This window comes from Shinella granuli (assembly GCF_004341885.1).
GTDB lineage: Bacteria > Pseudomonadota > Alphaproteobacteria > Rhizobiales > Rhizobiaceae > Shinella > Shinella granuli.
Window position 1 is genome coordinate 282203 of the sequence record NZ_SLVX01000003.1, and the last position, 112390, is coordinate 394592.

Below are 112390 nucleotides of genomic sequence, written 5' to 3' on the forward strand. Positions count from 1 at the left end.
CGGCCAGACGGCGCGCCTTGCCTTCAATCTCGACAAGGCCGTGTTCTTCGACCCCGCAAGCCAGCTTCGCATCGCCTGAGAAACCCATGACCACGCAGCCGGACATCGTCATCATCGGATCGGGCATCGGCGGCTCCACCATGGCCGCCGCCCTCGCCCCCACGGGCGCCAGGATCGTCATCCTGGAAGCGGGCGACCACCTGCCCGACCGCCCGGAAAACCGCGACCAGCGCGCCATCTTCCAGCGCGGCCATTTCCGCCCGAAGGAGATGTGGTACGAGGCGGACGGCACCGCCTTCAACCCCGGCAACTACTACAATGTCGGCGGCAACTCGAAATTCTATGGCGCGGTGCTGGTGCGCTACCGCAAAGAGGATTTCGAGGAGATGCGCCACCGCGACGGCGTCTCCCCCGCCTGGCCCTTCCCCTATGAAGAGCTGGAACCGTGGTATTCCGCCGCCGAAAAGCTCTACAACGTCCGCGGCACGCTCGGCGAGGACCCGACCGAGCCGCACCATTCCGCGCCCTACCCCTTCCCGCCGGTGCCGGACGAACCGGCCATCGCCAGCGTGCGCGCAAAAATGAAGGCGAACGGCCTGCACCCCTATTCGCTGCCGCTCGGCGTCGATATCGACCGCTGGCTCGCCAAGGCGAAGACGCCCTGGGATGCGCATCCGAACAGCAACGACGGCAAGATGGATGCGGAGAGCACCGCGCTCACCGAAGCGCTCAGGCACCCGAATGTCGAACTGCGCACCAATTGCCGGGTGACGCGGCTTGCCACCGCCCCGCACGGCCGCACCATCGCCACCGTGCACTACCAGCGTGGCGGCGAGGCGGAGAGCGTCTCGCCGAAACTCGTCATCCTCTCGGCCGGCGCGGTGCAATCCGCGGTGCTGCTGCTGCGCTCGGCTTCCGAAAGCTTCCCGAAGGGGCTTGCCAACACATCCGACCAGGTTGGCCGCAATTTCATGAACCACAATTCGAGCGCCGTGATCGGCGTCTCGCCCTTCTATAAAAACACCTCGATCTACCAGAAGAGTTTCGGCTTCAACGACTATTACCTCTCCGACGGCAACGGCGGCCCACCGCTCGGCAATGTGCAGCTTCTCGGCCGCGTCTCCGGAAAGATCCTGAAGGCCAACATGCCCTCCGTGCCGGAATGGCTGCTGGAACAGGTGGCAGCCCGCGCCATCGATTTCTACGCGATGAGCGAGGACCTGCCGCATCCCGAAAGCCGCATCATGGTCGATCGCGACCGCATCGTCATGAAATGGACGCGCACCAACTGGCAGGCCCATCTCGACCTCGTCAGCAAGCTGAAGGCCGCGCTGAAGAAGGCCGGTTTCCCGGTCGTGCTCACGCGCGCCTTCGACAAGCGCACGCCCTCGCACCAGTGCGGCACCGTGCGCATCGGCAGCGATCCGAGGGCGGCGCCGCTCGACATCTGGTGCCGCGCCCATGACCACCCGAACCTCTTCGTGGTCGACGCCTCGTACCTGCCGACCTCCGCTGCCGTGAACCCGGCGCTGTCGGTCGCGGCGCAAGCGCTGCGCGTCGCGGCCCACATCAAATCGAGGGACCTTGCCGCATGACGACACCAGCACGCCCCGTCGCCATCGTCACCGGCGGCCGCCGCGGCATCGGCCTCGGCATCGCGAAAACCCTCGCGGCAGAGGGTTTCGACATCGCCATATCGGGCATCGGCGACGGCGACGCCGCGACCGACGCCATGCTCGCCGACCTCGCAACGCGCGGCGCCCGCGCCATCTACCTCAAGGCCGATCTCGCCGATTTGCCGGGCCACGCGGCCACCGTCGCAGCCGTCGAGGACCAGCTCGGCGCCATCGGCTGCCTCGTCAACAATGCCGGCATCGCCTCCGTCGTGCGTGGCGATTTCCTCGATCTTTCACCGGACCATTTCGACACGATCGTCGCCACCAACCTGCGCGGCACCGTCTTCTTCACCCAGGCCGTGCTGAAGGCCATGCTGAATTCCAGACAGGCGGCCGGCCCGCGCTCGATCATCAACATCACCTCCGTCTCGGCCGGCCTCACCTCGCCCGAACGGCTCGATTACTGCATGACCAAGGCGGGGCTCGCCGCCTTCAGCCAGGGGCTGGCGCTGCGGCTGGCGGATACCGGCATCTCCGTCTTCGAGATCCGCCCCGGCATCATCCGCTCCGACATGACGGCCGGCGTCTCGGCGAAATACGACGCCCTCATCGACGGCGGCCTCGTGCCGATGAAGCGCTGGGGCGAGCCGGACGATATCGGCTCTGCCGCCGCGGCGCTGGCGACCGGAAAATTCGCCTTCGCCACCGGCTCGGTGATCCATCTCGACGGCGGGCTTTCGATCGGGCGGCTCTGACATGGGGTTGCCCCTCACCCCGCCCTCTCCCCGCAAGCGGGGCGAGGGAGACGAGAGGGCACAGCAAACTTCCTTCTCCCCGCTTGCGGGAGAAGGTGCCGGCAGGCGGATGAGGGGCAATTTCACCCGGCCACGGCACCGAACCATTCTGAGGACCAAGGCATGACCTACGACTACATCATCACCGGCGCCGGGCCTGCCGGCTGCGTGCTGGCGAACCGGCTTTCGGAAGATCCTGGCGTGCGCGTGCTGCTGCTCGAAGCGGGCGGCGGCGACTGGAACCCGCTGTTCCACATGCCGGCGGGCTTCGCCAAGATGACGAAGGGCGTCGCCAGCTGGGGCTGGGAGACCGTGCCGCAGAAGCACATGAAGGGCCGGGTCCTGCGCTATACGCAGGCCAAGGTCATCGGCGGCGGCTCCTCGATCAACGCCCAGCTCTATACCCGCGGCAATGCGGCCGATTACGACCTGTGGGCCAGCGAGGACGGCTGCGAGGGCTGGAGTTACCGCGAAATCCTGCCCTACTTCAAGCGCGCCGAGGACAACCAGCGTTTTGCCGACGACTACCATTCCTATGGCGGCCCGCTCGGCGTTTCCATGCCGGTCTCGGCCTTGCCGATCTGCGATGCCTATATCCGCGCCGGCCAGGAACTCGGCATCCCCTACAACCACGATTTCAACGGCCGCCAGCAGGCCGGCGTCGGTTTCTACCAGCTGACGCAGAGAAACCGCCGCCGCTCCTCAGCCTCGCTCTCCTATCTCTCGCCGATCAAGGACCGCAAGAACCTCACCATCCGCACCGGCGCCCGCGTCGCCCGCATCGTTCTGGAAGGGTCTCGCGCCGTCGGCGTCGAGGTGGTGACAAGCAAGGGCGTCGAGACGATCCGCGCGGAGCGCGAGGTGCTGGTCTCCTCCGGCGCCATCGGCTCGCCAAAGCTGCTGCAACAATCGGGCATCGGCCCGGCCGATCACCTGAAATCCGTCGGTGTTCAGGTGAAGCACGACCTGCCGGGCGTCGGCTCGAACATGCAGGACCATCTCGACCTCTTCGTCATCTGCGAATGCACCGGCGACCACACCTATGACGGCGTGGCAAAACTGCACCGCACGCTCTGGGCCGGCCTGCAATATGTGCTCTTCCGCTCCGGCCCCGTCGCCTCCTCGCTCTTCGAGACGGGCGGCTTCTGGTATGCCGATCCGGAGGCACGCTCGCCGGATATCCAGTTCCATCTCGGCCTCGGCTCCGGCATCGAGGCGGGCGTCGAAAGGCTGAAGAATGCCGGCGTCACGCTGAACTCCGCCTACCTGCATCCCCGCTCGAAGGGCACGGTGCGGCTTTCCTCCGCCGACCCCGCCGCCGCGCCACTGATCGACCCGAACTACTGGGAAGACCCGCATGACCGGAAAATGTCGATCGAGGGGTTGAAGCTCGCCCGCGAGATCATGCAGCAGGCGGCGCTGAAATCCTACGTGATGGCCGAGCGCCTGCCGGGGCCGAAGGTCGTCACCGACGAAGACCTCTTCAACTACGGCTGCGCCAATGCCAAGACGGACCACCACCCGGTCGGCACCTGCAAGATGGGCACGGGGGCCGATGCCGTCGTCGGGCTCGATTTGAAGGTGCACGGGCTTGAAGGATTGCGCGTGTGCGACAGTTCCGTCATGCCGCGCGTTCCCTCCTGCAACACCAATGCGCCGACGATCATGGTGGGCGAGAAGGGCGCCGACATCATCCGCGGCCTGCCGGCGCTGCCGGCCCAGGTTTTTCAATATGAACGCAACGACGCGCGCCCGCGCGCCCGCGCCAACATCCGATAGGGAATACCATGATCCGCCACTGCGTCTTCATCCACTTCAAGCCGACCATTTCCGCCGCCTACAAGGCCGAACTCTTCAACGAGATCGACGCCCTGAAGGATCGCCTGCCGGGCATGCTCGCCGTGCATATCGGCGTGAATGTCAGCCCGGAGGCGGGCATGGACAAGGGGTTCAGCGACGGCTTCATCGTCGATTTCGCCGACAGTTTCGCGCGGGATGCCTATCTGGAGGACCCGGAGCACAAGCAGACGGGCGCCCGGCTCGTCGCTGCCGCCGAAGGCGGCATCCAGGGCATCCTCGTCTACGACCTGGAGACCGGGGACCGCTAAATCCGCCCCGCCCGGCGCGACAGCACCCGTTCGAGGGCGGAGAAGGTATCGTAGATCAACACCGCCAGCACGGCGACGACGAGGCCGCCCTGCAGCACGAAGGCGAGGTTGTTCGATTGCAGCCCGGCGATGATCACCTCGCCGAGCGTCTTGGCCGCCACCGTGGAGCCGATGGTGGCGGTGGCGAGGCTGATGACGACGGAGAGGCGGATGCCGGCGAGGATGACCGGCAGCGCCAGCGGCAGCTCCACCCGGGTGAGCCGCTGCCAGGCGGTCATGCCCGTGCCGCGCGCCGCCTCCGTGATGGCCGGCGGCAGGGTGGAAAGGCCCGTCATGGCATTTTCGAAGATCGGCAGCAGGCCGTAGAGGAAGAGCGCGATCAGCGTCGGCTTCTCGCCGAAGCCCACGGCGGGCACGGCGAGCGCCAGCACCGCGACCGGGGGGAAAGTCTGGCCGATATTCACCAGGCTGCGCGACAGCGGCAGGAATTCCGCGCCGATCGGCCTCGTGACGAGGATGGCGAGCCCGACGGCGACGATGGTCGCGGCGAGCGTCGCGGCGAAGACCGTGGCAAGGTGCGAGAGCGTCAGCGACAGCAGGCTGCCCTGGTTGTAGACGGCCGGCGCATTGGCCTGCACCAGCGGTTTCAGCAAGGGCTCGAAGAGCGCCGGCTGGACGAGAAAGGCGATAAGGACGAGGAGCGCCGCCAGTCGCAGGAGATTGGGCAGGAGCCGCTTCATTGCGGCCTCGCGGCGCGCCGGGCAAGGCCGGCAAGCGTGACGCGGCCGAGCCGGGCGCCATCCGCGCCGACGACCGGCAGGGCCTCACGGCCGGACCAGAGCAGGGCGGACAGTGCATCGCGCTGGCTGGACGTCGCGGCGATCGGCTCGCCCTCCGCCTCGCCGGCCTCCGCCGCCTCCGCGACGGCGCCGATCGACAGGAGCCGGAAGGGCCGCTCGCCGGCGCCGATCAGCGTCTCGACGAAATCCGTCGCCGGATTCACCAGCATCTCCTCCGGCGCCGCATATTGCACGATCCTGCCCTTGTCCATGACGGCGATGCGGTCGGCGAGGTGGAAGGCCTCCTCCATGTCATGGGTGACGAGCACGATGGTCGTGCCGAAATGCTTCTGGATCGCCAGCAGGTCATCCTGCGCCTTGGCGCGGATGACCGGGTCGAGCGCGCCGAAGGGTTCGTCCATCAGGAGGATGTTCGGCTCTGCGGCGAGCGCCCGGGCGACGCCGACGCGCTGCTGCTGGCCGCCCGACAGTTCATGCGGATAACGCGGGCCGAAGGCGGCGGGATCGAGCTGGAACAGCGACAGCAGCTCCTTCACCTTGGCGGCGATGCGTGATTTCTCCCAGCCGAGCAGGGTCGGCACGGTGGCGATGTTCTCCGCGACGGTGCGGTGCGGGAAGAGGCCGTGGCCCTGGATGGCATAGCCGATGCGGCGGCGCAGCTCGTAGCCGGGGATGGAGCGGTTGTCGGCGCCGTCGATCAGGATCGTGCCGGAGGTCGGTTCGACCAGGCGGTTGATCATGCGCATCAGCGTCGTCTTGCCGGAACCGGACGTGCCGACGATGACGGTGATCGTGTGCGGCGCGATCGTCATCGAGACGCTGTCCACGACAGCCGTCTCGCCATAGCGCTTGGTGATGCTGTCGATCTCGATCATGCGGCCCTGCCGGATTTGCGGTTGGAAAGTTCGGTTGCGGCATCGAGCACGATCGCCGCGGCGAAGGCGAGGGCCACGGTCGGCACCGCGCCGAGCAGCACGAGATCCATCGCCGTCTGGCCGATGCCCTGGAAGACGAAGACCCCGAAACCGCCCCCGCCGATCAGCGCCGCGATGGTCGCAAGGCCGATATTCTGCACCAGCACGATGCGGATGCCGGTAAGGATGACCGGGAAGGCAAGCGGCAGCTCGACGCGGAAGAGGCGCTGGCCATCCGTCATGCCGATGCCGCGGGCGGCATCGTTCGCTTCGCGCGGCACGCCGGCAAGGCCGACCACCGTATTGGCGACGACCGGCAGCAGCGAATAGAGGAAGAGCGCGATGAAGGCCGGCGCGGTGCCGATGCCGCGAATGCCGAGCGCCGCGGCCCCCGGCACATGGACGGCGATCCAGCCGAGCGGCGCGATCAGGAGACCGAAGAGCGCGATCGAGGGGATCGTCTGGATGATGTTCAGCACGTTGAGCACGCCGGCGCGCAGCGCCTCCACCCGATGGCAGAGCACGCCGAGCGGCAGGCCGACGAGCGTGGCGGCGACAAGCGAGCCGAGCGCCAGGACGACATGGCGGCCCGCCTCCAGCCAGAAGCTGTCGGCCCGGCTGCCATATTCCTTGAGGATCGACAGCCCGTCCCAGGCGCCGGACATCAAAAGCCCCGCGGCAGCCGCGGCGACGGCGGCAAGCAGCGCGACCCGGGCAAGCGGCGAAAGCCGGAGACGCGCCAGCGCATCGGCCGCCACGAGCGCGAAGGCAAAGCTCAGCAGCCAGAAGCCGGAGGCCGGCGAGACGCGGGCATAGGTGTTTTCCGGCGGCGTGAGGTGACCGGCGGAAAGGCCGACGAGGATGGCGAGCGCCAGCAAGGCGGCAAGCCCCAGCAGCAGCCGGAAGACCGTCGGCGTCTTCAGCACGACGACAACGATGGCGATGACGGTAAAGCCGACCAGCGCCGCGCCGAGCCCGACGGGAAGCGCCTCCAGGATGCCCCGCGCCTCGCCGGGCACGATGCGATTGGCCCGAAAATTGGCGAAAGGCGCCAGAAAGGCGCCATAGGCCAGCAATACGGCGATCACCACGCCGAGCTTGTCGATCCGGAACGTCATGAACGCCTTTCGAGGAGAGGCCCTCCGCCCGCAGGGGCGGAGGACAAACGCGCCTTACTGGATGAAGCCGTTCTTCTTCAGGAAGTCCTCGGCAACGGCCTTGGCCGGCTCGCCGCCGACCTGGACGCGACCGTTGAGATCCTGCAGCGTCACGAGATCGAGCTTTTCGAAGACGGGTTTCAGGATTTCCTCGATCTGCGGATTGGCCTTCAGCACCGCTTCGCGGATGATCGGCGCCGGCTGATAGACCGGCTGCACGCCCTGGTCGTCCTCCAGAACCACGAGGCCCGACGGCGCGATGCCGCCATCCGTGCCATAGACCATGGCGGCATTCGCCCCGTTCGTCTGGTTGGCAGCCGCCGCGATCGTCGCGGCCGTATCGCCGCCGGAAAGCGTGATGAGCTGTTCCGGCTTCAGGGTGAAGCTGTAGGTCGTCTGGAAGGCCGGCAGCGCCGCGGCCGAGTTCACGAATTCGGAGGAAGCCGCAAGCACCACCTGGCCGCCATCGGCGACATATTTGCCGAAATCGCTCAGGGTCACCAGCTTGTTCGGCTCGGCGACGTCTTTGCGCAACGCGATCGCCCAGGTGTTGTTGGCCGGGGACGGCGTCAGCCAGACGAGCTTGTTGGCGTCGAAATCGAGCGTCTTGGCCAGTTCATAGGCCTTGGCCGCATCCTTCCAGGCGGGATCCTCGGCTTTTTCGAAGAAGAAAGCGGCATTGCCGGTATATTCCGGATAGATGTCGATCTCGCCGGCGATGATCGCGTGGCGTACGACCGGCGTCGCGCCGAGCTGCACGCGGTCCGTCGTCTCGATGCCGTTGGCATTCAGCACCGAGAGGATGATGTTGCCGAGCACGCCGCCCTCGGTATCGATCTTCGAGGAGACGACGACCTGGGCCTGGGCAGCACCGGCCGCAAGCCCGAGGGCCAGAGCTGCTCCGAGGAATTTGACGACTGGACGCATGAGATAACCCTTTCATTCTGTGCGGGAAGTCATGACGGCATTTTCACCACGTTTGGGAAAGCCAGTCCCGGCAAAGCATTTCATATATGGCAGTCAATCGCAAAAAATAGACTGCGCCGCACCGACAGGACATGCCGTTTGTTGCGGCGTTCAAAGCGCTTTCAAGATTGTGCGAAGCAGCAGCCTTTTGCAATAGAAACGCGTTGCAATTGCCGGTCGCATCCGACACTCTCGCCTTGGCCCGCCTCATTTTCCGATATTGCATTTCACCCCTGCCGGGAAACCATCCCGGGCCGATGTCCGGCGCAGATATCTGTGAGGGACAATGAGCATTTACATTCTCGCATTGCTGATCGGCATCGTGGCGGGGCTGCGCGCGATGACGGCGCCGGCCGCCGTCAGCATCGGGGCAGCGCTCGGCTGGCTCCCCGTCTCCGGCACCTGGGCCGCCTTCCTGGCCTACCGCTTCACGCCCTATATCTTCGGCGCCCTCGCCCTCGTCGAGTTCGTCACCGACCAGCTGCCGGGCACGCCGAGCCGCAAGGTGCCACAGCAGTTCGGCGCGCGCATCGTCAGCGGCGGGTTCTGCGGCGCAGTTCTCGGTACCATCGGAGGGTCGATGATCGGCGGGCTCGTCGCCGGCGTCATCGGCGCGGTCATCGGCACGCTCGGCGGCTATGAGGCCCGCAAACGCCTTGTCGCTGCCATCGGCGGCAAGGATCTCCCCATTGCGCTGCTGGAAGACGCCGTCGCCGTGCTGCTCGGCCTCTTCGTCGTCTCGTCGGTCGTGCCATGAAGCGGTTCGACGCCATTATCACCGGCGCGGGCCAGGCCGGCCCGTCGCTTGCCGGCCGGCTGACGGCCGCGGGAAAGACGGTCGCGCTCATCGAGCGCAAGCATGTGGGCGGCACCTGCGTCAACACGGGCTGCATGCCGACCAAGGCCATGGTCGCCAGCGCCTATGCCGCCCATCTCGCCCGCCGCGGCGCCGATTACGGCGTGGTGACGGGTGAGGTCTGCATCGATTTCCACAAGGTGATGGCCCGCAAGGACAAGGTGCGCTTTGATGCCCGCAAGGGTAACGAGGACTGGCTGGCGGGCATGAAGGGCCTCACCTTCATCCGCGGCCATGCGCGCTTCGAAAGCCCGACGGAAATCCGCGTCGGCGAGGAACGGCTGTCGGCCGGGCAAATCTTCCTCAATGTCGGTGGCCGGGCTGTCGTGCCCGATTTCCCGGGCGTCGGGGACGTGCCGCATCTCGACAATGTCTCGATGATGGAGCTGACCGAGGTGCCGAAGCACCTCATCGTCGTCGGCGGCAGCTATATCGGGCTGGAATTCGCCCAGATGTTCCGCCGCTTCGGTTCCGACGTGACGGTCGTCGAGAAGGGACCACGGCTGATCGCCCGCGAGGACGAGGACGTCAGCGCCGCCGTGCGCGACATCCTCGAACGCGAGGGCATTGCCATCCGCACGGGGGCGGAGTGTATCCGCTTCTTCAAAAGCGGCGACGGTGTCGGGGTGGGCGTCGACTGCACGGCGGGCACGCCCGAGATCCTGGGCTCCCATATCCTCCTCGCCACCGGCAGGCGGCCGAACACCGACGACCTCGGCCTCGACAAGGCGGGCGTGGCGACGGACAAACGCGGCTACGTCACCGTCGACGAGCGGCTGGAAACCAGCGTGCCCGGCATCTTCGCCATGGGCGACTGCAATGGCCGCGGCGCCTTTACTCACACGGCCTACAACGATTTCGAGATCGTCGCCGCGAACCTCCTCGACAACGAACCGCGCAAGGTGAGCGACCGTATCCAGACCTATGCGCTCTACATCGACCCGCCGCTCGGCCGCGCCGGCATGAGCGAAACGGAAGCGCGCAAGTCAGGCCGCAAGCTGCTGATCGGCACAAGACCGATGAGCCGCGTCGGCCGCGCCAAGGAAAAGGGCGAGACCCTCGGCTTCATGAAGGTGATCGCCGATGCGCAGACGAAGGAAATCCTCGGCGCCTCCATCCTCGGCACCGGCGGCGACGAGGCGGTGCAAAGCATTCTCGACGTGATGTATGCGGGCCGGCCCTATACGACCATCACGCATGCCGTACACATCCATCCGACCGTCTCGGAGCTGATCCCGACGGTTTTCGGCGACATGCAGCCGGTGGATTGAGGCGATTTGGGGACGTGGGCCAAACACCGTGCGTTGGAGCCAAGAGCGGCCCCTCATCCCGCTGCCGCGACCTTCTCCCCGCCAGCGGGGAGAAGGGGCAAGAAGCAAAGCTTTCCTTCCCCGACAACGTCGCTGCCCCGGGAAACCGGCGCGACATCCCCCTTCGCCCCGCTTGCGGGGAGAAGGTGCCGGCAGGCGGATGAGGGGCATCACCTGCCGGCACCGATCCTTACTTCTTGCGCAGCGTCAGCGCCGGGTTATGGGCGAAGAAGTTGTGCGGCATGATGTGCACGGTCTTCCACTCCGTCGACATGACCGGCCAGTCCTCCATGCGCGGAATGTGGTGGAAGCCGGCGGAGAACCAGGTGACGATGTCCTTGCCCATCAGGCTCTGGTCCTTCTTGACCCATTCGGCGAGCGTGTCCGAGCCGTCGCTCTGCATGGCGAACTTGCCGCCGGCATAGCGCTGTTCCGGGTCGTAGACCGTGTTCCAGACCGAATATTCGATATAGGCGTTGCGCTTCATCGGCGGATCGTTGGCATAGTCGTAGGGACCGTAGGCGACATTGCCGTGATGGATCATCCAGCCGGGCTCGTGGCCGAGATAGCCTTCGCGCGACGGGTTGGAGATGTGGAAGTAGCGCGGCTGCATGGCCGAGAGCCTGTAGCGCGCCTCCATTTCCGTATGCGGCATGTTGTGCTCGACCGTCCACATCGATTTGCGCGGGCTCGACGGATCGAGCTTGGCCGGCACGATGTCCATGGTCGAGAAATGGTTCACCGGCTGGTCGACGTCGAAGTCGATGCGGAAGTTGAAATAGTGGTCGTGGTTGGCGGCGACGAGGTTCGGCGCGATCAGCGTGCCGTAGGCCGTGTCCGCCTTCGCAGTCGCATCCTTCATCGAGGTAGAGGCGACGCCCTTCACCGCATCGAGGCCGGTCGCGCCGACATAGATGTTGATCTGGCCGTTCTGCTGCAGGCGATAGTCGATGAGATAGTCGTAGTTGCCGACCTCCGAGGCCGTGCGCACCACGAGTTCCGTCGCCGGGCGGCCTTCCGCCGGCACCGGGGTTTCCGGCGTCTGCGCGAAGACCTCGAAATGACGCCAGGCCGGATCGCCGATATTGCGCTCGAAGACGCAGATCGCATCCGGGATGACGAGCGGCGCGCCCTTGTCGTCGGCGATCGTCGCCGGCAGGAAGGTGGCGTGCGTGGGGCAGTCGATGCCGGCGCGCAGCGGGCTGAGGAAAAGGCCGAAGCCATATTCCCCGCTGTCCATGTAGGTGCGCCAGTACCAGCCCTCCGTCGGGTCCATATAGGGCACGAAGACCTCGGAAAGATGCGCCTGGTAGATGACCGAGCGCCAGGTGCCGGCATCGTTGACGTCGAGATTGGACACGACGAGGCCGGGCCGCTTGTCGATGCGGAAGTTGAAGCGCCAGATATCCCATTCGACATGGCTGCCGTCGATCCTGTAGTTCGGCCCGCCGTCCTGCACGAGCGTGACGGGCTTCATTTCCGGGCGGAGCGGCAGGCGCTCGGCGACTTCCTCCTCCGTATAGCCCCAGCCGTCCTTCGGCGCCTGTTCCACGACACCGGTATCGATGACGCGCTGCACCTCCTTCTTGCCGATATCGTAGATGGCAAAGAGCCCCTCGATCGGCTTGGCATAGAAGTTGGATCCCTCCGGCACCTGGTAGCAGGGCACCTTCATCAGGCGGGAATTCCTGTATTCCTCAGTGAAGAAGTTGCCGCCCGTCAGCGGCAGGCAGAAGGCCTGCTCGGGCTTCAAGCCCCGCTTTTCAAGCCCCGCGATCATGTCCGGATGGCCGAGCGCGCCTTCCAGCGCATTCATGAACTCGGTGAACAGCACCATCGGCTGGCCGGCCGTCTTGCCGTTGCTCTCCACCGTGCCCTTGGAGATGTTGACGACCGCCTCGTTGAAGCCGTCGGCGCTGGTGAAATAGACCGTCGCCTTGCGGTCGAGGCTGTCGCCCTCCTTCCAGGCAAGAACCTCGGCCTTGGCCGGTTCCTTCAGCTCGATCAGCGGATAGAGCGTGTCGTCGTCCGCCACCTTCTGCTCGCGCAGGATCTGGTTGATCTTCTGGTATTCCTCGGCCGTCAGCCCGTCGAGCGGATGGGCGGCGGCCGCGCCGGCGGCAAGGCCGAACGCAAGTGCCGTCGTGGCGAGATGTTTCGTCAGTCTCATGATCGTTCCCTCTTTTCGTTTGCTTCCGTCAGGCAAAGACCACCTGGATATCGGTATATTCGGCAAGCCCCTCTTCGGCGAACTCGACGCCGATGCCCGAGGCCTTCACGCCGCCGAACGGCGCATTCGGCTGGATGGCGCCGTGCTTGTTGATCCAGACGGAGCCGCAGGCGAGACGCCCCGCCACCTTTTTTGCGGCCGCGATGTCTGACGACCAGACCGAGCCGCCGAGACCGTTCGGGCTGTCATTGGCCAGTCGGATCGCCTCTTCGACGTCGGAGTAGCGGATGATCGGCAAAGCCGGCCCGAACTGCTCCTCGTCGACCAGCGGATCGCCGTTGCGAAGGCCGGCGATGATGGTCGGCGGGAAGAACAGGCCCTCGCCCGACTCTCCCCCGAGCAGCACCTTGCCCCGCTCCTTCGCATCCGCGACGAGGCGCGAAACCTTGTCGAACTGCATGCGGTTCTGGATGGGACCGAGGATGCTCGCCTCCTCCATGCCGTCGCCGACCTTGATATTGCGCGCATAGGCGACCAGCGCCTCGCAAACCGCATCGTGGATGGTGTCGTGCACGTAGAGCCGCTTCATCGCCGCGCAGGTCTGGCCGTTGTTGATGAAGGCGCCCCAGAAGAGGCCTTCGGCGATCGCAGCCGGATCCGCATCGGGCAGGACGATGCCGGCGTCGTTGCCGCCGAGTTCCAGCGTCAGGCGCTTCATCGTGTCGGCGGCGGACCGCATGACCCTCTGGCCGGTGGCGCAGGAGCCGGTGAAGACGATCTTGCTTATATCCGGATGCGCCGACATGGCGGCGCCGAGATTGAAGGCCCTGTCATCACCGGTCACCACATTGACGACGCCCGGCGGCAGCACCTCGTTCATGATCTCGACGAGCCGCAGGGTGGAAAGCGGCGTATGGGGCGAGGGCTTGACGACGACCGTGTTGCCCGTGCGCAGCGCCGGCAGGATATGCCAGACGGCGATCATGACCGGGAAATTCCACGGGGTGATGGAACCGACGACGCCGAGCGGCTTGCGGGTGAGCTCCACCCGGCCCTGCTCGTTGTCCTGCAGCACCCGCGCCGGCAGCGAGAGCCCGGTCGTATAGCCCGCCCAGGCGACGGCGCCGCCGACCTCCCAGCGCGAGCCGAGGCCGTTGAGCGGCTTGCCCTGCTCGAGCGTGATGATCTCGGCAAGCTCGCCGGCATGTTCCTCGATCTTGGCCGTCACCGCCGCACAAGCCGCCTGCAGGGCCGCATCGTCCTGCGCCGACCAGGAGGCGAACGCCGCCTTGGCGACCGAGACCGCCGCATCCAGCTCCGCCCCGCCCATGTTCGGCGCGCGGCCGACCTCCTTGCCCGTCGCCGGGTTGAGAACGGCGAAGTCCGCGCCGACGGGCGCCGGCTTGCCGCCGATGGTAGCCTTGAATTCCATCATGTCCGCCTCCTCCATGAACGGCCCGCCTCCTCCGGCGGGGACATATGGTGGCAGAGATTAGAGGGGTATGGCGCGCCGGACTTGGACGGCACCGTCCCGCCTTTTGGATAAAAGCGTCAATGGCAGCGGGCGACCGCGCCCGGCGTCATGCCGTATTTCTTGCGGAACTCGCGGTAGAAATAGGAAAGGTCGTTGAAGCCGCAATCGAAGGCGACGGCCGTGACGCCCTCCGCCGCCTGCTCCCCCTTGCGGGCGGAAAGCCGCGCATGGGCAAGCTCCAGCCGGCGGTTGAGCAACCGATGGCCGGGCGTTTCGCCGAGCGGCCGGAAATGCCGCTGCAGCATGCGCTCCGAGACGTTGAGGCGGACGGCCAGCTCGCGCGGCCCGAAGCCCGGGTCCGCGCGGTGGCGATCGATCATCGCGAGTGCCCGCGACAGCAGCGTCTCGGCGGGCGCGGCGGCGCCCGTCACGCGGGTCGAGTGCAGGTAGGCGCCGAGAAGGCAGAGGAAGGCTTCGCCGAGCTGCGCCTGCGCGCCCTCCTCCAGCAGCATTTTCGCGATGACCGCGCGCATGGCGAGCCAGAGGGGGTCGTCGCGCGAGATCGAAAGCCCGCCTGTGCACGGCGTGCCGAAGCGGTGGAGCATCTCGTCGCGCGGGATGTGCAGCGACACCTGGTTCGAGCGCTCGCCGCGATAGAGGAAGGTCGAGGGCCTGACGGAATCGACGAGGAACATGTCGCCGGGCGAAAGCTCCGCGACCTGCTCGCCCTGCTCGACGCGACAGTGGCCGGCATCCTGCACCAGCAGGAAGAAGTATTCGCCGGGATCCTGCCGGATGGAGCGGGTGTTGCGCGCAACTTCAGAGGCATCGAGCGCGACGATCGCCGTATCGAAGGGACCGACGCGCCGCGTCGTGACATCGCCATTGACGACACCCGTCCGCCCCATCGGCTCTAGGTCAAAGGAGCCGCAGACCCTCCTGATCTCCGCCTCGAGAATTTCTACCGGCACCGGCTTGTGTCCCGGCGTCATCAGCGACTGCATCGTGCCCTCCCCGGCTCTAGCAGAAAGCCTGTTCTCCCAAAACTATCTCACCACAGTCCGCAACGCTTGCCTATCGCCGGAAGCTCTTCCCATCTGCGAAACACGCAATCTTTTCATCCTTCCGCAAGGCAATCTTGCCGGAATTGCCTTACCCGGCAAGCACCGAAAAGCCGCCAGCCTCCGCCGCCCGGCGCAGGCTATCGCTGGGCGGTTCGGCAAGGCCATCCGCCGCAAGACGATCCAGCACCGCCACCACTGCGGACAGCCCCCGCGCCTCGGCATGGTGCATCGGCCCGCCGCGCCAGCGCGGGAAGCCGTAGCCATGGATCTTCACGAGATCGATATCGGCGGCGCGCAGCGCCACGCGCTCTTCCAGGATGCGCGTCGCCTCGTTGACCATGGGCAGGATAATGGCGTCGACGATACCTGCCTCGTCCCATGTCCGCTGCGCCCGGCCCTCCGCCACCTCGGCGATGATCGCCGCCACGGTTTCCGAGGATTTCGGCGCACGGTCGCCCGGCTGGTAGTCGTACCAGCCGCCGCCGGTCTTCTGGCCGTAGCGCCCGAGGGCGCAGAGCCGGTCGGCAACGGGTGCGAAAGGTGTCTCGCCCCGTTCGCGCGCCGCCTTGCGCTGGAAGGCCGCGATGTCGAGGCCGCCGAGATCCTGTGCCTCGAAGGGCCCCATCGGCAGGCCGAAGGCTCGCATGGCGGCATCGACCGCTGCGGGCGTCGCGCCCGACAGCAAAAGCCGCTCGGCCTGCGCCCGCGTCACCTTCAGGATGCGGTTGCCGATGAAACCGTCGCAGATGCCGGCGCGCACCGGGATCTTGCCGAGCAGGCGGGCGAGCGCGAAACCGGTCGCCAGCACCTCCGGCGCGGTCGCCTCCGTCGGCACGATCTCCAAGAGCTTCATGATCTGCGCCGGGCTGAAGAAATGCAGGCCGAGGAAGCGTTCCGGATGGCTGACGCCTTCGCTGATCGCGTCGGGATCGAGATAGGACGTGTTGGTGGCCAGAACCGCATCCGGCCGGCAGACTGCCGAGAGCCTTTCGAAGACGGCGCGCTTGACGGCAAGATCCTCGAAGACCGCCTCGATGACGAGGTCCGTATCGGCCAGCAGGCCATAATCATCGCCGCCGGTGACGCCGGCCATGCGCTCGTCCGCCACGGCCTGCGGGATGCGGCCGCGCTTCACCGAGCCTTCATAGATGCCCCGCACATTGGCAAGCCCGCGCTCGACGGCCGCCGCGTCGCGCTCGATGAGGACGACCGGCAGGCCGGCATCGCGCAGCGCCGCGGCAATGCCCGCGCCCATCGTGCCGCCGCCGATGACGGCGGCCGATCGGATGGCGCGCGGCGTGACGCCGGCAAGCTCCGGCGGGCGCGGCGCGGCGCGCTCGGCAAAGAAGACATGGCGCAGCGCCGCTGCCTGCTCAGAGCCGCGCAGTTCGAGGAAGGTTTCCCGCTCGAACGCCATGGCGCTGGCGAAATCCGTCTCGCTCGCCTTCCGCACCGAGGCAAGCGCCCGGAGCGGCGCGGCTTCCCGCTTCGCCTTGCCCGCCACGGCCTTTTCGGCACCCTCCCAGAAACCCGCCTCGACGGGGGCCACGGCGCGGCTGGAGACCGGCTGCGGCCGGGCCTTGCCGGCAATGTCGTTCGCAAAGGCAATCGCGCCGGCCCGCAGGTCGCCGTCGACAACGGCGTCGATCAGGCCGAGCCCTTCCGCCTTCTTCGCACCGACCGGGCTGCCGCTCGTCACGAGGTCGACGGCAGCAGCCGGGCCGATCAGCCGCGGCAGGCGAACCGTGCCGCCCGCGCCGGGGATGATGCCGAGCTTGACTTCCGGCAGGCCGAGGCTGGCGCTGGGAACCGCCACGCGCCAGGCGCAGCCGAGCGCCACTTCGAGCCCGCCGCCGAGCGCGCTGCCATGAATCGCCGCGACCCACGGCGTCTTCGCCCCCTCGATGGTCGCCACCACATCCGGCAGATGCGGCGGCTGCGGCGGCTTGCCGAATTCGCCGACATCCGCCCCGGCAATGAAGGTGCGGCCGGCGCAGATCAGGACGACCGCCTTCACCGCCGCGTCCGCATCGAGCGTGGAGACGGCCGCGACGAGGGCCTGGCGCAGCGCCTGCGACAGCGCGTTGACGGGCGGGTTGTCGACGGTGACGACGGCGATGGCGTTTTCGCGGGCGATGGTGACGGTCATGGTCTCATATTCCCAGATAAGCGGCGCGGATGCGTTCGTCGGCAATGAGTTCGGCAGCGGGACCGGACATGGTGATGCGGCCCGTCTCCATGACATAGCCGCGATCGGCGACCGAAAGCGCACCGAATGCGTTCTGCTCGACGAGCAGCACGGTGACGCCGAGCGCCTTCAGGCTCTTCACCACGTCGAAGATCTGCGCCACGAGGATGGGGGCAAGGCCCATGCTCGGCTCGTCGAGCAGCAGGCAGGAGGGGCGGCCCATCAGCGCGCGGGCGATCGCCAGCATCTGCTGCTGGCCGCCGGAAAGACCGCCGGCCGCAAGGTTGCGCTTCTCCTTGAGGATCGGGAACATGGCGAAGGCATCGTCCCGGTCCCGTTCCACCTTGTCGTCGGAAAAGAGATAGGCGCCGAGGCGCAGGTTCTCTTCCACCGTCAGGTTCGTGAAGATCTGTCGCCCCTCGGGCGACTGGGCGAGCCCGCGCCGCACGCGGGCATGGGCCGGCACCGTCGTCAGCGCCTCGCCGCGAAAGACGATGGACCCGGCCGAGACCGGCTGGATGCCCGAGAGGCACTTGAGCAGCGTGGTCTTGCCGGCGCCGTTCGCGCCGACCACCGTGACGATCTCGCCGGAGGCGACGTCGAGGTCGATGCCGTGCAGCACCTCGATGCGGCCGTAGCGCGAACGCAGTCCTTCAACCGTCAGCATTTTGCGCCTCCGTCGCCTGGGCACCCAGATAGGCCTCGATGACACGCGGATCGCGCGCGATCGCCGCCGGCTCGCCTTCGGCGATCTTCTCGCCATGGTCGAGCACCACGATATGGTTGGAAATGCGCATGACCATCTTCATGTCGTGCTCCACCAGCAGGATCGACACGCCTTCGGCCGCGACCTTGGCGATCAGGTGGTCGATCTCCTCCGTCTCGACGGCATTGCAGCCGGCAGCCGGCTCGTCGAGCAGCAGCACGCGGGGCTTCAGCGCCAGCGCGCGGGCGATCTCCAGCCGCTTCAATGCGCCATAGGAGAGCGAGCCTGCCTCCTGCTCGGCGGCCCGGCCGAGGCCGACGCGGTCGAGCAGCGCACGGGCGCTCTCTTCGGACGCCCTGCTGCGGCGGCGCGCGGCGGGCAGCGAAAAGAGATCGGCGAACACCGAGCCGCGCTCATGCAGGTGATGACCGGCGACGGCGTTTTCGAGCACGCTCATCGACTGGAAGATCTGCAGGTTCTGGAAGGTCCGCGACAGGCCGCGCCGGGCGAGGTGATGCGGCGGCATGCGCGTGACATCCTCTCCATCGAGCGCGACACGCCCGCGGGCCGGAGCGTAGACGCCCGAGATCATGTTGAACAGCGTCGTCTTGCCGGCACCATTCGGGCCGATAACGGAGACGATCTCGCCGGGTTTCAAGGCGAAGCCGACATCGTTGACGGCACGGACGCCGCCGAAATCGATCCCCAAGCCTTCGATCTGAAGCAGGCTCATTCCGCCCTCCCCCGGATGCGGCGCGTAATGGAGGGCAGGAGGCCCTCCCGCATGAAGATCATGACCAGCATCATGACGAGGCCGAGCATGAGCTGTTCATATTCCTGGAAGACCGTCAGCACCTGCGGCAGCGTGGTGAGGATCGCCGCGCCGAGGATGGCGCCGAGCACCGACCCCGCCCCGCCGAGCACCGCCATGGTGACCATCTCGATCGAATGCATGAAGCCCGCGACATCCGGCGTGATGAACTTGTTCTGCAGCGCCAGCAGCGAGCCCGAAACCGAGGCATAGACCGCCGACAGGACGAAGGCCACGAGCTTGTAATGGGCCACATCGACGCCGACCGTGCGGGCGGCGACCTCCGACCCGTGCAGCGCCCTGAGCGCCCGGCCGGTCGGGCTGTGGTAGAGGTTGAGCGCCAGCCAGGCGCCGATGACCAGGACGAGACCGGAGAAGGCGTACCAGAATTCGGTGTTGGAAAGATCGATGCCGATGGCCTTCAGGACGGCGCGAAGACCCAGCTCCGGCACCGCCATGCCGTCCGGCCCGCCGGTGAGCTGCGCCTCGTTGGAGAGCACCATCGAGACGAGAATGCCGAAGCCGAGGCTGGCGACGGCGAGGTAGTATCCCTTGAGCCGCAGGATCGGCCGGCCGACGAGAAAGGCGATGGCCGCGGAAAGCGCCGCGCCCAGCACCGCCGCGAGCGCCGGATGCAGGCCGAGATGGACCGGCGCCAGCGCACAGGCATAGGCGCCGATGCCGGCAAAGCCCGCATGGCCGAGGCTGATCTGGCCGGCATAGCCGATGAGGATGACGAGACCCGTCACCGCAAGCCCGTTGACGAAGATCAGCGAGCCGACGCGGAAATAGTAGGAGGACGGAAAGAAGACCGGCGCGATCGCGATGACCGCGGCGAGGATGAGGAGCGTGGTTGTCTTGCTGGAGAGCCGCATGATCACACCCGATCCGTCGACTTGCGGCCGAAAAGGCCCTGCGGCATGGCGAAGAGCACCGCGAGGATGACGACGAAGGCAGCCGCGTCCTTGTATTGCGAGCTGATATAGCCGGCCGTCATCGCTTCCAGGATCCCGAGCAGCAGGCCGCCGACAAGGGCGCCCTTGGGGTTGCCCATGCCGCCGAGCATGGCGGCGGCAAAACCCTTCAGCGCCAGCGCCAGCCCGACATCGTAGCTCGTCAGCGTGATCGGCGTCACCAGCACGCCGGCGAGCGCGCCGATGGCGGCGGACATGGCGAAGGAGAGCGTCATCACGTAGTTGGTGTTGATGCCGACGAGCTGGGCCGCGATGCGGTTGTTCGCCGTCGCCAGCACGGCGCGACCGATCAGCGTGCGCGTGAAGAACAGCCAGAGACAGAAGAAGACCGCGAGCGCGCCGGCAATCACCCAGAGGCTCTGCGGCAGGATGGTCGCGCCACCGATGAGGATCGGCTGGTCGCCCGAAAAGGCCGGGAAGCGGTGGATCTGCTTGTCGAAGACGAGCTGCGTCGCGCCGCGGATGAAGATCGAGGCGCCGATGGTGATGATGATCAGCGAGACGACGGGGGCGCCCCGCGCCGGCTCGATCGCCAGCTTGTTGAGCGCAACGCCGATACCCGCCGTCGCGATGATGGCGATGAGCGCGGCAAGCGGCAGCGGCAGGCCCGCTGCATGCGCGAAGAAGGTGATCATGCCGCCGAGCATGACGAACTCGCCCTGGGCGAAGTTCACGACGTCGGAAGCGTTGTAGATGATCGTGAAGCCGAGCGCGACCAGCGCATAGACCGCGCCGACCGTGATCCCGGAAAGTAGGAATTGCAGGAGTTCGGGCATGAATGCCTCCGCTTCGCGCGCGACGGTTTCCGCCGGCCCGCCGCCTTATGACGCGGGCCGGCGGGCTCGATTACTCGACGATCTTCCAGCCGCCCTTTTCGATCTGAAGCATGCGGAAGGCCGACAGGTCGAGGCCGAGATGGTCCTCCGCCGTCATGGTCACCGTGCCGGTCGTGCCGACAAGGCCGGACGTGCCTTCGATCGCATCGCGGATCGCCGACGGCTCGGTGCTGCCCGCCCGCGTGATCGCGTCGACGAGGATACGCAGCGCGTCATGGGCGTAGCCGCCGAAGGTCGAGACCGGCTTGCCGGTCGCCTTCTCGTAGGCGTCCTTGTAGGCGACGACGACAGCGCGCTGCGGATCGCTTTCCGGCAGGAGGCTCGCGACGAGCAGCGCCGTGCCCGGCAGGCGCACGCCTTCGGCGGCTTCCGCGCCGGCAAGCTCGATGAAGCCATCCGAGGCGACGCCGTGCGACTGGTAGAGTGGCAGGCCGACGGCGAGCTGGGCATAGTTGCGCGTGACGATCGCCGGGCCCTGGCCGAAACCGGGGTTCAACACGGCTTGCACGCCGTCCTTGCCCTTGATGTTGGTGAGCTGCGGCGTCATGTCGGCATCGGTCGGGCCATAGGTCTCGTCGGCCAGGACCTCGATGCCGTAGTCGCCGATGATCTCCAGGCACTGCTTGCGCATGGAGGCGCCGAAGCCGTCGGAACCGGAAATCAGGCCGATCTTGCCGATGCCGGCCTTCTTCATGTCCTCGAAGATCTTCGCGCAGGCCATGCGGTCCGTGTGCGGGGTCTTGAAGGTGAAGGGGCGGACGGGATCGATGATCTCGATGGCGCCGGCAAGGGAGATGAACGGGATTTCCGCATCCTCGAAGACCGGGATGATGGCCATGGAGGTGCCCGTCGTCGTGCCGCCGATCACGGCGACGACTTCGTCGTCCTCCACCAGGCGGGTGGCGAAGGTGCGCGCCTTGTTCGGGTCGCCGCCATCGTCATAGACGATCAGGTCGATCTTCTCGCCATTGACGCCGCCGGCCGCATTGATCTCCTCGACCAGCATCTTCAGCGTCTTGGCTTCCGGATCGCCGAGGAAGGAGGCGGGGCCGGTTTCCGAAAGGGTCGCACCGATCTTGATATCGGCAAGGGCCGGCGCGGCAAAGCCGAGGACGAGCGCCAGCGTGCCGGCAAGCGCTGTGGTGGTGAGCGAAAATTTCATGTCGGTTTCTCCTCCCAACAAAGACAAAAGATTGAAGCGTAGACTCCTCACGCCGCCGCGGGGCGGCGCCACATCACCACGCGGAACCGGTTCGCGACGAAGGCCGCATCCGTCAGGCTGGCATTGCCCGCCGGATTGGCACCGGTGACGTGGAAATCGCTGAAGGCGGCGCTCTGGTTCACATAGATGCCGCCGGTCAGATTGACAGAAAGATTGACGCCTGCCACGGCGAAACGATCGGCGGCGGCCAGAATCTGCGCCTCGTCCGTCGCGTAGAGGGCAGCCGTGATGGCACCCTTGCGCTCGGCGAGCGCCGCGGCACGGTCGACGCCGTCCGCTGCGTCATCGACCGCGACGACGAAGGCGATGGGGCCGAAGCGCTCCTCCGCATAGGCGTCCGTATCCGCCGCATCGACCGCGAGGATCAGCGGCGTCGCGGTGCGGGCACCGTCGAGGCCTTCGACGGGCGCGGAGTCGCGCACGATGCGCCCGAGTGGCCGCGATGTGGCAATGCGGGCGAGCGTCGCCGGATTGGCGATGGCCCCGCAGATGCCGGCCGCACGCGCGGGATCGACAAGCAGGCTATCGACGGCAGCGGCGATGCCGGCCGCGACCGCGTCGAAGGACTTGTGGCCCTCATTGGTCTCAATACCGTCGCGCGGCACGAAAATATCCTGCGGCGCCGTGCACATCTGGCCGGAATAGAGCGAGAGCGAGAAGGCGATGTTGCCGCACATGCCGGCAAAATCGTCCGTCGCGCCGATGACGATCGAGTTGACGCCGGCCTCTTCGGTGTAGACATCGGCATTGCCGGCATTTTCACGCACCCAGGCGCCGAAGGCGTTGGAGCCGGTATAGTCGACGATGGCGACGGCGGGGTGCTGCACGAGCTCCCTCGTGATCTCGGCGCCCGGCGCATCGGCGGCGAGCAGCACGATATCGGCCGCAAATCCTTCCTCCACCAGCACCTGGCGCGCGATTTCGACGGTGATGGCAAGCGGCAGGATCGCCGCCGGATGCGGCTTGACGATGACGGTGTTGCCGGTGGCGAGGCTGGCGAAGAGGCCGGGATAACTGTTCCAGGTCGGGAAGGTGTTGCAGCCGATGACGAGGGAGACGCCGCGCGGCACGATGCGCCAGTGCTTCTCCATGACGATCGGCGCGCCCTTGCCCTGCGGCTTGGTCCAGGTCGCCTGCGCCGGTATGCGGGTCATCTCGGCATAGGCATAGGCGACGGCCTCGAGGCCGCGATCCTGCGCATGCGGGCCGCCGGCCTGGAAGGCCATGGCGAAGGCCTGCCCCGTCGTGTGCATGACGGCGTTGGCCATCTCGAAGCTGCGGGCATTGAGGCGGGCAAGGATTTCGAGACAGATGCCGGCGCGCACGTCCGGCGAGGCGGCGGCCCATTGCGGGGCGGCCGCGCGCGAGGCCATGACCAGCATGTCCGCGGAGGCGGCGGGATAGGTGATGCCGAGGGCAGGTCCGTAAGGCGAGACTTCCGCACCAACGCGCCCCTCGGCCGGATGATCGGCAAGATCGAATTCGGCATCGAGCCGTGCCCTGTAGGCGGCAAGGCCATCGTCCTTCGCCGTCTCGCCGTATATCTTGCCGCTCGGCACTTCGGGATAGACGGTCCAGAAATCGCGCTTTGCGGCCGCTTCGATCGCGGCGGTCAACGTCGGGCGATGGCGCTCGAAAAGTCCGGTCATCTCTGGCTCCTCCCAGTCAGTGCTTTTATAATTGACTGACCGGTCGGTTTATGCAAGAGTTTTTTTACGGTCGCCGCTGGGAAGGGCGACAGGGAGGAACCATGACCACTTCCGACACCATACTGTCGGCGCTTGCCGATGGCGTTCTGAGCCTCACGCTGAACCGCCCGGACAAGCTCAACGCCTTCAACGACGAGATGCATCTTGCGCTGCGCGCCGGCTTCGAGCGCGCCCATGCGGACGAGGCGGTGCGCGCCGTGCTGCTGACCGGCGCCGGCCGCGGTTTCTGCGCCGGCCAGGATCTCGGCGACCGCGATCCGAAGAAGGGCGTGCCAGACCTCGGCCATACGATCGAGACCTACTACAACCCACTGCTGCGCCTTATCCGCAGCCTCGAAAAACCCGTCATCTGCGCCGTCAACGGCGTTGCCGCCGGCGCGGGCGCCAACATTGCCCTTGCCTGTGACATCACGCTCGCCGCCCGCTCCGCCCGCTTCATCCAGGCCTTCGCCAGGATCGGCCTCGTGCCGGATTCCGGCGGCACCTGGAGCCTGCCGCGCCTGATCGGCGAAGCCCGCGCCAAGGCGCTTGCGCTCACCGCCGAACCGCTCGGCGCGGAAACCGCCGCCGACTGGGGCCTCATCTGGCGCGCCGTCGACGACGACACGCTGATGGAAGAGGCGACCGCTCTCGCCACGCGCCTCGCCGCCGGCCCGACCAGGGGCCTCGGCATGACGAAACGCGCCATCCAGGCCGCCGCCACCAATTCGCTCGACCAGCAACTCGACCTCGAACGCGACCTGCAGCGCGAGGCCGGCCGCAGCGCCGATTACGCCGAGGGCGTTTCCGCCTTCCTCGAAAAGCGCAAGCCGGAGTTTTCGGGCAAATGAGCGCCGCCGGGCTTTCTCCGCAAGCGCTCGCCGAAGCCTGCGCCAAGGCGATGTGGGACGACGACAACGCCACCCGCCATCTCGGCATGGAGCTCGTCTCCGTCGCCCCCGGCAAGGCCGTCATCGCCATGACGATCGCCGAGATCATGACCAACGGCCACGGCACCTGCCACGGCGGCTACATCTTCACGCTGGCGGATTCGGCCTTTGCCTTCGCCTGCAACACCTACAACCAGCGCACCGTCGCCCAGCACTGTTCGGTGACCTTCATCGCACCGGCCTTCCGGGGCGACCGGCTGACCGCGACGGCGCAGGAGGTGTCGCGCCGCGGCCGCGGTGGCATCTACGACATCCGCATCACCAACCAGGAGGGCGAGCATGTCGCGGAGTTCCGCGGCCACTCGCGAACAGTCAAGGGCACCCATCTGCCGGAGTGAGGCAGAGGGCACATCATCCCGCATTCTCGGAGGAGATTTTCATGGAAGACCTGTCCCCCCGCCCCGGAGATCTCGAAGCGATCGAGACGGCCTCCCGCGACGAGATTTCCGCGCTGCAGCTTGAGCGCATGAAATGGTCGCTGACCCACGCCTACGAGAACTCGCCCTTCTATCGCCAGCGCTTCGACGCGGCCGGCGTGCACCCCTCCGACCTCAAGACGCTCGCCGATCTCGCAAAGTTCCCCTTCACCACCAAGAAGGACCTGCGCGACACCTATCCCTTCGGCATGTTCGCCGTGCCGCGTGAAAGGCTCGCACGCATCCACGCCTCGTCGGGCACGACCGGCAAGCCCACCGTCGTCGGCTATACCCAGAAGGACATCGACACCTGGGCGACCGTTGTCGCCCGCTCGATCCGCGCCGCGGGCGGCCGGGCCGGCGACATCGTGCATGTCGCCTATGGCTACGGCCTCTTCACCGGCGGCCTCGGCGCCCACTATGGCGCCGAAAAGCTCGGCTGCACCGTCGTGCCGATCTCCGGCGGCATGACGGAGCGCCAGGTGACCCTGATGCAGGATTTCAAGCCGCGCATCATCATGGTCACGCCCTCCTACATGCTCTCCATCCTCGACGAGTTCCGCCGCCAGGGCGTCGACCCGCGGGAAAGCTCGCTCGCCGTCGGCATCTTCGGCGCCGAGCCCTGGACGAACGCCATGCGCGAGGAGATCGAGCAGTCCTTCGACATGCACGCCGTCGACATCTACGGCCTGTCGGAGGTCATGGGCCCGGGCGTTGCCAATGAATGCGTCGAGACCAAGGACGGCCTGCACATCTGGGAGGACCATTTCTACCCGGAGATCATCGATCCGGTCACCGGTGCGGTGCTGCCGGACGGCGAGATCGGCGAATTGGTCTTCACGACGCTCACCAAGGAAGGCCTGCCGATCATCCGCTACCGCACGCGCGACCTGACACGGCTCCTGCCCGGCACCGCCCGCTCCATGCGCCGCATGGAAAAGATCACGGGCCGCTCCGACGACATGATGATCCTGCGCGGCGTCAACGTCTTCCCGACGCAGATCGAGGAACAGATCCTGAAATGTCGCGGCCTCGCGCCGCACTTCCAGATCGAGCTGACCCGCTCGGGCCGCATGGACAACATGACCGTGCATGTCGAATGCACGCTGGAGGCGGCCGACGAGGGGGCCCGCGCGGGATCGGCAAAGGAGCTCGCCCACCACATCAAGAGCGTGGTCGGGGTCTCCACGAAGATCACCGTGCACGAACCCGGCGGCGTCGCCCGTTCGGAAGGCAAGGCGAAACGGGTGGTCGACAACCGCCCGAAGGAATGAAGCGCCGGACGGGACAATTCCAGCAGGAGTGGGGGAAACGGTTTTGCGTCCGGAGTTGTGTAGAAACAAAGAGATAGGATATCTTCCCCGTTAGAAGACGGATGAAGGGACCCTATTCCGGCACCGGGTTGACTGTGTATAGGGAGGGCGGCCACCTTCCCGGAAGCAGCCGGGCAAAGCAAAGCAGGATAAAATGGCACGCACGCGCGCAGTTGATTTCGAGGAAAAACAACGCGGCATTCTCTCGAGTGCCGCGGCGGTCTTTGCCGAGATGGGCATGGAGAAGGCCTCCATGTCGATGATCGCCTCGCACAGCAATGTCTCCAAGGCGCTGCTCTATCACTACTATCCGAGCAAGGACGCGCTGATCTTCGATATCGTGCGCACCCACCTCACCGAACTCGAAAGCGCCATAGAGGCCGCCGACCGCCCCGACCTCGCCCCGCAGGAGCGGCTGCGCCTCCTGGTCAAAGCCGTCCTGGCGAACTACGAGGGCCGGGACAACGAGCACAAGGTGCAGCTCAACGGCACCAGCGCGCTCTCGCAGGAACAGCTTTCCGAATTGCAGGCGATCGAGCGGCAGATCGTCAAGCGCTTCTCCGGCGTCATCCGCGACATCAATCCGGACCTCAACAAGGACCGCCCGCTGCTGATGCCCGTCACCATGTCGCTTTTCGGCATGATGAACTGGGTCTATATGTGGTTCCGACCGAATGGGCCTGTCACACGCGACGAATATGCGGACATCGCGACGACGCTGATCCTCGAAGGCGTCAAGGCTGTCACCTGAAGCTTACGCATCACACCTCTACCTCTCTTTCGTCATCCTCGGGCTTGACCCGAGGATCCACTCGGCACCCGCGGCATGGATCCTCGGGTGAAGCCCGAGGATGACGTGGTAGGGAGGCAGCGTCGCGCCACAAGAGCAATAATGCCACCCGCGCTATCCCCCATCCCTCTCCATATCCTTGCCCGTCGCTGCGACCGATTCCAGCCGCTCGGCAAACTCCCGCCGCAGCGTCCGGCGAAGCTCGGCCGCCTTGTAGCGCCGGATGTCGACCGCATCCCTCGGCTCCAGGTCCGGCACACGCACCGGCCGGCCGGCATCGTCGACGGCGACCATCGTGAAATAGCAGGAATTGGTATGCCGCCGGTGGCCGGAGCGGATGTTCTCCGCCTCGACGCGGATGCCGACCTCCATGGAGGTGCGGCCCGTATGGTTGATCGAGGCGCGGAAGGTGACGAGTTCGCCGACATGGATCGGCTCCTTGAACATCACCTGGTCGACCGAGAGCGTCACCGCATATTGCTGCGAATAGCGCGAGGCGCAGGAGAAGGCCACGCGATCGAGCAGGTTGAGCAGTGCGCCCCCATGAACCTTTCCGGAAAAATTCGCCATGTCCGGCGTCATCAGAACGGTCATTTCCAGGCGGCACGGGTCCTGCGCGATCGGCATGCTGCGGTCACTCCCTCGTTTTGGCCACCATCGTCAGGACGTCGTACTGCGCGACTGTGGCACCTAGCTGGTTCGTCACCTGGCAATCCCAGCGCACCTCGCCGTGCTCGGCATTGGCGCGCGGATTGATCTCCTTGCAGGTGAGCTGCACCTGCAGCGTATCATCCGGATTGACCGGTGTCAGGAAGCGCAGGTTGTCGACGCCGTAATTGGCGAGAACCGGACCCGGCGCCGGATCGACGAAGAGCCCGGCGGCGAAGGAGACGATGAGATAGCCATGCGCCACGCGCCCGTCGAAGAACGGGTTCGCCTTGGCCGCCTCCTCATCCATATGGGCGTAGAAGGTGTCGCCGGTGAAATTGGCGAAATGCTCGATATCGTCGAGCGTCACCGTGCGCGTTGCAGTGATGAGCTGGTCGCCGATCTTGAGTTCCGCCAGCGACTTGCGGAACGGATGCTCTCCGCCCGCCCGCGCCTCCGCACCCGGCAGCCAGCGGCCGGTGACGGCGGACAGCATGGTCGGCGCGCCCTGGATGGCGGTGCGCTGCATGTAGTGTTTTACGCCGCGCATGCCGCCCAGTTCCTCGCCCCCGCCCGCGCGGCCGGGACCGCCGTGCACCAGGCCCGGCAGCGGCGAACCGTGGCCGGTGGAGGATTTGGCGCTGACCCGGTTGCCGATCATCACGCGGCCATGGAAGGGCGCAAGGCCGAGCACGACCTCTTCGGCGAAGCCCGGATCGTTGGTGAAGACCGAGGCGACGAGGCTGCCCTTGCCGCGCCGGGCGAGATCGACCGCCTCTTCCGCCGTGTCATAGGGCATGACCGTGCTGACCGGGCCGAAGGCTTCGACATCGTGCACGGCACGGGCCGAGCCCGGCCTGTCGCAATAGAGCAGCACCGGATTGAGGAAGGCCCCGGCCACGGCATCGCCGGACTGGACGCTCGGATTATCAGGATCGCCGGAGACGATTTCGGCGTCGGCGGAGAGATCGCGGATACGGGCGCGCACTTCCTCGCGCTGGTCGAGGCTGGCGAGCGGACCCATGCGCACGGCCTCGTCGGCGGGGTTGCCGATCGACGTCTTGCCGAGGCGCGCGCCGAGGCTTTCGATCAGCGCCTCGCTATAGGCGCGCGGGGCGATGATGCGGCGGATCGCCGTGCATTTCTGGCCGGCCTTCACCGTCATCTCGCGGGTGACTTCCTTGACGAAGAGATCGAATTCCTCTGTGCCGGGCGCGGCGTCGAGGCCGAGCACGGCGGCGTTGAGGCTGTCGGCCTCCATGGTGAAGCGCACGGAATTCTCGATGATCGCCTTGTGCGTCTTGAGGCGCTGGCCTGTCGCCGCCGAACCGGTGAACGTGACGGCATCCTGCCCCTCCACATGGTCGAGCAGGTCGCCGACCGAGCCGCAGACGAGCTGCAGCGCGCCCTCCGGCAGGATGCCCGTCTCGATGATGCGGCGGACCATCAGTTCGGTGAGATAGGCCGTCTGGCTGGCCGGCTTGATGATGGCGGGAACGCCGGCGATGAGCGTCGGCGCGAGCTTTTCCAGCATGCCCCAGCAGGGAAAGTTGAAGGCGTTGATATGCACCGCGACACCCTGCAAGGGGGTCAGGATATGCTGCGCGGCAAAGGTGTTGTCCTTGGAGAGCGGCTCCACGTCGCCATCGAGCAGGACGCGGGTGTTCGGCAATTCGCGCCGGCCTTTCGAGGCGTAGGAGAGCAGCGTGCCGATGCCGCCCTCGATATCGACCCAGCTATCGGCGCGGGTCGCGCCGGTGGCGGTGGAAAGCGCGTAGAACTCTTCCTTCCCTTCCATCAGCGCCTGGCCGAGCGCTTTCAGCATGGCGGCGCGTTCGTGGAAGGACATGCGGCGCAGCGCCGGGCCACCCTTTTCGCGGCCATGGGCGAGGATCGCCTTGAAATCGATGCCGGAGGAATCGATGAAGGCGACCGGTGCGCCCGTCGAGGCGTCGAGCAGGGGCACGCCCTCCTTCGCGCCGGCGACCCACGCGCCGCCGACATAGCTTTCGAGCCGGCGCGGCCGGTTTGCCATGACGTTCATCTTATTGTCCTTCCTGTATTTTTACGCAATTCCGGACGGAAGCCTAGTTCAACCCAAGCGCGGAAAGCTGCGCATCGACCTCCGCCCGCCAATCCGCAAGCAGGGTCTCGTTAGGCGTATGCCTGAGGCCGAAACGCGACAGCGTCTCGAAGCGGGCCGAGTCGGAATGGCCAAAGCTGGCGGCGACACGCGGATACCAGTAGGCGACGGAAGCCTTCGCTTTCGCGCGCCCCTCTTCGTCATCCACGATGCGGGCGAGGCCGGCGAGGCCGAGTTCGGCATGGCGCGTCTCGCGCGGCAGGATGGCGCGGAAAACCTCGGCGAGCGGCTGATAGGAGACGCGCGACAATTCCTTGAGCTGGACGACGCTTGCCCGGCCCATCAGCACGTTCATGACGACGGCATCCACCCAGCCTTGCAGCGGGTAGTGGAAGACGGAAAGGCGCATGTCGCCGCCCTGCCGCGCCGCACCGATATCGGCCTCGCGGGAAAGCCGCTCGGCCCAGGGGTGGTGCACGGCGTAGCGTCCACCGTCCGCGCCGAAGGTTTCCATGACCTGCAAGACCTTGCCGGCATGGTCGGCCTTTTCCAGCACGATGCGGGCGGCGGAGATGCGCTCCTGGATGCCCGGCGCATCGTTGATCGTATCGGCAAAGCCCGCGGAGCCGGCCAGCTCGCTGTCGACGAAACTCGCCATCAGGCGCAAGAGCTCGCCGCGATAGCGCGGCGGCACATTGGCGGGCGAGGAGAGCACGCCGCCTTGCGCCAGATAATCCTCGATCGGCATCGTATCGGACATGAAAATTCCCCTTACTGGTCGTAGCTGACGACGATACGGTCGGTGAGCGGGTAGCACTGGCAGGTCAGCACATAGCCCTGGCGCACCTCGTAATCCTCGAGCGCGTGGTTGACCTCCATCTCGGCCTCGCCCTCCAGGATTTTTGCGCGGCAGGTGGAACAGACGCCGGCCTTGCAGGCATAGGGCGCGTCCATGGCGTTTTCGAGCGCGGCGTCGAGCAGGCTCTGACCCTGCTTCGGGAACTTGAAGCTGCGCGTCGCGCCGTCGAGCGTGACGGTCGCCTCGCACATCGCGCCCTGGTCCGCGCCGGCGACGGCTTCCACCTTGCGCCGGGCCCGGCCGGGCTGCGAGGAGGCGAACAGCTCGAACTTGATCTGGTCGTCGCGAAGGCCGTGTTCGCGGAGCGCTGCGGCAATCGCCAGCATCATCGGCTCCGGGCCGCAGATGAAGGCGGTGGCGATGGACTTGATGTCGATCCAGCTCTTGAACAGCGCCGCGCATTTCTCGCCGTCGATGCGGCCGGTGAAGAGGTCGATGTCCTGTGCCTCGCTTTCGAGGACATGCAGCACGGAGAACCGGCCGAGATAGAGGTTCTTCAGATCCTCCAGCTCCTCCCGGAACATGATCGAGCTGATCTGCCGGTTGGCGTAGACCAGCGTGAAGCGGGCGCGCGGCTCGCGCGACAGCACCGTCTTGATGATCGAAAGCACGGGCGTGATGCCGCTGCCGCCGGCAAAGCCGAGATAGTGCTTCGCGACATCCGGCTCCAGCGCGGTGAAGAAGGCGCCCATCGGCGGCATGGCTTCCAGCGTGTCGCCGGGCTTCAGGTTTTCATTGACCCAGGTGGAGAAGCAGCCGCCATCGACGCGCTTGATGCCGACCTTCAACACGCCCTCGTCCTTGCCGGCGCAGATCGAATAGGAGCGGCGCAGCTCCTCGTCCTCGAATTTCTGGCGGAAGGTCAGGTACTGGCCTTGCGTGAAATCGAAGACGGCGCGGTCCTCGTCGGACGGCCGGAGCGTGACCACGACCGCATCGCGCGTCTCGCGGCGAACATCGGTTACGGTCAGGGGATGAAAACGTGCCATGCGCGGGCCCTCTCCCTATGGGTCAGATGCATTTGAAATAATCGAACGGTTCCAGGCAGTCGGTGCAGCGATAGCTCGCCTTGCAGGGCGTCGAGCCGAACTGGCTGATCTTTTCCGTGTTCGCCGAGCCGCAGCGCGGACAGGCGATCGTCAGGTTCGAGCGGCCGGACAGCCGGTCGATGCGTTTCATCAGCACGCCATCGGCGGCGGTGCCGTCGATTGGCGGGGCGATGCCATAGTCGCGCAGCTTTTCCCGGCCCTCGGCGCTGATCCAGTCCGTCGTCCAGGCGGGCGAGAGCCGGCGTTCGAGCTTCACCTTGGCAAGGCCCTTTCCGGCGAGCGCAGCCTCGATATCGAGGTTGATCACCGTGGTGGCGGGACAGCCCGAATAGGTCGGCGTCACCGTCACCACCAGCGTGTCGTCCCGCCACTCGACATCGCGGATGATGCCGAGATCGGTGAGCGAGATGACCGGGATTTCCGGGTCCGGCACTTCGGACAGCCAGTGCCAGACCTCATCGACCGAGGGACGAAGCGCCGGGTCCATCGCCGCCCCCTACCAGGTCGCGCCCGGATAGGCGCGTTGCAGGAACTGCATCTCCGACAGGATGAAGCCGAGATGCTCGGTGTGCACGCCGCGTCGGCCGCCCTTGTGCATGTAGCCGTCCGCCGGCTTCTTCAGCGTGCCCTCGGCGAGCGTCTCCGCGACGATCTCGTCCCAGCCCGCCTTGAGGCTTTCGGGCGCCGGGACGATGCCGGCCTCGACCAGTTCGGCGTCGAGCGCGTCGCTCATAAACATCTCGCCGGTGAAGGGCCAGAGTTCGTCCAGCGCCTCCTGCATGCGGCGATGGCTTTCGGCCGTGCCGTCGCCGAGGCGGATGACGAGGTCGCGGCTGCGGTCGAGGTGGTAGGAGACTTCCTTGAAGGCCTTTTCCGCGATCTCGGCGATGCGCGTGTCGGACGACCCCTTCAGCGCCTTCAAGAGCAGATAATGCCAGGCGTCGAAGAGGAACTGCCGCATCAGCGTCTTGCCGAAATCGCCGTTCGGGCGCTCGACGAGCAGGATGTTGCGGAATTCGTAGCCGTCGCGCAGATAGGCGAGATCATCGGCGGAACGGCCCTTGCCTTCCACCTCGCCGGCAAGGCCGAGCCAGAGCTGCGTCTGGCCGATCAGGTCGAGCGCGGTGTTGGCGAGCGCGATATCCTCCTCCAGCGCGGGCGAGTGCCCGCACCATTCGGAAACGCGATGGCCGAGGATCAGCGTGTTGTCGCCGATGCGCAGCAGGAATTCGAGAAGCGCGGCCTGACGGGCCGCCGGATCGAGCGCCGCGGTCGCCATCACATGTGCCCCACTTCATCCGGAATGTCGAAAAAGGTCGGGTGACGGTAGACCTTGGAGTTCGAAGGATCGAACAGCGGGCCCTTTTCAGAGGGCGCGCTGGCAGTGATCTCGGAGGATTTCACCACCCAGATGCTGACGCCTTCGTTACGGCGCGTATAGACGTCGCGGGCATTGTTGATCGCCATTTCGGCGTCGGGCGCATGCAGGCTGCCGACATGGCGATGGTTGAGGCCGTGCTGGCCCCGGATGAAGACTTCCCAAAGCGGCCATTCGCTGGACATCGTGCTCTCTCCCAAATTATTCGGCGGCGATCTTGGCGGCGGTGCGACGGTCGGAGACCTTTTCGGCATGGGCCGTCAGGCCGTCTCGGAACCAGGCGCCGTCATCCCAGGCCTTCTTGCGGGCGTTGAGGCGTTCCGCATTGCAGGGGCCGTTGCCGGCGATCACGTTGAAGAATTCTTCCCAGTCCGGCTCGCCGAAATCGTAGCCGCCCTTCTCCTCGTTCCACTTGAGGTCAGGATCCGGCACGGTGAGGCCGAGATACTTCGCCTGCGGCACGGTCTGGTCGACGAATTTCTGGCGCAGCTCGTCATTGGAGTTCTGCTTGATCTTCCAGGCCATCGACTGGGCCGAATGCACGGAGGCATCGTCCGAGGGGCCGAACATCATCAGCGACGGCCACCACCAGCGGTTCAGCGCATCCTGCACCATGGCCTTCTGGGCCGGCGTGCCCTTCACCATCTTCATCAGCACGTCATAGCCCTGGCGCTGGTGAAAGCTCTCTTCCTTGCAGATGCGCACCATGGCCCGCGCATAGGGGCCGTAGGAACAGCGTTGCAGCGGCACCTGGTTCATGATCGCCGCGCCATCGACCAGCCAGCCGATCGCGCCGATATCGGCCCAGGTCAGCGTCGGATAGTTGAAGATCGAGGAATATTTCGCCTTGCCGGAATGGAGCTGCGCATACATCTCGTCGCGGCTGATGCCGAGCGTTTCGGCGGCGCAGTAGAGATAGAGGCCGTGGCCGGCCTCGTCCTGCACCTTGGCGAGCAGGATCGCCTTGCGCTCCAGGGTCGGCGCGCGGGTGATCCAGTTGCCTTCCGGCAACTGGCCGACGATTTCCGAATGGGCGTGCTGGCTGATCTGGCGCACCAGCGTCTTGCGATAGCCCTCGGGCATCCATTCCTTCGGCTCGATCTTCTGGCCGGCGTCGATGCGCTCCTGGAAGGCGCGCTCAACGGGGTCCATCTCATCGAGGGAGCGGACGCGGGCGGCATCGGTCTTCACCATCTGGGCATACATGGTCTTTCCTCCTGCTTTACGCGTCAGACGCGTTCGAGAATGATGGCGATGCCCTGGCCGACGCCGATGCACATGGTACAGAGTGCATAACGTCCGCCCTGGCGGTGGAGCTGGTAGGCCGCGGTGGTGACGAGCCGCGCGCCGCTCATGCCGAGCGGATGGCCGAGCGCGATGGCGCCGCCGTTCGGGTTCACATGCGGGGCGTCGTCCGGCAGGCCGAGATCGCGCAGAACCGCGAGCGCCTGCGAGGCGAAGGCCTCGTTGAGCTCGATGACATCCATCTGGCCGAGCGAAAGTCCGGCGCGCTCCAGCACCCGGCGCGTGGCCGGCGCCGGGCCGAAGCCCATGATGCGCGGCTCAAGACCCGCCGCCGCCATCGCGACGACACGCGCCTTCGGCGTCAGGCCCTGAGCTTTGATGGTGGCTTCATTGGCGATGAGCAAGGCAGCCGCACCGTCATTGACGCCGGAGGCATTGCCGGCGGTGACCGAGAGGTCCGGACCGTTGACGCCCTTCAGCTTGGCAAGCTGCTCGGCTGTGGTACCGGGACGCGGATGCTCATCGGTATCGACGACGAGCGGATCACCCTTCTTCTGCAGCACATGGACGGGCACGATCTCGTCGGCAAAGATACCGGCCTCGTGCGCGGCGGCCCAGCGGGCCTGGCTGCGGGCGGCGAAGGCGTCCTGGTCCTCGCGGCTGACGGTGAAATCGGCGGCGACGTTGTCGGCCGTCTGCGGCATGGAGTCGACACCGAAGACCTTCTTCATCTTCGGGTTGACGAAGCGCCAGCCGATCGTCGTGTCATAGACCGCATTCGACCGGGAAAAGGCGCTTTCGGCCTTCGGCATGACGAAGGGGGCGCGGCTCATGCTCTCGACGCCACCGGCGATGACGAAATCGCAGTCGCCGGCACGGATGGCACGCGCCGCCATGCCGACGGCATCCATGCCGGAACCACAGAGGCGGTTGACGGTGGTGGCGGGAATGGAGACGGGAAGACCGGACAGCAGCACGGCCATGCGGCCGACATTGCGGTTGTCCTCGCCGGCCTGGTTGGCACAGCCGTAGATGAGATCGTCCACCTTGGACCAGTCGACGCCGGGATTGCGCTCCATCAGGCCGGCAAGCGGCACGGCGGCAAGGTCGTCGGCGCGCACCGACGAGAGCAGCCCGCCATAACGGCCGATCGGCGTACGGACGGCATCGCAGATAAAGGCTTCGGACACGCGGTTTCCTCCCTGATATCCCGGGCCGATCCGTTCCTCCAGAAACATTGACCGACCGATCGGTTATCTATTTACCACTCGATACGTCACAAATCAATGCCGATTTATCCAAATTATGTGATGTTTCGTTCCAGCAGCTCCCATCATAGCACAAGCCACGCATTTCTCTTATGAAAAGTCGCGCTGGATCGCCTCGCGCAGCAGCGAGAGACGACGGAGCGTCGCCTCGCTCGCCTCCGGCAGAGCGCCGGCCGCCGTGACGAAGTGACGGGCGACATGCAGGTCCGCCTCGGGCGAGAGGCGGAGATAGAGCTCGGCAAAGAGCATCCGGGCCGCCTCCCCCGGCCAGTCCGCCGGCAGAGCCGCCTGCGGCAGGCGCGGATCGCGCAGCACGACAAGGCGGAACTGGTGCACGAGCACCAGCCGGGCAACGAGGCTTTCCGCCGCACCGAGCCGCATCCTGCCCGCAAGCAGGTCGGCAAGACGCCCGAAGCGCCGAAGGAACCCATGATAGGCCTCGGCATGCAGTGCGAGGTTCCAGTGGTCGGCCGCAAAGGCACCGAGGTCCCGCTCGCCGCTCACGACCTCGCCCCGGAAGACGACGGCCGGCTGCTTAAGAAGCGGCAGCGGACGCGCACCGACGGCAAGGCGCGGACCGAGCCGGGCATGGCCCGCCCGCTCAAGAGCCTGCATCGCCTCGTCCGGCGCCGCCCCCGTCAGTTGCACGAAATGCCAGTCCGCCGCTTCCGGCGGGCCGAAAAGCAGGCGGGCGGCCGCGGCGAATTCGGTCCGGGCGGGCGCGGCGAGGCGATAGAAGCTGCGCCGCCCCTCCCGCTCGCCGGACAATTGCCCGGCGGCGACGAGGCGCGAGACGGCGGTGCGCACCAGGGTCTCGCTGATGCCGACTGCGGCGCAGGTCTCGATGAGGTTGCCTGTCCACACCACGCCGCCCCGCGGCTCCACCACGTCGCCATAGATGGTGACGATGAAGCCGGCGGCCTTCAGCGGGCTCTCCTCGATGATGGTCCTGAGCAGCGCGCCGAACACGCTCTCCGCCCTGTCCTTGTCCGCCGGCAAACCAGCCCCCTGACGTCGTTCCGCTTCGATCGTGCCGAGAACTAGCGCAGAATGGGTCGTGGCGGAAAGCCCCGCCCGGCAATCGGCAGATAGAGGCATATTCTCGTCAGCAAATATTAAGTTGCATCTGCCATCGTCCGTCGACCACCGGAAGCCGGACAGGATCCTGCCTCGGGCAACCAGGACGCGCGGAGACAGACGGAACGCGATGAACGACCGGAATGCGCAGCTCCCCCTTCAGGGGCTGGGATACTACATCCCTGCCATCGTCGTCGCGTTTGCCGCGCTGATCGCCATTTTCCTCGCCGATTCCCAGAAACTGCGGCTGGAGGAGGAGTATCTGCGCTCCTTCACCACGGAACAGCTCGGCGTCTTGCGCTCGCGCCTCGAAGGCAATATCCAGGGCGACATCAATCTCGTGCAGGGTCTCGTCGCGGCACTCTCGACCGAACCCGACATGTCGCCCGGCCGCTTTGCCGATCTTGCCGGGCGCATCTTCCGCAAGGACACGCAACTGCGCAATCTCGCCATCGCGCCCGATTTCGTGGTCTCGCTCGTCTATCCGGTCAAGGGAAACGAGCGCACCATCGGCCTCGACTATCGCAAGAACGAGCGCCAGCGCGCCGCCGCCATGCAGGTGAAGGCGCTCGACCGGCTCATCGTCACCGGCCCGGTCGATCTGGTGCAGGGCGGCCGCGGCGTGATTGCCCGCTACCCGATCCATGCAGGGCGGAACAATGCCTTCATCGGCATCGCCTCCGCCGTGATCGATCTCGACAAGCTCCTGGCCAACAGCGGCTTCGGCAAGGACCTCGAAATCGCCGTCTCGCTTTCCAGCCGGCCGCATGTCGGCGGCGAGGCGCGGACCTTCTTCAGCACGGCCGCGCCCGTCGATGCCGATCCTGTCATCATGATCATCGACATCGGCCATGAAGCCTGGACCATGTCGGCCACGCCGCTCGGCGGCTGGCATCAGCCTTCTGCCGATCTCGCCTTCTTTCGCGCCGGCCTTGCGCTGCTGGCCGTCATCATCGTCGCCCCCATGTTCTGGGTCGGGTACCTGATGAAGGACCGCCACCGGCACATCCTGGCGCTCCAGGACCGGGAGGACCGGCTCGAAACCGTCTCGCAGCGCCTGCAGCTCGCCCTCGACGCCTCCCGGGTAGGCGTGTGGGAGTTTGAGACGGAGACATCGACCCTCACCTGGGACGCGCGCATGCGCGTGCTTTACAACGTGCCGCCCGACCAGCCTGTCTGCCGCTACGAGGACTGGCGCGACGCGCTCCATCCCGACGACCTGGAGGAGGCCGAGCGCGTCTTCGCCAACGCCATCGAGGCCGACAGGCCCTATCTCACGGAATTCCGCGTCCTGACCACAGGCGGCGACATCCGCCATATCCGCGCGCACGGCATGACCTATCGCGCCTCATCAGGCGCAAAACGCATCGTCGGCGCCAACTGGGACGTGACGGACGACATTCGCCTGCAGGCCGAACTTCTGGAGGCCAAGCTGACGGCCGAGGCGCAGAACCGGGCACTGGAAGACGCCCGCCTGGTGCTGGAGCACAATTCGCTGCACGATGCCCTCACCCAGCTCCCCAACCGGCGCTTCCTCGACCAGCAGCTCGCGCTGGCCGGCATGGGCGAGGACACCCGCCCCCTCACCCTGCTGCATATCGACCTCGACCGTTTCAAGGACATCAACGACACGCTCGGCCATGCGGCCGGCGACGAGGTGTTGAAACAGGCCGCCGGCGTGCTGCGCACCCATATCCCGGCGGAGGACTTCATCGCCCGCATCGGCGGCGACGAATTCGTGCTCCTGTCGCGCCGCGACCCGGCAAAGGCCGATTTCAACGCTCTCTCGGCCCGCCTCATCGAGGCGATCAGCGAGCCGATGGCGATCGAGGGCCATGACTGTCGCATCGGCGCGAGCATCGGCATCGCCACGCGCAACGATGCGGAAGAATCCGCCGAACAACTACTCGTCAATGCCGATATCGCACTCTACGAAGCCAAGCGGCGGGGCCGCAACCGCGTGGAAGCATTCAACGACGAACTGCGCCTGCACACGGTTGAGGTCAAGCGGCTCGGCGACGACATCCTGCGCGGCCTCGAGCAGGGCGAGTTCCACCCCTTCTTCCAGCCGCAATTTGATGCCGAAACTCTGGAGATCGTCGGCGTCGAGGCGCTGGCGCGCTGGCTGCACCCGACGCGCGGCGTCATCACGCCCGATGTCTTCCTGCCGGTGGCCGGAAGCCTCAACGTCGTCGCCCGGATCGACGAGGCGATCCTCGACCAGGCACTGTTCCAGGCCATGCGCTGGGAGGGGCAGAACCTCGGCATCGCCCGCGTCTCCGTCAACGTCTCCTGCCAGCGCCTGCGTGACGAGGGCCTCCTCGAAAAGCTGCGCGCGATGAACATCCGCCCCGGCTCGCTGACCTTCGAACTGCTGGAATCGATTTCCTTCGATGCGTTCGACGATGGACTGAAGCAGGCCATCGACGACATCAAGTCCCTCGGCATCGATATCGAGATCGACGATTTCGGCACCGGCCACGCCTCCATCGTCAGCCTCCTGGAGCTGTCGCCGAAGCGGCTGAAGATCGATCGCCGGCTGGTGCAGCCGCTGCTCGAATCGACCGCACAGCAGAGCCTCGTCCGCTCGATCATCGACATCGGCAAGGTGCGCGACATCGAAACGGTCGCGGAAGGCGTCGAAACGCTGGCCCATGCCGAGCTGCTGCGCGGCCTCGGCTGCCATGTCCTGCAGGGCTATGCCTTCGCCCGGCCGATGGCAGCGGACGATTTCCTCGCCTTCGCCAAGGCGCGGGGCTGGAAGCCGGCGGACAAGGCCGGGCTCACGACGGCAAGAGCGAGTTGAGCATATCAGCGACGGCCCGGCCGTCATGCTGGCCGCGCTGCCAGGGATCCTCGAATTCGCCGATCACCCGCTCCATGCCGAGCCGTGCCCCCACCTCCTCCAGCGGACCGTTGCCGAGATAGGCGAAGGGCCCGACGGTCTTCTCGAAGGGCAGGGGCTGGTGGTTCGCCAGGACATGGGTGAAGGGTCGCGCATCCGCCCCCTCCTGCCGCCGCCAGAGCGTCGTGGCGATTTCCAGCATGCGTGCCACATCGAGCCCGCGGGTCTCCCGGCATTGCAGCATGTTGCCGATGAAGATGCGGCGGGCGTGCCCGTTGCGCGCAATGGCCGGCACGATGCCCTCGACGAGGAAGTGCGGCAGGACGCTGGTGAAGAAGCTGCCCGGTCCGAAGACGATGGCATCGGCGCTTTCGAGGCTTTCGAGCACCGCCTCGTTGGCCGGCACCGCGGCACCGTTCCGGCCGGACAGCGCGATGTCGCGGATGCCGATATCGCTCGCCGCATCGTCGAGCGCGGTCACCCTGTGCTGCCCTTCGACACGGGTGCCGTCGTTCAGCACGGCGGACAGATCGACCCCGTCGGCCGCCGTGGACGGCCAGACATGGCCGGTGATGTCGCAGAGCTTGCGGAAGACGAAGATGGCGGTGTTGATGTCGCTGTTATGGGCAAGATGCGCGCCCGTCAGGATGAAATTGCCGATGCTGCCGTTGCGGAAATCGAAATCCGCGCCGATCGCCGCGCGAAAGGTGCGCAGGTAATTGAGGATCGCGCCGCGCAGGCCCGGCTCCATGCGTTCCAGGAGCGGGTGGCAGCCTTCGGCATAGAGCGCAAATTCGGTGCGGGCGTCGTCTTCCGTCCCGCTGGTCATGCGCGCATTGCAGACCTTGACGACATCGCCCGCCCGCCCCTCGCCATGCGCCATGGTCATCAGCGCCTGACGGATGTCGCCGACCGCAAGCACACCGAGGGTGTCGCGGATGATCTTCGAACTGCCGCCGCTATCCCAGGCCGGCACGATGCGCGTCAGCCGCACCGGCTTGGAAAGCAGCGCCAGATTGGTCGTGCGGCACGCGGTGCCGCCCGAAAAGAGCACGATATGCGGCAAGCGGCCCTCGGCCATCCGATCTCCTGATGCTTACGGCCCGATATTATACGCGGCCCCGATGAGGGTCTTTGTATAATCCTCCCGCGGCGCGCTGAAAATGGCGTCCGTAGGCCCCTCTTCGACGATCTTGCCGTCCTTCATCACAATCACATAGTCGCTCATGGCGCGCACCACCGAGAGATCGTGGCTGATGAAGACATAGGAAAGGCCGTAGCGGGACTGGAGATCACGCAGGAGCTCGATTACCTGTCCCTGCACCGAACGGTCGAGCGCCGAGGTCGGCTCGTCGAGGATCACCGCCTGGGGTTTCAGGATCATCGCCCGCGCGATCGCGATGCGCTGGCGCTGGCCGCCGGAAAACTCGTGCGGATAGCGGTTGCGCGCCGCCGGATCGAGCCCGACCTCCTTCAGCGCCGCGATCGCCCGCTTGTCGCGGTCGGCCCGCGAAAGCTGCGGCTCGTGCACGTAGAGCCCCTCGGTGATGATCTCGCCGACCGTCTGGCGCGGCGAGAGCGAGCCGTAGGGATCCTGGAAGACCAGTTGCATGCTGCGCCGGAGCGGCCGCATGCCCGTTCGGTCGAGACCGGAAGTATCCGTCTTGCCGAAGCGGTAGGCGCCCTTGCTGGAGATAAGGCGCAGGAGCGCCCGTCCCAGCGTCGACTTGCCCGAACCGGATTCGCCCACCACGCCGATCGTCTGGCCTTCGCGCAGGCTGATGCTGACATTGTCGACGGCGCGGAACGTATTGGCGCGTTTCTTCAGGAAGCCCCCGTCGATCTTGTAGTCGACGACGACATTGCGGCCTTCCAGGATGATCGGCGCGTCATCCGACGGCGCGGCCTTGCGGCCATGCGGCTCGGCCTCGATCAGCATGCGTGTATAGTCGGCCTGCGGATTGCCGAAGATGTCGGCCGTACCGCCCTGCTCGACGATCTCGCCGCGCCGCATGACGACGACCCGTTCGGCGAAGTGCCGGACGATGCCGAGATCGTGCGTGATGAGCACGATCGCCATGTCGAAACGCTTCTGCAGGTCGCGCAGGAGCTTGAGGATCTGCGCCTGGATGGTCACGTCGAGCGCCGTCGTCGGTTCGTCGGCGATCAGGATGTCCGGCTCGTTGGCGAGCGCCATGGCGATCATCACGCGCTGGCGCTGGCCGCCGGACATCTCATGCGGATAGCTGTCGATGCGGCGCTCCGGCTCGGGAATGCCGACGAGCTTCAGGAGCTCCAGCACGCGCGGCCGGGCCTCCTTCCGCGTGCCACCGCGGTGATGCACGATCACCTCGGCGATCTGCTTGCCGATCGGGTAGAGCGGATCGAGCGAGGTCATCGGCTCCTGGAAGATCATGGTGATCTTCGCACCGCGGATCTCGTTCAGCCCCTTCGGCGGCAGGCCGACCATCTCCCGCCCGCGATACTTTGCCGAACCCGAGACCCGGCCATTGGCGGCAAGCAGGCCCATGATGCCCATCATGGTCTGGCTCTTGCCGGAGCCGGATTCTCCCACCACCGCAAGCGTCTCGCCGGGGCGGACGTCGAGATTGATGCCCTTGACGGCGTTGACGTCCCCGTCCGGTGTCGTGAAGGACACCTTCAGGTCGCGCACGGCGAGGATCGGCTCCATGGTTTTCCGCGTCTCTGCCATGTCAGCGATCCTTCGGGTCGAATGCGTCGCGCAGGCCGTCGCCGACGAAGTTCAGCGAGAAGAGCGTGACGACGAAGAAGATGGCGGGGAAGATGAGCAGCCAGGGCGCGGACTGGATGTTGTTCGCGCCTTCCGCAATCAGCGAGCCCCAGCTCGTCAGCGGCGCCTGCACGCCGAGGCCGAGGAAGGAGAGGAAGCTTTCGAGCAGGATCACCTTGGGCACGATGACCGTGACGAAGATGACGACCGGGCCGATCGTGTTGGGAATGACATGCCGGCGGATGATCTGCCAGTCCGTCAGGCCCAGGGCCTCCGCCGCACCGATGAATTCACGGCGCTTCAGCGACAGCGTCTGGCCGCGCACGATGCGGGCCATGTCGAGCCACTCCACCGCACCGATGACGATGAAGATCAGGACGAAGCTGCGCCCGAAGAAGACGACGAGCACCACGACGAGGAAGACGAAGGGCAGCGAGTAGAGGATCTCGACGAAGCGCATCATCACGTTGTCGACGCGCCCGCCCATGTAGCCCGAGATCGCGCCGTAGACGACGCCGATGCCGAGCGAGACGAGGCTGGCGAGAAGTCCGACGGCAATCGAGATCTGCCCGCCGAGCATGACGCGCGCCATGAGGTCGCGCCCGTTGGTATCCGTGCCGAACAGGAAATATTCCCGGTCGACGACGCCCGAAAGCGTCAGCTTGCGGCCCTCGTCCTCGCTCGTGACGACCGCGGTCTTGTCGAACTCGTTGGCCCGGTCGAAATAGCGCGTCGTGCGCGGATCGATCGGGTCCTTCGCGGTGATGATGGCGGTGAAGCTTTCGCCTTCGACGGTAAAGGACTGGAGCTCGACGCGAGCGCGGGTCGCAACGCCCTCCATCGCCTCCTCCAGCGTGTCCTCACCCGGCCGCGGCTCGAGGCTCGGCGGGATCGTCACATAGGAAGAGAAGACCTGATCGTAGCTGTGGCTGATGAAGAAGGGGCCGAAGAAGGAGAAGCAGGCGATCAGCACCAGCATCACGGAGCCGACCATGGCCGGGCGGTTGCGGCGGAAGCGCATGACGGCGAGCTGGAAGAGGCTGCGGCCCTTCACCTCGTTCTCGGGCATGGGGGAAACGACGGCATCAGTCATGGCGAACCCTCGGATCGAGCAGGCCATAGAGAATGTCGACCAGCAGATTGAAGACGATGACGAAGATGGCGATCAGCACGACGGTGCCCATGACGAGCGTATAGTCGCGATTGATCGCCCCGAGCACGAAATAGCGCCCGACGCCGGGAATGGTGAAGATCGTCTCGACCACGGCGGAGCCGGTCAGGAGAGCGGCCGCGCAGGGCGCGAGATAGGAGACGATCGGCAGCATGGCGCCACGCATGGCGTGCACGACGACCACCGATTTTGCCGGCAGGCCATAGGCCCGCGCGGTGCGGATATGGTCCGTGCGCAGGGCTTCGATCATCGAGCCGCGGGTCAGCCGCGCGAAGACCGCAAGCTGCGGCAGGGCGAGCGCGATCATCGGCAGGATGAGGAAGCGCAGCGACCCGTCACCCCAGCCGCCGGCCGGCAGCCAGGCGAGCACGATGGCGAAAATCAGCGTCAAGACCGGACCAACGACGAAGTTCGGCACCGTGACGCCGATCGTCGCCACCGACATGACGGCGAAATCGATCGCGCTGTTCTGGCGCAGCGCCGCGATCGTGCCGACGATGACGCCGCCGACGAGCGCGAGCAACAACGCATAGAAGCCGAGCTCGACCGAATAGGGCAGCCCCTTGCCGATCAGCTCGGCGACGGAATTGTCCTTGTAGATGTAGCTCGGCCCGAAATCGCCGGTGACGGCGTTGCCCATATAGGTGAGGTACTGTCGCCAGAGCGGCTGATCGAGCTGGTAGGCCCGCATCAGGTTTTCCATCGTGGCGGGCGGTAGAGGGCGTTCGAGGTTGAACGGACCGCCGGGCGCAAAGCGCATGAGAAAGAACGAAATGGTGACGACGATGAATAGCGTCGGCACGGCGCTTGCGAGGCGCCGCAGAACGAAGGCAAGCATGACCAGGTCTCCCCAGATACGAAAGTGCGCGGCCTCAACAGGCCGCGCACTGACGTCGGATCATTCCGAAACGCTGAGGAAGCGGCTCAGGTGCTGGTTGGCGGCATTGTCATGCCAGCCCTGAACCTTGCTGGAGACGAGCCACAGGTCGGCCTGCGTCAGAAACGGCGCGATCGGCTGTTCCTTCATGAGGAGGGCTTCCGCCTCGTGCAGGACCTTGGCGCGTGCCGCCGGATCCTGCTCCTCATAGGACTGCTTCATGAGCGCGTCGTATTCCGCATTCTCGAACTTGCCGTAGTTGAAGGTCTTGTTGGTGCTGACGCTGAGCGCCAGGAAGTTCTCCGCATCCGCATAGTCGGCGACCCAGCCGGCCCGCGCCACGTTGAACGCGCCACCTTCCTGCAGGTAGGCGTAATGCGAGGAGACGTCGAGATTCACCATCGAGACGTCCGCGCCGAAGGTGTTCTTCCACATGTCGGCAACGGCCGTCGCCACGCGCTCGTGGTTCGGGTTGGTGTTGTAGCGGATCTCGATCTTCAGCGGCTTGCCGCCCTCGCCGTAGCCGGCTTCCTTCATCAGCTTGAGCGCCTCGTCCTCGCGGTCGAGCTGGGAGAGTGCGCCGAAATCGGCGGTCGCCGGCTCGTAGCCTTCCATGCCCGGGGGCACCATGGAGTAGGCCGGGAGCTGCGAGCCCGAGTAGATTTCCTTGGCCAGGAAGTCGCGGTCGACGGCCATGGAAAGTGCCCGGCGCACGCGAACGTCGCTATAGGGCTCCTGGCGGGTGTCGAAGGCGTAGTAATAGGTCGCAAGCGTCGGCGAGACGTGGACCTGCTCGCCATAGCTCGCCTTCAGGCGCTCGATCTGGTCGGCGGAGAAGTTGTAGACGAGGTCCATTTCCTTCGCTTCGAAGCGGCGGACCGAAGCGGCCTGGTCGTCGATCGGGTAGAAGATGACCTTGTCGAGCTTGACGTTGGCGGCATCCCAGTAGTTGGGGTTCTTCTCGACGACGAGGTTGTCGTTCGGCACATGGCTGGCGAGCTTGAAGGCGCCGTTGGAGACCATCACGCCGGGCTTCACGAAATCCGCGCCGTTCTTCTCGACGCTGGCCTTGGAGACCGGCAGCGCCGTCTGGTGCGCGAGCAGTTCGAGGAAGAAGGGCGTCGGGCGCTCCAGCGTCACTTCCAGCGTCGTGGCATCGACCGCCTTGACGCCGAGCTGGTCGAGGCCGGCCTCGCCCTTGTTGACCTTTTCCGCATTCTTGATCGGATAGAGGATGTTGGCGTAGCCGGCCGCGGTCTTCGGGTCCTCCACGCGGGTGAAGGAGAAGACGAAGTCCTCCGCCGTCACCGGGGAACCGTCCGACCATTTCGCGTCGCCGCGCAGCTTGAACGTGTAGACCGTGCCATCATCGGAGATGGTCCAGCTTTCCGCCGCACCGGGCACGATCTTGCCCGAGGCGTCATAGATGGTCAGGCCTTCGTAAAGGTCCTTGAGGATGAACTCTTCGATGTTGATGGAAGTGTGCGCCTGGTCGAGGGTCTGCGGTTCGCCCGCATTGCCGCGGTGAAGCACCGTTTCCGCCAATACAGGGCTGGCGCCCAGCAGGATTGCGCCTGCAAGAAGAGCCGCACGAAAGCCAACGAGTCTGTTTGCCATTTTGTTTTCCTTCCCCGGTTGTTATTTTGGGTGCGACATCAATTGTCCCTGTTTGCGAACTTGGCAAGCCCCTAAAAACACGAAATTCACAAAGATCGCAGCCCCCTCGGAAGGTCCGATTTTTCAAGCGAAATGCGCTCTTCTTCGCTGGAAGACAGCGAAAAATGAGAAAAATATTTGCATTTGCCGTTTTTATTCGCAGTTTTCTACCCATCGTTTTGCACCGATTTCTGCGATCTATCGCCCATCGAACACTTGAGCCAGAAACGGAGTTCCAAGATGAACTGGTTGAAGACCCTCGCCGCCGCTGCGGCACTCCAGGCCGCCATCCTCGCCCCAGCCCATGCAGGCGAGAACCTCGCAGCCGTGCAGGCCGCCGGCGCGCTGAAGATCGGCACCGAAGGCACCTATGCGCCCTTCACCTACCACGACACCGACGGCAAGCTGGTCGGCTTCGACGTCGAGATCGGCGAGGCCATCGCCGCAAAGCTCGGCGTCAAGGCGGAGTTCCTGGAAGGCAAGTGGGACGGCCTGATCGCCGGCCTCGACGCCAACCGCTACGACGCCGTGATCAACCAGGTCGGCATCACCGAGGCACGCAAGCAGAAATACGACTTCTCCGAGCCCTATATCGCTTCCAAGGCCGTGCTGATCGTGCGCGCCGACGACGACAGCATCAAGGGTTTCGCCGACCTCAAGGGCAAGAAGTCCGCCCAGTCGCTGACCTCCAATTTCGGCAAGATCGCTGAAGGCGCCGGCGCCGAACTCGTCGGCACGGACGGTTTCGACCAGTCGATCCAGCTCGTCCTGACCGGCCGCGCCGACGCGACGATCAACGACAGCCTGTCCTTCCTCGACTTCAAGAAGCACAAGCCCGACGCCAATGTGAAGATCGCCGCCGAACAGGAAAATGCCGACTATTCCGGCGTGATCATCCGCAAGGGCGAGCCGGAGCTTCTGGAAGCGATCAACAAGGCGCTGGCCGAGATCAAGGCCGACGGCACCTACCAGGCGATCTCGGACAAGTATTTCGGCCAGGACGTCTCGAAGTAATTCCTGCCGGGGGACCGCTTCGCGGCGACCTCGTCCTCGACTATAGATAAAACCATGACCTGGCCGGGGATCACCCCGGCCAGCCGCATTTCCGGAGGTTTGCCCGTGCCGCCGTGGCTTCAACTGATGCTGGATTCGCTTGTCCCCCTGCTGTGGGCCGCGCTCGTCTTCACCATTCCGCTCACCTTGCTCTCCTTCCTGCTCGGGCTGACGCTCGGCCTCGTCACGGCCATCGCGCGGCTGTTCGGGCCGCGCCCGCTCGTCGCCGTCGCCCGCTTCTATGTCTGGGTGATCCGCGGCACGCCGCTGCTGGTGCAGCTCTTCGTCATCTTCTACGGCCTGCCGAGCATCGGCATCCTGCTCGACGCCTTCCCGGCCGCGCTCATCGGCTTCACGCTGAATGTCGGGGCCTACAGCTCCGAGATCATCCGCGCCGTCATCGCCTCCGTGCCGCGCGGCCAGTGGGAGGCGGCCTATTCGATCGGCATGAGCTGGACGCAGGCCATGCGCCGCACCATCCTGCCGCAGGCGACCCGCGTCGCCGTGCCGCCGCTGTCCAACACCTTCATCTCGCTGGTGAAGGACACCTCGCTTGCCGCCGCCATCACCGTGCCGGAACTCTTCCAGACGGCGCAGCGCATCGTCGCCACGACCTACGAGCCGCTGATCCTCTATATCGAGGCTGCGCTGATCTATCTCGCGCTCAGTTCCGTTCTGTCGGCCCTGCAGGTCCGGCTGGAAAGGCGCTTCGCCCGCTATGGCGGCTTCCTGGAGGCCCGCACATGATCGAACTCAGCCATATCGAAAAACGCTTCGGCGACAATCACGTGCTGCGCGACATCAGCCTTGCCCTGCCGGAGGGCACGGTGACGGCACTGGTCGGCCCCTCGGGCGGGGGCAAGAGCACGCTGCTGCGCTGCATCAACCTGCTCGAAACGCCGACCTCGGGCTCCATCAAGCTCGGCAGCGAGACGATCGACTTCGCGCCCGGCCGCAAGGTCGGCTGGGATGCCGTGCAGAAGCTGCGCCGCCAGACCGGCATGGTCTTCCAGAACTTCCAGCTCTTCCCGCACCAGACCGCCATCGCCAACGTGATGGAAGGCCTCGTCACGGTCCTGAAATGGCCCGCCGAGAAGGCGCGCGCCCGCGCGATGGAACTGCTCGAAAAGGTCGGCATGGCGCACAAGGCCGATGCCTGGCCGGCGACGCTGTCGGGCGGCCAGCAGCAGCGCGTGGCCATCGCCCGCGCGCTCGCCCCCTCGCCGCGCGTCCTGCTCTGCGACGAGCCGACCTCCGCGCTCGATCCCGAGCTTGCCGAGGAGGTGGTCGAGGTGCTGAGCCGGCTTGCCCGCGAAGGCACGACCATGGTCATGGCGACGCATGACCTGCGCCTTGCCTCGCGGGTTGCCGACACGGTCGTCTTCCTCGATGGCGGCGTCATCGTCGAGCAGGGGCCGCCGCGCGCCCTCTTCTCCACGCCGGAGCGCGAACGCACGAAAAAATTCATCGCCTCCCTCAGCGCGCCGCAAAGCTACGATATCTGAGGTGCACGCCACCTCACGTTACGGTAGCAAGGAATTCCGGTTCGCGGCAGTTGCATCAAACAGGCGATTCAAGCACAGTGACGGGATACGCGTATCTTGCCATGCCCCGGCATGTCTTACAGGGGAGAAAGCCTCATGACCAAGAAAACACCAAATCCGATCGACGTCTTCGTCGGTTCCCGCGTCCGCCTGCGCCGGCTGATGGTGGGCATGAGTCAGGAAGCGCTCGCCGACCGGCTCGGAGTCACCTTCCAGCAGGTGCAGAAGTACGAAAAGGGCACGAACCGCATCAGCGCCAGCCGCCTCCAGGCGATTTCCGACGTGTTCCGCGTTCCGCCGAGCTTCTTCTTCCAGGACGAAGACAGCGCCGCGCCGACCGCCGGTGTGGCGCACGAGACGGGCGACGTCTCCACCTTCGTTTCTTCCAAGGAGGGCCTCGACCTCAACCGCGCCTTCCTGAAGATCGAGGATGCGGGCGTGCGCAAATCGATCATCGCGCTGGCAACCGCGCTTTCCAAGGCAAGCGCGGCCGCCGAAGCGGGTGAACGCGCAGACACCGCACCGGAACTGCGGATCTGACCGCACATGTCTGCACGGCTGCAGACGCTCGGCCATCTGCGGCTGCTCGACGAGGGCGGCAGGGATATCGCCTTTCCCGAAAAGGCGCTCCTGATCCTCTGCTACCTCCTGACACGCGGCATGAGCGACATGCCGCGGGCGGATGCGGCAAGCCTCTTCTGGGACGATGCTAACAGCGCCGCCGCCTTCGCCAACCTGCGGCAGACCGTTTCGCGGACCCAGAAGCGCCAGCGGGAGCTGGACCGGACCTACCTCACCTTCACGGACACCACGATCGCGCTCGGGCAGGACGCCATCGAAAGCGATATCGACGCGGTGCGTGACGGCGCGGGCCTTTCCGTGCTCGCGGCCACCCTGACCGACGACTTCCTCAAACATGTGAAGCCCGGCAACCGCGCGTTTTCGAGCTGGATCGCGCTGCAACGGGCGGCACACATGGCCCTCCTGCGCAGCGCGCTGCTCGGGAACGATGCGCAGCGGGTCGACGGCACGCGGCAGGCCCGCGCCGCGGTCGCCCTGCGCCTGCTGGAGAGCAACCCGGACGACGAGGAGGTGCGCGCCGTGCTGACGGGCCGGTCGGCGACGTCCGCCAGCAGCCTCATGCTCTTCCAGCCGCCCGCCCGCGTGCTGACGCCGCAGGAGGCGGACATCACCCTCCCCCGGCAGAACCCGCCGCGCGTGGTGCTGCTGCCGCCGGTCACAACGCTGGCCGCCCGCGCCGCCGCCCGCTTCAGCGAAGCGCTGATCGAGGACGTGACGATCGGGCTCTGCGCGCTTCGCTCCATTTCGATCATCGCCCCGCACACCGCCGCGCAGATCTCGCTCCAGGCCGACAGGGCCGCCACCTACGAGCGCCACAAGATCAGCTACATCCTGGAAACGCGGCTGCGCGACGAGGGCGACCATCACACGCTCTTCGCCCAGCTCATCTTCTTCGGCAGCGACGAGGTGATCTGGGCCGAACGTTTTCCGCTCTCCGCCGAAGGTCTCGCCCGCTCGCGGCAGATGATCGCCCACCAGATCTCCGGGGCGATCGCCACCGAGATCGAGCGCAACGAGCTGGTGCGCGGCGACTACGAGCGCGATGCCGACGCCTATCGCAGCTTCCTCGTCGGCCAGAGCCAACTGAAGAACCTCGACCTGCGCGACATCCGTCGCGCCCGCAAGAGCTTTCGCGAGGCCCTGCAGGCCAACAACGCCTTCGCCCCGGCGATCGGCGGCCTTGCCCGCAGCTACTTCCTCGAATGGCTGGTGACGGCGCGCGGCGACGAGGACCTGCTGCGCCAGGCCGAGCGCCACGCGGAGGAAACCATCCGCGCCGACGAGCGCCTGCCCTCCGGCTACCGCGAGCTCGGCGTCGTCAAGCTCTATGCCCGCCAGTTCGACGAGAGCGCCGCCTATCTCGACCGCGCCGAGGCGCTCAGCCCGCATTACGCCAATGTCATCGCAAGCTATGCCGACACGCTGGTGCAGGCCTCGCGGCCGGATGTCGGCCTCAAGAAGATCGAGCACGCGATCGAGCTCAACCCCCTGCCGCCGGACGAATATTTCTGGACCGCCGCCGGCGCCAGCTATTCGCTCGGCCTCTACCAGCAGGCGCTCGACTATATCGCCCGCATGAAGGACCGCACCCCTGCCGACCGTCTCGCCGCGGCAAGCTGGAGCATGCTCGGCGACATGAAGAAGGCACGGCAGTTCATCCGCCGCACCTATGACATCCACCCGAATTTCGATCTCGACTCCTGGATGGCGATCGTGCCCTTCAAGGAAGAGTGGCAGCGCAGGCATTATTACGACGGATTGAAGAAAGCCGGCTTCTAACGTCCGGCACAACAAGGAGAGGAAGTGGGCATGGCAAGACTCGTTGTTCTCGGCATTCAGGGAGACGATGGCCTCTGGGTCGCCGACCTCGATGCCGGCACGGTGACACAGATCGGCGCGCCGACGACCGGGGCGCTGAAGGCAGCCGACGACCTGCGCAAGGCCGGCGCATCGGTGATCAAGGGGGTCAACCTCGCCGCGCTCGCAACCTCGGCAGACGCCGTCTCCGGCGGCTTCATGGATGCGTCCGGCGGTTTCATGGACCCCTCCGGCGGCTTCATGGACAAGTAAGCCCTGGCCGGCTCATACCGTGACCGCCTATTCGGACCGCATCTGCAGTCCCGATGAGACCTGGAGCCGGATCGAGGCCCTGCTGCCTCGGTTCGGCATCACGCGTCTGTCCCGCCTGACGGGGCTCGACCGCGTCGGCATTCCGGTCTGGAACGCCGTCAGCCCCAATGCCCGCTCGATCGTCATCAACCAGGGCAAGGGCATCACCGATATCGACGCGAAGGTCTCCGCCGCCATGGAAGCGCTGGAACGGTCGGTTGCCGGCGAGCCGCTCGTGCCGGTGCGGCAAGCCACGCGGCGCGATTTCGCGGCGGCCGGCGAAGCCTGCCTGCCGCTCGACATCTTCGTCGCCAGCGGCCAGGCCTTCCTTGCCGAAGACGAACGTCTCGACTGGCTCCCCGGCCGCGACATCGTGACGGGCGAGACCATCTGGGTTCCGCGCGAGGCCGTCTGCCTCGACAGGACCGATACGGCACCGCGCTTCTGGCAATCCTCCGACGGCCTTGCCTCCGGCAATTCGGAGAGCGAGGCGATCCTGCATGGCCTCCTGGAGCGTATCGAGCGCGACGCCGACCGCCTGTGGCGCCTGCTGCCACGCGAAAAGCGCCTGGCAACGGCCATCGATCCCGCCGGCATCGCCGATCCCCTCATCGACACCCTTACGGGCCGTTTTCACGCAGCCGGGCTGGATCTGCGCCTCTTCGACATCACCAGCGACCTTGCCATCCCGACCTATGCCGCCGTGCTCGGCGATGCCGGCCTTACCGCAAGGAAGCGGCCGCTCTTCCACGATGCGACCATCGGCTACGGCACCCACCCCGTCGCCGCGCGCGCCGTCATCCGCGCGCTTACCGAAGTCGCGCAATCACGCCTCACCTATATCAGCGGTGCGCGCGACGATCTCTTCGCCGAAACCTTCACCCGGCCGCTGCCGCCGGAAACCCTCGCCCTTTTCGAGGCTTGGCCGGGCGCGGCGAAATCCTATCCCGCCCCCGGCGGCGATGCCGCGGCGCTGCTTGCCCATTGCATGGAAAGGCTCGCCGCATCGGGCATCACGCCCATCATCGCCGTTCCGCTCGGGGATACGGCACTGCCCGTCTCCGTCGTCAAGATGATCGTGCCGGCGCTGGAAAACCCGGAAGGCGCGCGCCGCCATGCCGTCGGCCCCCGCGCCCTCTCCCGCATGCTGTTCGGAACCCCATGAAGATCCTTTTTGCCGGCCCCAGCCTGCCCGATGCCGCCGCCCTCTGCGGCGACACGATCGCCGTCCGGCCGCCGGCGGCCCATGGCGACGTGCTGGCCGCCGTGCGCGCAGGCGCCACCGCCATCGGCATCATCGACGGCAATTTCGAGCATGTGGCGCCCGTCTGGCACAAGGAAATCCTCCATGCGCTGGAACAGGGCACCGCCGTCTTCGGCGCGGCCAGCATGGGAGCGCTGCGCGCCGCCGAATGCGACACGTTCGGCATGGTCGGCATCGGCCGCATCTACGAGGACTATGCCAGCGGTCGTCGCATGGACGATGCCGATGTCGCCCTGCTGCATGGTCCCGCCGAACTCGGCTACCCCGCTCTTTCGCTTCCGCTCGTCAATGCCGACGCGACGCTCGACCAGTTGGAGAGGGAAGAAGCCATTGAAAAGTATGATATACTAAAGCTTCGTTCCGCCGCAGCGGGCCTCTTCTACAAGGAGCGGACCTGGCTCACGATCGTCGAACGGGCCGAAACGGCCTCGGACCGGGCGGTGCTTCTGCAACTTCTCCTCGCAGCAACGGTTGACCAGAAGCGCGCTGACGCCCTCGCCCTCGTGCACGCCCTTGCCGGTTTCGATGCAAAAACCCCCGCGAAACGGGGAAACTGGACATTCCGGGCGACATCACTCTGGCGCGCGGTCGCCAATCAACCCGTAGCCTGAAAAAACGAGCGGTTTCCCATTCCGCGTGTGTCACGCTCAAGTCACGCGCGCTGGCGAGGAGTCACGCCTATACTTCGCACCAGGGGCTAAGAACGAGCGTTTTTCGAGGGGCGTAGGACATGAAAATCGAAACCATGGAAACGGAAGACAGGGGCGCGGAATTGATGGCGCTGGCACGGCTTGTGGCCTTCGCACTGGAATCCGCCAGGTCGCTGGACGCAGAGGTTGCCGAATTCTGCCTGGACAAGGCGCTTCATGCGGTGCTGGAGCAGATCGACGAACCGTCGCGCATGGCGCTGACGTCGAGCGACATCATGCTGATGAACCGGTCGGCGCTCTGCTGACCGGATGGATGGGCCGGCTTGCCGGCCGGGGGATAGCCGCCGTTCTCCTCCGCGGCGCGGATCGTGCGGACGGCCCGAACCTGCGGGCCGCCGCCGATCTTCCTAAAATTCTCCGATTGCGAAACGAAAACACACGGTTGCGCTGATCGCGGAACTCTGAAAGGTTCTCTTCTCGAAAACGCCCCGAAAACGGGCCGACGGACAGAGGGAGAACAGCATGCGGAAGTTTCTGGCGGGCGGCGTGGCCGCTCTCGCGCTCATGACGGCGGGCATCGCCCAGGCGGAACCGGTGAAGATCGGCGTGATCACGACGCTGTCGGGCGGCGGTGCTGGCCTCGGCGTCGACATGCGCGACGCCTTCCAGCTGGCGATCAAGCAGTCCGGCAACAGCGAGATCGAGCTCGTCGTGGAAGACGACGCGCAGAAGCCGGAACTTGCCGTGCAGATCGCCGAGAAGATGATCCAGAGCGACAAGGTCGACCTGATGACGGGCATCATCTGGTCGAACCTCGCCATGGCCGTGGTGCCGAACGCCGTGGCACAGGACGTCATCTATCTCTCGCCCAATGCCGGCCCCTCGGCGCTTGCCGGCGCGAACTGCCATCCGAACTATTTCAACGTCGCCTACCAGAACGACAACTTCCACGAGGCGATGGGTGAATACGACAACAAGGACTACAAGAAGACCTTCATCCTCGCCCCGAACTATCCGGCCGGCAAGGACGCGCTGACCGGCTTCAAGCGCTACTACAAGGGTGAGCTCGCCGGCGAGGTCTATACCCAGGTCGGCCAGACGGATTATGCCGCCGAGATCGCGGAGATCCGCGCGTCCGGCGCCGATTCCGTCTATTTCTTCCTGCCCGGCGGCATGGGCATCGCCTTCATGAAGCAATATGCCCAGTCGGGCGTCGCCATCCCCGTCACCGGCCCCGGCTTCTCCTTCAGCCAGGACGTGCTGCCGGCGATCGGCGATGCCGCGCTGGGCGTCAAGAATTCCGGCACCTGGGCCAAGGACCTCGACAACCCCGCCAACAAGGCCTTCGTCGAGGCCTTCCAGAAGGAATACAATCGCCTGCCGTCGATCTATGCCGCGCAGAGCTGGGACACCGCCAACCTCATCCTCTCGGCCATCGGCAAGGCCAGCGTGAAGGACAAGGACGCCTTCCGCGCCGCGCTGAAGGAAGCCGATTTCGCTTCCGTGCGCGGAAAATTCAAGTTCAACACGAACAACCATCCGATCCAGGACATCTACGTGACCGAGGTCGTGAAGGAAGGCGACGTCCTGACCAACAAGATCATCGCCACCGCCTTCACCGATCACGGCGACGCCTACGCCGACAAGTGCTCGATGTAATCCGCGACCGGACATCCGCCCCCGGGCGGATGTCCGCGCATGACCTTCCGGACCGGCCATCTTGTCCCTCGCCCTCCTGATCGAACAGTTTCTGAACGGGCTCCAGCTCGGCGTCATGCTGTTCCTCATTGCCGCCGGCCTGACGCTGATCTTCGGCGTGATGGGGCTGATCAACCTCGCCCACGGCTCGCTCTACATGGTCGGCGCCTTCGCCTGCGCGGCGGTCGCGGCCGCGACCGGCTCCTTCTGGCTCGGCCTCGTCGCAAGCCTTGCCGCGGCGGCCGCCGCAGGGGCACTGATGGAGGTCGCCATCATCCGCAGGCTCTATGCCCGCGACCATCTCGACCAGGTGCTCGCCACCTTCGCGCTGATCCTCATCTTCTCCGAGGGCACGCGCTGGCTCTTCGGCTCCTTCCCGCTCTATCTCGATATTCCGCCCCTGCTGCAGGGTGCCGTGGCGCTGCCCGGCGGCGGACAATATCCGCTCTACCGCCTCGCCATCATCGGCGTCGGCGTTCTCGTCGCCATCGGCCTTTACCTTTTGATCGGCCGCACCCGCCTCGGCATGCGCATCCGCGCCGGCGAATCCGACCGCGAGATGATCGCCGCGCTCGGCATCGACATCCGCTCGCTCTATACGATCGTCTTCGCCTTCGGGGCGGCGCTGGCCGGCCTTGCCGGGGCACTGGTCGGTGCGCTGCAATCGGTGCAGGTCGGCATGGGCGAGCCGGCACTGATCCTCGCCTTCGTCGTTATCGTCATTGGCGGCATCGGCTCCATCAAGGGCGCGCTGATCGGCGCGATCCTCGTCGGCCTCGTCGATACGATGGGCCGTTTCCTGCTGCCCAAGGCGCTCGCGCTGATGATGCCGGCCACGCAGGCCGGTCCCGTCGGCGCCGCGCTCGCCTCCATGCTCATCTATATCGTCATGGCGCTGATCCTCGCCTTCCGGCCGAGCGGCCTCTTCTCGGCGAGGGCATGACCATGGCGGCCCGCGAAACGACGGTCAACGTCCTCCTCGTCCTCCTGCTGCCGGCCGTCGCGCTCACCGCGCTCTTCATCGGCGAGGCCTTCTACATCACGCTTGCCACCCGCATCGCGATCCTGGCGCTGGCGGCGGTCGGGCTCAACATCGCGCTCGGGCTCGGCGGCCTCGTCTCCTTCGGCCATGCCGCCTTCTTCGGCCTCGGCGGCTATGTGGCCGGCGTGCTGGCCACCCATGCCTTCAACATGGAGCCCGTCGCCTTGGGCCTGCCGGGCACGACCGACATGCCGGTCATCTGGCTCGCCGCGATCCTCCTTTGCGGCCTCGTCGCGCTGCCGATCGGCCTCGTCAGCCTGCGCACGTCCGGCGTCTACTTCATCATGATCACGCTCGCCTTCGCGCAGATGATCTACTATTTCGCGATCTCCTGGCCGGCCTATGGCGGCGAGGACGGCCTGTCGCTCTCCATGCGCAACGGCTTTCCCGGCCTCAACACGGCAAGGCCCTTCCCCTATTTCATAGTGGTCTTCGTGCTGCTGCTCGCGGGCCTTTTCCTCTTCCACCGCCTGCAGGCCTCCCGCTTCGGCGCGGCGCTGGAGGCCGCGCGGCAGAACCCGGCAAGACTCGCCGCGACAGGCATCTCGCCCTTCGCGATCCGTCTCGTCGCCTTCGTGCTCTCGGCCATGATCACCGGCCTTGCGGGCGCACTGTTTGCCGATCTCAACCGCTTCGTCAGCCCCTCCATGCTCTCCTGGCACATGTCCGGCGAATTGATCGTGCTGATCATTCTCGGCGGCAAGAGCCGCCTGTTCGGCCCGCTGGCCGGCGCGGCTCTCTATGTCCTCTTCGAATATGCGCTGGGTGGCCTGACGGAGCGCTGGCAACTCTTCCTCGGCCTCGTCCTGCTCGCCGTCGTCTTCTTCGCCCGCGGCGGGCTGATCGGCCTTCTAGCCGGGAGGCCACGCCATGGCTGAACGGGTCCTCGAAGTCAAAGACCTCGAAAAATCCTTCGGCGCGCTGAAGGCGACGAACGGGGCGAGCCTCGATCTCAGGCCCGGGGAGATCCACGCGCTGATCGGCCCGAACGGCGCGGGCAAGAGCACGCTGATCAACCAGATTTCCGGCGCGCTCGCCCCCGATGCCGGCAGCATCCGCTTCCTCGGCACCGACATCACCATGCTCGATACGGCGCGGCGCGCCCGCATGGGCCTTGCCCGCACCTTCCAGATCTCCTCGCTCGCCCAGGAGTTTTCCGCGCTGCGCAACGTCATGCTCGCCGTGCAGGCGCGGCAGGGAACGAGCCTGCGCTTCTTCCGCCCCGTTATGCGCGACGCCTCGCTCACCGAACCGGCGATGCGGATGCTGTCGCGCGTCGGCCTGGCCGGCCGGGCGAACGTGCCCGCCGCGGCGCTGTCGCATGGCGAACGCCGGCAGCTCGAGATCGCCGTGGCGCTGGCGATGGAACCGAAAGCCTTCCTGCTCGACGAGCCGATGGCCGGCATGGGGCCGGAAGGCTCGAAGGCGCTGACCGGCTTTCTCCACGGGTTGCGCCAGGAAGCGCCGATCCTGCTGGTGGAGCACGACATGGACGCCGTCTTCGCGCTGGCCGACCGCGTGTCCGTGCTGGTCTACGGCCGCATCATCGCGACCGGCAGCGTCAGCGAGATCCGCAACGACCCCGAGGTGCGCCGGGCCTATCTGGGAGAGCCCGCATGAGCCTGCTCGTGCTTGAGGAGATCGAAACCTTCTACGGCGCTTCGCAAGCCCTGTTCGGCGTATCGCTGGCCGTGGGCGAGGGCGAGGTCGTGGCGCTGATGGGCCGCAACGGCATGGGCAAGACGACGACGATCCGCTCGATCCTCGGCCTGACGCCCGCCCGCGCCGGCCGCATCGCCTTCGGCGGCAAGACCGTGACCGCGCTCCTGCCGCATCGCATCGCCCGGCTCGGCATCGGCCTGGTGCCGGAGGGGCGCCGCTGCTTTGCCAACCTGACGGTCGAGGAGAACCTCCTCGCCTCCGCCCGGCGCGGCGCCTGGACGCTGGCGAAGGTCGTCGATCTCTTTCCTCGCCTCGGCGAACGGCTGGGCCAATATGCCGATACGCTGTCCGGCGGCGAGCAGCAGATGCTGGCGATCGGCCGCGCCCTGATGACCAATCCGAAGCTCCTCATCCTCGACGAGGCGACCGAGGGGCTGGCGCCGGTGATCCGGCAGGATATCTGGGCGGCGATCCGGCGGCTGAAGGCCGGGGGCCAGTCGATCCTCGTCGTCGACAAGACGCTCTCGGAACTCCTGCCGCTCACCGATCGCTGCTGCGTGCTGGAAAAGGGCCGCACGGTGTTTTCCGGCCCGCCGCCGGTCTTTACCCGCGACCTGCAGGACCGCTATCTCGGCGTCTGAAAACGGAGGACGGCATGCTCGGCTACAGGATCACCGACTGGGACGACGCCTACGAGAACGGCGGCAATATTCCGGGCGGTACGCGCTGGCCGGCCGCTTGGGTGGAGCCGGCGCAGCAGATGCGCACGGCGCTTGCCGCCGACGGCCGGGCAAGGCTCGATCTTGCCTATGGCGCGGGCGAGCGCAACCGCCTCGATCTCTTCCTGCCCGAGGGCACGCCACGCGGCCTCGTCGTCTACGTGCACGGCGGCTTCTGGCTGCGGCTCGACAAAAGCTTCTGGTCGCATCTCGCTACGGGCGCCCTCGCCCATGGCTACGCCGTCGCCGTGCCCTCCTACACGCTGTGCCCGGCCATCCGCATCGGCGGCATCGTGCGGGAGATCGCGGCGGCGATCGAAACGGCGGCGGGACTGGTCGCCGGCGAGCTCCGCCTGATCGGCCATTCGGCGGGCGGCCAGCTCGTCAGCCGCATGGTGTCGCAGCCCTCGCCGCTTTCCGCCGAAACGCTCGCCCGCATCCGCCATGTCCTCTCGCTCTCCGGCCTGCATGACCTGCGCCCGCTCATGCATACCGCCATGAACGAACGGCTGCACATCGACGAGGCGGAGGCCATCGCCGAGAGCCCGGCCCTGCTGCGCCCTGTCGAGGGCACGCGGCTCACCTGCTGGGTGGGCGCCATGGAGCGGGCGGAGTTCCTGCGCCAGAACGCCCTGCTCGCCAACATCTGGACCGGCCTCGGCGCCACGACGACGACCGTCGTCGAGCCGAACCGGCACCATTTCGACATCGTCGACGGCCTCGCCGACCCCGAACACCCCCTCATCAGAACCTTGCTGTCGCCCTGACCCGATGAGCACGCTTGCCGCCTATGGCGGCCTTTTCCTCGCCGCGCTCGTCGCCGCCACCATCCTGCCGGCCCAGTCGGAAGCGGTGCTCGGCGGCCTGCTGGCCACCGGAACCTATTCGCCGGCGCTGCTGATCCTCGTCGCCGGCACCGGCAATGTCCTGGGATCGGTCATCAACTGGCTGCTCGGCCGCGGTGTAGAACGGTTTCGCGGCACGCGATGGTTTCCGGTCAGCGACGGAAATCTCGATCGGGCAGGGCGATGGTATCGCAGATACGGCTGGTGGAGCCTGCTCTTAAGCTGGATGCCGGTCATCGGCGACCCGCTGACGGTGGCGGCCGGCGTCATGCGCGAGCCCTTCCTGCGCTTCCTGGTCGTCGTCTCCATCGCCAAGTTCGGCCGCTACATCGTGCTCGCCGCCCTCGTGCTGCACTGGCTCTGAAATTTTTTCCGGAAGGAATGGAATGGACGTCGCCCGGCTTTCGTATACTGGGGCATGAACGGAAAGACACCCGGCTTCAACGTGATCGGACAGCTCGCGGCGCTCAGGCGCTACGCGCTCTCGCTCGTGCGCAATCCGGACGAGGCCGAGGACTTGGTGCACGATGCGCTGGTCAAGGCATATGAGCGGCAATCGAGCTTCCGCACCGGCGCCAGCGTGCGCAACTGGCTGATGTCGATCCTGCACAATGCGCATGTCGACCGCCTGCGCCAGCGCCGCTCGCAGGAACGCCGCCACGACGCCGCGGCGGAGCTGGCAGAGGCGTCCGTCCCGGCGAACCAGGACCATTCGGTGCGCCTGACGCAGCTCCGCAACGCCTTCTTCGCCCTGCCGGAAGACCAGCGCGAGGCCCTGCACCTCGTCGCGATCGAGGAGCTTTCCTACCAGGAGGCGGCCGAAACGCTGGGCATTCCGGTCGGCACGCTGATGTCGCGCGTCGCCCGCGCCCGCCAGCGGCTACGCGCCTTCGAACAGAGCGGCGCGACCGCTCCCGTCACACATCTCAGGCTCGTCGGAGGCACTGGCGATGACAAGCAATGATCCCATTCTCGAAACCGACCTCAACGCCTATGTCGACGAGCAGCTCGCCGTCGGCCGGCGCATCGAGGTGGAGGCCTATCTTTCGGAACGGCCGGAGGTCGCGGCGCAGGTCATGAAGGACCTGCGCGTGCGCGACGAGCTGCGCCTGGCGCTCGCCGACCACCGCACGGTGATCCGGCAGGAAACGCGCGAGGCCGCGCGGCTCCTCGAACGCTCGCTGTCGCGCCGCCGCATCTTCTCCGTTTTCCGCCGCGCCGCAGCCATCGCCCTGTTCGTCGGCGCCGGCTGGACGGCCCATGCTATGCTCGGCCCCTTCGGCGCCACCGAGGTCGTGGCCTCCACGCCGCCGCCCGCCTTCGTGGAAGAGGCCGTGCGCGCGCACAAGACGACGCTGCTGCGCGACACGATGGCCTCCCAGCCGGAGACCGAGACCTTCGATCCGGCCGAGATCCGCTCGGCAACCGCGATCGTGCTGCCAGACCTGCCGAAGGGCTGGGGCGTGATCGACACGCAGGTCTTCCCCTCCGCCTACGGCCCGAGCGTCGAGCTGGTGCTGGAACCGCGCAAGGACGAGCGCCTGTCGCTCTTCGCCGTACGCCCGGGCTCGTTCGCCGTGCAGCATGTCCTGCTCTTCCACGCCGACAATGCCCGGGCCGCCTACTGGCAGATCGGCGACGTCGCCTATGCGCTGGTGTCGGAAAGCCGCAAGGCCGACGACCTGGCTGAAACCGCGCGCGATCTCTCGCGCACGCTCTACTGATCAACCGCTTCCAAACCGAAGGAGACATTCGATGGACCCAGTACAACAGCGATTTGGCTACGGCGCGCAGGCGCAGTCGGCCGCCCTCTTCGACGAGGGCCTGCGCCAGCACATGCTGCGCGTCTACAACTACATGGGCGCGGGCCTCGTCATCACCGGCCTCGTTGCCTTCATCGTCGGCTCGACGCCGGCCCTCTACGTGCCGATCTTCTCCTCGCCGCTGAAGTGGGTGGTGATGCTGGCGCCGCTCGCCTTCGTCTTCTTCTTCTCGTTCAAGATCCAGACGATGTCGGCCAGCGCCGCGCAGATGACCTTCTGGGCCTTCTGCGCCGTCATGGGCCTGTCGCTCGCCTCGGTGTTCCTCGTCTTCACCGGCACGAGCATCGCCCGCACCTTCTTCATCGCCGCCACCATGTTCGGCACGACGAGCCTCTACGGCTATGTGACGAAGCGTGACCTGTCGAAGTTCGGCTCGTTCCTGATCATGGGCCTGATCGGCGTCATCATCGCCTCGATCGTCAACATCTTCCTCGGTTCGACCGCGCTGCAGTTCGCCATTTCCGTGATCGGCATCGCCGTCTTCGTCGGCCTCACCGCCTGGGACACGCAGAACATCAAGGAACAGTATGCCGAGAACATCGACCAGGAATCGCAGCAGAAGATGGCCGTGTTCGGTGCGCTTTCGCTGTACCTGAACTTCGTCAACATCTTCCAGCTTCTGCTGAACTTCACGGGCGAACGCGAGTAATCCTCGCAAGGGATTTCAAAGGGAACGGCGGGCAGGACCCCGCCGTTCCCTGTCGTCCCTGTCCCGCCCCACACCCTCCGGTGTAATCCTCGGCCTTGAGCCGAGGAGCTACGTCTCACCCGCAGCCTGTGGATGCTCGGGTCAAGCCCGAGCATGACGGAGGAGAGGGTGCCGCCAGGAAACGAGCAGCATTCTTTGAGGCAAGACCTCCCCCTGACGAGGGCCAGAGTGGTGCACCAATTCGTAAGTAATTACTTACTTATTTTACCCCGTTGACAAATCGGCCGGCAGCGTCTTTGCTTAGGGCATTCACCAGGGGGGTCCCGACAAGGGGCTGAGATACTGCTGGCATTCGCAGCGCAGTGACCCGTTGAACCTGATCCAGTTCATACTGGCGTAGGGACGGTGCAAGCGCTGTAGAACCCGAAATCCGCAACCCGGATTCCGCCTACGCGTCCTTCCATCATTCCGGCTCTAGGACTGGGTCTCCAACCGCAAACTTGGAGCCTCACGATGAACATTGCCGCCCAGAAGCTCACCCCCACCGTCACGACGGGCGCCTTGCCCGCCTCGCGAAAGATCCACATAGCCGGCGAGCAGCACCCGGAGATCCGCGTGCCGATGCGCGAGATCGCGCTGCACCCGACCTCCGGCGAACCGCCGGTCATCGTCTACGACGCCTCCGGCCCCTATACCGACCCCGCCCATGTCGTCTCGATCGAGAGCGGCCTGCCGCGGCTGCGCGAGGCCTGGGTCGCGGCGCGCGGCGACACCGAGGACTATGAAGGCCGCCACATCCGCCCGGAAGACAACGGCTTTGCCACCGGCGAACGGCTGACGCCGGAATTTCCCGTGCGCAACCGGCCGCGCCGAGCGAAGGACGGCAAGGCGGTGACCCAGCTCGCCTATGCCCGCGCCGGCATCATCACGCCGGAAATGGAATTCATCGCCATCCGCGAGAACCTCGGCCGCAAGGCCGCCAAAGAGGCGCTCATCCGCGACGGCGAGAGCTTCGGCGCCCATATCCCGGATTTCGTGACGCCGGAATTCGTTCGCCAGGAAGTCGCGAGCGGCCGGGCCATCATCCCGGCCAACATCAACCATCCGGAAGCCGAGCCGATGATCATCGGCCGGAACTTCCTGGTGAAGATCAACGCCAATATCGGCAATTCCGCCGTCACCTCCTCCATGGCGGAAGAGGTCGAGAAGATGGTCTGGGCGATCCGCTGGGGCGGCGATACGGTCATGGACCTCTCCACCGGACGCAATATCCACAACATCCGCGAATGGATCATCCGCAATGCGCCGGTCCCGATCGGCACGGTGCCGCTCTACCAGACGCTGGAGAAGGTCAACGGCATTGCCGAGGACCTCACCTGGGAGGTCTTCCGCGACACGCTGATCGAGCAGGCCGAACAGGGCGTCGACTATTTCACCATCCATGCCGGCGTGCGGCTCGCCTATATCCCGCTCACCGTGGGCCGCGTCACCGGCATCGTCTCGCGCGGCGGCTCGATCATGGCCAAGTGGTGTCTCCATCACCACCGGGAAAGCTTCCTCTACGAGCATTTCGAGGAGATCTGCGACATCTGCCGCGCCTATGACGTCTCCTTCTCGCTGGGCGACGGGCTGCGCCCCGGCTCGATCGCCGACGCCAACGACGCCGCGCAGTTCGCCGAACTCGAAACGCTCGGCGAGCTGACGCAGATCGCCTGGGCAAAGGACTGCCAGGTCATGATCGAAGGCCCCGGCCATGTGCCGATGCACAAGATCAAGGAGAACATGGACAAGCAGCTGAAGACCTGCGGCGAGGCGCCGTTCTACACGCTCGGGCCGCTGACGACCGACATCGCCCCCGGCTACGACCACATCACCTCGGGCATCGGCGCGGCGATGATCGGCTGGTTCGGCACGGCCATGCTCTGCTACGTCACGCCGAAGGAACATCTCGGCCTGCCCGACCGCGACGACGTGAAGGTCGGCGTCATCACCTACAAGATCGCCGCCCACGCCGCCGACCTCGCCAAGGGCCATCCGGCAGCGAAGATCCGCGACGACGCGCTGTCTCGCGCCCGCTTCGAGTTCCGCTGGGAGGACCAGTTCAACCTCTCGCTCGACCCGGAAACCGCCCGCGCCTTCCACGACGAGACGCTCCCGAAGGAGGCGCACAAGGTGGCGCATTTCTGCTCCATGTGCGGCCCGAAATTCTGCTCCATGCGCATCTCGCACGACATCCGCGCCGAGGCGCAGAAGGAGGGGCTGGAGGCCATGGCGGCGAAATATCGCGACGGCGGCGACCTCTACATGCCGCTTGCCGGCGTCCCGGCGGGAGAATGACCATGCGCGTCCTCGTCAAGGGGGCCGGCGTTGCCGGCCTCACGGTCGCCTGGCAGCTCTATCGCCACGGTTTCGACGTCACCATCACCGAGCGCGCCGAAAAGGTGGGCCTCGGGGCCTCCGGCTTTGCCGGCGGCATGCTGGCCCCCTGGTGCGAGCGGGAGAGCGCGGAGGAGCCCGTGCTCACGCTCGGCCGCTCGGCCGCCGACTGGTGGGAGGCGGCCGTGCCCGGCCATGTCAGGCGCCGGGGAACGCTGGTCGTCGCCGCCGGCCGCGATGCCGGGGAGCTCGACCGCTTCGCCCGCCGGACGAGCGGCTGGGAATGGCTGGACGATGCCGCCATCGCCGCGCTGGAACCGGATCTCGCCGGCCGCTTCCCCAAGGCCCTGTTCTTCCGGCAGGAAGCCCATCTCGATCCGCAACGGGCGCTCTCGGCCCTCACCGCCGGGCTCGAGGAGGCGCGCATGCTCTTCCTCTTCGGCGCGGACGGCACGCCGGATGCGGCACGCTACGACCGCGTGGTCGACTGCACCGGCGCGGCCCGGATCGGCAGTCTGCCGGATCTTAGGGGCGTGCGCGGCGAGATGCTCTATGTGGAGACCCCCGAGATCAACCTCTCCCGCCCCGTCCGCCTGCTGCATCCGCGCCACCCGATCTACGTCGTGCCGCGCGGAAGGAACCGCTTCATGGTGGGCGCGACCATGATCGAGAGCGCCGACGGCGGCGGCATCACCACCCGCTCGCTCATGGAGCTGCTGAACGCCGCCTACACGCTGCACCCGGCCTTTGGCGAGGCGCGGCTCACGGAAACCGGTGCCGGCATCCGCCCGGCCTATCCCGACAACCTGCCGCGCGTCAGCGAGCATGATGGCACGCTCCATGTGAACGGCCTCTATCGCCACGGCTTCCTGCTTGCCCCCGCCATGGCGGGCGAGGTCGCGCGGCGGCTCCTCGCGGAGCAGGCGCAACCGGAAAGGAGGGCATCATGACCTTCATCATCAACGGCGAGGAACAGGAGATCGCGGCGACGACGCTTGCCGATCTTCTCTCCGCCCTCGACTACGAGGGCGAATGGCTCGCGACGGCCGTCAACGGCGAACTGGTGCACCGCGAGGATCGTGCGGGCTTCACGCTCGGCGCGCGCGACCGCATCGAAATCCTCTCGCCCATGCAGGGAGGCTGACATGCTGAAGCTCTACGATACCGAGGTGCGCTCGCGCCTGCTGCTCGGCACCGCCCGCTATCCCTCCCCCACGATCCTCGCCGAAGCCGTGCGCCGCGCGAAGGCGGAGATCGTCACCGTGTCGCTGCGGCGGGAAACCGCCGGCGGCAAGGCGGGCGGCGCGTTCTTCGAGCTGATCCATGCGCTCGGCGTGCATGTCCTGCCCAACACCGCCGGCTGCCACAGCGTGCAGGAGGCCGTGCTGACGGCCAGGATGGCCCGCGAGGTCTTCCGCACGGACTGGATCAAGCTGGAGGTGATCGGCCATCACGACACCTTGCAGCCCGACGTCTTCGGCCTCGTCGAGGCGGCGCGCATCCTGACGGGCGAAGGCTTCCAGGTCTTCCCTTATACGACGGACGACCTCGTCGTCGCGGAAAAGCTGGTCGAGGCCGGCTGCCGCGTGCTGATGCCCTGGTGCGCGCCGATCGGCTCGGCCATGGGGCCGGTGAACCCGATGGCGCTGCGCGCCTTCCGGGCGCATTTCCCTGACGTGCCGCTGATCGTCGATGCCGGCATCGGCCGCCCATCGCACGCCGCCGGCGTCATGGAACTCGGTTATGACGCCGTGCTGCTCAACACCGCCGTCGCCGGCGCCGGCGATCCGGCGGCGATGGCCGAAGCCTTTGCGCTTGCCATCGATGCCGGCCGCCTCGCCCATGCCGCCGTGCCGCTGGAGCCGCGCGACATGGCCGTTCCCTCCACCCCCGTCATCGGAAAGGCCGTCTTCTCATGACGCTCGATCCCTTCTACCTCATCGTCGACAGCGCCGACTGGATCGACCGGCTCGTGCCGGTCGGCGTGAAACTCGTGCAACTGCGCATGAAGAACACGCCGGACGATCGTCTGCGTGACGAGATCCGCCGGGCGAAAGCCACCTGCGCCGAACATGGCTGCCAGCTCATCGTCAACGACTACTGGCAGATCGCCATCGAGGAGGGCTGCGATTACGTGCATCTCGGCCAGGAGGATCTGGTGACCGCCGATGTCGGCGCCATCCGCGCGGCCGGAATGAAGCTCGGCCTTTCCACCCATGACGATGCGGAGCTCGACATCGCCCTTGCGGCAAGGCCCGATTATGTCGCGCTCGGCCCGGTCTGGCCGACGATCCTGAAGAAGATGAAATGGGCGCCGCAAGGCGTCGAGCGGCTCAGGGACTGGAAGACGCGCATCGCACCGCTTCCCCTCGTCGCCATCGGTGGCCTCAACCCGGATCGCCTGCAAGCCGTCTTCGAAAACGGTGCCGACAGCGCCGCCGTGGTGACCGATATCACGCTGAACGCCGATCCGGAGGCGCGCACGCGCGAATGGATCGAACGCACGGCGCGCTGGCGGTGATCACGCCTTCGGCGCGATCTTCCAGAGCCGCCCGGCATTTTCCGAGAGCACGCGGCGCTTGTCTTCCAGGCTGACGCCTGACAGCAGCGCCTGCGTCGCGCCGATCCAGGTGGAAAGCCCGCCGCCGAGCGTGCAGACCGGCCAGTCACTGCCCCAGACCATGCGTTCGAAGCCGAAATGCTCCGCCACATGGGCGAAATAGGGTTTCAGGCCCTCCAGCGTCCAGTCTTCCGCGCCATAGGCGGGGATGCCGGACAGCTTCACCGTGACGTTCGGCCGGCGCGCGATCTCCGCGACCGGCCCCTTCCAGGCATCGAAGCCGCCACCCTTGATGTCGGGCACGCCGCAATGATCGAGCACGAAGGAGACGTCGGGCGCAAGGTCCGCCAGCGCGATCGCCTTCCCGATCTGGTGCGGCAGGACGCAGAGATCGAAATTGAGGCCGGTGCCCGCCAGCCGCCGGATGTTCTCGCGAAAGAGCGCGCCTTCCGAGACATCGTCGGGCACGACATGCAGCACGCGGCGGAAGCCGCGCACGAAGGGATTGGCGAGGACCGCCTCGAGATAGGCCGGAAAGTCGGGCGACTCCGGCCGGCAGGCGACGATGGCGCCGACGAGCAGGCTGCCCGTCTCTCCCGCGAGGGCCTCGACCACGGCCGTCTCGCGCGCGACATCGCCCTCCGCCACATCCACTTCCATATGCAGCGCCGCGACGATGCCGAGGCGACGCGCTTCCCGCGCATAGGCCTCCTGCGTGAAATCGGCATCAAGCGGCGGCACGCCGGCAAGCCAGGGATAGGACAGCTGGTCCCGGTAGATGAGATGCAGGTGCGTATCGACGATCATGCGGGCCTCCTCCAAGCACGGCGAACACTGCCACAGAAGAATTATTCATTCAAATACGAATTGACCGGCGCGCGGCGCCCTGATTCCACGCGGCGGTAAACAGCGTGAGCAACCGCGGAGGCTACCAATCCGGCCCGACCCTCCTACCTTCCCTTCCAGCAACAGGAGGAACCGCATGAAGATCAGCGCACGCAACCGCCTCAGGGGCAAGATCGTCGAAGTCGTTCTCGGCGCGACGACGGCCCATGTCCGCATCGATGTCGGCGGATCGATCATCACCGCCGCCATCACCAACGATGCGGTGAACGAACTCGGCCTTGCCGCCGGCCGGGAGGCCTATGCGCTGATCAAGGCATCGGACGTGATGGTGGGTATCGACGATTAGGGTGTCCCGGCGCAATTCCGGGCGCAAGACCGCTTCGCAGTTTCACTGGAATTGCTTCAATCGTCGATCTTCTTGCACATATGCACCGGCTCGGTCGCGAAGTCGCCCTTCTGCGGCGGCGCGATCGGCTTGAACAGGCTGCGCTCCGGCTTCAGGTCGATCAGCGGCGTGCCGTCGAGGCAATCGAGCCCGCGCACGAACAGCCGGTTGCCCTCGATCTTCTCCAGGACGACGATCGACGTGCCGATCGGATTGGGCCGGACGGGCGAGCGCAGCGAGAAGGTGCCGTGCACCTCGCCGTTCGAGGCCGGGCTTTGCAGCACGAGGTCGCGGCGCGACTGGTGCAGCCAGTAGAGCACCTCCAGCCGCTCGAAACGCTCCGCCCCCTTCAATGCCTGCACCCAGGGCTCGAAGACCTCGATGGTGCAGACCGGCCCGTCGGGGCGCCCCTGGCGCGGCGTTTCCATGCGGGAGGTCCAGGGCGTCGAAATCCGGCCGATGAAGACGATGTGCGCGTCTGCGGTCTCCGGCGGGGTGATGGCCACCTCGTTCTCGCGGATCTCATTCAACCGGACCATGCAACGCTCCATCGCTGTATTTCTTGAAATATGACGATAACCTCCGAACGCGGTGAGGGAAAGATGCCCGGAGACAGGAAGACGGCGACAGATTGACCACCTTGACGCAGGCAGCCTCAGCCGGCACCGGACGCCTCGGCATTCCGCGCACGCCAGTCCGTCGGGGAAAGGCCGGCCCGCTTGCGGAAGAAACGCGAGAAATAGGCGGGATCCTCGAAGCCGATCTCCCGGCCGATATCCTCCACCGGACGGATGGTGAAGCGCAGCAGGCGCTTGGCCTCCAGCAGGCGCCGTTCCAGCACCATGTCCTTCACCGTCTGGCCGAAGACCGTGCGCGCCGCCTTGTCGAGCAGGTGCGGCGTCGTCGCCAGCCGTTCGACATAGCGCCCGACCGGCCAGTCCTCCCGATAGTGCCGGTCGATGGCGCGGCGCAGCTCCAGCCCCAGCGCGACCGCAGGCGAGGCCGCCGCAAAGCCGCCCGCGCCGCCAAGCCGCGCCATCAGCGAGAGGACGACGCCGATCAGCCCGGCAAGCACCCGCTCGCTCGCCCCCGCGCCACCGCGATACTCCTCCATCACCATGGCAAGCAGCGCGTCGATCCGCATCCAGCCGGGGGCATCCGCCGCGCCGGAAAGCAGCACCGGCGCATCGAGCGCCAGGTCCACCTGCGGCGCCATCGCCCTCAACTGGTCGTCCGAGATGGAGACGACGATGGCATCCGACTGTTCGCCGACATCGAAGCCGTGCACGACGTTGCTCGGTACGAAGCTGATCGCCGGAGCGGAAAAATTCCAAGTCCGATCCTCGATCCGGTAACGCCCCTCGCCCTTGAACCAGTAGGTGATCTGTCCCATCAGCGGATGCTTGTGTGGCGCGACCTGCCCGAAATGCAGGCTTTTGCGCTCCATCACCGTCTCGACATGCAGGAATCCGACGTCGAGCGTGCGGCTCGGCTCGCCATAGACGAAGAAGGCGGGGACATCCTTGCGCAGGGTCATGCCGGAAAAAGTACCAGCGAATTGCCGTGTTTGTCCATGGCACTCCGGACGCCCCCGACTTAGCGTTTGTCAGGATTTTTGAGGAGGAGCATCCCATGCGCGCGGAAGATCATCGCAGCGACAAGACCCGGCCGTTCACCGGCGCCGAATATCTCGCAAGCCTGCGCGACGGACGCGAGGTCTACATCAACGGCGAACGCATCGCCGATGTCACCAGCCATCCGGCCATGCGCAATTCGGCCCGCTCCATCGCCCGCATGTACGATGCGCTGCACGATCCGCAGCGGAAGGACCGCCTGACATCGCCGACCGACACCGGTTCCGGCGGCTATACGCACAAATATTTCCGCGTCGCCCATTCCGCCGCCGATCTCGTTGCCCAGCAGGGTGCCATCGCCGACTGGGCGCGCATGTCCTACGGCTGGATGGGTCGCACGGCCGATTACAAGGCGGCGCTGATGAACACGCTCGGGGCGAATGCCGACTGGTACGGCCCGTTCAAGGACAACGCGCTGTCCTGGCACAGGCGGGCGCAGGAAAGCGTGCTCTTCATGAACCACGCCATCGTCAACCCGCCGATCGACCGCCACAAGCCGGCCGACGCGGTGAAGGACGTCTTCGTGCACATCACGAAGGAGACGGATGCCGGAATTTATGTCTCGGGCGCCAAGGTCGTCGCCACCTCCTCGGCGCTGACGCACTACAATTTCCTCGCCCAGAGCTCGGCGACCGTCACCGAGGACCCGTCGCTGTCGGTCATGTTCATCCTGCCGATGAATGCGCCCGGCGTGAAGATGTTCTGCCGCACCTCCTATGAGCAGACAGCGGCGACCGCGGCCCATCCCTTCGACTATCCGCTTTCCTCGCGCTTCGACGAGAACGATGCGATCCTGGTGCTCGACAATGTCTTCGTGCCCTGGGAGGATGTGCTGGTGCTGCGCGATGCCGCCAAGATCCTGTCCTTCCACCCGGCCTCGGGCTTCATGCACGGCTATTGCTTCCAGGGCTGCACGCGGCTTGCGGTGAAGATGGACTTTCTCGCCGGCCTGCTCGCAAAGGCCCTGCGCGCCACCGGGGGCGATGCCTTCCGCGGCAACCAGGCGATGCTCGGCGAGGTGATCGCCATCCGCCACCAGTTCTGGTCCTTCTCCAACGCCATGGCCTACAACCCGATCCCCTGGGCGGGCGGCGCGGTGCTGCCGAACCTCGAAGCGGCGCTCTGCTATCGCACCTTCATGTCGGAGGCCTATCCGAAGGTCATCGACATCGTGCGCCGCACGGTGGCCTCCGGCCTCATCTACCTGCCCTCCTCGGCAAAGGACTTCTCGAACCCGGAGATCGACCGCTATCTCGCGCAATATGTGCGCGGCTCGAACGACATGGGCCATGTCGAGCGCATCAAGATCATGAAGCTCCTGTGGGATGCGACCGGCACGGAATTCGGCGGCCGCCACGCGCTCTACGAATTGAACTATGCCGGCGCGCCGGAGGAGGTGCGCCTTCAGGTGCTGAAGGGTGCCGAGCGCGGCGGGCGGCTGAAGGAGATGGAAGCGCTGGTCGACCAGTGCATGGCCGATTACGACGAGAGTGGCTGGACCGGCGACACCTGGCTGCCGCCGCTTGGCAGCGATGCCGTCCGCGACGCGGCCGAATGAGGAGCGCGCCATGGACACCGGCATTTCCAGGGCCGAGTTCCGCAATGCGATGGCCCGGGTCTGCGCCCCGGTCAACGTGATCACCACCAAGGGCGCCGCCGGGCGCGGCGGCTTCACCGCCACCGCCATGTGCTCGGTGACCGACGAGCCGCCGACGCTGCTCGTCTGCATGAACAGCCGTTCGGCACAGAGCGGCCTCTTCATCGAGAACCGCCGCTTCTGCGTCAACGTGCTGACGCAGGAGCACAAGGCGCTCGCCGCCTCCTTCGCCGGGCGCGAGGCCGATATGGAGGCGCGCTACGCCGATGCGGCCTGGACCGACCTTCCCTCCGGCAACCAGGCGCTGGCCGATGCCATCGTTTCCTTCGATTGCCGGCTGACGGAGGCCCGGCTGGTGGGCACGCACAACATCCTCATCGGCGAGGTCGTGGACATCCGTTGCCGGCGCGACGGGCATGCGTTGCTCTATTTCGACCGCAACTACGTGCATGTGCCGACCCAGGCCGGCAGCTTCGGGGGTTGAGAACGGCGATAGCCTCTTGACAACCGGTCTTCTATTTAACATGTTAAATAAAAAATGCCGTGCGCGGGAGGAACCATGCCGCATCTGACAGTGGAATATTCGGCCAATCTGGAAGGCCGCGCGGATCTCGGCGCCCTCTGCGTGGCGCTGCTCGAAACGATGCTGGAAACCGGCCTTTTCGAGATCGGCGCGGTGCGCGTGCGGGCGCTCAGGGCCGACCACTATGCGATTGCCGACCTTCTGCCGGAAAACGCCTTCGTCGACCTCAACCTGCGCATCGGCAAGGGGCGCAGCGCGCAGGAGAAGAAACGCACCGGCGAGGCGCTGTTTGCCACAGCAAGCAGGCTCCTCGCCCCGCTCTTCGAGACGCCGCACGTCGCGCTTTCGCTGGAAATCCGCGAGATCGACGCGGAGCTGAGCTGGAAGAAGAACGCCATCCATCCGCGCCTGCGCGCCAAATAACGGAAATTCCCAGGATACTCTCATGTCGAAACACCAGGAAAACATGGCGAAGGCGGCGACCTATCTTGCCCGCTTCAAGGAGAAGGGCGTCCTCAACCGCATCGCCGGCGAGGACCTGCCGGCCGAGGGCGGCGCGACCTTCGAGACCATCTCTCCCGTCGACCTCGCACCGCTCGCAACGGTGGCAAAAGGCACGGCCGCCGACATCGATCGTGCGGCGAAAGCCGCCAGGGCCGCCTTCGCCGACTGGGCCGCCATGCCGGGCGGAACGCGCAAGAAGCTCATGCACAAGATCGCCGATGCCATCGTGGCGCGGGCGGAGGAAATCGCCTTCGTCGAATGCATGGACACCGGGCAGTCGCTGCGCTTCATGGCCAAGGCCGCACTGCGCGGGGCGGAGAACTTCCGCTTCTTCGCCGACCGCGCGCCGGAGGCCCGCGACGGCAGGACGCTGCGCGCCGAGGGCCAGGTCAACATGACGACCCGCATGCCGATCGGCCCGGTCGGCATCATCACGCCGTGGAACACGCCCTTCATGCTGTCCACCTGGAAGATCGCCCCGGCGCTCGCCGCCGGCTGCACCATCGTGCACAAGCCGGCCGAGTTCTCGCCGCTGACGGCGCGCCTGCTGGTGGAGATCGCCGAGGATGCGGGCCTGCCCAGAGGCGTGTGGAACCTCGTCAACGGCTTTGGCGAAGATGCCGGCAAGGCGCTCACCGAACATCCCCTCATCAAGGCCATCGGCTTCGTCGGCGAAAGCCGCACCGGCTCGATGATCATGAAGCAGGGCGCCGACACGCTGAAGCGCGTGCATTTCGAACTCGGCGGCAAGAACCCGGTCATCGTCTTCGCCGATGCGGACCTCGAACGCGCGGCGGACGCCGCCGTCTTCATGATCTATTCGCTGAACGGCGAACGCTGCACCTCCTCCTCCCGCCTGCTGGTGGAAGAGAGCATCTACGACCGCTTCACCGCCCTCGTCGCGGAAAAGGCGAAACGCATCAAGGTCGGCCATCCGCTCGATCCGGAAACCATCGTCGGCCCGCTCATCCACCCGGTGCACGAGAAGAAGGTTCTCGAATACATCGCCATCGGCCGGTCCGAGGGCGCGACGGTCGCGGCCGGCGGGGAAAAATTCGACGGGCCGGGTGGCGGCTGCTATGTCGCGCCGACGCTGTTCACCGGGGCGAACAATGGCATGCGCATCGCCCAGGAGGAGATTTTCGGGCCGGTGCTGACCGCCATCCCCTTCAAGGACGAGGCCGAGGCGCTCGCGCTCGCCAACGACGTCCAGTACGGCCTCACCGGCTATCTCTGGACATCGGACGTCACCCGCGCCTTCCGCTTCACCGATCGTCTCGACGCCGGCATGATCTGGGTGAATTCGGAGAATGTGCGCCACCTGCCGACGCCCTTCGGCGGCGTGAAGAATTCCGGCATCGGCCGCGATGGCGGCGACTGGTCCTTCGACTTCTACATGGAGACGAAGAACATCGCCTTCGCCACGAGCGCCCATGCCATCCCGAAGCTCGGCGGCTGACCGCCGGAAGACCAGACTGCGCCCGTCCTCGCCTGCCGAGGCGGGCTTGAGGAGGAACCCATGCCCGTACCCCAGCCGAACCTCTACCCGCCCTTCAACATCGTGCGCCTCAGCCATGTCGAGTTCGGCGTCACCGACCTTGCAAAGTCCCGCGCCTTCTATGTCGACACGCTCGGCCTGCAGGTGACGGACGAGACCGCCGACACGATCTATCTGCGGGCCATGGAGGAGCGCGGCCACCATTGCATCGTGCTGAGGAAATCCGGCAAGCCGGAAGCCCGCGACCTCGGCTTCAAGGTCTTCGACGAGGAGGACCTCGAAAAGGCCGTGCACTTCTTCAAGGGCAAGGGCCTGCCGGTGGAATGGGTCGAGCGCCCCTACCAGGGCCGCACCTTCCGCACGCGCGATCCGCACGGCATTCCTCTGGAATTCTACACGAAGATGGACCGCCTGCCGCCGATCCACCAGAAATATGCGCTCTATCGCGGCGTCAAGCCGCTGCGCATCGACCACTTCAACTGCTTCTCGCCCGATGTCGACGCCTCCGTCGCCTTCTACAACGAGCTCGGCTTCCGCGTGACGGAATATACCGAGGACGAAGAGAGCGGAAAGCTCTGGGCAGCCTGGACCCATCGCAAGGGCGGCGTGCACGACATCGCCTTCACCAACGGCCGTGGACCCCGCCTGCACCACACCGCCTTCTGGGTGCCGACGCCGCTCAACATCATCGACCTCTTGGACCTGATGGCGACGACCGGCTGGGTCGACCATATCGAGCGCGGCCCCGGCCGCCACGGCATTTCCAATGCCTTCTTCCTCTACATCCTCGATCCCGACGGGCACCGCATCGAGATCTACTGCTCGGACTACCAGACGGTCGACCCCGACCTCGAGCCGATCAAGTGGGACCTGAAGGACCCGCAGCGCCAGACGCTCTGGGGGGCTCCGGCGCCAAAATCCTGGTTCGAGCATGGCAGCCTCTTCGCCGGCACCGAGGTCGCGGATCCGCAGCTCAAGGCCCAGCCCATCATCGCGCCCTGAAGGGCGCGCCGACCGCATCGAGGACGCCGCCGGCAGAGGCCTCTGCCCGGTGGCACTGCCAGGGAACACCAGGATGGACCATCCCAGATTTGCCAGCTTCAGCATCGGCCCGCGCAAGGGCTACGGCCTGATCGTCGCGGGCGGCGTGATCGACCTTTCCGCCCGCTTTGCCGGCCGCTTCCCGACGCTGAAGGAGGTCGTGGAAGCCGGCGCCTTCGGCGAACTGCTGGCCACCGCCGCCGGGCAGAAGCCGGATCATGCGCTGGACGAGATCACCTACGAGATCCCGATCCCCGCGCCGGAGAAGATCATCTGCGTCGGCGTGAACTTTCCCGACCGCAACGCGGAATACAAGGACGGCCAGGCCGCCCCCGCCAATCCCTCGCTGTTCATCCGCTTCCCGCGCTCTTTCACCGGCCACGACCGGCCGCTGATCCGCCCACCGGAAAGCCCGCAGCTCGACTACGAGGGCGAGATCGTCATCGTCATCGGCAAGGGCGGGCGGCGGATTGCCGAAGCCGACGCACTGAGCCACATCGCGGCGCTCTCGCTCTGCAACGAGGGCACCATCCGCGACTGGGTGCGCCATGCCAAGTTCAACGTCACCCAGGGCAAGAACTTCGACCGGAGCGGCTCGATCGGCCCCTGGCTCGTGCCCTATGCGGACGAAAGCCAGCTTGCCGACATCCGGCTCGAAACCCGCGTCAACGGCGATGTGCGCCAGAGCGACCGCACCGGCCGCATGACCTTCTCCTTCCGCAAGATCATCGCCTATATCTCCACCTTCACGACGCTCGTGCCCGGCGACGTCATCGTGACAGGCACGCCGACCGGCGCCGGCGCGCGCTTCGATCCGCCGATCTGGCTGAAGCCGGGCGACGTGGTCGAGGTCGAGGCCGAGGGCATCGGCACGCTCCGCAACACCATCGCCGACGAGGTCTGACCATGATGACGCCAGAGGAGATCCACGCCGCCGCGGCCAGCCTCGACGAGGCCGAGCGCACCCGCATCCAGACCGGCCTTCTCTCGCTGAAGCACCCCGGCATCACCATGGACGACGCCTATGCGATCCAGGGGGCCTGGGTGAGGAAGAAGATCGCCGACGGCCGCCGGGTGATCGGCTGGAAGATCGGCCTCACCTCCAAGGCCATGCAATATGCGCTGAACATCGACATCCCGGATTCCGGCGTGCTCTTCGACGACATGGTCTTCGAGGACGGCGCGACCGTGCCCGCCGGCCGCTTCATCCAGCCGCGCGTCGAGGCGGAGATCGCCTTCGTGATGAAGGCGCCGCTGAAAGGGCCGGGCATCACCGTCTTCGACGTGCTGAACGCCACGGACTACGTCACACCGGCGCTGGAAATCCTCGACACGCGCATCCTGCGCGTCGACCCCGAAACGAAGACGGCACGCACCATCTTCGACACGATCTCCGACAATGCCGCCAATGCCGGCATCGTCACCGGCGGGCGCGCGGTCAGGCCGGATGCGATCGACATGCGCTGGATGGGCGCCATCGTCAGCCGCAATGCGGAGGTCGAGGAAACCGGCCTCGGCGCCGGCGTGCTCAACCAGCCGGCGCGCGGCGTCGCCTGGCTCGCCAACCGGCTGGCGCAGTATGGCGACGGCATCGAGGCCGGCCAGATCGTGCTCGCCGGTTCGTTCATCCGGCCGGTGGAAGCCCGCCACTGCGATACGATCGTCGGCGATTTCGGCCCCTACGGCACCGTCAGCCTGTTCTTCGCCTGAGGTGGAAAGATGCCCGCTCCGAAAAACCGCTTCAAGCATGCGCTCCGCGAGGGTCGCGCGCAGATCGGCCTCTGGCAGGCGCTCGCCAATCCCTACACGGTCGAGATCTGCGCCGAGGCCGGCTACGACTGGTTGCTGCTCGATGCCGAGCACGCGCCGAACGACGTGCCGCTGCTCGTCTCGCAGCTCCAGGCGATGAAGGGCACGGCAAGCCATGCCGTCATCCGCCCGCCGGTCGGCGAGACCTGGATCGTCAAGCAATTGCTGGATATCGGCGCGCAGACGCTGCTCATCCCGATGGTCGACAGCAAGGCGATGGCCGAGGCGATGGTGAAGGCGGTGCGCTATCCGCCGCATGGCGTGCGCGGCGTCGGCGCGGCGCTCGCCAGAGCCTCCGCTTTCAACCGCACGGCGGACTATCTGCAGACGGCGAACGCGGAAATCTGCCTGCTGCTGCAGGTCGAAAGCCGCGCCGGGCTGGAGGCGCTCGACGACATCGCCGGAACCGAGGGTGTGGACGGCGTCTTCATCGGTCCGGCCGACCTCGCCGCCGACATGGGTTTCCTCGGCAGGCCGGGCGCGCCCGAAGTGCAGGCCGAGGTGGAAAAGGCGCTGAAGAAGATCCAGGGACACGGCAAGGCGGCGGGCATCCTCATCGGCGACCTCGGGCTTGCCAAGCGCTACCTGGAGCTCGGCGCCACCTTCGTCGCCATCGGCAACGACGTGACGCTGCTCGCCAATGCCACGACGAAGCTGCTCGCCGATTTCAAGGCCGCCGAGCCGGCGAAGACCCCGGCCGGCGCCAGGGTCTACTGATCCGGAATTGCCCTATTCCTCGCTGATCGCCTTGCCGTCGAGCTTGAGGGCGGCGAGTTCTTCCAGCATGTCGAGCAGTTCCTCGACGCGCTCGGCGCCGAAACGGGCGTCGATATCCGCATAGACGCGGCGGGAATCCGGCATGACCTCGTCGATGACGGCCTGGCCGGCCGGCGCGAGCCTCAGCAGCACGCGGCGTCCGTCTTCCTTGTCCTTGTGCCGGGTGATCAGGCCACGCTCTTCCAGCGAACGCAGCATGCGCGTCAGGCTCGGCGCCAGGATGAAGGCCTTCTCCGCCACCTCCGTCGCATCGAGCGTGCCGGCTTCCGAAAGCGCACGGATCACCCGCCATTGCTGTTCGGTCACGTCGTGGTCGGCAAGGATCGGCCGGAAATGGCTCATCACCGCCTCGCGCGCCTTCAGGAGACCGATCGCCAGCGAGCGGCGGCGCTCGCGCGGCAGCGCATCCTTCGTTTCGTCGGGGGTGTTCATGTCGAGAGGGGCACCGTTCGTCATCCTGCCTCTATCCGCGATTTTTCCGGCCTGTGCAATGCACGGGGCAGTATAGAACAACGATCGACGGACCTGCGACAGGACGCCACGCACCATCGCCGCGTTGTTTGATTAAAGTCAAAGAGCTAGACCGTCGGCGGGTCTACTTCCTTGCTCATGAACGAGAGACGTTCGTCAGCAAGGAGAATTCCAGTGCGTATCATGGCAAAGAGCATCGTCGGCGCGGCAGCAGTCATTCTGGCGCTTGCGCTTCCGGCAGCAGCGGCAGATTTCGAAGTGCATATGCTGAACAAGGGTGCCGAAGGCGCCATGGTGTTCGAGCCGGCCTTCGTGAAGGTCGCCCCCGGCGATACCGTCACCTTCATCCCGACTGACAAGGGACACAATGTCGAGACGATCAAGGACATGATCCCCGAGGGGGCGGAAGCCTTCAAGAGCAAGATCAACGAGAACTTCAAGGTCACCTTCGACAAGCCCGGCGCCTATGGCGTCAAGTGCACGCCGCATGTCGGCATGGGCATGGTGGGCATCGTGGTCGTCGGTGATGCGCCGGCCAATCTCGATGCGGTCAAGACCGGCAAGCTGCCGAAGAAGGCCCGTGAGCGCATGGACGCCGCCATCGCCGCAGTCGGCCTGTAACGGCCTCCTTTCGGAGCGGGGGCGGAACCCGGGGCGGAGCGATCCGCTCCGGGTTTTCCTTGTCCGCCGATGAGGATGTACAGGAGGCCCTGCTTGTCTTCAGGCGCGTAGGGAGCAGCTCCGCACAAATTCCATTTTCTGCATGATATGGATTTGCACATTTAATTTTCTAATGGCATCGGCCCCTGCTAGTTTGACACCACGAACCAACGGGAACGCGCATGCTGAAACTCGCCCTGCTGTCAGCCTGGCTTCTCCTTGCGGCTTTCTGTCCTCCCCTTCTTGCCGGCGAAACTGCCATGGACATGCAACTGCACAAGGCGGCCGCCGCCGATGACGCCGCCGCCATCAAGACGCTGCTCGCCAGGGGCGCCAGCATCGACGCGCGGGACGCCAGCGGCGCGACGGCACTGCTCGTCGCCACGCATGGCAACAGGGTGAACGCCGCCCGCGCGCTGATCGAGGCCGGCGCCGACGTCAACGCCAAGGACGCCATCAGCGACAGCCCCTATCTCTATGCCGGCGCGCGCGGCCATCTCGAGATCCTGAAGCTGACGCTTTCCCACGGCGCCGACCTCAAGAGCACCAACCGCTATGGCGGCACCGCCATCATTCCGGCCGCCGAGCGCGGCCATGTCGAGACCGTCGACACGCTGATCAAGGCCGGCGCCGATGTCGATCATGTCAACCGCCTTGGCTGGACGGCGCTCCTGGAGGCGATCATCCTCAGTGACGGCGGGCCACGCCATGTCGAGATCGTCGCGCTGCTGATCGCCGCCGGCGCCGATGTCGAGCTTGCCGACAATGACGGCGTCAGCCCGCTCCGGCATGCCCGCGGCCGCGGCTATGACGAGATCGCCGCGCTGCTGGAAAAGGCTGGCGCGAAGAGATGAGCGGGCGACGAACGCCCCGCCGAAGACCACCGGAAACACGCAACCAAAGGGCCTGAGACGATGCAACGAAGCTACTACTCCTCCCTCGGCGGGCACCCTCCGCAGAGCGACCTCCTGACCGGCCGCGCCGTCTTCACCGAGGCCTATGCGGTGATCCCCAAGGGGGTGATGCAGGACATCGTCACCAGCTTCCTGCCCTTCTGGAACGACACGCGCTGCTGGGTCATCGCCCGCCCGCTTTCCGGCTTTGCCGAGACCTTCTCGCAATATGTCATGGAAGTGGCGCCGGGCGGCGGCAGCGACCGGCCGGAGCAGGATCCCGAGGCCGAGGGCGTGCTCTTCGTCGTCGATGGCGAGGTGGAACTGACGCTGCCGACCGGCAAGCACGTGCTGCAGCCGGGCGGCTACGCCTTCCTGCCGCCGGCCCTGAAATGGTCGCTGCATAACCGCTCTGGCGTCCATGCCCGCTTCCACTGGATCCGCAAGGCCTATGAGGCCGTCGATGGCCTTGCCCATCCCGAGCCGCTGATCCTCAACGAGAAGGACATCACCCCGGCGGCCATGCCCGGCACGAACGGCGGCTGGGCGACGACGCGTTTCGTCGACCCGAACGACCTGCGCCACGACATGCATGTGACGATCGTCACGCTGATGCCCGGCGCCGTCATTCCCTTCGCGGAAACCCATGTCATGGAGCACGGGCTCTACGTGCTGCAGGGCAAGGCCGTCTATCGCCTGAACCAGGACTGGGTGGAGGTGGAGGCCGGCGACTTCATGTGGCTGCGCGCCTTCTGCCCGCAGGCCTGCTATGCCGGCGGCCCCGGCCCGTTCCGCTACCTGCTCTACAAGGACGTCAACCGCCACATGAACCTGCGCCCCTTCGGCGGCCGCCGTTAGGCCAGACGTCACCCGACCGGAAACCCGCGCCGCACCCGGCGCGGGTTTCTTCGTTCATGGGGTGGAGGGCATCGCCACCGGATAGTGCCGCGGGTCGAAGCGCAGATAGAGCAGCGCCGTTGCCAGCACGCAGCCGAGATGCAGCACCCAGCCCGCCGAAAAGCCGCCCGTCCAGTCGTGCAGCAGCGCCATCGCATAGGGGCCGAGCGCGGCGATGAGGAAGCCGCCGCCCTGCATCAGCGCGGCCAGCGCACCGGCCTGCTCGGGCCGCGGCAGATGGTCGAGCGCGGTGACGATGGCAAGCGCGAAGCTGCCGCCGAGGCCCGCGCCGCACAGCCCGGCCCACGCGGCCGGCGCCATGCCGGGAAGGACAGCAAGGCCGAAGAAACCGACGGCCTGGAAGAAGATCGTCAGCCAGAGCCAGCGACGGCGGTCGACATTGCCGCGCGCCAGGATGGGGAGGCCGAGCGCGGCGACGGCCTGACAGATCGCCATGACGGCGACGAGATCGCTGCTGTCGGCGCTCGTCCAGCCCTGCGCCCGGTAATAGGGCGAAAGCCAGGCGATCATCGAGCAATAACCGGCATTGACCAGCCCGAAGGCGCCCATCAGCGCCCAGGTCCTCGGCCGGCGCAGGAGCCGCCACGTCAGCACGCCGTCAGGCCGGCTCGACTTCACGGCCGGCAGGATGCGCCAGGACGCGGCGAGCGCGACGGCAACCGGCAGCGCCAGCCAGGCGAGCGACGCCCGCCAGCCATAGCCGGCATGCACGAGCACCGGCATCAGCCGCGCCCCGAAGGCGCCGCCGGCCATGATCATCGCCGAATAGAGCCCCGTCACGATAGGCACGCTTGCCGGAAAGCGCGCCTTGATGATGCCGGGAAAGGCCGCCTGGATGAAGGCGACGCCGATGCCGCAGAGCGCCGCCGTCACGATCAGCGACAGGCCGTCCCAGGCAACGAGGCGCAACGCCGAGCCGGCGAAGAGCACGGCCAGCGCGATCAGCAGGCCGCGCCGCGCGCCGAGCCGCACCAGAAGACCCGGCGCCACGAAGGCGCCGAGGCCCATCAGGAGCATCGGCAGCAGCGTCAGCATCGCGATGCCGCCATAACCGAGGCCGGTATCCGCGCCGATCTCCGCCAGGATCGGCGCCGGGGCCGCAAGGAAGGGCCGGAGGTTGAGGCCGATCAGCACCACCAGTGCAAGCATTACCCAATCGCGGCCGGAGCGCGTATCCGTCATGGTTCGACTTTCGTGCTGAAAAGACATGTCGGGCCGAGCGCGGCCGCCGACCTTCGCCTATCGCTACCATCCGCTTGAATCATGCGCAAATTAGATGTTTAGATAGCTGTCATTCCGATTTCCAATGGAGATCCCGTGCTCGATCCGCGCCTGCTCCGGGCCTTCGTGGCGATTGCCGATGCCGGCAGCTTCACCGCCGCGGCCGACCGCCTGCACATGACCCAGTCGACGATGAGCCAGCAGATCGCCCGCCTCGAGGAGGCGATCGGCCGGGAGCTGGTCGACCGCGCCGCGCGGCCCGTGCGCCTGACGGTGACCGGCGAACGCCTGCTTGGCCACGCCCGGCGCATCCTCGCGCTGCAGACCGAGGTGCTGACGCTGGTCGCGGAGACCTCCGGCACCACATCGGTGCGCATCGGCATGCCCGACGATATCGCGACGCCCGAAATGGCCCACGCCTTCGCCGCCTTCGCCAGGCGCCACAAGGAGGCGCGCCTCGACGTCACCACGGGGCTGCGCGCCGACCTGACGCGGCGCTACCGCTCCGGCGAACTCGACATCGTCGTGCTCAAGGAGGACACGCCGAGCGCCGATAGCTGGGCGAGCTTCGAGGAACCGATCGCCTGGTTCACCGCGCTGGACGCGCCGGCGGACCTGCCCGATCCCGTGCCGCTGGTCACCTTTCCGCCCGGCGGGCTCTACCGGGACGCCATGTTCGAACGCCTGGAGCGGGAACGGCGGCGCTGGTATGTCGCCTTCACCTCGGCCAGCCTGCGCAACGTGCTGATGGCCATCGAGGCCGGCCTCGGTCTCTCGCTGCTGCCCGTCGACGCGGCGAAGGAGTGGCGGGTGAAACGCTTTGCCGATTTTCCGCCGGAGCCGCCGGTCGTTGCCTCGCTCTATTCCTGGGAGCGGAACGGCATCGTGGGCGAGCTTGCAAGCGAGGTGCTCGACATCCTCAAGCGGCATTTCGCGCGCGAAAGACACTCCGTCTCCTAGCCCCGCGCACTCGCCGCACCGCCTGTGTTTCCCCGCATTGAAGGGCAGGACGGGCATAACGCCCTGAAAATGCCTTGGAACAATTCGGGAGGATTTGCGTTTTCTGACCGAGAAAACGCATATGTCCAGGACCCCATGACCCGCCCTTCCTCCACCTATCGCCTCCAGTTCCGCAACGGCATGGACTTCGGGAAGGCGCGCCAACTGGTGTCCTATCTCCAGCATCTCGGCATCAGCCATCTCCACGCCTCGCCGGTGATGGCGGCCGCAAAGGGATCGTCCCATGGCCGCGATGTCATCGATCCCAACGCCGTCGATCCCGCCCTCGGCGGTCTCGACGGCTTGCGCCAGCTTGCCGGCGATCTCAAGGCACGGGGTCTCGGGCTCATCCTCGACATCGCACCGAACCATGTGGCCGCGAGCCTTGACAATCCCTGGTGGCACAGTGTCGTCACCTGGGGCAAGGAAAGCCCGTTTTCCGGGCATTTCGATATCGACTGGTCGGAAAAGCTGACCTTGCCCGTTCTCGACGGGGATTTCGCAACGGAAGCAGCGGACGGCAAGATCCGCCTCGCACTCGATCCGGAACGGGGCGTCCTGGCGCTGTGCTACCGCGGCAACTTCTATCCCCTGCATCCCGAGACCTGCCGGCAGGCCCTCGCGGCGCATGAGGAACTATTGCTGATCGCCGCCCCGACGGCGGCTTTCGAAGGCACGACCACCCGTACCGGCCCGCTCGCCTTTGTCGACGAGCAGGAAGTCGTGGCCCGCATCCTTGCCGAAATCTCGCGCGACCCGAAGCGGGTCGCGGCTATCCACGAGGCGCAGCCGTGGCGGCTGGTGGAACGAAAGACGGCGCGCCGGCAAGCCGGCTATCGGCGCCTGTCCGGGTCCGCCGACCTTGTCGGGCTGCGCCTCGACGACGCCAGGGTCTTCGACGACGCTCACCGGCTGGTCATCGATCTCGTCCGCGAAGGCACGGTGGACGGGCTGGCCATTCTTCACATCGATGGCTTCGCCGATCCGCGCGCCTATCTGGAGCGGCTGCGCGCTGCCGTCGGCCCGGCCTATCTGATCGTCGACAAGCGCCTTGCCGACAGCGAGCGGCTCGCGGCGGAATGGCCGGTCCACGGCACGACGGGCGGGGAAATCATCACCGCCCTTACGGGCATGATGACCGGCCATGCCTGCGGCCCGTCCGATGGCGGCCTGCGGACGGAAACGGCCAGGGAGTCCTGCAAACGGCAGATCCTCATGACGGATTTCGAAAGCGAGGCCGGGCAGCTTACCCTCCTGGCGAAAACCCTCGCCGACCGCACTCATGCCGACCTTTCCCGCAGCTCCCTTGCCGAGGCGATCCGCGCCCTGATCGTCGCCCTGCCCGTCGCACGAACCTATGCGACCGCCACCCATATCAGCGACCGCGACCGCGAGATCATCGCAACGGCCCGGCAGCACGCGCAGGAGGGCAACCGGCCGGAAGTCCGCGAGGCGATCGATTTCGTCTGGGAACTGCTGGCCGACGACAGGGTCCCGGTCACGCTCGCCGGCTGCGGCGAGTTCCGCGCCCGCTTCCAGCAGTTGAGCGGCTGCGTTGCGGCAAGGGTGCCGGACGACGCGCTTCTCTCCCGGGACATGGCGGCCTGCTTGTCTGACACGCCGGCGAACGGTCCCGCGGCATTTCACGCGTCCATGCGGGCGCGCGCCGAAGCCATGCCGCACGGCCTGTCCGCGATCGCGCCGTTTGGCGCGGCCTGTGGCGGAGACACCAGGGCCCGCCTCCACGCCCTCGCCGAGGCGCCGGACATCTGGCACAGCGCAACGGGACGCTGGTCCGCCCTCAGCGCAAGCAGGCTGCACGACCCTGCCGGCCGGATCAACCCGGCGCCCGATACGGAACGGCTGCTCTACAATGCCATCGCCGCCATCTGGCCGATCGCCGGTCTTCAGGATAACGCGGCGATCCGCGCCCTTGCCGCCGATCTGAAAGCCTTCATACGGCGCCAGGGGCGCATCGGCCCGCAAGGCCGCGAACCGGACACCAATCCAGGGCAGGCGCTTGCCGGCGTCGTCGAAGGCCTGTTCGGGAACGACGCGTTCCTCCGCGATCTCGACGCGACCCTGCCGCCCTTCATCGATGCCGGCCTGATGAACGCCCTCGCGCAAACGCTGATCAAGCTGACCATGCCGGGCGTTCCGGATATACGGCAGGGCAGCGAACGCGGCGATTTCTCCCTGCGGCAGGCAGGCCACCGCGTGTTCATGCCGCCCTCCGGCATTCTCTCGGAAAAGCCGCCCGCGACCCGGACCGCTTTCTCCGCCTACAAACAATGGCTGGTCGCGGCCGTTCTCGCCGCGCGGATGAAGGATCCGGAAGGTCCGTTCGCCGGGCCTTACCTTCCGCTCGACCTTTCGGATGGCGGCGCACAGGCCCTCGCCTTCCTGCGCGGCGTACCGCAGGCCTTCGCCATTACCGTCGCCCCGCGCCGCACCTTCGGCAAGACGAACCCCGGCAACCTGCATCTGACGGAAGACGCCACGCGCGGCATTTCCATCACCATCCCCGACCGCTTCCACGGGCGCGCCGTGCGGTCCGTGCTCGATGGCCGTCTATTACGGCTGGACGGCGACATGCCGCTCACCGAGGCTCTTGCGGGCGAGCCTGTCGCCCTCTTCATCAGCGCCTGAAGCCATTCCGGCAAAGCGAAACGCCTTACGGAGAAACAGGCGCCTACCGGATTTCCCGGGCCAATGTCTGCAGCCGCGTGAAGGCATCGTAGCGCTTCGCATGCAGGGCCGCGATATCGCCACCGGCCGGCTGGTATGTACGGTCGGTCGCCGAAAGAGCCGCCATCGCCGCGCGCACGTCCGGAAAGGCGCCGGCGGCGACGCTGCCGAGAATGGCGGCGCCGAGCAGCACCGGCTCTTCCGCCCGTGTCGCGAGCAAGGTCTTGCCGGTCGCATCGGACAGGAGCTGACGGATGAGATCGAGCTGGCCCGCACCGCCGCTGATCACGATCCTGTCGATCGGCGCGCCGGCGGCCGCCTGCGCATCGATGATCTGGCGCAGGCCATAGCCGATGCCGCAGAGACCGGCAACGTAGAGCGAGACGAGATTGGCAAGGTCGCGCTCCATGCCGAGGCCGACGATCGCCGCGCGCGCATGCGGATCGGCGAAGGGAGCGCGGTTGCCGAGGAACTCGGGCACGACATGCAGGCCGTCCGCCAGCCCTGCCACGGCCGAAAGCGTCGGCGCACCTTCCTCGGCGAGCCCCGCCAGGAACACGGGCAGGGAAACACCCCGTGCCTTTGCCAGCGCCGCGGCCTCGCCGGCCGCCGGATGGAAGGAGAGAAGCTGCTCGATGGCCGCGCCGGCCGCCGATTGCCCGCCTTCGTTCAGCCACATGCCCGGCACCATGGCGGAATAATACGGCCCCCAGACGCCCGGCACGAAGACCGGCTCGCGGGTCGAGGTCATGGTGCAGGAAGAGGTGCCGAAGACATAACCGAGATTGCTTTCCGGCGGGCCGCCGACCCCCACCGTGCCGATGCCGCCCGCATGGGCATCGATCATGCCGGCGCCGACCGGCGTGCCAGCGACAAGGCCGAGTTCCGCCGCCGCCCGCGCCGTCAGGCCGCTGCCGAGCGGCGTGCCCGGCTCGACGACACGCTGGCCGATGCGGGCGAAATCCTCATCCGCAAGCGCACCGAGGCCGATACCGCGGAAATAGCCGGGATCCCAGCGCTTCTCATGCGCGAGATAGGTCCATTTGCAGGTGACGGTACAAGTGGAGCGTGCAAGATCGTCCGTCGCACGCCAGGTCAGGAAGTCCGCAAGGTCGAAGAACTGCCAGGCGGCATCGAAGACCTGCGGGCGGTTCTCCTTGAGCCAGAGCAGTTTCGGCGTCTCCATCTCCGGCGAGATGATGCCGCCGACATAGCGCAGCACGTCGTGGCCCAGCGCATTGATGCGCTCGACCTGGTCGACTGCCCGGTGATCCATCCAGACGATGATGTCGCGTTCCGGATCCTCCGAGGGACCGACGGGAAGCGGCTTGCCCCCGTCCCCGAGCACGACCAGAGAGCAGGTCGCGTCGAAGCCGAGGCTCGCGACCTGCTCGGGCGCAATGCCCGCCTTGGCGACGGCCTCGCGCACCGAAGCGCAGACGGCGGCCCAGATCTCCGTGCTCGACTGCTCGACCATCGCGCCCGGCTCGCGGAACAGCGAAATGTCGCGCTTACCCGAGGCCAGCATGCGGCCGGCCATGTCGAAGAGGCCGGCTCGGGCGCTTCCCGTGCCGACATCGACGCCGACAAGGTAGCGTTCGCCGCCCGCGGGGCGTGCGGAGGAAGAAGTGTTCATGGGTCTACCGCCTGCAATCGGGATTTCTTCGGGCAGGCGGCCTCATGCCGCCCGCGGGCTTTGCTTCAGAGATCGACGCTGTTCGGCAGGATCACCAGGTCGCGGATCGTGACATTGCGCGGCCGGGTCAGCATGAAGAGCACGGCGTCGGCTACCTCCTTCGGCTGCATCAGGCTGCCGTTTGCGAGTGCCTCGTCCATCTTCTCCTTCGGCCAGTCGTCGAGCAGCGCCGTGACGACGGGGCCGGGAAGCACCGCGCCGACACGCACGCCATGCTGCGCCACCTGCCGGCGCGTCGAATGCACGAAGGCCTGCACCGCGAATTTCGAGGCCGTGTAGATCGGCTCCCAGACGACGGGCACGACACCGGCGATCGAAGAGGTGAAGAGGATGTCGCCCGTCTTCTTCCCGATCATGTAGGGCAGCACCGCATGGACCGAGCGGAAGGCCGCGTTGATGTTGAGGTTCAGCATGCGGTCCCAGGCATCGGGATCGCCCTCTGCCACCGGACCGCCGATATAGGCGCCGGCGTTGGCATGGAAGACGTCGAGCCCGCCGGCAATATCGAGGATGCGCGGCAGCATGCCGGAGACGTCCTGCGGGTTCAGGAGATCGACGACGAGCGGCAGGGCATTCGGGCCCAGCTCCTTGCAGAGCTGTTCCAGCTTGTCCTGCGCCCGGTCGACGAGCACCACCTTGGCGCCTTCGGCAAGCAGGGTCCTGGCGCATTCGAGGCCGATGCCGGAAGCGGCACCGGTGATGGCGGCGATCTTGCCCTTCATGAGGTCGGCCATGATCTAAAACTCCATTCCAGTATTCGTTAAGCGCGGCCGTGGCTGACGCGCGAGCGTCGGGCGAGCGAGTCGACGATGACGGCGATGGCAAGGACGCCGCCGGTGATCATGTAGCGCAGCGACGACGAGAGGTTGAGCAGCGTCAGGCCGTTCGAGATCGCCTGGATGACGATGATGCCGAGGAGAGCCGAATAGGCGCTGCCGCGTCCGCCGAACAGGCTGGTGCCGCCAATGACCGCCGCGGCGATCGCGTTGAGGTTGACGTCGCCCGTGCCGGCCTGCTGGCTCGACGAGGCGAGACGCGAGGCCGAGAGGATGCCGCCGAGCGCCGCCAGCGTCGAGCAGAGCATGAAGGCGCTCATATAGATACGGCGCACATTGATGCCCGAGCGCCGCGCCGCCTCCTTGTTGCCGCCGACGGCGAACATGGAGCGGCCCCATTTCGTGCGCGTCAGCGCATAGTTGAGGATGACGGCGAGCGCGATGAAGAGCGCGAACATCCACGGAATGCCGCGGCCGAGATTGAGGTAGAAGACGGCGATTTCCAGCGCGGCCGTCAGCACGACGGCCTTCAGGATCAGCGCCCGCATCGGCTGGGCCGAGAGGTTGGCGGCGAGGCGCTGGGTGCGGGTGCGAAGCCCGCGGCCGATCATCACAAGGCCGGGAACAAGCGCCAGCGTATAGGACAGCCAGTCGGGCATGATGAGGATCTGGCCGAAACGCACCAGCGAGGAGGCGTAGGGCAGGTTGATCGAGCCGGTCGGGCCGAGAATGTAGAGCTGCATGCCGAGCAGCGCGAGAAGCCCGGCGAGCGTAGCGACGAAGCTCGGCATGCCCAGGCGATTGTAGAGCGTCGCATAGAGGAGGCCAACGCCCGCACCGACCACGAGGGCGGCAAGGATGGCCCCGACGATCGGCCAGCCCTGGTTCACCCAGAGCACGCCGACCATGGCGGAGGCGAGGCCGCTCATGGAGCCGACCGAGAGGTCGATCTCGCCGAGCACCAGCACGCAGACGATGCCGAGCGAGATGACGCCGACGGTGGCGCAATCGAACAGGAGGTTCACGAGGTTGTTCGGCGCAAGGAAGATCGGGTTCAGCGCCGAGAAGACGACGGAGATGACGACGAGGCCGACGGCGACCGGCAGCATGCCGAGGTCACCGGAGCGCACGCGATCGATGAAGCCGCGCGCCATGGCGGCAAGGCTGTCGTCGTGGCGCACGCGCTCGTCGCTGCGGTCGAGCATCGGCTGGGAAGAGTTCTGGCTCATACGGTGCCCCCCTGATTTTCCTGGACATGGGACTTGCGTTCGGCGCGGCGCGAGACGGAGTTGTCCGTCGCGCCGGTGATGGCGGATACGAGTTCCTGGTTGGACGAATCCGGCGTGAAGATGCCGTTGTTGCGCCCGAGCCGGAGCACGACGATGCGGTCGGCGACGGCCCGCACGTCCTCCATGTTGTGGCTGATGATGATGACGCCGAGGCCGCGGTCGCGCACGCGCTCGATGAGGTTCAGCACCTCCGCCGTCTGCGCGACGCCGAGGGCGGCCGTCGGCTCGTCCAGCATGATGAGCCTCGGATTGAGCAGCAGAGAGCGGGCGATGGCGACCGTCTGCCGCTGGCCGCCGGAGAGCGAGGCGATCGGCTCGCGCACCGAGGGAATGCGCGCGGCAAGCTCGCGCAGCAGCGTCCAGGCCCGCACCTCCATGGCCACTTCGTCCAGCGCCCAGGGCGACATCTCGTGGCCGAGGAAGAGGTTGGCGACGACATCGAGGTTCTCGCAGAGCGCGAGATCCTGGAAAACGGTGGCGATGCCGAGGTCCAGCGCCTTGGCGGGGCTGTCGAGCGTCACCTGCTGGCCGCAGAATTCGATCGTGCCCGAAGAGGGCTGGTGCACGCCGGCGAGCACCTTGACCAGCGTCGACTTGCCGGCCCCGTTGTCGCCGACCAGGGCGACGACCTCGCCGGCCTTCACGTCGAGCTCGATATCCGTCAAGGCGGAGACGGCCCCGAAATTCTTGGATACGCCGCGAAGACGCAGCACCGATTCTCCCTTGGCGGGAGCATTTTGAAGCGTGGCTGTCATGGCCCCAGAACCTTCAGACTTACGACGGATCGGAATGTCCGGCCGCAAAGGCGGCCGGACACGATGGGCGGCTTTTACTGGATGATGCCCAGTTTGCGGCAACCTTCAACATATTCGCCGGTGCAGACGTCTTCCGGCTTGTTGATGCCCTTGTCGAAGATCTCGGCCTTGATGTTCTCCGCCGTCACCACCGCCGGAACGAAGAGCTGCGAGGGCGTTTCGTAGAGCTTGTGGGTGGCTTCCGGCGTTTCGCCCTTCAAGAGCTGGACGGCGACATTCGCCGCCGCGGCGGCCACGATCTCGGACGGCTTGGAGATCGTGTTGTACTGGTCGCCCGAGATGATGAGCTGCAGTGCCGCGATGGTCGCGTCGTTGCCGGTCACCGGCGGCATTTCCTTGACGCCGGCCGCCTTGAGCGCCGCGATCGCGCCGCCGCCCGTGCCGTCGTTCGCCGCGACGATGCCCTTGATCTCGTCGCCGAAGCGGGTGATCTGGCCGGCCGCCCATTCCTGCGCCTTCGGCGGCGCCCAGTCCGGGGTGTCGAATTCGGCGAGCGTCTTGTAGGGCGAGGCGTCGAGCGCGGAATCGATGCCGTCGCGGATCAGGCCTGCGGCCGCGTCGGTCGGCGAGCCGTTGATCTGCAGCACGCCGGCACCGTCCGGAACGCCCTTGGCCTTCAGGTGGTCGACGAGCGACTGCGCGATGGCCTGGCCGATGCCCTGGTTGTCGAAGGAGACGTAGTAGTCGGCCGGCTTGTCCGGGATCGGGCGGTCATAGGCGATGACCTTGACGTCCTGCGACTGGGCGATCTCGACGAGCGCCGCAGCGGCCGCGGAATCGACCGGATCGAGCACGACGACCTTGGCGCCCTGGGCGATCACCGAATTGAACTGCTGCTGCTGGAGCGCGACGTCGGCATTGGCGTTCTGGTAGATCACCGTGCAGCTCGGGCACAGTTTCTCCATCTCGGCCTTGAAGCCGGGATAATCATGCTGCTCGTAACGGGTCGAGGCCTGGTCGGGCATCAGGAAGGCGACGGTCGCCCCTTCCTGGGCAAAGGCGGCGCTGCCGAGCGACAGGACGAGGCCGGTCGAGGCGAGCAGATGGGTAAGCGTCTTCATTGGGTTCCTCCACGGTTGATTTTTCGCCAGTTCCCTCAAGCCTTCCAGGGCAACAGGACCGACGGCCGCCGACTGCCTCCGCGCCCCGAAAGGGCGCAGATCATCGTTCGCCGCGGCCTCGCCGCAACGTCCGGTTTGTCGATGCTCCGTCTGACTCCTCCCTTGGGGTCAGCCTTGCTGTTCAGGCAACTTCATCGATGGAGCATGCTTGCTCAATCGATGAAGCAAGAATTGCCACCAATCGCCATTGGTGTCAAGGTGGCTCGTGAAATGGAGATGACATGTGAACAGGACGACGCAGACGAAAAGGACGACGATCTACGATCTGGCAGAGCTGGCGGGCACCTCGGCCAGCGCCGTCAGCGCTGTTTTGAACGGCAACTGGAAGAAGCGGCGCATCAGCGCGAAGCTTGCCGACAAGATCACCAAGCTCGCCGAGGAACAGGGCTACGCGCTCAACATGCAGGCCAGCGTCCTGCGCCGCGAGCGCTCCAAGATCATCGGCATGATCGTGCCGAAATACGACAACCGCTATTTCGGCTCGATCGTCGAGCAGTTCGAGACGCTGGCGCGCGAACGCGGCCTCTTCCCGATCATCACCTGCACGCGGCGCGACCCGGCGCTGGAGGTGGAGGCGGCCCGCGCCATGCTCTCCTACCAGGTCGATTGCCTGATCGCGACGGGCGCGACCGACCCGGACCGCATCGTCGATCTTTGCGCCGCCGCCGGCGTGCGCACCATCAATCTCGACCTGCCCGGTGCACGCGCGCCCTCGGTCATCTCCGACAACTATGGCGGCGCGCTGGAGCTGACGCGCCGCGTGCTCGCCAACTGCGAGAAGGAATATGGCGAGAAGACGCCGCTGCTCTTCGTCGGCGGCCGCGGCACGGACCACAACACGATGGAGCGCGTGCGGGGCTTTCGCGATGCCCATGCCGAGGCCGGCGTCACGGTCGACGAAACGCTGATGCTGACCTGCGGCTATGCGCCCGAAAAAGCGGAGAGCGCCATGCAGCAGCTTGCCGAGCGGCTCAGCCCGCTGCCGCGCGGCATGTTCGTCAACTCCACCATCTCGCTGGAAGGCGTCATGCGCTGGATCCGCCGCTCCGGCCACTATGCCGACCGGGTGCCGCAGCTCGGCTGCTTCGACTGGGACCCCTTCGTCGCCATGCTGGGCGACCATATCGAGATGGTCCGCCAGGACGTGCCGAAAATGCTGGAGGCCGTGTTCGGCATCATCGATTCCGGCGCGACGGACATCACCGTCGTGCAGGTCCCTCCCATCGTCGAGAAGATCGGCTGACGCGCGCGGAAAACCCAATCGGCCTCGACGACGCGCTGGCCCCGCTTCTTCTCAATTCTTTTTCGAACGGGAGGGAATAATCCGGCCGGCACCGGTGTCTTGGCAGGGGCGGCTCGGGAAAGTCGCCGTAACGATGGGAGACGACCATGAAGTTCCTAGTCCTCGTGCCATTCGCCGTCGCGGCCCTTGCCGGTACGGCCTTTGCCGCCGAACCGTTCACGACCGTCACGACCGACAAGGGCGAGGTGCTTGCCGGCGAGAACGGCATGACCCTCTACACCTTCAAGAACGACGAGCCCGGCACCTCCAACTGCTACGACAAATGCGCGACGAACTGGCCGCCGGCCATCGCCGCTTCCGATGCGGCGGCCGAGGGTGCATATTCCCTCGTCACCCGCAAGGACGGGGCCAAACAATGGGCCAAGGACGGCATGCCGCTCTACTACTGGATCAACGACAAGAAGGAAGGCGATACGACCGGCGACGGCGTGAACGGCGTCTGGGATGTCGCAAAGCCCTGACCCGCACGGCACCGAGGCGGGCAGCGGGCGGGAGGGCGCACCCTCCCCGCCCTTTTCCTTCGATGCCGAGATCCTTGCCCTCCTGCCGCAACTCCGGCGCTATTCCCGCAGCCTGACGCGATCGGATGCGGAAAGCGAGGACCTGTTGCAGGATTGCGTCGAAAAGGCCTTGAGCCACCGGAGGCAATGGCGCGGCGCGAACATTCGCGCCTGGGCCTACCGGATCATGACCAACCTGCACCTCAACGCCCGCCGCGCTGTTGCCCGCCGCCCGTCCGTCGGCATCGAGGAGGCGGAGAACCTTGTCGAAAGCGCCCCGCCTTCCGACCCGCTGGCGAGGAACCAGCTGGTGCAGGCGCTGAACACCCTGCCGAAGGAGGCACGGGCCGTGCTGATGCTGGTTGCCGTCGAAGGCCACACCTATCAGGAAGTCGCCGAAATCCTGGATGTCCCGATCGGCACCGTCATGTCGCGCCTTTCCCGCGCCCGGCAGTTGCTGCGCGAGAAACTGGCAGCGGAGAACGTCATTCACCTGCGGAGCCCCCGATGAGCGAGAGCCGCCCCGTGACCGAAACGGACCTGCACGCCTATGCCGACGGCTTTCTGGACGCTGCCGGGCGCGAGCGCGTGGAAGCCCATCTTGCCCGCCACCCCGACGCCGCCCGCCAGGTCGCCGACTGGCAGGCGCAGAACGACGGCCTGAGGGACGCCTTCGCCCCCTATGCCGCCGCCCGCCCCTCCGATCTCCAGCTCGTCGCGGGCCGCCGGGCCAACGGGAAACCCGCAATGCCGCGCTTCGCCGTGGCGGCCGCGGCAGCGCTCGTCTTCCTGCTCGGTGGCCTTGCCGGCCATTTCGGCCCGATGCTCTTTGAAAAGCCGCCGACGGTAACGGCCATGGACGCCCTGCCGCACGAGGCGCGCAACGCCTATCTCATCTATGCGAGCGAGGTGCGCCATCCCGTCGAGGTCTTTGCCGACCAGGAGGCGCATCTGGCTCGCTGGCTGGGAAAACGCCTTGCCATCGACGACCTGAAGGTCCCGGACCTCACGACGATCGGCTTCAAGCTGGTGGGCGGGCGCCTCCTGCCCGTCACCGACAGGCCCGGCGCCCTGTTCATGTACGAGGACGAGACCGGCCGGCGCGTCACGGTCCTCGTCGCCCGCAACGAGGAGAACCGCACGACGAGCTTCCGCTTCGCCGCCGCCAACGGCGTGGAGACCTTCTACTGGATCGACGGTGACCTCGGCTATGCGGTGACCGGCGATATTTCCCGCGAACGGCTCCAGCAGATCGCGGAGGAATGTTACCGGCAATTCCCGACGTGAGGTGACCGCAGGCTCCCGTCCGCCGGCCGGGAGAGCATCGCTGCCATGTGCAGGCCGGCGCGGATCATCGAAGACAGTCGTCGCCACCGGCCGTCGGAGCGATCGACGCGCCCCTCCGCGCCGCCTCTCGTCACAGCCGGTCCGCGATCGTCCTTGCGATCAGGGCCAGCGAGACAGCGCCGGCATCGGGGTGGCCGATGCTGCGCTCGGCGAGCGGGCGCGCCCGGCCGAGCCGCGGCGAGAGCGGCGCGGTTGCCGCGGCCGCCGCCTCGCAGGTGACGCTGGCCTTCCGCCAGGCCTCCTTCAGGGAAAGGCCATCGGCGCTGGCCGTCTCGAGCGCCGCGACGAAGGGCACGAAGGCATCGACAAGGGTCTTGTCGCCTGGCTTCGCCCCACCGAGGCGCATCACATCGTCCAGCGCCAGGCGGGCGCCACGCACGATATCGGTATCCTGCAAGGCCTCTTCGTCGGAAAAGGCGGAACTCCACGAGCGCAGCAGCAGCCCCCAGATGGCGCCGGAGGTTCCGCCGGCCCGATCCGCCCAGGCATCACCCGCGGCGGCGAGCGCGCTTTTCGCACCCGCCCCGCCCGCCACGGCCTGATGGATGGCATCGCGGGCGGCGGTCGCGCCGCGACGCATGCCCTGGCCATGGTCACCATCGCCGGCAAAGGCGTCGATGCGGCCAAGCTCGGCCTCCGCCTCTCCCAAGACCGACACCATGGCGTCGAGAAGACCGGCAAGACAGCGGGCGCTCTCGTGCGCGGCGCCGGAGGCCGGCCCGAAAGTCGGCACCGCATCCTCGGCGTTTTCCGCAAGAACGGCCGGTTGCGTCTTAAATCCCGCGCCGCGACGGAAAACCGGCGTATCGCAGGGGGCGAGCCAGAACCGCTCCAGCTCCTCGTCGAGCCACATCACCGTCAGCGAGCATCCCTGCATGTCGAGGCTGGTGACATATTCGCCGACCTCCGGCGCGACGAGGTCGATGCCTTCCGCGCGGAGCTTGCTCTCCACCGCGCCCCAGAGCACGAACAGCTCCTCGTATTTGGTCGCGCCGAGACCGTTGAGCAGAACGGCGGCACGGTGCGCGCCGGCCGGGCGCTCGGCGAGCACCGTCTCCACCAAGAGCGTTGCCAGATCGCTCGCCGGCACGATTTTCGTATCGCGAATACCGGGCTCGCCATGAATGCCGAGGCCGAGCGCCATCATGCCCCTGGGCACGGTGAAGAGCGGCTCCGTCGCGCCCGGCAGGGTGCAACCGCCAAAGGCGACGCCGAAGGAGAAGGTGCGGGCGTTGGCGAGCCGCGTCACGCGCTCGACCTCATCGATCGAAAGCCCCGCCTCCGCGGCCGCACCCGCCACCTTGAAGACGACGAAATCGCCGGCGATGCCGCGCCGTTGCAGATGGCGGTCCGCCGGCGCGCTCGCCACATCGTCCGTCACGGTGACGATGCGAACATCGATGCCTTCCGCCCTCAACCGCTCCGCCGCCACGCCGAAATTCAGGACGTCGCCGGCATAGTTGCCGAAGCCGAGGAGAATGCCGCCGCCATGGTTCGCATTGCGGCAGAGGCGGGCGACAGCCGCCGTCGAGGGCGAAGCGAAGATTTCGCCGGCCACCGCCGCATCCGCCATGCCCGGCCCGACATAACCGGCAAAGGCCGGATAATGCCCGGAGCCGCCGCCGACGATGACGGAAACCTTTCCGCGCGGCACCGCCGTGGAGCGAACCACGCCGCCCTTCACCAGCCGGACATATCGTCCATAGACCCTTGAAAAGCCCGCCAGCGCCGCCGAGGCGAAGGTTTCCGGATCATCGACAATCTTCGTCATGCTGGTCCTCCCGGCAGGCAATCACGCCGCAAAGATGCAACATCGGCCAGGGAGAGGAAAGGGCAAAGGCTTCAGGCGGAGCGCTCGGCATCAGCGACGATGACATTGATGCCCGCCGAGCGCATGCGCGACAGATGCGAGATCGGAATGTCCTCATCGACAACAACGGCGTCGAACTCCTGGAGCGTCGCGAAATGATGCAGCGCACGCCGCTCGAACTTGGTGTGGTCGGCGAGGAGCACGCGCTTGGCGGAGCTTTCGAACATCGCCCGCTTGGTCTCCACCGTCTCCGGCGACTGGTGATAGACCGCATCGCCGACGATGGCGGAGAGCGACATGAAGACGGTGTCGGCCCGAAGGCGGCGGATCTCATTGGTGGTGATATGCCCCATGAAGGCGTTGCACCAGTTGTAGAACTGGCCGCCGAGACAGATGAGGTTGACGTCGTTGACGTCCTTCAACTCATTGATCAGCACGAGCGAATTGGTGATGATCGTCAGCGGCACCTTGGCCGGCAGGAAGGCGGTCATTTCGTGCACGGTGGTGGCGTCGTCGAGGAAGATCGCCTGGCCCGGCTCGACGAAGCGCATCGCCGCCTTGGCGATCGCCTTCTTCTCCTTGGCCTGTTTCGTCGCACGGTAGACGTCGGAGGATTCGATGAGGCTGGTGGGCGCGGCGGAGACGATGCCGCGCGTCTTGCGGAAGAGACCGCGGCTGACGAGTTCGTCGACGTCGCGGTGCGCCGTCATCAGGCTGATGCCGAAGCGCTCGGTCAGATCCTCGATGCGGATGGAGCCTTCGGCGATGACCGTCTCGGCGATCATCTGGCGGCGCACGAGCTGGCGCGCATGCCGGCTGTCGCTCGGCAGCTCTTCCGAAAGCAAATCCCTGACGTCGACTTTCTTGTTCACGGGGCGGACCCTGCCATGCTTCGAGGATAGCGTTTGATATCTCGTATCGGGCGGCGAGGGAAATGCCAAGCGGACCCGGGCTTGCCCGGAATGCGAAAGGGAGCGCCCCGAAGGAGGCGCTCCCCCTTCTCGATTATTCGCTCAGAACGAACGGAGCGGTGTACTTGTCGACATTGTCCTTGGTGATCAGCAGGCAATCGAAGAGCTGCTTTTCGGTGTCGACGCCGGTCGAACCGGTCTTGATCACGTTGTCGGCCTGCTTGACGGCGGCTTCCGAGAAGACGGCGACCGGCTGAAGGACGGTGTACTGCAGCTCGCCCGCCTTGATGGCGGCGACGGCATCCGGCGAACCGTCGAAGCCGCCGACCTTGACCTGTTCCAGCTTGCCGGCTTCCTTGAGGGCCGCGATGGCACCGAGCGCCATTTCGTCATTGCCGCTGATCACGCCGGTAATGTCCGGGTTCGCCTGAAGCAGGGACTGCATCTTGGCGTGGCCCTTGGTGCGATCCCAGTCGGCCACTTCACGGCCGACCTTCTCCAGGTCCGGGTACTGGGTCAGCACGGTTTCATAGCCGTTCGAACGCGTCGCGGCGTTGTTGTCCGAGGGAGCGCCGAAGAGCTCGACATATTTGCCCGTGTCGCCGACCGCTTCGACCCACTGCTGCGCGCCGAGAGCTGCGCCCTGGGCGTTGTTCGAAACGAGCTGTGCCTTGGCGAGACCTTCCTGGTTGATCTCGGCATTGACGAGAATGACCGGGATGCCGGCCGCAACGGCCTTCTTGACCGCGCCGACGGAGCCGTCAGCGTTTGCCGGGTCGAGGATGATGGCGACCGACTTGTTGGTGATGGCCGTGTCGATCAGGTTGCTTTCGGTGTTGGTGTCGCCCTTGTGCGCGCCGACATTGGCCGTGTAGCCAAGGCTTTCCGCCGTCTTCTTGGCGACCTCGCCTTCCGTGAACCAGTAGGGGTTCGACGGATCGTTGACGATGACGGTGATCAGGCCTTCGGCCCAGGCCGTGCTGAACAGCAGCGGCAGCGCGGCGGTCGCAGCGAAAAGTACACGCATTCCTTTTTTAAACATGGTCTCACTCCCTTGTTGAGTCCGGTTGCGCCGATTTTCGGCAATACTTTCCACTGCCGGGGCTTCGATGGTCCGCCTCCCCCAGCCGCAGTCAGTTCCTCTCAGTCGCCGCTTGCCTAGCGGCGACCGTATTTGATGCTGTTCAACAGAACGGCGGTGACGATCACGGCGCCGGTGAAAACCGTCTGCCAGTAGGCCGAGACGCCGATGATCACGAGACCGTCGGACAGGAAGCCGATGACGAAAGCGCCGAGCATGGTGCCGATGACCGTGCCGCGCCCACCCGTCAGGGCCGCCCCGCCGATCACGACGGCGGCGATCGCCGTCAGTTCGTAGGTCGTGCCGGCCGTCGGGCCTGCGGAGGTGAGCTGCGAGGAGAGCACCAGGCCGGCGACGGCGGCGCAGATGCCCGACAGCACATAGACGGTGATCTTCACGCGCTTGACCGGCACGCCGGAGAGCTCCGCCGCACGCTCGTTGCCGCCCGAGGAATAGAGCCAGCGGCCGAAGGCCGTGCGGGCCAGCAGGATGTGGCAGGCGACGGCGAAGACGAGAAGGACGAGGACGCCGATCGGCACGCCGGCGAGACGGTTGAAGCCGAGCCAGTCGAAACCGGTATTGCCGAGCTCCGGGCGGCCGCCGAGATTGTTGTAGGTGAGGCCGTTGGTCATCAGAAGCGCGATGCCGCGGGCCACATAGAGCACGCCGAGCGTCGCGACGAAGGCGGGCACGCGCAGATAGGCGATCAGCACACCGTTGACCGCGCCGACGATCCCGCCGAGCAGGCAGGTCAGAACCACCACGACCCAGACCGAAGGATAGAGGATGACGCCGAACTGCGGCAGCGTCACGCCCTGCATGAGAAAGCCCGCCACGACGCCGGCAAGCCCGAGCGTCGAGCCGACCGAGAGGTCGATGCCGCCATTGAGGATGACGAGCAGCATGCCGATGGCGAGCAGGCCGAAGATCGCGACATGCGAGGCCATGATCAGGAAGTTGTTGACCGTGAAATAGTTCGGCGACATCAGGGAGAAGACGACGACGATGGCGATCAGCGCGAAGAAGGCGCGGCCCTCGAACAGGAGCTCGATGAAGCTCTTCTTACGCTTGCTGCCGCTTGCCGCCGCCTTCGTCTGGATTGCAGGTGTGACTGACATTGCTTCAGCGCTCCTAATGGGCATGCACGGCTTCGCCCGAGGCGGCCATGATCTGTTCCTTGGTCGCGTCGGGACCGAATTCCGCGGAGATGCGGCCGCGCCGCATGACGATGATGCGATGGGCGATGCTGAGGCATTCGCCGACTTCCGACGTGGTGTAGATGACGGCGAGGCCCAGCTTCGCGCGCTCGGCGAGCAGCTTGAAGACCTCCGCCTTCGCGCCGATGTCGATGCCGCGGCTCGGTTCGTCGAGCAGGATCACGTCCGGATTGGTCGCCAGCATCTTGCCGATGACGACCTTCTGCTGGTTGCCGCCGGAGAGCGAGCCGATCGCCGCATCGCCCCCATCCGTCTTGATATGCACCTTGCGGATCGCCTCGCCGACGAGGCCTGTCTCGCGCGAAGTCGAGGTGAAGAGGCCGCGCGTGAACGCGCCGAGGCTGGCAAGCGACAGGTTGCGCCCGACCGTCATGGTCTGCACCAGGCCGTCGCGCTGCCGGTCTTCCGGCACGAGCACGAGGCCGTCGCGAATGCAGGCCGCAATAGACTGGCCGGTGACGTCGCGGCCCTTCAGCACGACCTTGCCGGCCGAGGCCGTGAGGCGACCCGCGACCGTTTCAAGCAGCTCCGTGCGCCCCGCCCCCATCAGACCGTAAATGCAGACGATTTCGCCCGCGCGCACCGAAAGCGACATGCCGTCGACGACGGAGTAGCCCGCGCCGCCCGGATCGGGCACCGTCAGCCCCTCGATGGAGAGCGCGACATCGCCCTTGTCGTAGCCGACCGGCGGTGAGCCGAGGTCGAAATTGTCGCCGACCATGTGGCGCACGATCCATTCGAGATCGATGTCCTTGCGCTCGGCGTAAGCCGTCATCGCGCCATCGCGCAGCACCACCGCATGGTTGGTGATCTGCAGGGCCTCTTCGAGATGGTGCGAGATGTAGACGATCGAGACACCGCGGTTCATCAGGTCGCGGATGACCTTGAACAGCACCTCGACTTCGGAGGCGGAAAGCGCCGAGGTCGGCTCGTCCATGATCAGGATGCGCGAATTGACCGAAAGGGCGCGCGCGATCTCGACGATCTGCTGCTGGCCGAGGCGCAGGTCCTCGACCGGGGTGAGAGGATCGATGTCCTCCTCCAGTTCCTCCATCAGGAGCCGCGTCTGGCGCTCTTCCTCCGCGAAGTCGACGCCCGTCGCCGTCATGATCTCGCGGCCCATGAAGATGTTGTCGCGAACGTTCATGTTCGGCGCGAGGCTGAGCTCCTGATGGATGATGGAGATACCGCGGTCACGTGCTTGGGAGGATGACGCGAAAACGATAGGTTCTCCATCGAGAATGATTTCGCCGGATGTAGGCTGCACCACGCCGGAGAGGATTTTCATCAGCGTCGACTTGCCGGCGCCGTTCTCGCCGAACAGCGTCGTCACCTGGCCGCGGTGAATGTCGAAGTTGACGCCCTTGAGCGCGTGCACATTGCCGTAGGATTTCGCCACGTTGCGCGCGGCGAGCACGACTTCCCCCTTGCCGCCGGTTTCCGCAAGCGTGCTCATTGGACGTCGAGCCTCACCGGGGTGACGATCCAGCTCTTCGGGTTGACCAGCTTGATGACGCCGATCACCGAAACAGTCTTGCCGTCGAGCGCTGCCGGATCGATACCGCCGAGCACGACCTTCTTGACCTCGTTGTTGATGGCCGAACCGGCGTCCTGATATTCGATCTGGTTCTTGAACTGGCCGAATTCGATCTGGCCGGTGGCGTCGCGCAGGTCCGTGCCGTTGAGCGCCGGGCCGGTCTGCACGCGCACGGTCAGCTCGGCCGGCAGCCCTTCGACGGCGACGACGTTGTAGTTCGCCTTGCGCTCGCCGACGACGCCCGTGAACTTGACCGGGATCACCGGGCCGGCCGAGGTGGCGATACCGTATTTCTCGCCGGCCGCCTTCTTGTCGGCGGCAATCGCCTGCGACAGCTCGACCGCATCGACGGCGCGCGTCTCGACGCTCTGCTTGATCAGCGGGAACTGCTCCGCGCCATAGGCTTCCGGCGAAAACTTCTGGACCTGGACGTCGGCCTCAGAGCCGATGCGCACGATCGTCGTGTCGAAGACCATGGCGCCGACGAGCACGACGGCGGCAGCGATGCCGATCCAGCGGTAGTTTTTCGCAGACTGGGGCGATTTTGCGAGCGTGGCGTCAGTCATGTCTGTTGGCCTTGCGGTTGAACGGGGGAAGCTTCGAGCGGACACGCCAATGCAGCGCCGACACCGGGGGCAAGCCCTGAGCATTGCGGCCGCGCGTCGATCTCTTTCGAACAGAACATGTCACGATGTCCTCCCCATGAACGGCGCCGGCCCGGTCTCCTCACCTGCCTTGCGCTGCAGCGCACACATTTTCGCACTTGCGATATGTGCGTGTTATATGTCGCAATATATATGTTAAATTAACATGGGCTGTCAATCGGCCTTTTTTAACAAGATCGTGTATGCCGACGATACTGATCAACAAATCGGCAAGCAGAGAGAGGGCATCGACATCCTCCATTCGCTCAAGCCATCATAGATCATCGACACCGCCCCCATCAGCCAAGATCCAGGTCAAAATACTGATATAATTTAAAAAATCAGCAAATTCACACATCAACCGGAGACTGCGGCGGCCGCTTCCGGACAACAGGGGCACATAGAAACACCCTGCCACCCCATGAAAGGCGACCTCCTCCCGGCTTCAGCATTGCCATCCATCATAGCTGAAAAAAAATTCGTCGTGCGAAAAATTTTACGAGACACATGATAACTTTGTGTTATATTCCTGTGTGAAGTCGGGAGGTTCGTGGTAGGTTCTGAGGCAGGTCGAAAAATCGATCCGAGAATCCACGCACATTTCCAGGGAGACCGTCGGGAGGATCGAATGCTCTGTATCGGGTCGGGCGAAACGGTGCTGGCTGCCGCAGACGCTATGGGCGCTCATCATGGCTGAGACAGCGGATCTGATCATCGGCGTCGACGCCGGCACATCCGTCATGAAGGCCGTCGCCTTCACGCTTTCCGGCCGCCAGATCGCCAGCGCTTCCGTGCGCAACACCTACACGACCGCCGACGACGGCGCCGTCACCCAGTCGCTCGACCAGACCTGGCGCGACTGCACCCGCGCGCTGCGCGACCTCGCCGGGAAGGTCGAAAACCTCGCCGATCGCACCGCCGCCATCGCCGTCACAGGCCAGGGCGACGGCACCTGGCTCGTCGGCGCGGGCAACCGTCCTACCGGCGACGCCTGGCTGTGGCTCGACGCCCGCGCCGCGCCGACCGTCGAGCGCCTCGCCGCCTCCGACGCCGACCGGGCGCGTTTCGCAGCCACGGGCACCGGTCTCAACACCTGCCAGCAGGGCGCGCAGCTCGCCCATATGGACCGCTATTTCCCGGACCTGCTCGCGAACGCCGAGACGGCGATGCACTGCAAGGACTGGCTCTACCTGAACCTGACGGGCGTGCGCGCCACCGACCCGTCGGAAGTGAGCTTCACCTTCGGCAATTTCCGCACGCGCGCCTATGACGGCGACGTGCTCGCCGCCCTCGGCCTCACCCATCGCCGCAATCTGCTGCCCGAGGTGATCGAGGGCACGGAGACCATTCACCCGCTGACGGCGGACGCCGCTGCCGCATCCGGCTTGAAACCCGGCACGCCGGTCTGCCTCGGCTATGTCGACATGTGCATGACGGCGCTCGGCGCGGGCGTGCGCAGCGAAGGGCGCAACGCCGCCTGCTCGGCCATCGGCTCCACCGGCGTGCACCTTCTCGCGAAATCCGTTTCCGACGTCGTGCTCAACGCCGAGCGCACCGGCTATGTCATCGCCCTGCCGATCCCCGGCGTCGTGACGCAAGTGCAGACCAACATGGGCGCGACGATCAACCTCGACTGGCTGCTTCAGCTCGGCGCGGATCTCCTCGGCGAATTCGGTATCACCGTCGGCCTCAACGACATGATCGGCCGCGTCGACCAATGGTTCGCGGCGAGCAGGCCCGGCAACATCCTCTATCATCCCTACATTTCCGAGGCCGGCGAGCGCGGCCCCTTCGTCAACGCCCGCGCCCGCGCCAATTTCACCGGCCTTTCGAGCCGCCACCGCTATCCGGACCTCGTGCGCGCCGTCGTCGAGGGGCTCGGCATGGCGACGCGCGATTGTTACGCCGCCATGGGCGCCCTCCCCTCGGAGCTGCGCGTCAGCGGCGGCGCGGCCCGCTCAGCCTCGCTGCGCGGCACGCTCGGCGCGGCGCTCGGCGTGCCGGTGCGGGTCTCGACGCGCGAGGAAGCGGGCGCCGCCGGCGCCTCCATGATGGCTGCCGTCGCGATCGGTGCCTACCGCACGATGGACGATTGCATCGCCGACTGGGTGACGCCGGAGCTTGGCGCGGCCGAGCCGCCGAAGCCGGAGGAAACCGAACGCATGACGCGCCTCTTCACCGCCTATTCGGACGTGCGCCGGGGCATCGCGCCCGCCTGGGACATCCTGGCCGCGCGCTGAGGGAAACGATTGCGCCGCCTCACGGCTGGCGTCGAAGGAGATTGAGATGAACGAGCCCGAACCCATTGACCTCTTCGTGATCGGCGGCGGCATCAACGGCGCGGGCATCGCGCGCGATGCGGCGGGCCGCGGGCTGAAGGTCGTGCTCTGCGAAAAGGACGACCTCGCCGAAGGCACCTCCTCGCGCTCGGGCAAGCTGGTGCACGGCGGTCTGCGCTATCTCGAATATTACGAATTCCGCCTGGTGCGCGAGGCGCTGATCGAGCGTGAGGTACTGCTCAACGCCGCCCCGCACATCATCTGGCCGATGCGCTTCGTGTTGCCGCACAGCCCGGAGGATCGCCCCGCCTGGCTCGTGCGACTCGGCCTCTTCCTCTACGATCATCTCGGCGGTCGCAAGAAACTGCCCGGCACGCGCACGCTGGACCTGAAACGCGATCCCGAGGGCACGCCGATCCTCGACCAGTACACCCGCGGCTTCGAATATTCCGACTGCTGGGTGGACGACGCCCGCCTCGTGACGCTCAACGCGATCGGCGCTGCGGAAAAGGGCGCGCTGGTGCTGACCCGCTCGCCGGCCGTCTCCGCCCGCCGCGAAAACGGCGCGTGGACCGTGACGACAAGGAGCAACGTGACCGGCGAAAGCCGCACCTTCCGCGCCAAATGCCTCGTCAACTGCGCCGGTCCCTGGGTCTCCGACGTCATCAACCGCGTCGCCGGCTCCAACTCGACGCGCAATGTGCGCCTCGTCAAGGGCAGCCATATCATCGTGCCGAAATTCTGGGCGGGTTCGAACGCCTATCTCGTGCAGAACCACGACAAGCGCGTCATCTTCATCAACCCCTATGAGGGCGACAAGGCCCTGATCGGCACCACCGACATCGCCTATGACGGCCGCGCCGAAGACGTTTCCGCCGACGAGGGCGAGATCGACTACCTGCTGACCGCCGTGAACCGCTATTTCAAGGAAAAGCTGCGCCGGCAGGATGTGCTGCACTCCTTCTCCGGCGTGCGCCCGCTCTTCGACGACGGCAAGGGCAACCCCTCCGCCGTCACGCGCGATTATGTCTTCGATCTCGACGAGACCGGCGGCACGCCGCTGCTCAATGTCTTCGGCGGCAAGATCACCACCTTCCGCGAACTCGCCGAACGCGGCATGCAGCGCCTCAAGCACATCTTCCCGAACATGGGCGGCGACTGGACGGAAAAGGCACCGCTGCCCGGCGGCGACATGCCGAATGCCGACTACGAAACCTTCGCAAACAGCCTGCGCGACGCCTATCCGTGGATGCCGCGCAAGCTGGTGCATCACTATGGCCGCCTCTACGGTACGCGCACGAAAAATGTCGTCGCGGGCGCGAGCAACCTGGAAAGCCTCGGACGGCATTTCGGCGGGCAGTTCTATGAGGCGGAGGCCCGCTATCTCGTCGCCAGCGAATGGGCCGAGACGCCGGAAGACATCCTCTATCGCCGCACCAAACACTACCTGCACCTGACCGAGGCCGAGCGCGCGGCCTTCGCCGACTGGTTCCATTCCGCGCGCCTCGCCGCCGCCTGAGGATACCCATGCCGCTGACGCTGTCGCTCAACACCAATCCGCTGGTCAACCGCTTTGCCGATCCCGACGACCTGATCGAGACCGTCGCGCGCGACCTTCGTCTGCGTGACCTCCAGCTTACGCACGAATTCATCAATCCGAGCTGGGGCGCCGCGACGATCCGCCGGCTGACGCGGCAGATGGACAGGGCGCTCCAGCGCACCGGCGTGCGCGTGACTTCGGGCATGACCGGTCCCTATGGCCGCCTCAATCATTTCGGCCATCCGGATGCGGATGTGCGCCGCTACTATGTCGAATGGTTCAAGACCTTCGCCGACATCATCGGCGATCTCGGCGGCACCTCCGTCGGCACCCAGTTCGCCATCTTCACCTACAAGGATTATGACGATCCCGCCCGCCGCGAAGAGCTGATCCGGATCGCCATCGACTGTTGGGCCGAGGTCGCCGCGCACGCCCGGGATGCGGGCCTTTCCTATGTCTTCTGGGAGCCGATGAGCATCGGCCGCGAATTCGGCGAGACGATCGAGGCATGCCTGTCGCTGCAGGACCGGCTCACCGCGGCAAACATGGCCGTCCCCATGTGGATGATGGCCGATATCGACCACGGCGATGTGACCTCCGAAAACCCCGACGATTTCGACCCCTACGCCTGGGCGCGTGCCGTGCCGAAGGTCTCGCCGATCATCCACATCAAGCAGAGCCTGATGGACAAGGGTGGCCACCGTCCCTTCACCGCCGCGTTCAACGCAAAGGGACGTATTCAGCCGGAGCCGCTGCTGAAAGCCTTCGCCGAGGGTGGCGCTGCCGACAACGAGATCTGCCTCGAACTCTCCTTCAAGGAGCGCGAGCCGAACGACCGCGAGGTCATTCCGCAGATCGCCGAAAGCATCGCCTTCTGGGCGCCGTTCATAGACACCGGCGCGTCGGACCTGAAGCTGGGCTGACCGTCGCATTGCCGCTTGCTAAGATTGGGGCTGAAGACCGCTTCCGGTTGCAAGGCAGGACAGGACATCGCTGATGACCGACAATGAAGACTCCCTCGCCGTCCGCGCCGCCTGGCTGCATTATGTCGGCGGGTTCACCCAGTCCGCCGTGGCGAAGCGGCTCGGCGTTCCCTCGGTAAAGGCACACCGGCTGATCGCACGCGCGGTCGCCGAGGGCGTGGTGAAGGTCAGCATCGACGGCGAGATCGCCGAATGCGTGCAGCTCGAGGTCGACCTTTCCACCCGCTACGGGCTCGACTATTGCGAGGTCGCGCCCGATGTCGACGACGATCCGCTGGCGCTGACGACGCTCGGCCATATCGGCGCGGATTTCCTTCGGCGCGAAATCGAACGCGGCGAAGCCGCGGTCATCGGCTTCGGTCATGGCCGCACGCTTTCCGCGGCCGTCCATCATCTGCCGCGCATCAGCGCCAGCGGCACGCGCTTCGTCTCCCTGCTCGGCGGCCTCACCCGCAACTACGCGGCCAACCCCTACGATGTCATGCATCGCCTGGCGGCCAAGACCGGCACGCAGGCCTATGTGATGCCCGTGCCCTTCTTCGCCAACACCGAAGAGGACCGCGAGGTGCTGCTCTCGCAGCGCGGCGTCAGCGAGGTGTTCAATCTCGCCCGCAGCGCCGACCTCAAGATCGTCGGCATCGGCACTGTCGACAACCAGGCCCACCTCGTCACCTCGGGCATGTTGCAGCCCGACGAACTGGAGGAGATCGCGACACTCGGCGGCGTCGGCGAGCTGCTGGGTCATTTCTTCGACAGCAAGGGCCGCATTCTCGAGACGTCGGTGACAGCGCGCACCCTCGCCGCCTCGTTTTCGGAGGATGGTGGAGACCGCATCGTCGCCATCGCCGGCGGCCCGGCGAAAACCGAGGCGATCCGTGCCGTGCTGCACAGCCACAAGCTCCATGGCCTGATCACGGATGAAAGGACCGCGCGAGGGCTTCTGCGGAACTCAACATGATGAAGTCTCAAAATCACAGTTTTTATGTTACTATCCATCGAAAATGATGTTATAAGGCTCGCCGCAACGAGGCGGAGGATGTGGTGAAACGGGAAGAGCGCAGGCAGGAGATCATCAATCTTCTCGTCGAAAGCCGGGCCGTCGAACTCGACGACATCGCGGCGCGCTTCGGCGTCTCGAAGATGACCATCCACCGCGACCTCGACGACCTCGAACGGGCTGGCGTGCTCAGAAAAGTGCGCGGCGGCGCGACGATCGATGCCGGGACGCAGTTCGAGAGCGATTTCCGGTTTCGCGAACTGCAGGAGGCCGACGTCAAGCGGGCGCTGGCCGAGGCCGCCGCGGACCTGGTCGAACCGGGCATGACGGTGATGATCAACGACGGCTCGATGGCCTCGGTGCTCGGCGACGTGCTCTGCGGCAAGAAGCCGATCACCATCATCACCAACAACGCGGCGATCATGGAGCGCGCGAAGGGTATTTCCGGCGTGACGCTGATCGGCCTCGGCGGCGTCTACTCGGCAAAGTTCAACGCCTATTTCGGCATCGTGACGGAAGAGGCGCTGTCGCGGCTGCGCGCCGACATCGCCTTCGTCTCGGCCCCGGCCGCTTCGGGGCGCCTCTCCTATCACATGGACGAGGCCGTGGTGCGCACCAAGCGGGCGATGATGGCAGCAAGCCGCCAGAAATGCCTGATGATCAACAGCCGCCGCTTCGGCCACACGGCGCTGCACGTGCTGGCCGACCTTGCCGAATTCGACACGGTCATTTCAGACAAACCCCTGCCGCACGACACCGCCGCGGAACTTGGCGGCCGGACGACGGTCAGGATCGCAAAGGAGACGACGTCATGAGCCGCACATTCTGGGTCGGCACGAGCTGGAAGATGAACAAGACGCTGGCCGAGGCGAAGCTTTTCGCCGAGGGCCTGAAAGCCGCCGACGGTGGCCGCGATGCCCGCATCCAGCGTTTCGTCATCCCGCCCTTCACCGCCGTGCGCGAAGTGAAGGCTCTGCTCGCCGAGACCTCCGTCAAGGTCGGTGCGCAGAACATGCACTGGGCAAACGAAGGCGCGTGGACCGGCGAAATCTCGCCCGTCATGCTGAAGGACTGCAACCTCGACATTGTCGAACTCGGCCACTCCGAGCGCCGCGAGCATTTCGGCGAGACAGACGAGACGGTCGGCCTCAAGACGGAAGCCGCCGTGCGCCACGGCCTCGTGCCGCTGATCTGCATCGGCGAGACGCTCGCCGACCGGGAAGGCGGCCATGCGACCGAGGTGCTGGCGCAGCAGGTGCGCGGCGCGCTCTCGCGGCTCGATGCCGCCCAGAAGCAGGCCGAAATCCTGCTCGCCTACGAACCCGTCTGGGCGATCGGCGAAAAGGGCATTCCGGCGACCGCGGATTACGCCAATGCACGTCATGCGGAAATTGCCGACGTCGCGGAAAAGCTCCTCGGCCGCCGCATCCCCTGCCTCTATGGCGGCTCGGTCAACCCGCAGAATTGCGAGGAACTGATCGCCTGCCCTGACATCGACGGGCTTTTCATCGGCCGCTCAGCCTGGAAGGTTGAAGGCTATCTCGACATCCTGGCGCGCTGCGCCGCCACGATCTGAAAGGAGATTTCCCATGAAACTCGCAATTGCCGGTGACAGTGCGGGCGAAGGCCTCGCAAAGGTTCTCGCCGATCACCTGAAGGACCGCCACGAGGTGCACGAAGTCTCGCGCACCGATGCCGGCCCGGACGCCTTCTACGCCAACCTCTCCGATCGCGTCGCTTCCGCCGTCATCACCGGCGAATATGACCGTGCCATCCTCGTCTGCGGCACCGGCATCGGCGTCTGCATCTCGGCCAACAAGGTGCCCGGCATCCGCGCCGCGCTGACGCACGACACCTATTCGGCCGAGCGCGCCGCGCTCTCCAACAATGCCCAGATCATCACCATGGGCGCGCGCGTCATCGGCTCGGAACTGGCGAAAGCCATCGCCGATGCCTTCCTCGCCCAGACGTTCGACGAAAACGGCCGCTCGGCCGGCAATGTCCAGGCGATCAACGAGGTCGACGCCAAGTACAACGCGGGCAAGTAAGCCCGTTCAGAAAAGCGGAATGCGGCGCGGCCGCGTTCCGCTGTTTTTGTAAGTCAAATCTAACCGAGAACGGCTTCAAGCTTGTTCGCCGGCGGCGGCGCATAACCGCCGAGGCGGGACGTGCGCATATTAAGGCCGGCCATGGCCTCGGCGAGCTTGACGGCGCAGGTGACGCCGTCGAGCACCGGCAGGCCGTGTTCCCCCGCAAGGTCGTTCGCCAGGCTCGCCATGCCGGCACAGCCGAGCACGATCGCCTCCGCACGATCCTCGCTGACAGCGAGGCCGATTTCGGCGCTGATCTTCTGTCGTGCGTTGGAGCCAGGCTGCTCCAGTTCCAGCACCGCCACCTCCGATGAGCGCACACGGGCACAGCGGGCCGAGAGGCCGTAGCGCGAGAGATTGTGCTCCAGCGCCGGCACCGAGCGGGCAAGCGTCGTGACCACCGAGAACTTGTTCGAGATCATCGAGGCGAAGTGATAGGCCGCCTCGCCGATGCCGATGACAGGCTTGTCCGTGAGGCAGCGCGCCGCGTCCAGCCCGGTATCGTCGAAACAGGCGATGACGACGGCGTCGCAATCCGGGTTGTCCTTGATGACGCCGAGCAGGCCGGCAAGGCTCATCGCCTCGTCGAAATAGCCTTCGATCGAGACCGGACCCTTCACCGGGTTGACGGCGACGATCTCGGTTCCGGCAGAGGCGGCGCTGCGCGCCGCCTTGCCGATATGCTCCGTCATCGATGCGGTCGTATTGGGGTTGATGACGAGGATTTTCATGTCAGAGTTCGCCTCCGAGGTAGGCAGCCTTGATGCGGTCGTCGTTCATCAGGTCCCTGGAATTGCCTGACAGCGCGATCGACCCGGTGGAAAGCGCATAGGCGCGGTTGGAGATGGACAGCGCCATGCGGCTGTTCTGCTCGACGAGGAGGATGGAAACCTTCTCGTCGCGGCTGATGGCGACGATGGCGCGGGCGATGTCCTGCACCAGTTTCGGCGCGATGCCGAGCGACGGCTCGTCCAGCAGCAGCAGTTTCGGGCGGGCCATCAGCGCGCGGCCGATCACCATCATCTGCTGCTCGCCGCCCGACATGGTGTTCGCCTGCTGATGGTAGCGTTCGCGCAGGCGCGGGAAGCGCGTCAGCACGTTCTCCAGCGTCTGTTCGATCTCCGCCTTGTCTGTGCGGGTAAAAGCCCCCATCAGGAGGTTGTCCTTCACCGACATCAGCGGGAAGGCCCGCCGCCCCTCGGGCACCATGGAGATGCCCTTGCGCACCACATCGGACGCGGAGGTGCCGTCGAGGCGCTGGCCCTGGTAGAAGATCTGGCCGGACTTGACCGGCCGGAGCCCCGTGATCGCCCGAAGGATCGAGGATTTGCCCGCCCCGTTCGCGCCGATCAGCGCGACGGTTTCGCCCTCGTCCACATCGATGGAAACGCCCTTCAGCGCATAGATGTGGTCGTAGTAGAGTTCGATATTCTCAACACTCAATATCTTCGTCATGGCTTACATCCCGATCGCCGCATCTTCGGAGCCGAGATAGGCTTCGATCACCTTCTCGTTCTCGCGGATTTCCTGGGGGGTGCCCTCGGCCAGCTTCTGGCCGAAGTTGATGCACACGATGCGGTCGCTGATCTTCATGACAGCGGGCATGTCGTGCTCGACGAGGAGCACGGTGACGCCGCGCTCGTCGCGCAGGCGCCGCACGAGGCCGACCATCTTCATCGTCTCGTCATGGTTCATGCCGGCGAAGGGCTCGTCGAGCAGGATGACCTTCGGATCGGTGGCAAGGCCGATGGCCATGCCGAGCGCGCGCAGATGCCCCTGCGGCAGGTTGGAGGCAAGCTCGTTGCGGATGGCCTGGAGGCCGAGGAAGTCGACGATATCGTCCGCCGAGGCCGCAAACGCCGCCTCGTCCTCCTTCGCCTGTTTCGTGCCGAGGAAGAAGCCGAAGAGGCTCGCCTTCGAGCGCAGGTGATGGGAGACGATGATGTTCTCGCGCACCGTCATGGAGCGGAAGATCGTCGTTTCCTGGAAGGTGCGCACGACGCCCATGCGGGCCACCTTGTGCGGAGCGAGGCTGGAGATGCGCTCCCCGTTGAACAGCACCTCCCCGCTGGTCGCCGGCACGAAGGAGGAGATCAGCTTGAACAGCGTCGATTTTCCCGCGCCGTTCGGGCCGATCACCGAGAGGATCTCGCCCTTGTTGACGTCGAAGGAGACGTCGTTGACCGCCGTCAGGCCGCCATAGCGCTTGGTGATGTTCTTGATCTGCAGGATGGTGCTCATGCGCGGCCCTCCTTCTTGTCGAGAAGGCTCAAAACCCCGTTCGGCAGGACGAGCATGAGCAGGATCATGACGCCGGAATAGATGAGGAGCTGGTATTGCTTGGCGATCGACAGGAGGTCCCAGCCGAAATAGAGCAGCAGCGTGCCGAGCATCGGGCCGAAGACATAGCCGAGGCCGCCGAGGAAGCAGTAGAGCATGAAGTTCACGCTGTCGGCGACCACGAAGGAGGACGGATAGATCGACTGGGCGATGGAGGCGAACATGGCGCCCGCAATACCGCCGAAGAACGAGGAGATCGCATAGGCGAGCACCCTGAGATAGGCGGTGTTGACGCCGATCGAGGCCGAAAGTTCCTCGTTCTGCTGGAGGCTGCGGCACAGATGCCCGAGCCGCGAGTTCACGATGCGCCACAGCACCAGATAGGTGACGACCATCAGCACGACGGCCATCATGTAGAAGCCGATGCGCGGATTGGAGAGCGAGCCGAAGGCCGGGATGATCGTCAGGCCGAAGAGGGAAAGCTCGCCTGGCAGCGGGATCGAGGTGATGCCCTTGGCGCCGTTGGTGACCGGCAGGGCGAGCGCGGAAAGGCGCGCGACCTCCGTCAGCACCAGCGTCACCATGGCGAAGTAGACGCCGCGAAGACGCAGGATCGGCAGGCCGATCACCACGGAGATGGCGGCGCAGAAGAGGCCGGCCAGCGGCAGCGTCAGCCAGAAGGGGACGCCGGCTTGCGTCACCAGGATGGCCGACACATAGCCGCCGACCAGCGCATAGGCGCCCTGGCCGATATTGATGCGGCCGATATAGAAGGTGAGCCAGACGCCGGCCGCTCCAACGGAGAGCAAAGCGACCGAGGTCAGCGTGTAGAAGAAATCGACGCGACCGGTGGCGCCGATGAACAGCGGCACGAGCACGAAGACGGCGAGAAGGAAGACGGCGAAGCCGAGCAGTTTTTTAGTGTTCATGATCTCAACCCCACGGCTTGCCCATCAGCCCCTGCGGGCGGACGGCCAGGAACACCATCAGCGAGGCGAAGATCACGAGATAGGTGATGTCGCCATAGGCCGAGAGCACGGTGAGACCGACGCTCTCCATCATGCCGAGGATGAAACCGCCGGCGATCGCCCCGGATATCACGC

Annotated in this window: 111 protein-coding genes and 1 riboswitch (2 of these 112 cut by a window edge); of the genes, 61 read left to right on the forward strand and 50 right to left on the reverse strand. The window is 66.2% G+C overall.

Translation table 11 applies throughout. The features are described from left to right. The 5 genes from EV665_RS07465 to EV665_RS07485 form a co-directional block, all read left to right on the forward strand. Positions 1 to 79, forward strand: partial view of an ABC transporter ATP-binding protein gene (locus tag EV665_RS07465; RefSeq protein ID WP_133033605.1) — the final stretch only. It extends 1052 nt beyond the left edge of the window; 79 of the gene's 1131 nt are visible here — the last part of the coding sequence; its start codon lies beyond the left edge, outside the window; it ends in the stop codon at positions 77 to 79. Between the two features lie 7 nt (positions 80 to 86). After that, positions 87 to 1595: a GMC oxidoreductase gene (locus EV665_RS07470; protein ID WP_133033606.1), complete on the forward strand. Its 1509-nt coding sequence runs from the start codon at positions 87 to 89 to the stop codon at positions 1593 to 1595. Next, complete coding sequence (locus EV665_RS07475; protein ID WP_133033607.1) at positions 1592 to 2371, forward strand: 3-ketoacyl-ACP reductase; 780 nt, start codon at positions 1592 to 1594, stop codon at positions 2369 to 2371. The genes EV665_RS07470 and EV665_RS07475 overlap by 4 nt, the downstream gene beginning before the upstream one ends. A gap of 162 nt (positions 2372 to 2533) precedes the next feature. After that, positions 2534 to 4189 (forward strand): GMC family oxidoreductase, encoded by a 1656-nt coding sequence (locus EV665_RS07480; protein ID WP_133033608.1) that lies wholly within the window; start codon positions 2534 to 2536, stop codon positions 4187 to 4189. Positions 4190 to 4197: 8 nt separating this feature from the next. Further along, the gene (locus EV665_RS07485; RefSeq protein WP_133033609.1) at positions 4198 to 4518 is read left to right on the forward strand and encodes a Dabb family protein; all 321 of its coding nucleotides are present in this window, start codon (positions 4198 to 4200) and stop codon (positions 4516 to 4518) included. On the opposite strand, the gene EV665_RS07490 is transcribed toward EV665_RS07485, so the two are convergent. The 4 genes from EV665_RS07490 to osmF are packed head-to-tail and all read right to left on the reverse strand — an operon-like array spanning position 4515 to position 8316. Then, positions 4515 to 5258 carry an ABC transporter permease gene (locus EV665_RS07490; RefSeq protein WP_133033610.1) on the reverse strand — a complete coding sequence of 248 codons (744 nt, stop codon included), beginning with the start codon at positions 5256 to 5258 and terminating at the stop codon, positions 4515 to 4517. The genes EV665_RS07485 and EV665_RS07490 overlap by 4 nt on opposite strands. Beyond that, positions 5255 to 6193, reverse strand: a complete 939-nt coding sequence (locus EV665_RS07495) for an ABC transporter ATP-binding protein (protein ID WP_133033611.1) — start codon at positions 6191 to 6193, stop codon at positions 5255 to 5257. The genes EV665_RS07490 and EV665_RS07495 overlap by 4 nt, the downstream gene beginning before the upstream one ends. Continuing rightward, the gene (locus tag EV665_RS07500) at positions 6190 to 7350 is read right to left on the reverse strand and encodes an ABC transporter permease (RefSeq protein WP_133033612.1); all 1161 of its coding nucleotides are present in this window, start codon (positions 7348 to 7350) and stop codon (positions 6190 to 6192) included. Before EV665_RS07500 ends, EV665_RS07495 begins: the two co-directional genes overlap by 4 nt. 54 nt (positions 7351 to 7404) lie before the next feature. Continuing rightward, positions 7405 to 8316, reverse strand: a complete 912-nt coding sequence (gene osmF / locus EV665_RS07505) for a glycine betaine ABC transporter substrate-binding protein OsmF (protein ID WP_133033613.1) — start codon at positions 8314 to 8316, stop codon at positions 7405 to 7407. Positions 8317 to 8641: 325 nt separating this feature from the next. On the opposite strand from osmF, the gene EV665_RS07510 reads away from it, so the two are divergent. Then, on the forward strand, positions 8642 to 9112 hold the full coding sequence (locus EV665_RS07510; protein WP_133033614.1) for a DUF4126 domain-containing protein: 471 nt from the start codon (positions 8642 to 8644) through the stop codon (positions 9110 to 9112). Beyond that, positions 9109 to 10482, forward strand: coding sequence for an FAD-containing oxidoreductase (locus EV665_RS07515; protein WP_133033615.1), 1374 nt, complete (start codon positions 9109 to 9111; stop codon positions 10480 to 10482). The genes EV665_RS07510 and EV665_RS07515 overlap by 4 nt, the downstream gene beginning before the upstream one ends. A gap of 229 nt (positions 10483 to 10711) precedes the next feature. Here EV665_RS07515 and EV665_RS07525 read toward each other — a convergent pair whose 3' ends face one another. The 10 genes from EV665_RS07525 to paaN all read right to left on the reverse strand — a co-directional run bounded on the left by EV665_RS07525 (position 10712) and on the right by paaN (position 23615). Further along, positions 10712 to 12691 carry a copper amine oxidase gene (locus EV665_RS07525; protein WP_210234610.1) on the reverse strand — a complete coding sequence of 660 codons (1980 nt, stop codon included), beginning with the start codon at positions 12689 to 12691 and terminating at the stop codon, positions 10712 to 10714. A 28-nt stretch (positions 12692 to 12719) separates the two neighbouring features. Beyond that, complete coding sequence (locus tag EV665_RS07530) at positions 12720 to 14126, reverse strand: aldehyde dehydrogenase family protein (protein ID WP_133033617.1); 1407 nt, start codon at positions 14124 to 14126, stop codon at positions 12720 to 12722. 116 nt (positions 14127 to 14242) lie between these two features. After that, positions 14243 to 15169: a helix-turn-helix domain-containing protein gene (locus EV665_RS07535; RefSeq protein WP_133033618.1), complete on the reverse strand. Its 927-nt coding sequence runs from the start codon at positions 15167 to 15169 to the stop codon at positions 14243 to 14245. A gap of 148 nt (positions 15170 to 15317) precedes the next feature. Continuing rightward, positions 15318 to 17378 carry a 3-hydroxyacyl-CoA dehydrogenase NAD-binding domain-containing protein gene (locus EV665_RS07540; RefSeq protein ID WP_133033619.1) on the reverse strand — a complete coding sequence of 687 codons (2061 nt, stop codon included), beginning with the start codon at positions 17376 to 17378 and terminating at the stop codon, positions 15318 to 15320. A 4-nt stretch (positions 17379 to 17382) separates the two neighbouring features. Beyond that, positions 17383 to 18084 carry an ABC transporter ATP-binding protein gene (locus tag EV665_RS07545; RefSeq protein WP_133033620.1) on the reverse strand — a complete coding sequence of 234 codons (702 nt, stop codon included), beginning with the start codon at positions 18082 to 18084 and terminating at the stop codon, positions 17383 to 17385. Continuing rightward, positions 18071 to 18856, reverse strand: coding sequence for an ABC transporter ATP-binding protein (locus EV665_RS07550; protein WP_133033621.1), 786 nt, complete (start codon positions 18854 to 18856; stop codon positions 18071 to 18073). The genes EV665_RS07545 and EV665_RS07550 overlap by 14 nt, the downstream gene beginning before the upstream one ends. After that, on the reverse strand, positions 18853 to 19809 hold the full coding sequence (locus tag EV665_RS07555) for a branched-chain amino acid ABC transporter permease (RefSeq protein WP_133033622.1): 957 nt from the start codon (positions 19807 to 19809) through the stop codon (positions 18853 to 18855). Before EV665_RS07555 ends, EV665_RS07550 begins: the two co-directional genes overlap by 4 nt. Before the next feature lie 2 nt (positions 19810 to 19811). Next, positions 19812 to 20684 carry a branched-chain amino acid ABC transporter permease gene (locus EV665_RS07560; RefSeq protein WP_064331290.1) on the reverse strand — a complete coding sequence of 291 codons (873 nt, stop codon included), beginning with the start codon at positions 20682 to 20684 and terminating at the stop codon, positions 19812 to 19814. Between the two features lie 70 nt (positions 20685 to 20754). After that, positions 20755 to 21906, reverse strand: coding sequence for an ABC transporter substrate-binding protein (locus EV665_RS07565; RefSeq protein WP_133033623.1), 1152 nt, complete (start codon positions 21904 to 21906; stop codon positions 20755 to 20757). Between the two features lie 47 nt (positions 21907 to 21953). After that, positions 21954 to 23615 carry a phenylacetic acid degradation protein PaaN gene (gene paaN / locus EV665_RS07570; protein ID WP_133033624.1) on the reverse strand — a complete coding sequence of 554 codons (1662 nt, stop codon included), beginning with the start codon at positions 23613 to 23615 and terminating at the stop codon, positions 21954 to 21956. A gap of 101 nt (positions 23616 to 23716) precedes the next feature. Here paaN and paaG point away from each other — a divergent pair, with 101 nt between their 5' ends. The 4 genes from paaG (at position 23717) to EV665_RS07590 (ending at position 27084) form a co-directional block, all read left to right on the forward strand. Further along, positions 23717 to 24505 carry a 2-(1,2-epoxy-1,2-dihydrophenyl)acetyl-CoA isomerase PaaG gene (gene paaG, locus EV665_RS07575; protein ID WP_064331293.1) on the forward strand — a complete coding sequence of 263 codons (789 nt, stop codon included), beginning with the start codon at positions 23717 to 23719 and terminating at the stop codon, positions 24503 to 24505. After that, positions 24502 to 24942, forward strand: coding sequence for a hydroxyphenylacetyl-CoA thioesterase PaaI (paaI, locus tag EV665_RS07580; RefSeq protein WP_064331294.1), 441 nt, complete (start codon positions 24502 to 24504; stop codon positions 24940 to 24942). The genes paaG and paaI overlap by 4 nt, the downstream gene beginning before the upstream one ends. Before the next feature lie 41 nt (positions 24943 to 24983). Beyond that, positions 24984 to 26294, forward strand: a complete 1311-nt coding sequence (gene paaK, locus EV665_RS07585) for a phenylacetate--CoA ligase PaaK (RefSeq protein ID WP_133033625.1) — start codon at positions 24984 to 24986, stop codon at positions 26292 to 26294. A 193-nt stretch (positions 26295 to 26487) separates the two neighbouring features. Then, positions 26488 to 27084, forward strand: a complete 597-nt coding sequence (locus tag EV665_RS07590) for a TetR/AcrR family transcriptional regulator (protein ID WP_064331296.1) — start codon at positions 26488 to 26490, stop codon at positions 27082 to 27084. Positions 27085 to 27237: 153 nt separating this feature from the next. Here EV665_RS07590 and EV665_RS07595 read toward each other — a convergent pair whose 3' ends face one another. From EV665_RS07595 to paaX, 10 genes are all read right to left on the reverse strand, one after another. Then, a complete protein-coding gene (locus EV665_RS07595) occupies positions 27238 to 27750 on the reverse strand; it encodes an acyl-CoA thioesterase (RefSeq protein WP_133033626.1) in 513 nt (170 codons plus the stop codon). Positions 27751 to 27757: 7 nt separating this feature from the next. Further along, positions 27758 to 29815, reverse strand: coding sequence for a phenylacetic acid degradation bifunctional protein PaaZ (paaZ, locus tag EV665_RS07600; RefSeq protein WP_133033627.1), 2058 nt, complete (start codon positions 29813 to 29815; stop codon positions 27758 to 27760). A 43-nt stretch (positions 29816 to 29858) separates the two neighbouring features. Next, positions 29859 to 30614 carry a Phenylacetic acid catabolic protein gene (locus tag EV665_RS07605; RefSeq protein ID WP_133033628.1) on the reverse strand — a complete coding sequence of 252 codons (756 nt, stop codon included), beginning with the start codon at positions 30612 to 30614 and terminating at the stop codon, positions 29859 to 29861. Between the two features lie 11 nt (positions 30615 to 30625). Beyond that, on the reverse strand, positions 30626 to 31702 hold the full coding sequence (gene paaE / locus EV665_RS07610) for a 1,2-phenylacetyl-CoA epoxidase subunit PaaE (RefSeq protein ID WP_133033629.1): 1077 nt from the start codon (positions 31700 to 31702) through the stop codon (positions 30626 to 30628). Positions 31703 to 31724: 22 nt separating this feature from the next. After that, positions 31725 to 32249, reverse strand: a complete 525-nt coding sequence (gene paaD / locus EV665_RS07615) for a 1,2-phenylacetyl-CoA epoxidase subunit PaaD (RefSeq protein WP_133033630.1) — start codon at positions 32247 to 32249, stop codon at positions 31725 to 31727. A gap of 9 nt (positions 32250 to 32258) precedes the next feature. Then, on the reverse strand, positions 32259 to 33041 hold the full coding sequence (gene paaC / locus EV665_RS07620; protein ID WP_064331302.1) for a 1,2-phenylacetyl-CoA epoxidase subunit PaaC: 783 nt from the start codon (positions 33039 to 33041) through the stop codon (positions 32259 to 32261). After that, on the reverse strand, positions 33041 to 33325 hold the full coding sequence (paaB, locus tag EV665_RS07625; protein ID WP_023516149.1) for a 1,2-phenylacetyl-CoA epoxidase subunit PaaB: 285 nt from the start codon (positions 33323 to 33325) through the stop codon (positions 33041 to 33043). Before paaB ends, paaC begins: the two co-directional genes overlap by 1 nt. Positions 33326 to 33341: 16 nt before the next feature. Continuing rightward, the gene (gene paaA, locus EV665_RS07630) at positions 33342 to 34346 is read right to left on the reverse strand and encodes a 1,2-phenylacetyl-CoA epoxidase subunit PaaA (protein WP_133033631.1); all 1005 of its coding nucleotides are present in this window, start codon (positions 34344 to 34346) and stop codon (positions 33342 to 33344) included. A 23-nt stretch (positions 34347 to 34369) separates the two neighbouring features. After that, positions 34370 to 35575, reverse strand: a complete 1206-nt coding sequence (pcaF, locus tag EV665_RS07635; RefSeq protein WP_210234611.1) for a 3-oxoadipyl-CoA thiolase — start codon at positions 35573 to 35575, stop codon at positions 34370 to 34372. Positions 35576 to 35743: 168 nt separating this feature from the next. Further along, the gene (gene paaX / locus EV665_RS07640) at positions 35744 to 36652 is read right to left on the reverse strand and encodes a phenylacetic acid degradation operon negative regulatory protein PaaX (protein ID WP_245507658.1); all 909 of its coding nucleotides are present in this window, start codon (positions 36650 to 36652) and stop codon (positions 35744 to 35746) included. Positions 36653 to 36860: 208 nt separating this feature from the next. On the opposite strand from paaX, the gene EV665_RS07645 reads away from it, so the two are divergent. Next, entirely contained in the window at positions 36861 to 39536 is a 2676-nt protein-coding gene (locus EV665_RS07645) for a bifunctional diguanylate cyclase/phosphodiesterase (protein WP_133033634.1), read from the forward strand. On the opposite strand, the gene EV665_RS07650 is transcribed toward EV665_RS07645, so the two are convergent. The 5 genes from EV665_RS07650 to EV665_RS07670 are packed head-to-tail and all read right to left on the reverse strand — an operon-like array spanning position 39514 to position 45992. Then, a complete protein-coding gene (locus EV665_RS07650) occupies positions 39514 to 40656 on the reverse strand; it encodes a gluconeogenesis factor YvcK family protein (protein ID WP_245507659.1) in 1143 nt (380 codons plus the stop codon). The two genes, EV665_RS07645 and EV665_RS07650, sit on opposite strands and share 23 nt — an antisense overlap. A gap of 15 nt (positions 40657 to 40671) precedes the next feature. Next, a complete protein-coding gene (locus EV665_RS07655; protein WP_133033635.1) occupies positions 40672 to 42288 on the reverse strand; it encodes an ABC transporter ATP-binding protein in 1617 nt (538 codons plus the stop codon). A 1-nt stretch (position 42289) separates the two neighbouring features. Continuing rightward, the gene (locus EV665_RS07660) at positions 42290 to 43420 is read right to left on the reverse strand and encodes an ABC transporter permease (protein WP_064331309.1); all 1131 of its coding nucleotides are present in this window, start codon (positions 43418 to 43420) and stop codon (positions 42290 to 42292) included. Next, complete coding sequence (gene oppB, locus EV665_RS07665; protein WP_133033636.1) at positions 43413 to 44336, reverse strand: oligopeptide ABC transporter permease OppB; 924 nt, start codon at positions 44334 to 44336, stop codon at positions 43413 to 43415. The genes EV665_RS07660 and oppB overlap by 8 nt, the downstream gene beginning before the upstream one ends. A 60-nt stretch (positions 44337 to 44396) precedes the next feature. Then, the gene (locus EV665_RS07670; protein WP_133033637.1) at positions 44397 to 45992 is read right to left on the reverse strand and encodes a peptide ABC transporter substrate-binding protein; all 1596 of its coding nucleotides are present in this window, start codon (positions 45990 to 45992) and stop codon (positions 44397 to 44399) included. A 279-nt stretch (positions 45993 to 46271) separates the two neighbouring features. On the opposite strand from EV665_RS07670, the gene EV665_RS07675 reads away from it, so the two are divergent. From EV665_RS07675 to EV665_RS07790, 24 genes are all read left to right on the forward strand, one after another. After that, positions 46272 to 47045: an amino acid ABC transporter substrate-binding protein gene (locus tag EV665_RS07675; RefSeq protein WP_133033638.1), complete on the forward strand. Its 774-nt coding sequence runs from the start codon at positions 46272 to 46274 to the stop codon at positions 47043 to 47045. 105 nt (positions 47046 to 47150) lie between these two features. Further along, the gene (locus tag EV665_RS07680) at positions 47151 to 47831 is read left to right on the forward strand and encodes an amino acid ABC transporter permease (protein ID WP_064332649.1); all 681 of its coding nucleotides are present in this window, start codon (positions 47151 to 47153) and stop codon (positions 47829 to 47831) included. Beyond that, on the forward strand, positions 47828 to 48589 hold the full coding sequence (locus EV665_RS07685) for an amino acid ABC transporter ATP-binding protein (protein WP_064331313.1): 762 nt from the start codon (positions 47828 to 47830) through the stop codon (positions 48587 to 48589). Before EV665_RS07680 ends, EV665_RS07685 begins: the two co-directional genes overlap by 4 nt. A gap of 135 nt (positions 48590 to 48724) precedes the next feature. Then, complete coding sequence (locus tag EV665_RS07690) at positions 48725 to 49168, forward strand: helix-turn-helix domain-containing protein (RefSeq protein WP_064331314.1); 444 nt, start codon at positions 48725 to 48727, stop codon at positions 49166 to 49168. 6 nt (positions 49169 to 49174) lie between these two features. Continuing rightward, on the forward strand, positions 49175 to 50989 hold the full coding sequence (locus EV665_RS07695; RefSeq protein WP_133033640.1) for an AfsR/SARP family transcriptional regulator: 1815 nt from the start codon (positions 49175 to 49177) through the stop codon (positions 50987 to 50989). Positions 50990 to 51019: 30 nt separating this feature from the next. Beyond that, positions 51020 to 51280, forward strand: a complete 261-nt coding sequence (locus EV665_RS07700) for a hypothetical protein (RefSeq protein WP_064331316.1) — start codon at positions 51020 to 51022, stop codon at positions 51278 to 51280. A 19-nt stretch (positions 51281 to 51299) separates the two neighbouring features. After that, positions 51300 to 52484 carry a YcaO-like family protein gene (locus EV665_RS07705; RefSeq protein WP_245507660.1) on the forward strand — a complete coding sequence of 395 codons (1185 nt, stop codon included), beginning with the start codon at positions 51300 to 51302 and terminating at the stop codon, positions 52482 to 52484. Further along, the gene (locus EV665_RS07710; protein ID WP_133033642.1) at positions 52481 to 53194 is read left to right on the forward strand and encodes a TfuA-like protein; all 714 of its coding nucleotides are present in this window, start codon (positions 52481 to 52483) and stop codon (positions 53192 to 53194) included. The genes EV665_RS07705 and EV665_RS07710 overlap by 4 nt, the downstream gene beginning before the upstream one ends. A 119-nt stretch (positions 53195 to 53313) precedes the next feature. Next, positions 53314 to 53538 carry a hypothetical protein gene (locus tag EV665_RS07715; RefSeq protein ID WP_064331319.1) on the forward strand — a complete coding sequence of 75 codons (225 nt, stop codon included), beginning with the start codon at positions 53314 to 53316 and terminating at the stop codon, positions 53536 to 53538. 217 nt (positions 53539 to 53755) lie between these two features. Continuing rightward, positions 53756 to 54892, forward strand: coding sequence for an ABC transporter substrate-binding protein (locus EV665_RS07720; protein ID WP_133033643.1), 1137 nt, complete (start codon positions 53756 to 53758; stop codon positions 54890 to 54892). 61 nt (positions 54893 to 54953) lie between these two features. After that, positions 54954 to 55874 (forward strand): branched-chain amino acid ABC transporter permease, encoded by a 921-nt coding sequence (locus EV665_RS07725; RefSeq protein ID WP_133033644.1) that lies wholly within the window; start codon positions 54954 to 54956, stop codon positions 55872 to 55874. A gap of 2 nt (positions 55875 to 55876) precedes the next feature. Further along, the gene (locus tag EV665_RS07730) at positions 55877 to 56851 is read left to right on the forward strand and encodes a branched-chain amino acid ABC transporter permease (protein ID WP_133033645.1); all 975 of its coding nucleotides are present in this window, start codon (positions 55877 to 55879) and stop codon (positions 56849 to 56851) included. Beyond that, the gene (locus EV665_RS07735; protein ID WP_133033646.1) at positions 56844 to 57593 is read left to right on the forward strand and encodes an ABC transporter ATP-binding protein; all 750 of its coding nucleotides are present in this window, start codon (positions 56844 to 56846) and stop codon (positions 57591 to 57593) included. The genes EV665_RS07730 and EV665_RS07735 overlap by 8 nt, the downstream gene beginning before the upstream one ends. Further along, entirely contained in the window at positions 57590 to 58276 is a 687-nt protein-coding gene (locus EV665_RS07740) for an ABC transporter ATP-binding protein (protein ID WP_133033647.1), read from the forward strand. Before EV665_RS07735 ends, EV665_RS07740 begins: the two co-directional genes overlap by 4 nt. 14 nt (positions 58277 to 58290) lie before the next feature. Beyond that, positions 58291 to 59121, forward strand: a complete 831-nt coding sequence (locus tag EV665_RS07745) for an alpha/beta hydrolase (RefSeq protein WP_133033648.1) — start codon at positions 58291 to 58293, stop codon at positions 59119 to 59121. A gap of 4 nt (positions 59122 to 59125) precedes the next feature. Next, positions 59126 to 59563 carry a YqaA family protein gene (locus EV665_RS07750; protein WP_133033649.1) on the forward strand — a complete coding sequence of 146 codons (438 nt, stop codon included), beginning with the start codon at positions 59126 to 59128 and terminating at the stop codon, positions 59561 to 59563. A gap of 54 nt (positions 59564 to 59617) precedes the next feature. Then, positions 59618 to 60163 (forward strand): sigma-70 family RNA polymerase sigma factor, encoded by a 546-nt coding sequence (locus tag EV665_RS07755; RefSeq protein WP_133033650.1) that lies wholly within the window; start codon positions 59618 to 59620, stop codon positions 60161 to 60163. After that, entirely contained in the window at positions 60150 to 60923 is a 774-nt protein-coding gene (locus EV665_RS07760; protein ID WP_133033651.1) for an anti-sigma factor family protein, read from the forward strand. Before EV665_RS07755 ends, EV665_RS07760 begins: the two co-directional genes overlap by 14 nt. Before the next feature lie 31 nt (positions 60924 to 60954). Further along, positions 60955 to 61671: a Bax inhibitor-1/YccA family protein gene (locus EV665_RS07765; protein WP_064331329.1), complete on the forward strand. Its 717-nt coding sequence runs from the start codon at positions 60955 to 60957 to the stop codon at positions 61669 to 61671. A gap of 304 nt (positions 61672 to 61975) precedes the next feature. Then, a riboswitch (TPP riboswitch) is annotated at positions 61976 to 62092 on the forward strand. A 92-nt stretch (positions 62093 to 62184) separates the two neighbouring features. Continuing rightward, positions 62185 to 64008, forward strand: coding sequence for a phosphomethylpyrimidine synthase ThiC (gene thiC, locus EV665_RS07770; RefSeq protein WP_133033652.1), 1824 nt, complete (start codon positions 62185 to 62187; stop codon positions 64006 to 64008). Positions 64009 to 64010: 2 nt separating this feature from the next. Then, complete coding sequence (thiO, locus tag EV665_RS07775) at positions 64011 to 64997, forward strand: glycine oxidase ThiO (RefSeq protein ID WP_210234612.1); 987 nt, start codon at positions 64011 to 64013, stop codon at positions 64995 to 64997. Next, positions 64994 to 65191 (forward strand): sulfur carrier protein ThiS, encoded by a 198-nt coding sequence (gene thiS / locus EV665_RS07780; protein WP_133033654.1) that lies wholly within the window; start codon positions 64994 to 64996, stop codon positions 65189 to 65191. Before thiO ends, thiS begins: the two co-directional genes overlap by 4 nt. Position 65192: 1 nt before the next feature. After that, entirely contained in the window at positions 65193 to 65966 is a 774-nt protein-coding gene (locus EV665_RS07785; protein WP_133033655.1) for a thiazole synthase, read from the forward strand. Next, positions 65963 to 66568: a thiamine phosphate synthase gene (locus tag EV665_RS07790; protein WP_133033656.1), complete on the forward strand. Its 606-nt coding sequence runs from the start codon at positions 65963 to 65965 to the stop codon at positions 66566 to 66568. The genes EV665_RS07785 and EV665_RS07790 overlap by 4 nt, the downstream gene beginning before the upstream one ends. Here the strand turns inward: EV665_RS07790 and EV665_RS07795 are convergent, their stop codons facing one another. Next, positions 66569 to 67414, reverse strand: a complete 846-nt coding sequence (locus EV665_RS07795; protein WP_133033657.1) for an amidohydrolase family protein — start codon at positions 67412 to 67414, stop codon at positions 66569 to 66571. It lies immediately after the preceding gene. A gap of 175 nt (positions 67415 to 67589) precedes the next feature. Here EV665_RS07795 and EV665_RS07800 point away from each other — a divergent pair, with 175 nt between their 5' ends. After that, entirely contained in the window at positions 67590 to 67799 is a 210-nt protein-coding gene (locus EV665_RS07800; protein WP_133033658.1) for a TOBE domain-containing protein, read from the forward strand. A 56-nt stretch (positions 67800 to 67855) separates the two neighbouring features. Here the strand turns inward: EV665_RS07800 and tsaA are convergent, their stop codons facing one another. Both tsaA and EV665_RS07810 read right to left on the reverse strand, forming a co-directional pair. Continuing rightward, entirely contained in the window at positions 67856 to 68377 is a 522-nt protein-coding gene (gene tsaA, locus EV665_RS07805; protein WP_064332650.1) for a tRNA (N6-threonylcarbamoyladenosine(37)-N6)-methyltransferase TrmO, read from the reverse strand. A gap of 116 nt (positions 68378 to 68493) precedes the next feature. Next, positions 68494 to 69375 carry a helix-turn-helix domain-containing protein gene (locus tag EV665_RS07810; protein WP_133033659.1) on the reverse strand — a complete coding sequence of 294 codons (882 nt, stop codon included), beginning with the start codon at positions 69373 to 69375 and terminating at the stop codon, positions 68494 to 68496. 95 nt (positions 69376 to 69470) lie between these two features. On the opposite strand from EV665_RS07810, the gene EV665_RS07815 reads away from it, so the two are divergent. From EV665_RS07815 to hpaI, 8 genes are all read left to right on the forward strand, one after another. Next, on the forward strand, positions 69471 to 71030 hold the full coding sequence (locus tag EV665_RS07815) for a 4-hydroxyphenylacetate 3-hydroxylase N-terminal domain-containing protein (RefSeq protein WP_133033660.1): 1560 nt from the start codon (positions 69471 to 69473) through the stop codon (positions 71028 to 71030). 10 nt (positions 71031 to 71040) lie between these two features. Beyond that, positions 71041 to 71553 (forward strand): flavin reductase, encoded by a 513-nt coding sequence (locus EV665_RS07820; protein ID WP_133033661.1) that lies wholly within the window; start codon positions 71041 to 71043, stop codon positions 71551 to 71553. 75 nt (positions 71554 to 71628) lie between these two features. Then, positions 71629 to 72015 (forward strand): 5-carboxymethyl-2-hydroxymuconate Delta-isomerase, encoded by a 387-nt coding sequence (locus EV665_RS07825; RefSeq protein ID WP_133033662.1) that lies wholly within the window; start codon positions 71629 to 71631, stop codon positions 72013 to 72015. Between the two features lie 22 nt (positions 72016 to 72037). Then, positions 72038 to 73555: a 5-carboxymethyl-2-hydroxymuconate semialdehyde dehydrogenase gene (gene hpaE / locus EV665_RS07830; RefSeq protein ID WP_133033663.1), complete on the forward strand. Its 1518-nt coding sequence runs from the start codon at positions 72038 to 72040 to the stop codon at positions 73553 to 73555. A gap of 60 nt (positions 73556 to 73615) precedes the next feature. Then, the gene (gene hpaD, locus EV665_RS07835; RefSeq protein ID WP_133033664.1) at positions 73616 to 74596 is read left to right on the forward strand and encodes a 3,4-dihydroxyphenylacetate 2,3-dioxygenase; all 981 of its coding nucleotides are present in this window, start codon (positions 73616 to 73618) and stop codon (positions 74594 to 74596) included. A gap of 73 nt (positions 74597 to 74669) precedes the next feature. Then, complete coding sequence (locus EV665_RS07840; protein ID WP_133033665.1) at positions 74670 to 75539, forward strand: fumarylacetoacetate hydrolase family protein; 870 nt, start codon at positions 74670 to 74672, stop codon at positions 75537 to 75539. Positions 75540 to 75541: 2 nt separating this feature from the next. Then, on the forward strand, positions 75542 to 76345 hold the full coding sequence (gene hpaH, locus EV665_RS07845; RefSeq protein ID WP_133033666.1) for a 2-oxo-hept-4-ene-1,7-dioate hydratase: 804 nt from the start codon (positions 75542 to 75544) through the stop codon (positions 76343 to 76345). Positions 76346 to 76354: 9 nt separating this feature from the next. Continuing rightward, a complete protein-coding gene (hpaI, locus tag EV665_RS07850) occupies positions 76355 to 77161 on the forward strand; it encodes a 4-hydroxy-2-oxoheptanedioate aldolase (RefSeq protein WP_133033667.1) in 807 nt (268 codons plus the stop codon). A gap of 12 nt (positions 77162 to 77173) precedes the next feature. On the opposite strand, the gene hpaR is transcribed toward hpaI, so the two are convergent. Further along, positions 77174 to 77677, reverse strand: coding sequence for a homoprotocatechuate degradation operon regulator HpaR (gene hpaR / locus EV665_RS07855; protein WP_133033668.1), 504 nt, complete (start codon positions 77675 to 77677; stop codon positions 77174 to 77176). Positions 77678 to 77875: 198 nt separating this feature from the next. Between hpaR and EV665_RS07860 the strand changes: the two genes are divergently transcribed. The 3 genes from EV665_RS07860 (at position 77876) to EV665_RS07870 (ending at position 80103) form a co-directional block, all read left to right on the forward strand. After that, on the forward strand, positions 77876 to 78313 hold the full coding sequence (locus EV665_RS07860; protein ID WP_206362222.1) for a pseudoazurin: 438 nt from the start codon (positions 77876 to 77878) through the stop codon (positions 78311 to 78313). A gap of 221 nt (positions 78314 to 78534) precedes the next feature. Beyond that, the gene (locus tag EV665_RS07865) at positions 78535 to 79206 is read left to right on the forward strand and encodes an ankyrin repeat domain-containing protein (RefSeq protein WP_162853002.1); all 672 of its coding nucleotides are present in this window, start codon (positions 78535 to 78537) and stop codon (positions 79204 to 79206) included. Between the two features lie 60 nt (positions 79207 to 79266). Continuing rightward, entirely contained in the window at positions 79267 to 80103 is an 837-nt protein-coding gene (locus tag EV665_RS07870) for a bifunctional allantoicase/(S)-ureidoglycine aminohydrolase (RefSeq protein ID WP_064331348.1), read from the forward strand. 54 nt (positions 80104 to 80157) lie between these two features. On the opposite strand, the gene EV665_RS07875 is transcribed toward EV665_RS07870, so the two are convergent. Then, positions 80158 to 81345, reverse strand: coding sequence for a cyanate transporter (locus EV665_RS07875; protein WP_133033669.1), 1188 nt, complete (start codon positions 81343 to 81345; stop codon positions 80158 to 80160). Positions 81346 to 81480: 135 nt separating this feature from the next. On the opposite strand from EV665_RS07875, the gene EV665_RS07880 reads away from it, so the two are divergent. Together EV665_RS07880 and treY are read left to right on the forward strand one after the other, a co-directional pair. Continuing rightward, the gene (locus tag EV665_RS07880; protein WP_133033670.1) at positions 81481 to 82344 is read left to right on the forward strand and encodes a LysR family transcriptional regulator; all 864 of its coding nucleotides are present in this window, start codon (positions 81481 to 81483) and stop codon (positions 82342 to 82344) included. A gap of 135 nt (positions 82345 to 82479) precedes the next feature. After that, a complete protein-coding gene (gene treY, locus EV665_RS07885; protein ID WP_162853003.1) occupies positions 82480 to 85032 on the forward strand; it encodes a malto-oligosyltrehalose synthase in 2553 nt (850 codons plus the stop codon). Between the two features lie 43 nt (positions 85033 to 85075). Here treY and EV665_RS07890 read toward each other — a convergent pair whose 3' ends face one another. From EV665_RS07890 to EV665_RS07910, 5 genes are all read right to left on the reverse strand, one after another. Next, positions 85076 to 86707 carry an FGGY-family carbohydrate kinase gene (locus EV665_RS07890; RefSeq protein WP_133033672.1) on the reverse strand — a complete coding sequence of 544 codons (1632 nt, stop codon included), beginning with the start codon at positions 86705 to 86707 and terminating at the stop codon, positions 85076 to 85078. Positions 86708 to 86772: 65 nt separating this feature from the next. Further along, a complete protein-coding gene (locus EV665_RS07895) occupies positions 86773 to 87501 on the reverse strand; it encodes an SDR family oxidoreductase (protein ID WP_133033673.1) in 729 nt (242 codons plus the stop codon). Positions 87502 to 87527: 26 nt separating this feature from the next. After that, positions 87528 to 88772, reverse strand: coding sequence for a sugar ABC transporter permease (locus EV665_RS07900; protein ID WP_064331354.1), 1245 nt, complete (start codon positions 88770 to 88772; stop codon positions 87528 to 87530). After that, the gene (locus EV665_RS07905) at positions 88769 to 89587 is read right to left on the reverse strand and encodes an ATP-binding cassette domain-containing protein (RefSeq protein WP_064331355.1); all 819 of its coding nucleotides are present in this window, start codon (positions 89585 to 89587) and stop codon (positions 88769 to 88771) included. Before EV665_RS07905 ends, EV665_RS07900 begins: the two co-directional genes overlap by 4 nt. 74 nt (positions 89588 to 89661) lie before the next feature. After that, positions 89662 to 90708: an ABC transporter substrate-binding protein gene (locus EV665_RS07910; protein WP_133033674.1), complete on the reverse strand. Its 1047-nt coding sequence runs from the start codon at positions 90706 to 90708 to the stop codon at positions 89662 to 89664. Between the two features lie 283 nt (positions 90709 to 90991). Between EV665_RS07910 and EV665_RS07915 the strand changes: the two genes are divergently transcribed. From EV665_RS07915 to EV665_RS07930, 4 genes are all read left to right on the forward strand, one after another. Further along, entirely contained in the window at positions 90992 to 92011 is a 1020-nt protein-coding gene (locus EV665_RS07915) for a LacI family DNA-binding transcriptional regulator (RefSeq protein WP_064331357.1), read from the forward strand. Positions 92012 to 92157: 146 nt separating this feature from the next. Continuing rightward, positions 92158 to 92532 carry a COG4315 family predicted lipoprotein gene (locus tag EV665_RS07920; RefSeq protein WP_133033675.1) on the forward strand — a complete coding sequence of 125 codons (375 nt, stop codon included), beginning with the start codon at positions 92158 to 92160 and terminating at the stop codon, positions 92530 to 92532. Beyond that, positions 92516 to 93082, forward strand: coding sequence for an RNA polymerase sigma factor (locus EV665_RS07925; RefSeq protein WP_133033676.1), 567 nt, complete (start codon positions 92516 to 92518; stop codon positions 93080 to 93082). The genes EV665_RS07920 and EV665_RS07925 overlap by 17 nt, the downstream gene beginning before the upstream one ends. After that, complete coding sequence (locus EV665_RS07930) at positions 93079 to 93858, forward strand: anti-sigma factor family protein (RefSeq protein ID WP_133033677.1); 780 nt, start codon at positions 93079 to 93081, stop codon at positions 93856 to 93858. Before EV665_RS07925 ends, EV665_RS07930 begins: the two co-directional genes overlap by 4 nt. A gap of 130 nt (positions 93859 to 93988) precedes the next feature. Here EV665_RS07930 and EV665_RS07935 read toward each other — a convergent pair whose 3' ends face one another. The 6 genes from EV665_RS07935 to EV665_RS07960 all read right to left on the reverse strand — a co-directional run bounded on the left by EV665_RS07935 (position 93989) and on the right by EV665_RS07960 (position 101040). After that, entirely contained in the window at positions 93989 to 95689 is a 1701-nt protein-coding gene (locus tag EV665_RS07935) for a dihydroxyacetone kinase family protein (protein WP_133033678.1), read from the reverse strand. 71 nt (positions 95690 to 95760) lie between these two features. Further along, complete coding sequence (locus EV665_RS07940; protein WP_210234615.1) at positions 95761 to 96513, reverse strand: DeoR/GlpR family DNA-binding transcription regulator; 753 nt, start codon at positions 96511 to 96513, stop codon at positions 95761 to 95763. 220 nt (positions 96514 to 96733) lie between these two features. Beyond that, complete coding sequence (locus tag EV665_RS07945) at positions 96734 to 97681, reverse strand: D-ribose ABC transporter substrate-binding protein (RefSeq protein WP_064331362.1); 948 nt, start codon at positions 97679 to 97681, stop codon at positions 96734 to 96736. A gap of 116 nt (positions 97682 to 97797) precedes the next feature. Continuing rightward, positions 97798 to 98838: an ABC transporter permease gene (locus EV665_RS07950; RefSeq protein WP_064331363.1), complete on the reverse strand. Its 1041-nt coding sequence runs from the start codon at positions 98836 to 98838 to the stop codon at positions 97798 to 97800. Between the two features lie 13 nt (positions 98839 to 98851). Further along, positions 98852 to 100393, reverse strand: a complete 1542-nt coding sequence (locus EV665_RS07955; protein WP_064331364.1) for a sugar ABC transporter ATP-binding protein — start codon at positions 100391 to 100393, stop codon at positions 98852 to 98854. Beyond that, the gene (locus EV665_RS07960) at positions 100390 to 101040 is read right to left on the reverse strand and encodes a DUF2291 family protein (protein WP_133033680.1); all 651 of its coding nucleotides are present in this window, start codon (positions 101038 to 101040) and stop codon (positions 100390 to 100392) included. Before EV665_RS07960 ends, EV665_RS07955 begins: the two co-directional genes overlap by 4 nt. A 767-nt stretch (positions 101041 to 101807) precedes the next feature. Here EV665_RS07960 and EV665_RS07965 point away from each other — a divergent pair. From EV665_RS07965 to derI, 7 genes are all read left to right on the forward strand, one after another. Beyond that, a complete protein-coding gene (locus EV665_RS07965) occupies positions 101808 to 103358 on the forward strand; it encodes an FGGY-family carbohydrate kinase (protein WP_133033681.1) in 1551 nt (516 codons plus the stop codon). A 46-nt stretch (positions 103359 to 103404) separates the two neighbouring features. Then, positions 103405 to 104916, forward strand: coding sequence for a glycerol-3-phosphate dehydrogenase (locus EV665_RS07970; protein ID WP_133033682.1), 1512 nt, complete (start codon positions 103405 to 103407; stop codon positions 104914 to 104916). Between the two features lie 8 nt (positions 104917 to 104924). Continuing rightward, positions 104925 to 105860, forward strand: a complete 936-nt coding sequence (locus EV665_RS07975) for a sugar phosphate isomerase/epimerase family protein (protein WP_133033683.1) — start codon at positions 104925 to 104927, stop codon at positions 105858 to 105860. A gap of 73 nt (positions 105861 to 105933) precedes the next feature. Further along, complete coding sequence (locus EV665_RS07980; protein ID WP_133033684.1) at positions 105934 to 106878, forward strand: sugar-binding transcriptional regulator; 945 nt, start codon at positions 105934 to 105936, stop codon at positions 106876 to 106878. Between the two features lie 83 nt (positions 106879 to 106961). Next, positions 106962 to 107732, forward strand: a complete 771-nt coding sequence (locus EV665_RS07985) for a DeoR/GlpR family DNA-binding transcription regulator (RefSeq protein WP_133033685.1) — start codon at positions 106962 to 106964, stop codon at positions 107730 to 107732. Further along, complete coding sequence (locus EV665_RS07990) at positions 107729 to 108493, forward strand: triose-phosphate isomerase (RefSeq protein ID WP_133033686.1); 765 nt, start codon at positions 107729 to 107731, stop codon at positions 108491 to 108493. Before EV665_RS07985 ends, EV665_RS07990 begins: the two co-directional genes overlap by 4 nt. Before the next feature lie 13 nt (positions 108494 to 108506). After that, the gene (gene derI, locus EV665_RS07995) at positions 108507 to 108965 is read left to right on the forward strand and encodes a D-erythrulose-4-phosphate isomerase (RefSeq protein ID WP_133033687.1); all 459 of its coding nucleotides are present in this window, start codon (positions 108507 to 108509) and stop codon (positions 108963 to 108965) included. Between the two features lie 59 nt (positions 108966 to 109024). Here the strand turns inward: derI and EV665_RS08000 are convergent, their stop codons facing one another. The 5 genes in view from EV665_RS08000 to EV665_RS08020 are tightly spaced (at most 4 nt apart) and all read right to left on the reverse strand, a layout consistent with a single transcriptional unit that may run on beyond the window. Further along, the gene (locus EV665_RS08000; RefSeq protein ID WP_133033688.1) at positions 109025 to 109738 is read right to left on the reverse strand and encodes an aspartate/glutamate racemase family protein; all 714 of its coding nucleotides are present in this window, start codon (positions 109736 to 109738) and stop codon (positions 109025 to 109027) included. A 1-nt stretch (position 109739) separates the two neighbouring features. Beyond that, on the reverse strand, positions 109740 to 110462 hold the full coding sequence (locus tag EV665_RS08005) for an ABC transporter ATP-binding protein (protein WP_064331374.1): 723 nt from the start codon (positions 110460 to 110462) through the stop codon (positions 109740 to 109742). A gap of 3 nt (positions 110463 to 110465) precedes the next feature. Then, entirely contained in the window at positions 110466 to 111248 is a 783-nt protein-coding gene (locus EV665_RS08010) for an ABC transporter ATP-binding protein (protein ID WP_064331375.1), read from the reverse strand. Then, on the reverse strand, positions 111245 to 112216 hold the full coding sequence (locus EV665_RS08015) for a branched-chain amino acid ABC transporter permease (protein WP_064331376.1): 972 nt from the start codon (positions 112214 to 112216) through the stop codon (positions 111245 to 111247). The genes EV665_RS08010 and EV665_RS08015 overlap by 4 nt, the downstream gene beginning before the upstream one ends. A gap of 4 nt (positions 112217 to 112220) precedes the next feature. Beyond that, positions 112221 to 112390, reverse strand: the 3' portion of a protein-coding gene (locus EV665_RS08020; RefSeq protein ID WP_064331377.1) for a branched-chain amino acid ABC transporter permease. It continues 700 nt past the right edge of the window; 170 of the gene's 870 nt are visible here — the last part of the coding sequence; its start codon lies off the right edge, out of view; its stop codon occupies positions 112221 to 112223.

Coding starts and splice junctions, on each gene's coding strand:
- EV665_RS07470 (WP_133033606.1), top strand. CDS start 87: ATGACCACGCAGCCGGACATCGTCATCATCGGATCGGGCATCGGCGGC.
- EV665_RS07475 (WP_133033607.1), top strand. CDS start 1,592: ATGACGACACCAGCACGCCCCGTCGCCATCGTCACCGGCGGCCGCCGC.
- EV665_RS07480 (WP_133033608.1), top strand. CDS start 2,534: ATGACCTACGACTACATCATCACCGGCGCCGGGCCTGCCGGCTGCGTG.
- EV665_RS07485 (WP_133033609.1), top strand. CDS start 4,198: ATGATCCGCCACTGCGTCTTCATCCACTTCAAGCCGACCATTTCCGCC.
- EV665_RS07490 (WP_133033610.1), bottom strand. CDS start 5,258: ATGAAGCGGCTCCTGCCCAATCTCCTGCGACTGGCGGCGCTCCTCGTC.
- EV665_RS07495 (WP_133033611.1), bottom strand. CDS start 6,193: ATGATCGAGATCGACAGCATCACCAAGCGCTATGGCGAGACGGCTGTC.
- EV665_RS07500 (WP_133033612.1), bottom strand. CDS start 7,350: ATGACGTTCCGGATCGACAAGCTCGGCGTGGTGATCGCCGTATTGCTG.
- osmF (WP_133033613.1), bottom strand. CDS start 8,316: ATGCGTCCAGTCGTCAAATTCCTCGGAGCAGCTCTGGCCCTCGGGCTT.
- EV665_RS07510 (WP_133033614.1), top strand. CDS start 8,642: ATGAGCATTTACATTCTCGCATTGCTGATCGGCATCGTGGCGGGGCTG.
- EV665_RS07515 (WP_133033615.1), top strand. CDS start 9,109: ATGAAGCGGTTCGACGCCATTATCACCGGCGCGGGCCAGGCCGGCCCG.
- EV665_RS07525 (WP_210234610.1), bottom strand. CDS start 12,691: ATGAGACTGACGAAACATCTCGCCACGACGGCACTTGCGTTCGGCCTT.
- EV665_RS07530 (WP_133033617.1), bottom strand. CDS start 14,126: ATGATGGAATTCAAGGCTACCATCGGCGGCAAGCCGGCGCCCGTCGGC.
- EV665_RS07535 (WP_133033618.1), bottom strand. CDS start 15,169: ATGCAGTCGCTGATGACGCCGGGACACAAGCCGGTGCCGGTAGAAATT.
- EV665_RS07540 (WP_133033619.1), bottom strand. CDS start 17,378: ATGACCGTCACCATCGCCCGCGAAAACGCCATCGCCGTCGTCACCGTC.
- EV665_RS07545 (WP_133033620.1), bottom strand. CDS start 18,084: ATGCTGACGGTTGAAGGACTGCGTTCGCGCTACGGCCGCATCGAGGTG.
- EV665_RS07550 (WP_133033621.1), bottom strand. CDS start 18,856: ATGAGCCTGCTTCAGATCGAAGGCTTGGGGATCGATTTCGGCGGCGTC.
- EV665_RS07555 (WP_133033622.1), bottom strand. CDS start 19,809: ATGCGGCTCTCCAGCAAGACAACCACGCTCCTCATCCTCGCCGCGGTC.
- EV665_RS07560 (WP_064331290.1), bottom strand. CDS start 20,684: ATGCCCGAACTCCTGCAATTCCTACTTTCCGGGATCACGGTCGGCGCG.
- EV665_RS07565 (WP_133033623.1), bottom strand. CDS start 21,906: ATGAAATTTTCGCTCACCACCACAGCGCTTGCCGGCACGCTGGCGCTC.
- paaN (WP_133033624.1), bottom strand. CDS start 23,615: ATGACCGGACTTTTCGAGCGCCATCGCCCGACGTTGACCGCCGCGATC.
- paaG (WP_064331293.1), top strand. CDS start 23,717: ATGACCACTTCCGACACCATACTGTCGGCGCTTGCCGATGGCGTTCTG.
- paaI (WP_064331294.1), top strand. CDS start 24,502: ATGAGCGCCGCCGGGCTTTCTCCGCAAGCGCTCGCCGAAGCCTGCGCC.
- paaK (WP_133033625.1), top strand. CDS start 24,984: ATGGAAGACCTGTCCCCCCGCCCCGGAGATCTCGAAGCGATCGAGACG.
- EV665_RS07590 (WP_064331296.1), top strand. CDS start 26,488: ATGGCACGCACGCGCGCAGTTGATTTCGAGGAAAAACAACGCGGCATT.
- EV665_RS07595 (WP_133033626.1), bottom strand. CDS start 27,750: ATGCCGATCGCGCAGGACCCGTGCCGCCTGGAAATGACCGTTCTGATG.
- paaZ (WP_133033627.1), bottom strand. CDS start 29,815: ATGAACGTCATGGCAAACCGGCCGCGCCGGCTCGAAAGCTATGTCGGC.
- EV665_RS07605 (WP_133033628.1), bottom strand. CDS start 30,614: ATGTCCGATACGATGCCGATCGAGGATTATCTGGCGCAAGGCGGCGTG.
- paaE (WP_133033629.1), bottom strand. CDS start 31,702: ATGGCACGTTTTCATCCCCTGACCGTAACCGATGTTCGCCGCGAGACG.
- paaD (WP_133033630.1), bottom strand. CDS start 32,249: ATGGACCCGGCGCTTCGTCCCTCGGTCGATGAGGTCTGGCACTGGCTG.
- paaC (WP_064331302.1), bottom strand. CDS start 33,041: ATGGCGACCGCGGCGCTCGATCCGGCGGCCCGTCAGGCCGCGCTTCTC.
- paaB (WP_023516149.1), bottom strand. CDS start 33,325: ATGTCCAGCGAATGGCCGCTTTGGGAAGTCTTCATCCGGGGCCAGCAC.
- paaA (WP_133033631.1), bottom strand. CDS start 34,346: ATGTATGCCCAGATGGTGAAGACCGATGCCGCCCGCGTCCGCTCCCTC.
- EV665_RS07645 (WP_133033634.1), top strand. CDS start 36,861: ATGAACGACCGGAATGCGCAGCTCCCCCTTCAGGGGCTGGGATACTAC.
- EV665_RS07650 (WP_245507659.1), bottom strand. CDS start 40,656: ATGGCCGAGGGCCGCTTGCCGCATATCGTGCTCTTTTCGGGCGGCACC.
- EV665_RS07655 (WP_133033635.1), bottom strand. CDS start 42,288: ATGGCAGAGACGCGGAAAACCATGGAGCCGATCCTCGCCGTGCGCGAC.
- EV665_RS07660 (WP_064331309.1), bottom strand. CDS start 43,420: ATGACTGATGCCGTCGTTTCCCCCATGCCCGAGAACGAGGTGAAGGGC.
- oppB (WP_133033636.1), bottom strand. CDS start 44,336: ATGCTTGCCTTCGTTCTGCGGCGCCTCGCAAGCGCCGTGCCGACGCTA.
- EV665_RS07670 (WP_133033637.1), bottom strand. CDS start 45,992: ATGGCAAACAGACTCGTTGGCTTTCGTGCGGCTCTTCTTGCAGGCGCA.
- EV665_RS07675 (WP_133033638.1), top strand. CDS start 46,272: ATGAACTGGTTGAAGACCCTCGCCGCCGCTGCGGCACTCCAGGCCGCC.
- EV665_RS07685 (WP_064331313.1), top strand. CDS start 47,828: ATGATCGAACTCAGCCATATCGAAAAACGCTTCGGCGACAATCACGTG.
- EV665_RS07690 (WP_064331314.1), top strand. CDS start 48,725: ATGACCAAGAAAACACCAAATCCGATCGACGTCTTCGTCGGTTCCCGC.
- EV665_RS07695 (WP_133033640.1), top strand. CDS start 49,175: ATGTCTGCACGGCTGCAGACGCTCGGCCATCTGCGGCTGCTCGACGAG.
- EV665_RS07700 (WP_064331316.1), top strand. CDS start 51,020: ATGGCAAGACTCGTTGTTCTCGGCATTCAGGGAGACGATGGCCTCTGG.
- EV665_RS07710 (WP_133033642.1), top strand. CDS start 52,481: ATGAAGATCCTTTTTGCCGGCCCCAGCCTGCCCGATGCCGCCGCCCTC.
- EV665_RS07715 (WP_064331319.1), top strand. CDS start 53,314: ATGAAAATCGAAACCATGGAAACGGAAGACAGGGGCGCGGAATTGATG.
- EV665_RS07720 (WP_133033643.1), top strand. CDS start 53,756: ATGCGGAAGTTTCTGGCGGGCGGCGTGGCCGCTCTCGCGCTCATGACG.
- EV665_RS07730 (WP_133033645.1), top strand. CDS start 55,877: ATGGCGGCCCGCGAAACGACGGTCAACGTCCTCCTCGTCCTCCTGCTG.
- EV665_RS07735 (WP_133033646.1), top strand. CDS start 56,844: ATGGCTGAACGGGTCCTCGAAGTCAAAGACCTCGAAAAATCCTTCGGC.
- EV665_RS07740 (WP_133033647.1), top strand. CDS start 57,590: ATGAGCCTGCTCGTGCTTGAGGAGATCGAAACCTTCTACGGCGCTTCG.
- EV665_RS07745 (WP_133033648.1), top strand. CDS start 58,291: ATGCTCGGCTACAGGATCACCGACTGGGACGACGCCTACGAGAACGGC.
- EV665_RS07750 (WP_133033649.1), top strand. CDS start 59,126: ATGAGCACGCTTGCCGCCTATGGCGGCCTTTTCCTCGCCGCGCTCGTC.
- EV665_RS07755 (WP_133033650.1), top strand. CDS start 59,618: ATGAACGGAAAGACACCCGGCTTCAACGTGATCGGACAGCTCGCGGCG.
- EV665_RS07760 (WP_133033651.1), top strand. CDS start 60,150: ATGACAAGCAATGATCCCATTCTCGAAACCGACCTCAACGCCTATGTC.
- EV665_RS07765 (WP_064331329.1), top strand. CDS start 60,955: ATGGACCCAGTACAACAGCGATTTGGCTACGGCGCGCAGGCGCAGTCG.
- thiC (WP_133033652.1), top strand. CDS start 62,185: ATGAACATTGCCGCCCAGAAGCTCACCCCCACCGTCACGACGGGCGCC.
- thiO (WP_210234612.1), top strand. CDS start 64,011: ATGCGCGTCCTCGTCAAGGGGGCCGGCGTTGCCGGCCTCACGGTCGCC.
- thiS (WP_133033654.1), top strand. CDS start 64,994: ATGACCTTCATCATCAACGGCGAGGAACAGGAGATCGCGGCGACGACG.
- EV665_RS07785 (WP_133033655.1), top strand. CDS start 65,193: ATGCTGAAGCTCTACGATACCGAGGTGCGCTCGCGCCTGCTGCTCGGC.
- EV665_RS07790 (WP_133033656.1), top strand. CDS start 65,963: ATGACGCTCGATCCCTTCTACCTCATCGTCGACAGCGCCGACTGGATC.
- EV665_RS07795 (WP_133033657.1), bottom strand. CDS start 67,414: ATGATCGTCGATACGCACCTGCATCTCATCTACCGGGACCAGCTGTCC.
- EV665_RS07800 (WP_133033658.1), top strand. CDS start 67,590: ATGAAGATCAGCGCACGCAACCGCCTCAGGGGCAAGATCGTCGAAGTC.
- tsaA (WP_064332650.1), bottom strand. CDS start 68,377: ATGGTCCGGTTGAATGAGATCCGCGAGAACGAGGTGGCCATCACCCCG.
- EV665_RS07810 (WP_133033659.1), bottom strand. CDS start 69,375: ATGACCCTGCGCAAGGATGTCCCCGCCTTCTTCGTCTATGGCGAGCCG.
- EV665_RS07815 (WP_133033660.1), top strand. CDS start 69,471: ATGCGCGCGGAAGATCATCGCAGCGACAAGACCCGGCCGTTCACCGGC.
- EV665_RS07820 (WP_133033661.1), top strand. CDS start 71,041: ATGGACACCGGCATTTCCAGGGCCGAGTTCCGCAATGCGATGGCCCGG.
- EV665_RS07825 (WP_133033662.1), top strand. CDS start 71,629: ATGCCGCATCTGACAGTGGAATATTCGGCCAATCTGGAAGGCCGCGCG.
- hpaE (WP_133033663.1), top strand. CDS start 72,038: ATGTCGAAACACCAGGAAAACATGGCGAAGGCGGCGACCTATCTTGCC.
- hpaD (WP_133033664.1), top strand. CDS start 73,616: ATGCCCGTACCCCAGCCGAACCTCTACCCGCCCTTCAACATCGTGCGC.
- EV665_RS07840 (WP_133033665.1), top strand. CDS start 74,670: ATGGACCATCCCAGATTTGCCAGCTTCAGCATCGGCCCGCGCAAGGGC.
- hpaH (WP_133033666.1), top strand. CDS start 75,542: ATGATGACGCCAGAGGAGATCCACGCCGCCGCGGCCAGCCTCGACGAG.
- hpaI (WP_133033667.1), top strand. CDS start 76,355: ATGCCCGCTCCGAAAAACCGCTTCAAGCATGCGCTCCGCGAGGGTCGC.
- hpaR (WP_133033668.1), bottom strand. CDS start 77,677: ATGACGAACGGTGCCCCTCTCGACATGAACACCCCCGACGAAACGAAG.
- EV665_RS07860 (WP_206362222.1), top strand. CDS start 77,876: ATGGCAAAGAGCATCGTCGGCGCGGCAGCAGTCATTCTGGCGCTTGCG.
- EV665_RS07865 (WP_162853002.1), top strand. CDS start 78,535: ATGCTGAAACTCGCCCTGCTGTCAGCCTGGCTTCTCCTTGCGGCTTTC.
- EV665_RS07870 (WP_064331348.1), top strand. CDS start 79,267: ATGCAACGAAGCTACTACTCCTCCCTCGGCGGGCACCCTCCGCAGAGC.
- EV665_RS07875 (WP_133033669.1), bottom strand. CDS start 81,345: ATGACGGATACGCGCTCCGGCCGCGATTGGGTAATGCTTGCACTGGTG.
- treY (WP_162853003.1), top strand. CDS start 82,480: ATGACCCGCCCTTCCTCCACCTATCGCCTCCAGTTCCGCAACGGCATG.
- EV665_RS07890 (WP_133033672.1), bottom strand. CDS start 86,707: ATGAACACTTCTTCCTCCGCACGCCCCGCGGGCGGCGAACGCTACCTT.
- EV665_RS07895 (WP_133033673.1), bottom strand. CDS start 87,501: ATGGCCGACCTCATGAAGGGCAAGATCGCCGCCATCACCGGTGCCGCT.
- EV665_RS07900 (WP_064331354.1), bottom strand. CDS start 88,772: ATGAGCCAGAACTCTTCCCAGCCGATGCTCGACCGCAGCGACGAGCGC.
- EV665_RS07905 (WP_064331355.1), bottom strand. CDS start 89,587: ATGACAGCCACGCTTCAAAATGCTCCCGCCAAGGGAGAATCGGTGCTG.
- EV665_RS07910 (WP_133033674.1), bottom strand. CDS start 90,708: ATGAAGACGCTTACCCATCTGCTCGCCTCGACCGGCCTCGTCCTGTCG.
- EV665_RS07920 (WP_133033675.1), top strand. CDS start 92,158: ATGAAGTTCCTAGTCCTCGTGCCATTCGCCGTCGCGGCCCTTGCCGGT.
- EV665_RS07925 (WP_133033676.1), top strand. CDS start 92,516: ATGTCGCAAAGCCCTGACCCGCACGGCACCGAGGCGGGCAGCGGGCGG.
- EV665_RS07930 (WP_133033677.1), top strand. CDS start 93,079: ATGAGCGAGAGCCGCCCCGTGACCGAAACGGACCTGCACGCCTATGCC.
- EV665_RS07935 (WP_133033678.1), bottom strand. CDS start 95,689: ATGACGAAGATTGTCGATGATCCGGAAACCTTCGCCTCGGCGGCGCTG.
- EV665_RS07940 (WP_210234615.1), bottom strand. CDS start 96,513: ATGATCGCCGAGACGGTCATCGCCGAAGGCTCCATCCGCATCGAGGAT.
- EV665_RS07945 (WP_064331362.1), bottom strand. CDS start 97,681: ATGTTTAAAAAAGGAATGCGTGTACTTTTCGCTGCGACCGCCGCGCTG.
- EV665_RS07950 (WP_064331363.1), bottom strand. CDS start 98,838: ATGTCAGTCACACCTGCAATCCAGACGAAGGCGGCGGCAAGCGGCAGC.
- EV665_RS07955 (WP_064331364.1), bottom strand. CDS start 100,393: ATGAGCACGCTTGCGGAAACCGGCGGCAAGGGGGAAGTCGTGCTCGCC.
- EV665_RS07960 (WP_133033680.1), bottom strand. CDS start 101,040: ATGACTGACGCCACGCTCGCAAAATCGCCCCAGTCTGCGAAAAACTAC.
- EV665_RS07965 (WP_133033681.1), top strand. CDS start 101,808: ATGGCTGAGACAGCGGATCTGATCATCGGCGTCGACGCCGGCACATCC.
- EV665_RS07970 (WP_133033682.1), top strand. CDS start 103,405: ATGAACGAGCCCGAACCCATTGACCTCTTCGTGATCGGCGGCGGCATC.
- EV665_RS07975 (WP_133033683.1), top strand. CDS start 104,925: ATGCCGCTGACGCTGTCGCTCAACACCAATCCGCTGGTCAACCGCTTT.
- EV665_RS07980 (WP_133033684.1), top strand. CDS start 105,934: ATGACCGACAATGAAGACTCCCTCGCCGTCCGCGCCGCCTGGCTGCAT.
- EV665_RS07990 (WP_133033686.1), top strand. CDS start 107,729: ATGAGCCGCACATTCTGGGTCGGCACGAGCTGGAAGATGAACAAGACG.
- derI (WP_133033687.1), top strand. CDS start 108,507: ATGAAACTCGCAATTGCCGGTGACAGTGCGGGCGAAGGCCTCGCAAAG.
- EV665_RS08000 (WP_133033688.1), bottom strand. CDS start 109,738: ATGAAAATCCTCGTCATCAACCCCAATACGACCGCATCGATGACGGAG.
- EV665_RS08005 (WP_064331374.1), bottom strand. CDS start 110,462: ATGACGAAGATATTGAGTGTTGAGAATATCGAACTCTACTACGACCAC.
- EV665_RS08010 (WP_064331375.1), bottom strand. CDS start 111,248: ATGAGCACCATCCTGCAGATCAAGAACATCACCAAGCGCTATGGCGGC.
- EV665_RS08015 (WP_064331376.1), bottom strand. CDS start 112,216: ATGAACACTAAAAAACTGCTCGGCTTCGCCGTCTTCCTTCTCGCCGTC.